Raw genomic sequence first — 115,343 nt, 5'->3', positions numbered from 1 at the left:
CGGCAACCCCGGCGGTAGTGTATATTCGTACTACATACAGCAGCCAGTCTGGCGGCAGTCAGGATCAGCTGGAACAAATGTTTGGTGATATGTTTGGCCAGCGTGCACCGCAACGTGGTCCACAGATGGCATCTGGTTCTGGAGTGATCATTTCGCCCGATGGTTATATCGTTACCAATAACCACGTGGTGGAAAAGGCTGATAAAATTACTGTAGCAACTAATGATCACCGTACCTTCCAGGCTAAAGTGATTGGTACAGACCCCAGCACAGATCTTGCGCTGATCAAGATCAGCGCGAACGACCTGCCTATTATCAAACTGGGTAATTCTGACGAAACCCGGGTAGGTGAGTGGGTATTGGCTGTGGGTAATCCGTTTAACTTAACATCAACCGTAACAGCCGGTATTATAAGCGCCAAAGGCCGTAACATAGGCATCATTGGCAGCGAAGGCAATAGCGATGATGATAACCCTTTTGGCCGCACCCGCAATCAGCAGAGTGGTCCAAAATTAAACAAGGCTATTGAGTCGTTTATCCAAACAGATGCGGCTATTAACCCTGGTAACAGCGGTGGTGCCCTGGTGAATACTAAAGGCGAATTGGTTGGTATTAATGCAGCTATCGCATCGCATACAGGTTCTTACGAAGGTTATGGCTTTGCCATCCCGGTTAACCTGGCTAAAAAAGTACTGAACGATATTAAAAAATACGGTACTGTAAAACGTGGTTTTGTAGGTGTAAGCTTTACCGAACTTAACCCTGATGTTGCTCAAAAATTGAACATTACCAATAACAATGGTTTATATGTTAATGACGTAGTAGAGGGAGGGGGAGCCGAACAGGCTGGCATCAAAAAAGGTGATATCATTACCAAAGTAGAGGGTACACCGGTTTATGAATCATCAGATTTGCAGGAGCATGTTGGCCGTATGCAGCCGGGCGATAAACTGAATGTAACTGTTTTGCGTGACGGTAAAGAGAAAGCTTTTGCTGTAACACTTAAGGCTGATGCTACACCAACTAATCGTACGGCTGTAGTTTCTAAATCGGCCGAGGAATTGTTTAATAAGTTGGGCGCAAGCTTCCAGCCATTAAGCGGTGCCGAAAAGGCCAAGTTCCATGTAAACTCCGGTGTGAAAGTGACCCAGGTACGTCCCGGCCGTGTGTTTGATAACTTTGAGATCCCGGTTGGATCGGTGATCACCAGTATCAATAAACAACCGATCAACAGTGTGGCTGATATTGACAAAGCTATCACCAACCTGCGCAACGGTAACCTGGTAATTTCGGGCTACTATCCAGACGGAACAAACTTTAACAATATGTTCCAGGTGCAATAAGAAAAATTTAAATAAAGTGATTGTGTAAAAAGACCCGGCTGTAATGGCCGGGTTTTTTTGTTGGGAAAGTGACAAAAAGTGGGTTTACACTATTTTGCAGTAAAACTCACTTAATTAAGTGATAATCAATTAATTATTGTAATGTTAACCCTGAAAAGTGTAAACCCACTTTTAACAAAATGGCGGGGTTGGTTGGGATAGGAGTAGAGACACATCACATGTGTCTCCCAAATATATCAAAAGAAACTCACCCCAACCGTCCAGCCAACCCAGCCGGTCCAGCTGTTGCTGTTATTGATAAAGCTGTGATGTAAGTCTTTTACATAGGCATAGCCATTAACCGCGTTGCGCTGGTCGGAGTAAAAAAGATTGAGCGATGGGCCAGCATTGATAGAAAATGCTTTAGCAACGCGGTAGGTTAGCGCAGCATCAAGCCTACCCAGCAGATTGGTGCGTGCCCAGTTACCTTGATAAACGTATTGTTCACTTATTTCCGGATTAAAGGCCAAATGTTTGCCCATCCCCAGTTCACGGCCAAACCCAAACCCGAAGGCATATAATTTACTGTTATCATTTACCCGGAGACCACCCATCCACATGGTATACAAGTTTTTACTGCCGGTTTTAAGGGCTATGTTGGCATTCAGTGTTTCGTTAGATGATAAGGCGAGTTTATGATAGCCGTAACGTACGATATTGATGAGCCCGATGCTGTAACCTGATGAGGTGTCGGCTACGTTGATAAGACCTAATTGTACGCCACGTAGGTTACGGGCATAGTTAAAAAGCCCGGCTATTTGTATGCCGCTATATTTTTGCCCGGTAACGTTGCCTAAAGCGGCCAACTGTATGCCTCTTACCGAACCATGAGTATGATTATATAAGCCGCCTACTTGTAGGCCGTTCACATCGCGTTTTACGCTATTATACAATAACGAAAGCTGTATACCCCTAACCTTGCCCAGCACATTATTATATAAGCCTCCAACCTGTATGCCGTTTACACTACCGCCCAACGCGTTAAATAAACCGGCAATTTGTACACCATCTACATTACCCTTATCAACATTAAAAATAAGACCCAGCTCAAACCCGTTAACCCCGGCATTATAGCCGCCTACTGCATTTAGGGAAACCTTATTAACTATTTGTCCACTAAACTCTGCGTGGGTACTTACCCCTGGTATCGCCGATGCCTGGAATGGTGCCTGCGCGATAAGGCCGTGCAGATTGGCCGCTCTTATCTTTTGCGAGGCCGATGTAAAAAGGCGCCCCAGAGCGGTATGCTCAATGCCTCCCTCATCATCACTAATCATGTACCCATCCTCATCAATTTGCGATTGGTTGGAGTTTACGGTGACGCCAGAGAGAAAAGTAACTGTGGTATCCCGGTAATACTCCTTACTTACGGTGAGCATCACTGGTTTTCCGTTGTTCTTGAGACGGAGCTCAAATCGCCCGTCTTTATCGGTAAGGGTTGATTGCAACAGGGAGCGATCATACACACTGGCGTTCTCCAGTTTTTTACCGTTTTGGTCGTCAGTTACAAAGCCGCTGATGCTGTACTCTCCGTTTTCGGCGATGGCTTTTTCGGTAGTTAAGGATAGTTGCAAGGGGGCATAACGGAGGATCACAAAGTTGCGGGTTTCCTTATACTCAAAACGATTCATGAGCATACGATCGAGCACTTCCTTAATAGTCCAGTTATCGGCATTGAGGGTTACCAGGCTGTCTGTTTTTACAATATTGCTATTGTAGGAGAAGGTAAAATTGCCCTTTTGTTCGATGGTTTTTAACACTGAGCCCAGGCGCATGTTACTGACGTGAACAGAGATATTCTTGGCCAGGATAGATTCGGCTTCCGTGGCCCGGCTAAGGATGGGCAGGACTAAAATGATCAGGAAGAAAAGGATATGTTTGTGCAAGGTATACATAAGGTAATTTCGGAATTGGGATTTTCAACTTCAGATTTTTCCTAATTCACTTCATTTTGATTAATTTATTTACGCTCCTTCCCACTACCATTTCTATTTAAATCCGAAATCGAACATCTCAATTCCGAAATCAAAATATATTATTTAAAAAAGATCTGTTGGTTTTTGCGAACCACCGTGATCTTAAATGTGCCGGAAATAACCTCCAGTACTTCATTAAGCGACTGGCCTTTAATTGTAGTAGTGATCGGCAAATCCTCCAGCGATTTATTGGCAATCACAATGTGTACTCCATATACTTCATTCAGGGCCTGAACCACCTCGCTTAGCGGGGTTTTATCACAAATCAGCTGTCCGGTAAGGTAATAGTTATATAATTTGCCCTTGCTCTGTTGCTTAGCTAATAAATCCTGGTCTTTAGTCACCATTACTTGTTCGCCAGGATTCAGATCGATACTGTTTTGCTTTTTGCTTACCTGTACAATACCGGTTTCTACAATCACTTCGGTTTTACCATCCCGGCTCTTGATATTGAATGACGTGCCAACTACCCTAACCGTTACATCATTTACCTTAATTATAAAAGGTTTTGTTTTATCAGGGCTTATTTTAAAGAAGGCCTCACCCTTTAAGCTTACCGGGCGGATGTTGCCGGTAAACCGGCTCGGGTACACCAACGTTGAACGGGCGTTCATAGTGATCACCGATCCATCGGGCAAGGATTGGGTGTGTACTTTGTCCTTACTATCTATCCGTACAAATGAAACCGAGCCATTATCGTAAACATGATTAAAGGTTAGCCATAATACCGTGCAAATTAAAATTACCGATGCTGCAATACCTATCCACTGCTTTTGGCTCAGTTTTTTGATGACAGTCCTGCGAGATGCCGGAACATTTTTATCAATACGGTTTTGTAGCCGGATAAAAGCATCATCCTTATTGACATTTCGTTCTGTTACTGGGCTTTGATCCCAGATCAGTTTAAAATCGTCAAAAAGTTTTTTGTTGGTTTCGCTGGCCGCCATCCAATCCTCTACCTGCTGCTGCTCGGCGAGCGTAGTTTCGCCGGCCAGGTATTTCACCAGCAGATCATCATCCATATGTATATTGGCATTACTCATTGTGCAGCCATCGGGTTAATAAAAATAAAATAATGGGTAAAAACTCCGCCAGTTTCTGGCGCATCATCCGCAGGGCCTTGCCCATTTGGTTCTCTACGGTTTTAATAGAAAGCCCCATATGGTCGGCAATTTGCTGATACTTGAGTTGTTCAAAACGGCTGAGTTGAAAAATAGTGCGGCATTGCTGCGGTAGTTCGCTCATGGCCGTTTCGATACGCTGTTGCAGCTCGGCGGTCATTACTTTGGTTGATGCCTGTTCTTCCTCGTCCTGCTGCAACTGCCCGGCATAATACACGCCGAAGCTGGCCTTTACCTTTTGGTGTTTTAAATAGTTCAAACTTTCGTTGTGTACAGCCCGGTACAAATATGATTTGAGCGAGCCGTCGGTTTTAAGATTGTCGCGTTTTTCCCAAATCCGGCAAAATACATTTTGCACAATTTCTTCGGCCACTTCATCATCCTTTAAAAATGTATACGCATAGGCGTGCAGACTTTTAAAATGTTCTTTAAATAACCATTCAAAAGCCTTTTGACTGCCCTGTTTGAGTAAATTGATGACCGAGCTATCGCTGTATTCCACTTTAAACGGGTGAAAGTTTGCGTTAAAGATAGCTTGTTTGCTGGTCAAATTCACGGGCGAAAGACTTAATTGCAAAATTTCAGGCCAGTTGTATTTGAATGGTGTACAGCGAGTGGTGAATATCAACCTTGCTGCATACGCCATTGGTGTAGGAGTAAAAATTGTAATTACCATCGGGCAGATCAATGCGGTACACGTGAGGTGATACCTGTTTTACCTGCAAAAATTGCTGGAAGTTATCGCAGTATATCTGTGCATTGTTGTCCGGCTCACGGCAATACAACAGCATAAGGTTGGCGCCGATATATTTCTGATCGAGTTGCTTGCTTTTGCCATCGGTTACGGCCTGATAGCAATCGCCGCAGGCCCTGGTTTGGCGGTTGGCTTTCTCTTTACCATTCACCTTGCGGTAAATGCTGGAGCTGATGAGTTTACCTTTCTGAAAAGTAGATTCCTCATGAATATCTACCTGAACGCTCATGATGAAACGCATTTTTACCTGCGATATCATTTTTAGCGACAAATCATCGCCCTCGTGTTTTTGGTAAAGGTCCATGTGTCCCACTATTTTGCCGCTGTGTAATACGTTGTATTTAGTGATTTGCTCTTGTGCCATCAGTGCCGACGAAAAGTAAAGCAACGCTAGCAGAGTCGCTGCTTTTTTTAAGGGCATAGCAAAAGTTAACGGGGTAATATGTTTATCTTTTAAGGCTGGGGCCAGGTATTTTTTAAAGAGCCAGATAAGCAGGGCAGGTATCATGATGGTAAAATTTAATAGAAATGAAACAACTGTTAGTAATGTTAACTACAGCTATTACAACATATTAAAGATTTACCCCTACTTGATTTCATAATATTTACGAATATATAAAAAAGACTATCAGTTTAGTAGTTTTATTTTTTTCTATTGCAAGCTAACCGTAGGAGTGAGCGCGCTTGATAATTCCCGCATCCTTGCAAACAATCCTTAAAACATTTAAGTTTACTATACACTTTAATCACAACAATATGCAATGGTTTGGCAGGCGCGAAAGCGATAATGTAGAAGACGACCGTGGTGGAGGCGGCGGCGGAGGTCGCTTTGCTTTGGGCGGTGGTATTATTAGCATCATAGCCCTGGCTATTTATTATTTTACAGGTGTTGATACCTCACAGCTGCTTAACCAGGTGGCAAGCAACAGTCAGCCGCAAACCGAACAACATGCCAGTGATCCTAATGCTCCGGAAGATAAACAGAAGCAATTTGTACGCGTGGTTTTGGCTGATACAGAAGATATCTGGACAAAACTCTTCAGCGATATGGGTAAAACCTACGAGAAGCCGCACCTGGTGCTGTTTACCGAAGCTACACGTTCTGGCTGTGGTAATGCCAGCTCGGCTACGGGGCCGTTCTATTGTCCGGCAGATGCGAAGGTGTATATCGATCTTTCTTTTTATGACGAACTTAAGAATCGCTTTGGTGCTGCCGGCGACTTTGCACAAGCCTACGTCATAGCGCATGAAGTAGGGCATCATGTGCAGAACCTGCTGGGTATCTCGGCCAAAATGGACGAAGCCCGTAACCGCCTTAGCGAAACAGCATACAACAAACTCTCTGTAAAGCTGGAATTACAGGCCGATTTTTATGCCGGCGTATGGGCCCACTACGAGCAGAGCCTCAAAAATGTACTTGATCCGGGCGATATTGAAGAAGCCCTCACCGCCGCCAATGCCATCGGCGATGACCGCCTGCAAAAACAAGCCACCGGCCACGTAGAACCCGACAGCTTTACCCATGGCACCAGCGCCCAACGCATGTATTGGTTTAAAAAAGGCTACGAAACAGGCGATATTAATCAGGGTGATACGTTTGGGAACGGGGATTTGGAGTAGGGGCCAGCCGATATTTAAAACGCTTTTCCTCCTCGTGTGTTATTTGCTTACATTAGCAAAGCACATGAAAAACTACCATTACACTATATTCTTTTTGGTCGCGTTAGCGGCTTTGAGTTCCTGTTCGCCGAAGGGGCCTTATGCTTTAACTAATAAGGTGTATACCACCAAGACTGATTCGGTGGTAAAAGTGATTGAGCAAACGCAGCCTGCCATGCTGGTAGATAGCGCGGGTGCCAATATCCCCAGCGAGTGGGTGGGGACGGTAAACTTTAACCTGCGCAAACCCAATTATGTGATCATCCATTTTACCGCGCAGGATTCTATACAGCAAACGCTTAAAACATTCACCCTGGTAAAGCCGCAGGTGAGTGCCCATTACGTGGTGGCTAAGGATGGCAAAGTATACCACATGCTGAATGATTATCTGCGGGCCTGGCATGCGGGTATCAGCCGCTGGGGCAGTATCAGCGATATGAACAGCTGCTCTATCGGCATCGAGATTGACAATAACGGGCATGAACCTTTTAATGATACTCAGGTAAAAAGTCTGCTGGCTTTGTTAACCCAACTCAAAAAGGTTTATGGTATTCCCACAAGCAACTTTATTGGTCATCAGGATATCGCTCCTTTACGCAAGCCCGATCCGGGACCCTTATTCCCCTGGAAACTACTGGCCGAAAAAGGTTTCGGTTACTGGCGTGATTACCTGCTGGAAGTTCCGCCTGATAATTTCGACTATGCAACCGCCCTTAAACTCATCGGCTATGATACCCGCAACCTGACCGCTGCCATCGTTGCCTTTAAGCGTCACTTTGTTCAAACGGATGAAAGTCCAACAATGACCGAATTCGATTTGAACATTTTGTATAACGTATATAAAAAATATGCGCCCTGACCCGCTGAAGGGGGAACTCTTTGATAGTAGGCTTATCTGGTAGGGACAGGTTTTGTAGCTCCGTAAGGCGTAAACCCATGATCCATTTTGTATAGCTTACCGTCTTTAAAATAATAAAATTCTGTAGTCTGATTATCCAGGTAAACGGTTCTGTATACGGAGAGTTCCATCCGGGTGGCGTAGGGGTGATCTCTGTTAAATTTCTGCTCAGACAGGCCCAAAGATATTTGTTGTGTTTTACAGCTTATCAAGAATATAAGCAATAGGAGGGATAGTGTTAACTTTTTCATAAAAATAGAACACCTTAATGGCCATATACCCTTACTCCAGAAATAAGAAAAGCCCTATTCTGATGAATAAGGCTTTTAAATATGCTAATTAAAAACTCTCCCTTTAGGAGGTTGGGGGCTTCTCTTATTTCTTCACCCAGCCGTCTTTCAAGGTCACCGTGCGGTTAAACACCAGGTGATCCGGAGTGGAATATTTGTCTAAAGTAAAATAACCCTTACGCATAAACTGTATGGCTTTGCCCGGAGTGGCGTTGGCCAGGTCTGGTTCGATATAAGCCTTTGGCAATATGTGCAGACTGTTGGGGTTCAGGTAATCTTTAAAGTCGCCATCTTCATTGGACGGATCTTCAACCTGGAACAGGCGATCATATAACCTTACCTCAGCGGTTTTGGCGTGTGGTATGCTTACCCAGTGTATAGTTCCTTTTACATTGATGCCGCTGGTGTCATTGCCTGATTTTGATTCGGGCAGATAGGTACAGTGGATCTCGGTTACGTTACCATCAGCATCTTTTACAAAGCTGTCGCAGCGGATGATATAGGCATTTTTTAAACGCACCATCAAACCCACACCCAGGCGGAAGAATTTCTTAGGTGGCTCTTCCATAAAGTCTTCACGCTCAATCCACAACTCGCGGCTAAACGGAAACTCGCGGCTACCATCACCGCCTTCAACTTCGGGATTGTTTTCGCCGTGCATAATTTCGGTTTCATCTTCCGGGTAGTTGGTCAGGATACACTTGATTGGGTCGAGCACAGCCATACGGCGCCAGGCGGTTTTATTCAGATCTTCACGGATACAGAACTCCAATAAACCAACATCGATCATGTTTTCGCGCTTGGCAACACCAATGCGCTCGCAAAATTCACGGATACTGGCAGGCGTATAACCACGACGGCGCAAACCACTAATAGTAGGCATCCGCGGGTCGTCCCAGCTTTCTACATGTTTATCCTCTACCAGTTGCAGTAGTTTGCGCTTGCTCATCACAGTATAGTTGAGATTTAAGCGGGCAAACTCGTATTGTTTTGATGGGAAAAGCTCGAGCTTTTCAATAAACCAATCATACAGCGGACGGTGCGGTACAAACTCCAGTGTACAAACAGAATGGGTGATCTTTTCGATAGCATCCGATTCGCCATGTGCAAAATCATACATCGGATAGATACACCACTTGTCGCCTGTGCGGTGGTGATGGGCATGTTTAATGCGGTACATCAAAGGATCGCGCAGGTGCATGTTTGGTGATGCCAGATCAACTTTGGCACGCAGCACTTTGGCGCCATCCGGATATTTGCCGGCTTTCATATCGGCAAATAACTGCAGGTTCTCTTCAACAGAACGACTGCGGTACTGGTTCGGTGTACCTGGTTCGGTTGGGGTACCTTTTTGTTTGGCTATCTCTTCGGCAGTACTATCATCAACATAAGCCAAATCGTTTTTGATCAGGGTTACGGCAAAGTCGTATAATTGGTCGAAATAGTCAGATGCGTATAGCTCTTCGGCCCATTCAAAACCAAGCCATTTGATGTCTTCCTTGATGCTGTCAACATACTCGGTTTCTTCTTTGGTAGGGTTAGTATCATCAAAACGGAGATTCGTTTTTCCGTTATATTTTTGTGCCAGGCCAAAATTCAAACAAATGGATTTGGAATGCCCAATGTGTAAATAACCATTAGGCTCGGGCGGAAAACGGGTTAATACCCTGCCACCGTTTTTACCGGCAGCTATATCTTCTTCAACAATTTCTTCTAAAAAGTTCAATGATCTCTCTTCGCTCATAAATAAAATAGCAATAGTTACAAAAGTAACAAAAAATTTGCCCCCTAACCCCCTAAAGGGGGAACTTTTGACCAACTTGATGGAAGGAAATGAGAAAAGCCCAATTCTACAAGGACTGGGCTTTTAAGTATGCAAATCAGAAACTCCCCCTTCAGGGGGCTGGGGGGCTCGAAATAATATTGTGGCTCATCAGTATCCGCATCAGCACATCTACAGAGATATCACGGGTAATGTCAATACAAACACTAAAACGTCCACGGATCTTTACCTGGCAAAAGTTGTAATGAAATTCCAGGATCAATCCGCGCAGGCTACCCGAATTAACAACAATAATCTCATCGTCAATTACCTCACAGGTATTGCTGGTGCGGTTAAAATAACTGCGCAAGTTTTTGATAAGCCTGTATATGGGTAAAGATAGGATCATGTTCAATTCAGGATACTAAAATAGTGTTTAATCTTCGTTTGATGATATTATCTTTTATATATGCTGGTAATAAACTGTTCAATAAAACCAATAGGCGATTAACCATTCCCGGAATGATCTCTTTTTTACCTTTTAGCAATCCGTCAATAGCTATGCGGGCAACCTGCTCGGGCTCCAGAATAGTAGCTTTAGAAATGCCTTTTAACGTATTGTTCATCACCAGCAGTTCGGGCTTGGTATTGATACCTCCAGGGCTTAGCAAGCTAAGCTTTACGTTTGAACCATATAGTTCCAGTTGTAAACACTTGGTAAAATATCTTATAAACGATTTGGTAGCGCCATATACCTGCTTTTTAGGTACTAGGAACAAACCGCCTAAACTACCCACATTTAAAATATAAGAGGTAACGGATGCATCGGCCTGAGCCAGAAACAAGCGGGTAAGCAGTACAGGGGTTATCACGTTCAGTTCTATCTGCATTTTATAAAAAGCAATATTTTTATCCGCAAACCACGACCAATTGCCCAGCCCAGCGTTGTTGATAAGTAAATGCGCCGTGATATGTAGTTCTTTTAACCAGGTGAAAATTTCAGCATAACTTTCGGTATGGGTTAGGTCGATTTCTAAATGATGGACTGCCACCGAAAAGTTTTTACGGATAAAAGAGGCCAGTTCTGGCAGCCCCGATCCGGGTAAAGCCACTAACACCAGGTTGATGTTTCGGACTGCTAATTCAATAGCAATAGATTTCCCGAGACCTTCACTGGCTCCGGTTACAATGGCGGTTAATTGCTGCATAGCTGCGTTGGTTGATGGTTGGTTATATTACTGCCCTCATTCATCCTGTCTTTGATCTCAGAATCATTGCTCTTTGATCCCCTTAAATAATTAACTGTTTTTTGCAGGCCCTCTGTAAAAGGGGTTATTGTATATCCCAGCTGAGTTACAGCTTTATTGCTACTATATTTTTGATCGTATTTAAGGCGCTCGGCAAATTCAGGTAAAAATACAGGGGATAAGCCTGTAAGGCGCGTTTTTAACCACTCCAGTCTGCTGTATACCTCAATGGCCTTTAATGGTATCCGAATCATGCTTAATTGCTTATCCGATACCTGTTGAAGGGTTTTAAAAAAGGCATTAAAACTAATATCATGGCCACCTAAAATGTAACGCTCGCCGGGAATGCCTTTATTCATTGCAGCGATATGCCCGGCTACTACATCCTCTAAAAAAGCGTAGTTAGCCACCTGCTCGCCATTGCCGGGAATAAAACGCCATGTGCCTTTTAAATAGCCCGATACCATTTTGCCAACCGTATTGCTATCGGTTATGGGGCCTTCTCCATACACACGGGAAGGGTTCACAATCACTACAGGTAAGCCTTGTTTTACAAAACGCTGCACTTCCAGTTCGGCCAAATATTTGGTGCGCTCGTAAGCGATCGGGAAACCGGTAATGCGAGGGTCGGTTTCGGTCATGGGGTGTTTGATAGTTGGCCCCCAAACCCCGCAAGTAGAAGTATATACTAGTTTTTGTACCTCGCATATTTGGGCAATTTCCAGTACATTTCGGGTTCCGATAACGTTAGTTTCCTGATAATCGTCGGGATTGCGGCACCACATTTTGGCCATAGCAGCGGTATGATAAACCTGGTCGCAGCCTTCCATAGCCCTGGCCAGACTTTGTTTATACAAGATATTGCCCAAAACAGGTTCAATATTCGGGTGCTTGATAAGGTAAGGATGATCGGTATTGCGGCACAAGGCTTTTACCTCATGCCCGGTGTTGGCTAGCTCCAGGGTTAGCTGTCTGCCAATAAAACCAGTTGCTCCGGTAACTAATACTTTCATATCCGTATTACACCCCAGGGATCATTTACCCCTACGTCTCAGTATAAATTTTTATAAATCTATTCCCAAGATTGACTATAGGTTTATAGCATAAAATATTTATTTTTGAAAAAGCACTCACCACAAACCTTACTTAGATATGAACATACACCAGGATCCCTACATGAACTTTGCCGATATGGGCCCCGAAGAAATGGGTTTCCTGCAGCAAGCAACCGGGGAGCTTAGCGATGACCAAAAGAAGTATTTTTACATGGTTTATAGTAGTAAGCGTAAAAACACTAATGAAATACTTATTCTTAGCTTGCTTGGCTTAGTAGGAGTAGCTGGAATCCACCGATTTGTTTTAGGGCAGATTGGTATGGGGATACTTTATTTTTTCACAGGCGGCCTTTGCTTAATAGGTACTATTGTTGACCTGGTGAACAATAAATCGCTTACTTTAAAGTATAATAAAGAAATGGCTTATGAAAGCCACCGGATGGCCGTATTGAGGAATCAAAAATAAATTACGGGCCGCATTGATAACATCTATTCATGAAATTAGCTGTACTTACCGCATATTTAGAAAGCCTGGCGCCATTGGTGTACCAGGAGGATTATGATAACGCGGGTCTTATTGTGGGAAACCCCGAACAGGAAGTTACCCAGGCATTAATATCTCTTGATTGTACCGAAGCTGTGGTTGATGAAGCCATTGCCACGGGTTGTCAGGTAATCATATCGCACCACCCCATAGTTTTTAAAGGGCTTAAAAAATTTAACAGTAAAACCTACGTAGAAAGAGTAGTGGAAAAGGCTATTCGTAGTCGTATTGCCATTTATGCTATACATACCAATCTGGATAATATTATGGGAGGCGTAAACCAACGTATTTGCGATACGCTGGGCTTGAAAAATTGCCGAATACTGGTACCTAAGCATAACTTGCTGAAAAAGCTGGTAACTTTTGTACCCGGGAGCCATGCTGATGCCGTACGTGATGCTTTATTTGCTGCCGGAGCTGGCAACATTGGTAATTACAGCGAAACTAGTTTCAATACCGAGGGCACGGGCTCCTTTAAAGGCAACGAGGCTACCAATCCATATGTTGGCACACCCGGTACCCGTCACGAGGAAAATGAAGTGCGAATCGAGACCGTTTATCCAGCCAATTTGGAGAGTAAAATACTGATGGCGCTGGTTTTGGCTCATCCTTATGAAGAGGTGGCATACGATCTGTTTGCTCTAACCAACCAGCATCAACAGGTAGGAGCAGGTATGATTGGCGAATTAGAAATTCCTCAAAATGAAGAATCGTTTCTTTTTCATGTAAAGGATAAGATGCGCACACATGTGATCAGGCATACGGCTTTAACCGGCAAACATGTGAAAAGAGTAGCTGTTTGCGGTGGTGCCGGAGGCTTTTTATTAAAGCATGCCATATCGTCAGGTGCCGACGTTTTTATCACTGCAGATTACAAGTATCATGAGTTTTTTGATGCCGAAGGAAAGATAGTGATTGCAGATATCGGACACTTTGAGAGTGAACAATTTACGGCGCAATTATTGTATGAAATAATACGGAAAAAATTTCCTATCTTTGCCGTCCGTTTAACAGAAGTAAATACAAACCCCGTCAAATATTTTATTTAATGGAACAAACCGTAGAACAAAAGCTTAAAGCTTTATACGAACTACAAACCATCCACACCAAAATTGATAGGATTCGCCAGGTAAGAGGTGAACTGCCAATGGAAGTTGCCGATCTGGAAGATGATGTTGCTGGTCTTGAAACCCGCATTCAAAAGATCAAAGCGGAGCTGGATGATGTAGAAGATGAGATTGTAACCCGCAAAAACCTGATCAAGGAAGCTCAGGCCAATATCAAAAAATACGAAGCGCAACTTAACGAAGTTAAGAACAACCGCGAGTATGATGCCATATCAAAAGAAATTGAGATACAGGGATTAGATATTCAGGTAAGCGAGAAAAAAATACGTGAGTATGGTTTTGAGATCACTTCAAAAACCCAGATCTACGAAAAAGCCTTGGCTGATTTAGATGCACGCAAGAGCGATCTTGATGCTAAAAAAGAAGAGTTAGGTACTATTACTGCCGAAACTGAGAAAGAGGAAACCGAATTAGTGTCGCAGGCAGAAAAAGCTACCGGTAATATCGAAGAGCGTTTACTAACTGCTTACAACCGTTTGCGTCAAAACGCTAAAAATGGCCTGGCTGTAGTAACTATTCAACGCGATTCATGTTCAGGTTGCTTTAACCAGATTCCACCACAACGTCAGTCTGACATCCGTCAGCGTAAAAAGATCATCGTTTGCGAGCATTGCGGACGTATTCTTGTTGATGAGCAAATGGCTCTGGAAGCAGAAGAAGCATAAGCTTAACTTATACATATTAAAAAGGGCGCCCAATCAGGCGCCCTTTTTTGTTGCCTTAATAATTGATTAACTTGCCATCAGTAAAAAACAAATACCCATGTTAATACCTATACTAAAAACACTGTTCATACGAGATCTTGAAAAACTTAAAGTCGAATTAGAGTTGTACCGGAACGAACAAAATATTTGGCTCGTTGATAAGCAGATTACTAACACCGCAGGTAATCTTTGCCTGCACCTGATAGGCAATCTGAATACTTATATTGGTGCAGAACTAGGTAAAACAGGTTATATCAGAAACCGGCCTCTGGAGTTTTCATCCGGACCTGTGCCCAGAACTGAATTGTTGAAAAGTATAGATGAAACCATCCAGATGATAGATTCAACCCTTGATCAGCTCAGCGAAGAACAAATGGCCAATGAGTATCCGCAGGAAGTGACAGGTGGAAAAGTAAGTACCGGATATTTTTTAACTCATTTAGCCACGCATTTGAGTTATCACTTAGGGCAGGTTAATTATCACAGGCGGCTATTGGATAATTAGGATTAAACGGACTTACTATGAAACAAGCGTTAATATATAGTTTAAAAGTATGGCTTACCGGTGTATTTCTTGCACCTGTTCTTCTGAAATTATTTTGGATGGTTAGTGGCGAATCGACAGGATCTAATGCTGTAGGCGCATTAATGCTTTTTGGTGGAGTACTATCTATACCAAGTGTATTGCTTTTGTTTCTGAGCGTTCTGATCCTCACCAGGCAAGCTATTGCTGTCAATTCGACGAAGTTGATTTTATCCTTAATAGGAATTATTCTTGCTTACCTCCCCATCTGGGTTCTAAATGGCCGCCAATTTTGGCTGGATAGTTTTATGCTGAATTTTTTTGTGGGCTATACGGTTACCGTTATTGCCGCGATATGGTTTTATAAGTTAAAGCCTCAGTAACAAGTAAATCAAGGGTTACATAAGTTTATCGTATTCGTGGAGCACTACTAAAACAGGCTCGTCTGTTTACCTTTCCTGGGTACAAACAAGCTGTAATCATATTCAGGCATTTCCCGGCCTGCCATAAAGCGATTACAAGCCATTCGGAACATCTGGTGGATTGATTGTGCTATTTTGCCCTCTCCGCTCATACGGCGGCCGAAATCGCTGTCATTTAGCTTGCCGTCATGACAGGAGCGTATCATGTTCAGTACCTTTTCAGCACGGTCTGGAAATGCTTTGTATATCCAGTCGCTAAATATCTCGGATATGCTCCCATTGAGTCGTACTATGGTAAATCCAGCGGCCAATGCACCCCTGTCTGCCGCTGCCTTAATAATATTAGGCACCTCGTTACTGTTGAGTCCTGGAATAATAGGGGCGGCCATTACTCTTACCGGAATACCTTTTTCTGATAGTTTTTGTACAACGGCGAGTCTGCCGGTGGCTGTTACGGTCCGTGGCTCCAATTTTTGTCGCAATTGCTCGTTTAATGATGTAATAGAAACGTTTACATGTACCAGGTTCATAGAAGCCAGTTCGGTGAGGATGTCCAGATCGCGCAGGATCACATTATTTTTAGTGATGATGCTTACTGGGTTTTTATACTTTAAAAATACTTCCAACAGGCCACGGGTAATCTTTAAACGACGCTCCACTGGTTGATAACAATCCGTATTGCCCGACAGCATGATACATACCGGCTGATAGTTTTTCTTATTAAAATATTGTTCTAACAATTCCGGAGCATTGGGTTTGATGATGATCTTCCGCTCGAAATCAAGCCCTGCGCTAAATCCATAATATTCGTGGCTGTTGCGTGCATAACAATAAATACAACCATGTTCGCAACCCTGATAAGGATTGATAGAATACATATGGCTCAAATCCGGGCTGTTGGATTCGCTTACGATCTTTTTGGGTGTTTCTTCAAAAAGTTGTGTGGCAGTATTTTCCAGCAATGGCTCGTCAATGCCCTCGATATGCTCGGCCACATATTTATTCTTTAAAAATTTGTTGTGTGTATTTAGCTGCGCCCCCCGGCCTTTAAAAAAGCCGGAATTATCATCCTGTTCCATTTAACAAATTTGCTAATATTTTTAGCAAATTACAAATCGATCAGTTTGTTTTTTATGCTGTATAATACCAGGCCTACACGGCTTTTGATGCCTAATTTTTCAAAAAGCTGATCGCGATAGCTGTCAACGGTACGTACACTGATACACATGGTATCGGCAATTTCTTTGTAGGTAAGCTCGGTGCCGGTTAAACGCAAAAATTCAATTTCGCGTGGGTTCAGTTTTACAACGGCCGTTTTATCGTTATTGAAATTGTTTAATAAATGCTTGGTTACAAAATCGGGATAGTAAAGATCGCCTTCGGTTACTTTGAGCAGGGCAGCCTCAAACTCATGGGGTTCGGCATCTTTAAGCAGGTAGCCTTTTACTCCCATTTTAACCATAGTAAGCACCTTTTCGGCATCCTCAAACATCGACAGGATAATGGTACGGATAGAAGGCTGAAACTTTTTAAGCCATTGTGCGGTTGAGATGCCATCCATTACAGGCATGTTGATATCCAGGATAACAATATCAGGAACCATTCCTGAAGCTATCTTATCAACCATTTCTTTGCCATGGGCCGCTTCAAACAGCACATTGTAGCGGTTAAAGCTCTCCACCATTGAAGCTATTCCACTTCTGAAAAGGCGATGATCATCAACCAGGGCTATTTGAATAGGTTCCGTTAACATAAGTTTCTTGTACGAGAGGGTTGAGCGAAAGGTTAATGCTGCAGCCATTGCCCGGTGAACTGTTTATAATTGCTTCGGCTCCAATTAAGGCGGCCCTGTTCACAATATTACGCAAGCCCGAACCTCCATTATTTTTAAGCAGTTCAGGCTCAAAACCAACACCATCGTCTTCGATGGTTAAATTAAACATTTGTGCCTTATAATACAAACTCATTTTAAAGTTATCTGCATGAGCATATTTTAGAGCATTGTTTAAAGCTTCCTGAAATATCCTGAATAGTACCAGTTCCCGCTGTTCGCCAAGTGTGTAGTAATCGCCCTCAATTAATAATGACAAGTTGATAATGCCGCTTCTGTTAACGCGTTCAACCTCTATTTCGAGCGTTTTTACCAACCCCATAACACTGATATGTTCAAAACTAAGGCTCTTTGACAAATTACGGAGGTCGCTGATGGATTGAGCAATAAGTTCTCGATTGTCATTCACCCTCATTTTTTCATGCTCGCCCAGATTTCTGCCCAATACGCCCAGGTTAAGTTTAACAAATGACAATACCTGGGTAATATTATCATGCAACTCACGGCTGATGTGGTTAAGGGTTTCTTCCTGAATCTCCATCCGGGTTTTCAGTAATTCCTGTTGAAAGGATGATTTCAGTTGTTCCTTTTCCAGTACATTTTTATTTTGTTTGCGTTGGTATAACAATAAAAAACTGACAATAAAAACCCCCAACAGCATAACTACAGCTGTGCCGGCAATGATCAATAAAATAATTTCTTCATCCTTAAACAACATATCTGAATGGGCTGATCATAATTAATGATTGTTATGGATTAAAAATGTTACAATGTTTTGATAGCATTAATGGATTTTGCTTTTTTATACTGATATATAAAAGCAACAGATAACAACGAATATAAAATAAGACAAGCAATATCCGGTATTACCGTGGCTAATATTAAAAAGTGATAGTTTTGTTTATAAGCCATATAGCTGTAAGCTACATGGTAGAGCATAAATGAAAGCGCGTAGAATAATATTCCGGCAGTGGCCCAAAATGGCGGATAGCGTACAATATCTAATTTTTCATCTATATTGTTGATCAAATTAAAATAATACAAGCATACCAGCACAGTGAGCATACTGTTTTGCAAAACCATGGCAATGGTATTCAACATAAAAAAGCCTTGAATAAAAGCCATATCGATGAAAGAAAAGAGCACGATTATAAAAAGCGCGATATGTACCTTCTTTCTGTATGGCTTTCTTTTATCAAGAGCACTTATAAAGTGGGTGTAAATAATTGTTTCGATAATTGATTCCAGGTTATAACACCATACATTGGTATGGTGCCATAGCGTCCAGTATTTAATATTAGCAAACTCATAAATTACAATGAACGCCAAAAAAGGAAGGAATACCTTAAAATTGCGATCAAGCTTTTTGTAGGTGTATAAACAAACAAAAAAGGCGAAAAGCTCAAAATAAAAATAGATATAATCAAGCATAAGATTATATTAAGGCAAACGCTAAAAGGTAAATACTTTAACTAAAGCATTTACCTTTTGATGAATATTATTCCCTTACCAAAATATTTAAAGATTGTTTATGGGCATTTAGGAGGGCATAGCGGGCCTTGATTAAAGGGGCCCATAGGATCTTCAGAGCCCAATGGCCCGGCCACTCCATCTTCTATTGCATCGGTATGTTCAATATGGTTTTCAGAAGTGCCTATCAATATAGCCGTAGTTTGATTGGGGTAATGTTCGTTATTATGATCATAAGCGGCAAAATGGATTCTTACTCCTGTAGCATGTTCGGGTAAGTTATTGATAAAGGATTTCAATTTATCAAGTGATAACCAGACAGACTGCGTATCGTTGATGTTGTGTTCTTTGTCAATCAGTTTTTTTCGGGTGGCAGCGTAGCGTTCCACCATTTTTTGGGCGATAGATAAATCGATAGGTTTCATTATTTGTAGTTTTTATTCAATTAAGCCGTCTCTTCCTCAAAATAAGGCCCAATGTAACAGGTCTGTTAATTATAGTAGGGAAGTGTCTGCTTAGGTTGGTTGGTGAAAAAACGTAAACAAGATCAGTGCAAAATCTGTAAATGATACAGATTAATCAAAAATAGTTTTTTTTTAGAAATTATCCCTATGAGAGTGTAAATCAAAATAAAGTGAAAGGCAATGGATATTAGTCTATCTTTTTGACCCTTGTAAAGCACAAAAAAGCGAAGCCTAGAAATGTATATATAAATGCGCAGCCAACTTCGGCGATTAAATGGGCTATCATAAAAAATTGGTAATTGTTTTTAGCCAGCAGGATATCAAACGTTGCATAGTAAAAATAGCTGGTTAATGAATATAATAACAATCCGATTGTGGCTAAAAATGGGGGAAAGCGAAGCAAGTCGGGATATTCATCCGCGTGATTAAATAAGCTAACTAAATAAATAAATGCCAAGGCTGCCAATATGATGTTTTGTGCTATAATAGCAATAGTAGCTAAGGTCCAGAAGCTATGTATAAAAAGAATATCAATAAGAGTTATAAGTAAACCAAGGGCAACGGCTACACGCACCCTGATTTTGTGTGGTTTCCGTTCATCTAAAGATGCCATAAATTGCCCATACACCAGTAGCTCAACAATACCTTCCAGATTATTGCACCAGGCATTTGAATGATGTAACAAAAGAAACTTCAGAAAGAAAATGTTGAGAAACTCATAAACAACAACAAATGCCAGAAAGGGGAGAAATATTTTAAAGTCTCTATCCAGTTTTTTATGAGCGTACACACAACAGGCAAACGCGAATAATTCAAAAAAGAAGTATAAATAAAACATGGATATTATTAAATACTGTAAAGATAAATATGGGGGGTAATATATTATTTAAAAACGTGTTTAACGATTGAAAATGGTAGCGAAAGTAAATTAAAGGGCAAGCTATGCAATAGCTCTCAGGAAAGGTGCATTTACAACAAGTTGTTATTCAGGCAATGAAAATACAACGTTATAAAATATTAGATCAAGACAAATGGCTATCGTCCAGCAAAAAAACAAAGAGTTCCTTGGGGCCGTGGGCTCCCAGTACGAGCGTTTTCTCGATGTCGGCTGTGCGGCTTGGGCCGGTCACATTACTGATCATGGAGGGCAGCTGGTTGTCATATTTCTTTTTGATGAGTTTGAAACCATCTTTAAGATCAAGTACCATTTGTGAGGTATAGGCCAGCACGATATGTACAGGAGGATAGATGCTTAAACGCCTGCCTGCCATGTTGCCGTTTGAAAGGAGTATGCTTCCATTACGGGCTATCAGCGCTTCGCAAAAGGTAAAACCAACATCAGCTTGTTCAAAATCCTTATCGGTTTCGTAAAAAGGGTATTCAAAACGGGTAAGTATTTCCTGTAAGCCAGGCTCCCAGCAATATATTTTGCGCCAATTACGTTCTTCGGCCAAGGTAAGGAGCGTTTCAATAAACTGTACTTCATCCTCACAAAAAACAAATTGCCCGTTAACTGCGGTGAATTGTTCGGCGAATATTACCTCAGGAATCTCTTCACTAGATGCGTAAAGCGGTTGATCCTCCAATTGAGGGTAGGGGTTATCCCTCTTCTCAAGGAGCGCCTTGCGGATCTTTTTAAGCAGCTTTTCTTTTGATGTGGTAATATCCCTCATGGTAAAAATAGCAAAGCCATCAGCAAGGCTGATGGCTTTATATCATTGATATTTATTAAAGTTTCGGCTCTTCCCCGTCAATTCTGGAAAGCTCTGGGTTGGTTAAGCTATCAGGAATGGCGTTGTTATCAACATCGGGGTTTAACGCAGCCTCACCATTCACAAATTTATCATAGGTGGTGCGCTCGTCAAACGGACGCTTACCCAATATCTCTTCCAGATCTGATTGAAATAGTACCTCTTTCTCTAATAGCTTCTGAGCTATCTTTTCCAATCCTTCACGTTTTTCATTCAGTAATACTTTGGTTTTTTGATAAACATCATCAACCAGTTTACGAACTTCATTATCAATCATCTCGGCAGTGGTATCAGAATAAGGTTTGTTGAACTGATATTCACCTTGTGGGTCGTAGAAAGAAACATTACCTACACTACCATTCATGCCATATATTTTGGTCATGGCATAAGCCAGTTTGGTAATGCGTTCCAAATCGCTCAGCGCACCGGTTGATATTCTGCCAAAAACAATGTCTTCGGCAACACGGCCGCCCATCGAAACGCTCATTTCATCCAGCAATTGTTCGGTAGTATATAAAAACTGCTCTTTTGGCAGATATTGGGCATAGCCCAAAGCTGCCACGCCACGTGGAACGATGGATACTTTAACCAATGGATCGGCATGTTCCAGGAACCAGCCTGCAATAGCGTGACCAGCTTCGTGGTAAGCCACGATGCGTTTTTCTTCGGGAGATATGATCTTGTTTTTCTTTTCCAAACCGCCAATAACACGGTCAATGGCATCCTGAAAATCAGTCATATCAACCGACTCTTTATTTTTACGGGCGGCAATCAAAGCCGCTTCGTTACAAACGTTAGCTATCTCTGCACCGGCAAAACCAGGTGTTTGTGCCGATAATTTTTTCGCGTCAACACCATCTGATAGTTTGATAGGCTTCAGGTGAACTTTGAAGATTTGCTCACGACCGATCAAATCCGGCTTATCAATAGATACCTGTCTGTCGAAACGACCCGGGCGTAATAACGCAGAATCCAATACATCCGGACGGTTTGTGGCTGCCAGTATAATAATACCTGAATCGGTGCCGAAACCATCCATCTCCACCAATAACTGGTTTAATGTGTTTTCACGCTCATCATTACCACCAACAATATTGTTTTTACCACGGGCTCGGCCAATGGCATCAATTTCGTCGATAAATATGATACATGGAGCCTTATCTTTTGCCTGGCGGAACAAATCACGTACACGTGACGCACCCACACCCACAAACATCTCCACAAAATCAGAGCCTGACAGCGAGAAGAATGGCACCTGGGCCTCACCAGCAACGGCTTTGGCCAATAATGTTTTACCGGTACCCGGTGAGCCTACCAGAAGAGCTCCTTTGGGTATTTTACCACCCAGATTAGTATATTTTTTAGGGTTTTTAAGGAAATCTACAATCTCCATTACCTCTTGTTTGGCTTCTTCCAAACCCGCAACATCGTTAAAAGTTACGGATACCTGCGCTTCTTTATCAAAAAGGGTAGCTTTTGATTTGCCAATATTAAATATCTGACCACCAGGGCCGCCTCCCGAGCCGCCTGACATGCGACGCATGATAAATATCCATACACCAGCAAACAGGATAACCATGATAACACCCTGCACTAACCAGTTTGATAAAAAGCTTTCATGACCTTGCTCATACTGAAGGGTTACTTTTTGATCCTCCGGCATATCTTTCTGAGCATTTGCGACAGATTGTTTCAGGCTTTCGTATGATGCATCGGTAAATGTATATTGAGGGCCGTTGTTCGTGGTATTAAACAAGCGCTGATCTTTACCTGCTTTGGCATATTGAGGTTTGCTTAAGCTTTCTTTTTTGATGTAAACTTCGGCAGTTACCAGGTCTCCGCTTTTATAGGCTATCAGTTTTTCAACGTCATTTTGTTTAAGCATCACTTCAACATCCTTGAAGGTAGTTGGTGTTCCCGAGCCGCCGCTTAAAAGAGTAGGCACCAGTAAAAATGCTAAAATAACAATGCCGTAAAGCCACATGATATTAAACTTGGGCGGTTTAGGCGGTGTTTTTTTATTAAGTATTTTCCTGATAGGTTTCGGACTTTCTGATTTATTATCTTTAATATCTTTCATTTCTTTGTTACGAGCTCAAACTTACAATCTATAATTTAAAATTTACAAAGGTTTAGTACCATGACTCAACCCGGAGGGTAATTGTGACGAAAGTTTAAGCACTTTTGTAATATTTAATCTCGGCATCACCCCACAGATCTTCTACGCCGTAAAACTCACGTTTGTCGGTTCTGAAAACGTGAATCACAACATCCACATAATCAAGTAGTATCCACTCTGCATATTCAAGACCTTCCTTGCGCCAGGGTTCCTGTTGTGTAGCTTTAAAAATTTCTTCTTCAATACTATTGGCAATAGCTTTTACCTGTGTTGATGAATCGGCATGGCAGATCACAAAATAATCCGATACCGAGCCCAATATATTCCGGAGGTCTAACCTTATAATATCATTCCCCTTTTTTTCCTGTATGCCATGTATGGCCAGCTCAGAAATATAGGCCGATTGATTTAACACTTTGTTTTTTACCATCAAAAAGAATTAGTTTTGAACGTTCTTGGGTTAAAAATTATTATACTTTGCAAAATAACATATTTTCGGGATTATTTGTTGGTCAAAATTTAGTAACAATTCAACAAGTTGACTCAACCAACACATTCCTCAAAACATTACTGTCAAATTCCAAGCCATTGCCCGAAGGTACGGTCATTATGGCAGAAAGCCAATATGCAGGCAGAGGTCAGCAGCAAAATAAATGGCATAGTGAACCTGGAAAAAACCTTACTTTCAGTATTTTACTGACACCAGAATTCTTAGCCGTAACCGATCAGTTTGATTTGAACCGCGTAGTAAGCCTAGGGGTTTATGATGCTTTGCACCCTTACCTGGGCGATGATCTTAAAATAAAATGGCCCAATGATATTTATTATGGCGACAGAAAGCTGGGCGGCATATTGATAGAAACGCATGTGCAAGGTGTTCATATCAAAGATGCTATTATTGGTATTGGCCTTAATATCAACCAGGAAAGTTTTGAATCAGGAGCAGGCAATGCTATATCCCTCAAGCAAATCTTACACAGGGATTATGATTTGAAAACAATATTGTCAGAAATTTGCGGTCATATTGAGGCATATTACCTTAATTTAAGAGCGGGTAAATTTTTGTTTGTAAGGAATACTTACTTATCCCGACTATATTGGTTAAACGAAGTAAAACCTTTCAGGTCAAATGAGGGGATTTTTGACGGAGTGATAAAAAATGTAAAAGAAAACGGGATGCTGGTTGTTGAAAATAATAACGGCCAACAAGAGTTTAGTTTAAAACAAATTGAATTTTTAAATAAATAATTAAATGAAGAAAGTACTGTTGGTAATTGTTGCATTAGTGATATGCGCAGGGGCTTATGCCCAGATCGAAACGCCGGTAAGATGGTCATACGCGGCAAAAAAGTTGAATGATAAAGAAGCCATTGTGTTTTTAAAGGCTACTATTCAACCCAGCTGGCATATTTACTCACTCAATGTTAAAGATGGCGGGCCAATAAAAACTTCGTTTGAGTTTACACCTTCAAAATTATACGCACCGGTTGGCAAACCCTCGGAGCCAACCCCGGTTACCAAATTCGAAAAAGCTTTTAATATGAATGTAAGCTACTTTGAAAAAGAAGTAGTTTTTCAACAAAAAATAAGTCTTAAATCAACCTCGGCCACAAGCGTAACCGGCAAGCTTACGTACATGACCTGTAACGACAAAAAATGTCTTCCACCGGAAGATGTTGACTTTACTATTCCTTTAGGCAAATAATTTTACCTCAAGGAAGACAGAAATGAAACTATTAAAAAAGGGCGTTTATTTACGCATAGTACTGACGACTTTAATGGTATTGGCCATTTTTTGTTCCGTTGGTGTTACACCAGCATTGGCCATACAAAAAAATAAAGTAGATACTGTATCCACTGCGGGCGTACAGTTTACGGATATCCCTACCGCTGCAGATAGCGTAGCCATCAGGAAAAAGGCAGCCGATTCGGCTGCAAAAGCTGAGGCTGTGGCTAAACAAAAAGCGCAACAGCAAAAGGTGCCATCTACAGAAAAGCCAAAAACACTTTGGCAAATATTCATATTTGGGCTCCTGGGCGGTTTTACAGCAGTGATACTGCCTTGCATATATCCATTACTGCCACTAACGGTAAGTTTTTTTACCAAAAAGAGCGGCAGCCGTAAAAAGGCCATAGGTCAATCGCTTATTTATGGGGTATCTATTATTATTATCTACGTAACCCTGGGGCTATTAATCTCTATTATTTTTGGTTCAGATGCCCTCAATCAGTTGGCAACAAACGGAATATTCAATATATTTTTCTTCTTGTTGCTTGTTGTATTTGGGGTGTCGTTCCTGGGGGCATTTGAAATCACACTGCCAAGCTCATTAGCAAACAAACTGGATGAAAATGCTGATAAAGGAGGCCTTGCTGGCATATTCTTTATGGCCTCTACGCTGGTGGTGGTGTCTTTTTCATGCACGGGGCCAATTATTGGCACTTTGCTGGTTGACGCTGCTTCCAAAGGCGACCGGCTAGGTCCTGCCGTTGGGATGTTTGGCTTTGCACTAGCATTGGCGCTGCCGTTTACCATATTCGCGCTATTCCCTTCAGCATTAAAAAGCCTTCCAAAATCCGGTGGCTGGTTAAATAGTGTAAAGGTTGTCTTGGGCTTTCTGGAACTGGCCTTCGCGCTTAAGTTTTTATCAAATGTTGATCTGGCTTATCATTGGAACTGGTTCGACAGGGAGATATTCCTCTCACTTTGGATAACTATTGGACTAATGATGGGGCTTTACCTGATTGGGAAGATAAAATTCTCACATGATAGTGATGTGAAATATCTTACTATACCCCGTATTTTTTTAGCCATTATTGTTTTTTCGTTTACCATTTATATGATACCCGGCTTATGGGGAGCGCCGCTTAAAGTTATCAGTGGATTTTTGCCACCACCGGCTACGCAGGATTTTGATCTTACCAGATCGACAGGAGGGGGAAATGCCGCTCCGGAACAAAAGGTTTCTATAAAAGAAAAAAAATACGAAGCGATTTTTGCCCGGGGGAAACACGAAGGTTTGAATGAATGGTATGATTACGAACAGGCACTGCAGGTATCGAAAGAATTAAAAAAGCCAATATTGATTGATTTTACCGGTTGGAACTGTCCTAATTGTCGTAAAATGGAGAATGATGTATGGCCCGATGCTGGTGTACGTAAACGAATGCAAAATGATTTTGTGTTGCTTGAGCTTTATGTTGATGAAAAAACAGCACTTCCTACATCTGAATTTTATACATCTACATTCAGCGGGAAAAAAATCACCAATATTGGTGCTAAAAATAGCGACTACGAAGCAACGAAATTTAGCACAAACTCGCAGCCTTATTATGTAATAATGGATAGTGAAGGTAATTTACTGGTTCCGCCGCAGGGAGCCAATTTTAGCGTTGATAACTATATTAAGTTTTTAGATAGTGGTCTCGCTGCTTTCAAAAAGTAGACCCGACGTTAGAAAATAAAATGTAAATTCGCGGCAAGTTTTAAAGCTTAGCCGCGTTTTTATTTAAGGGCAACTTTAAAATACTTAATTAAATTATTCAATTTTTTAAAGGTAGGGCCCCTAATGCCCGTATCAGTATAAAAAATGACGCAGATTAAAAACATCGGACTTTTTACTTCAGGTGGCGACGCGCCGGGAATGAACGCTGCCATCAGGGCGGTTGTACGTACGGCTATATATTATGATATTGCAGTTACCGGTATACGCCGCGGTTATGATGGTATGACCAAAGGCGATTTTATACCGATGAACCGTAAATCGGTTTCAAATATTATACAGCGGGGCGGAACTATCTTGAAAACAGCCCGCTGCGATAATTTCAGAACCCCCGAAGGTCGCAAACAAGCATATGACCAATTAAAAAAACATAATGTTGATGCCTTGGTAGCCATTGGCGGTGACGGTACTTTTACCGGTGCTAAGGTGTTTGGCAGTGAATACGACATCCCGGTGATTGGCTTACCTGGTACCATTGATAATGATTTGATGGGTACCGATTTTACCATAGGTTATGATACAGCTATTAATACGGTTGTTGAAGCGGTGGATAAGATCAGAGATACAGCAGAATCACATGATAGATTGTTTATTGTTGAAGTAATGGGCCGCGACTCTGGGCTGATCGCTTTGCGCACAGGTATTGCTGCCGGTGCAGAAGCCATTCTGATACCCGAAAGCAAAGGTGGCATGGAAGGTTTATTTAATCGCCTGGAGCATGGTCGTAAAGATAAAACCTCCCGGATTGTTATTGTAGCAGAGGGCGAAGAAGCTGGCGGTGCTTTTGAGGTTGGGCGTTTGGTTCAGGAAAAATTTCCTCATTATGATACCCGTATCTCGATATTAGGGCACATACAACGCGGCGGTGCACCAAGCTGTATGGACAGGGTATTGGCAAGCCGGGTAGGCGCTGCCGCAGTTGAAGCTTTAAGAGATGGCCATCGTAATGAAATGATAGGTATTATTCATAACGAAATAGCTTATACACCGTTTGAGCACGCTATAAAACACCACATCGAGATCAATCCTAACCTGTTAAAACTGGTTGAGATATTGTCAATGTAGCCATATAATCTCTTGTATTATTTCCCTGTAAAGGTGTGATCAACAATGAGGCGTATTACATCGTCAATTTCGGTGCTTACAATGTGCAGATAATCCATAATTTGTTTGTTTTCGGGATTGTTGGGGTTTTCTCTGTCCATAATATTGATAAGACCCAGCATGCTTGCAACGGGTCTTCTTAACTCATGGGAGCTTAGCGAGGCAATATTGCGCATGCGTTTATTTTGACTCAGTAGTTCCTGTTCGGTTTTAAGTCTCTCCGATATATCATGGGCAAAACACCCAACACCTTTGATTTCTCCACTGGATGAAAAAATAGGGTTAAAACTTACTTCATAAAACGCTGGGTTTTTGGCTTCATCATCAACACTTTCTAAAACAAGCGTATAATTTTCACCGTTTAACGACCGCTGGTAATAGGCCGCCCATTCATCAATAACTTCCTGCGGAAAGCCCATATCTTTATAAGAATACTCTCCTTTTTGAGGCGCTATGCCGGTCATTGCTTTTATTTGAGCTATATAGGCATTGTTCATGTAAACATAACGGAGATCTGTATCTACCGACCATATTTTATCATTCGTGTTGTTGATCAATGCTTCCAGGTTGTTCTTAGTCCATAAAGCTTCCTCCTGCGCACGCATCTCATAAGTAATGTTTTTGGCGAATACAGTTATGCCTTCGGCAGATGGATAAACTGCTGTGCGGAACCATTTGTTCAATGGGGCAAAATATACCATGAACTTTACGCTCTCCTGTTTGGTTTGTGCTTCACGATAAGCGGTCTCAAAAGGGGTATTAATAAGCTGAGGGAATAAATCCCATATTACTTTACCTAATAATTGGGAGCGGAGCTTTCCCCATATTTTTTCAAACGCGGCATTTACCCGCACAAACCGCCAATCGTTGTCAATAATAAAAAACGAGTCGGTTATACTTTCAATAAAAGTATCCAATTTCTGAGCTGTGTCCCTGATCTCGGCTTCTACCTTAATCTTTTCTGTTACATCGTGGCCAATGCCCTGGACCTCACATACCTCACCTTTTTCATTAACCACAGATATCAACTCCCATTCGGTATCAAGCAGATTTCCCAGCATATCTGGTTTTTTATGCAGTAATGAAACCACCTTGCCAGGGTTGTGTAAACACTCCATAAAGGCATTCTCGCATAAATGAGCATCCTCCGGTAAGCTTGTTACAGAAAAATGCTTACCTAAGATATCTTTGGCCTCATATCCCAGTGTTTTTAAATATTGCTTATTAACAAAAGTATAATTCCCATCGATGCCTATCCGTATTAAAAAACTGGTTTGAGAATCAATGAGGGAGTTTAAGAATTGTTGGCTATGTTCGGCCCCCGTTGTTGCTGCTGTAAAGCAGTTGGGTTTAACAGATGTTTCTTTAATAGTGCTTAATAATATTTTATGCCCGGTAGCCTCATCGGTAATAAGGCTCTTTTTATCAGTTATATTTTTAGTGATTTGCTGTGGGGTGGTTATCTGATAGTTTAACTCAATGCTGTTGTTTTCGGCGAGATTATTAATAAGGGATATTATACCGGCAAGGTGTTTTTTTTCGATCAGATTATTCCACGCATCCTTATTTTGATAGAGTTCCTGTGGCGTTACACCCAAAATATTGTCAATACCAGGCCCTATAAACAGATACTTTTGCTCATGGGTATCATAAGCAAGTACGCAATCAACAGCGTTAATAGTTGTATGGTTTAACATACTATAAATTAATGGTAAGGGGGGCTACCATTTTAAATATAGGATATTTATTTCAAAGTTTGTTCATCATGTTCACGTAATAATTTAGTTGCAACATCATTCCAGTTATTAACACGCTCAAAATCGTTGATTAAAAGGTTGTGCGGGGAGCTGAATAACAACTTACGTCCTTTAAATGTTACAAAATTCTTGATCCGGTCATCAATCATCACGTCAACATCTAAAATCTTGTGCCCGCAAAAAATAATATTAGTCCAGGAAATAAAAGGGAAATGCTCATTAAGCCAATCCAGCTTATCTTCTAAAGAGTGCTTGAACTCCATTGCGGCTGATGCAATATATACATCATACTTCTCGTGCAGTGCCTTTACCACTTCCTGGCACCCCGGCATCACTGGCAAATCGCGAAAAAAGCCCCTTTCATTGATGTACTCTCGCATGCTGTTGCTTAAGTGTGGCGGGAGTATTTCCCTGAACTCCTTACCATGCATATCGCCCAAAGATATTTTGGTTTGGTGCCGTTCATCATAAAGGGTAATAAATTTGGCAATAGTATCGGCCATTACCTCGTCCATATCAATAGCTATACGTAATTTTCTGTTTAAGCTCATGGCCCTGAAATTGCAATTTTTTTCAATTACCTCATAACCCCGTTTGGGTTAAATAAATAATTAATTACAAGGCTTTTAATTTATTACAAATAATTTATACCTTTGCATCCCCGCAGAAAGTACTCCGGGGACATGTTGAATACATAAAAAGAAAAAATGGCAACTAAGATCAGACTGCAAAGACACGGTAAAAAAGGCAAACCTTTTTACTACATCGTAGTAGCAGATGCCCGCGCTCCACGCGACGGTCGTTTCATTGAGCGTTTAGGTTCATACAACCCAAACACCAATCCTGCAACTATCGACATTAACTTCGACAAAACTTTAGAGTGGGTTAACACAGGTGCCCAGCCAACAGATACTTGTCGCGCTATCCTTTCATACAAAGGTGTGCTTTACAAAAAACACTTAGAAGGTGGTGTTAAAAAAGGTGCTTTAACCGAAGAACAAGCTGCAGCTAAATTTGCAGAGTGGACCGAGCAAAAAGACGGTAAGATCAGTGGTAAAAAAGCTGGTTTAGTATCAGCAAAAGACGAAGCGCGTAAAGCTGCTTTGGCTGCTGAAGCTAAAAAGAAAGAAGAAAAAGCTGCTGCAATTGCTGCTAAAAATGCTCCTGTTGCAGAAGAGGAAGCACCGGCTGAAGAAGCTGCTGCTGAAACAGACGCTGCTGAAAGCGCAGAATAATTTTTTTGAAGAAGTAAGGAATATAAAGCCTCGCTTCTCAACTCTTATCAAAGGCGAAGCAAAACAGCTTCGCCTTTGTTTTTAAAAGCTATTTTTTATGAAAACCGAAGATTGTTTCCGGGTAGGTAGTATATTAAAAACCAAAGGCCTCAAAGGCGAAATGCAGATATATGTTGATTTCGATGGCCTGGATGCCATTAAATTCGATGCCTTGTTTGTGGATATAGCAGGCAAGCTGATTCCTTATTTTGTTGCCTCGATTAAATATCTGCAAAAAAACAATGCCTATTTATATCTGGAGGATGTAGATACTATTGAAAAAGCAGCCATGCTGGTAAAAAAAGACATTTATTTGCCCAACAAGCTGAAGCCAAAAAAGAAAAAAAGCGAATTTACCCTGAACGATGTCAAAGGCTTTATTGCCGTTGATGAAACCCATGGCGAACTGGGCGAGATTTTAGAAGTACAGGAATACCCGCAACAGCTTATTGCCATTGTTCAATATCAAAACAAAGAGGTGATGTTTCCATTGAACGTGGATATTATAAAAGGTATTGACGTTGAAGGCGGTGAGATTTATGTCGACCTGCCTGAGGGGCTGCTGGATGTTTATTTGTCCGAATAGTTTTTTAGAGTAAGGATAACAGATATTGAAAGCCTATGGAAACATAGGCTTTTTTCATTGCCAAGATTTTTTATGCTTAAATTAGGGGTGACGTAATCAATCTGTTATGCAAAGTAAACCAATCTTCGCCCCGCAATTGGTTATTCCTAACGGAGTAACCGATATCAGTTTTTATATCAAAGCGTTTGGCGCTGTTGAGTTGCGACGTTTTAGTGGTGATGACGGTACTATTCATGTATCGGAATTAAGTATAAATGGAGCTTTGTTTCACTTGCACGAGCAAACGCAGCATTCAACAGCCGTAAGTCCGGATAAATACCACGCTACCACGGTAACCATTGGTCTTTTTGTAGAAGATGTACACGCGGTAGTTGCTCAGGCCGAAGCTGCCGGAGCCACCGTAAGATCGGCAGTGCAGGACTATGATTATGGCTACCGACAAGGGGAAGTGGTAGATCCTTTTGGGCATCACTGGCTGATTGAAAAAGCTATTTGATTTTTGAAGATCAAAAAGAACAGTACTTCCTGGGTCTTGATTCCTGGCTCTTATTTCTATCGAATCATCTGCACATTGATTTACTATCTTTGCACATGCGTTTTGATATTATATCCGTTTTGCCCGACTTGTTGATAAGTCCGTTTGCACACTCCATTTTACAGCGAGCCCAAAAAAAGGGCATCGCCGAAATTTATGTGCATAACCTGCGTGATTATTCCACCAGCAAACAAAAAAGCGTTGATGATTACCCCTATGGCGGCGGCAGTGGTATGGTAATGACTATCCCTCCGTTTGCAGCTTGTATAGAAAAACTAAAAGCCGAGCGAGAGTATGATGAGATCATCTTCATGTCGCCCGATGGCGAACGCCTGAACCAGGCCATCGCTAACCAGCTTTCTATAAAAGGTAATGTCATTATTTTATGCGGACATTATAAAGGTATTGATCAGCGCATCCGTGACATTTACGTTACCCGCGAAATTTCCATTGGCGATTATGTGCTATCGGGTGGAGAGCTGCCTGCCGCCGTACTGGTAGATGCCGTAGTGCGCCTGATTCCTGGTGTGCTGAGTGATGAAACATCGGCACTGAGCGATTCCTTCCAGGATGATATGCTCGATGCTCCGGTATACACCCGCCCCGCCGACTGGAATGGTTATAAGGTGCCCGATATCTTGCTGAGCGGCAATACTCCCGAAATTGAAAAATGGCGCTTTGAGCAGGCGCTTGAACGTACCAAAACCCGCAGGCCCGATCTGTTGGAGTAGATGAGGGAGTTGATGGAATTAGATTGGGTTGATGAAATTGGCTTTAGTTGTTTCTTGATTTTTTTATAATTGCTAACCACTCTCTTAATCAACAAAATCAACTAAAAACCACCCGCATTTTGTTAGTAAAAAACAAAATGTGGAAATTTTTAAAATACACTTTTATATATTAAAAAAAATCCCTATAATTGCAATCCGATTTTTACGGGCTAAAAATCGCTTTAAGAGCTAAAAATCATGGATTTAGTAAAATTTGTTGAAGAGCAATCAGTAGAAAAAAAGCAGTTTCCTTCCTTTAAGGCTGGTGATACTGTAAGTGTACATTATAAAATCAGAGAAGGAAATAAAGAACGTGTTCAGCTTTACCAAGGTGTTGTTATTCAACGTAACAGTGCAGGTACTACTGAAACATTTACCGTTCGTAAAGTTTCAAACGGCATAGGTGTAGAGCGTATCTTCCCTATCAACTCTCCAAACATTGATAAAATTGAAGTGAACAGCGTAGGTAAAGTACGTCGTTCTAAACTATACTACCTGCGTGCCCTTACTGGTAAAGCAGCTCGTATCAAATCAAAAAGAGTTTAATTTTCCTTCTCCGTTTATAACGGAAAAGTATTTGATATTGCAAAGGCCTTTCTGGATATTTATCCGGGAAGGCCTTTTTTATGGCAAAAATTTCATTTTTACCCTGTTTGTCATGCTGAATGTAGTGAGGTATTTATCTGCTACATGCATGTTTGATGATCACCTCCCCCTCCACGCGTCATTGCGAGGAACGAAGCAATCTCTATGCTATACAGAGCATAATGATAAGTTTAAACTAAGAAAGCTGATCTGCTTTCGTAGAGATTGCTTCGTGCCTCGCAATGACGTGATGGTGTAGAGTGTAAGTGATGAGTAAACGCAAAAAAAGCCGGTCATAAACCGGCTTTAACTCTATATCGTAATAAATGATTACTCCTTTTTGCCTTTTGGTTTGGATACCTTAGCTGCAGTCGGTTTTTTGGGTGCAGCTTTCTTTACGGGTTTTTGGGGTTCTTCTGTTTTGGGGTGATCTATCACCAATGGCAATTCACCTTGATGGGCCTCATTTTCAATTACAGTTGGCTCTTCTTCGGCGATTTGCTCTGCAATAGGCGCAGAAGCGGTTAATGACTCCATTGATACCGGTTTGATAGCGGCACGCTCTTCGGTAGTGGTAACTGCTGTTAGTGCGCTGGGCAGCTCAGCCAATACGGTACGGCCACCTTTAACTACGTCGCCAATGTTTACCAATATTTTAGAACCCAGAGGTAAAAATACATCCACCCTTGAACCAAACTTAATAAAACCAAATTGCTGACCTTGTTCAACAATATCACCTTCCTTTACATACCATACAATACGGCGGGCCAGAGCGCCAGCTATTTGCCGGAATAGTACCGATACGCCTTCGCTGTTTTGAACAACAACAGTGGTACGCTCGTTTTCGGTTGATGATTTAGGATGCCAGGCTACCAGGTATTTACCTTTATGATATTTAAAATAACTTACCACACCCGCTATTGGATTACGGTTCACATGCACATTTACGGGCGACATAAAAACCGATAACTGGATGCGCCTGTCTTTCAGGTATTCGGTTTCGTCAGCCTCTTCAATCACCACAACTTTACCATCGGCAGGGCAAAGTACGGTGGTTTCGTCTGTGCTGATATCAAAAAACGGACTGCGGAAAAACTGCACAATAATTACAAACAGCAGGAATGATAAAATGTATACAATCCATTTTAATGCGTGTGCCTGCGGTAGGTAGAACTGTATCAATGCATTTAGTACAAAAATAAATAGTACAGTTATGGCCAGTGAAGTATATCCTTCTTTATGAAAAGTCATAGTATGGGGTTATTTATTACAAAACTACTAATTTGAAATGAAGTACAGGTAGGCATAAACAATTGGGGCGGCTAATAAAAGCCCGTCGAACCTGTCGAGCAAGCCCCCATGACCGGGCAATATCCCGCCGCTGTCCTTCACGTTGATGCTCCGTTTAAACATAGATTCTACCAAATCGCCCATGGTACCGAAACATGATATTAAAACAGCTATGCTTACCCATTGTTTCCAGGAAAGCTCAACATAATAATGACTCATGATTAATGCCGCCGCTGCGCTGATCACCACGCCGCCAAAAAATCCCTCCCAGGTTTTCTTGGGCGAATGGCGCTCAAAAAGCTTGGTGCGTCCAAACGCACGACCGGCCAGATAGGCTCCGGTATCGTTACTCCACAGCATAATTAAAAAGCCCATGGGAAGGTGGAAATTAAAATGGCCATTCATAAAAGCCATGGCATGGAAAAACAAAAATGGTATAACCGCCAAAAGGATCCCCAAGAAAGTGAAGCCCAAATTGCTGAACGGTGCAGGCGATTTTTTATACAACTCCTGTATATAAACCGCGCTTAGAGTTACCGGCAACAAAAAGATAAACTTCCAGGCCGGGAAATAACACTGGGCCGCGAAAAACAGGAAAACCAGGAAGCCATTGATCAAACCGCTTTCGCGACTGGGCTTAAAACCACCTTCGCGCACCAGCTTGTAAAATTCAAACAGGCAAAACGAGGTGAGAATCAGGTAAAATGCACTGAATACATAAGAGCCCAACAAAACGGAGCCCAGCATTACAATAACAAAAAAGAAGCCGGTAATGGCGCGTACTTTCATTAATTTTGAATTAGTGATTTTTGAATAATCGGGATGCTCCCAAAATCGTTGTTCTTTGTTCCAAAAGTCCTTGCTCCAAAAATCATAAACTAATTTGATTGAGGATCATGATCTCGATGGCTTTGCTAAAATCCTCCTGGTGAATGTATACTTCGATATTGCCAAAGGCCTTATGTGATGAATCTTGCTTGTTGATCAAAACGGTATCAATATGATGGCCCGTAAGCACTTGCTTAACAATTTCTGATTGATAAAAATTGGATGAAGTAAAAATTTTGATCCAGCCTTTTTCCATTAAAAATTAAACATGGGCTTTTTGAGCGCTATATTCCTGTATATATAAAGCAAAATTAAAATAAATATTAAGCTAAAGACATAGGCGCCATAATTAAATACATGCTGATTATCGGGATTAAGACTAATGGCTTTATGTTGGTACAGGTAAGTAATAACCACGGCCGAGCCATTATTTAAAAAATGGGCCCAAACGCCGGTCCAGACGCTGCCACTCCAGGCTACAAAATAACCAAAGAAAACACCAAGGGCCACACGTGGTAAGAACGAAAAGAATTCCATATGAAATGCACTGAATGCAATGGCGGTGATCCAGATAGCTGCATGGGTATTGCCGGTCCATTTAACAAATATGGTTTGAAGGCATCCTCTGAATAAAAATTCCTCAGCAATAGCGGTGAGCAAGCCAACAACAAATACTGCAAAAAGCATGGAGCCGAAAGAGTTCATGGTTAACATAGCATTGGTGGCCTTTTGAGCCTGCTGTTCCATTGCACGCATAATATCTTCCAGGCCTTTAAGCGGAGCCGGGAGAGTTAGCTTTTGATTGATGTTAACTAGCACTTCCATCACTGGCGAAGAAAATAACATAATGGAAAATACCAGCAGCAATAAAATAGACGGAAAATGAAAGTTTACCTTTAAATAATTTGACGTATCGCTAACAATAAATTTGGCAAAAAGAACCGGAACAACAAATAAGGGAATCGTGGTGCTTACTATTTGTAATATCCAAAGACCAGGTATGGTATTTTTGTTGGTAAGATTAAAACTCCCTACATCGGTGAGGGTTTTAGATCCATATATGACCCAAATGATACCGAATGCCAGCAATCCAAATATGATTAATGAAAGTATGGTACCTGCAATTAAAATGATTAATTGCACTGATGGATGTGTTTGTGTTTGATTAGGCGTAAGCTCCTTGCCGGGTTCTTTTATCATTTGGAGTAAAATTCGTATTTTTGCAACGCTAAAGATAAGCATGTCTGTACAAATAGGAAATATTGATTTAGGAGAGTTCCCGCTGTTGCTGGCGCCGATGGAAGATGTGAGCGATCCTCCCTTCCGTTACGTGTGCAAGCAAAACGGCGCGGATATGATGTACACGGAGTTTATCTCGTCTGAAGGACTGATCCGTGATGCGGCTAAGAGTCGTCAGAAACTGGATATATTTGAGTATGAACGCCCTATAGGCATCCAGATATTTGGCAGCGATATTGACCACATGCGTGAGGCTACCGAAATAGCCACGCTGGCCAAACCCGATTTGATGGATATCAATTATGGCTGTCCTGTAAAACAGGTAGCCTGCCGTGGTGCCGGTGCCAGTTTATTGCAGGATATTGACAAAATGGTAGCCATGACTAAGGCCGTGGTTGAAGCCACACATCTGCCCGTAACCGTAAAAACGCGCCTGGGCTGGGATGATAATACCAAAAACGTATACGAAGTTGCCGAACGCCTGCAGGATGTGGGGATAAAAGCCCTCACTATTCATGGCCGTACCCGCGCGCAAATGTATAAAGGAGTAGCCGATTGGGCGTTAATACGTGATATTAAGAAAAACCCCCGCATCAAGATCCCGATATTTGGTAATGGCGATATTGATTCGCCGGAGAAAGCCGCTAATTGGCGCATGGAATTTGGTGTTGATGGTATGATGATAGGCCGTGCTGCTATTGGTTATCCCTGGATTTTTCGGGAAATCAAGCATTTCTTCGCTACCGGCGAGCACCTGGATAAGCCAACCATTACCGAGCGTATTGCTGCTTGTACCACCCATTTACAGAAATCAATTGAGTGGAAAGGACCTAAAACAGGCGTTTTTGAGATGCGCAGGCATTACTCTAACTATTTTAAAGGCATCGAAAATTTTAAGGAATACCGCATGAAACTGGTAACCGCCGGTACTTTAGAGGAGCTCTACGAAATTTTAGCAGAAATTGACGAAAAATATGCTGTTGAGATGGCGTAATATTTGTTTAGATGTTTATATTTGGAACTAAACAGAATTAATTCACATGGTTACCACTATTACTGAGGGTGTTAAGGTTTCCATCGAGACCGTATATCAGCCCGAATATTCAAATCCGGCTAATGATCACTTTATGTTTGCCTACAAGGTGAATATCGAAAATATGAGTAACTATGCCATACAGCTTATTAGCAGGCATTGGTATATTTTTGATTCAAACGGCGCAAAACGTGAAGTGGAAGGCGAAGGTGTAGTGGGCCAACAACCCGTTATTGAACCGGGTCATGCGCATGAATACGTATCGGGCTGTAACCTCAAAACGGATATGGGCAGTATGAAAGGCGAGTACCAGATGAATCGCCTGCTGGATAATGCCTCGTTTAATGTGCAGATACCGGAGTTTTATTTGATCGCTCCATATAGGATGAATTAAGATTCAGAGCCAGAAATTAAAATCAAGAATTAAGACATATAAAAAGCCCGGTTGATTTATCAACCGGGCTTTTGCGTATATATGATATTGAATTTGGGGAAACTATTATCGGTGTTTTTCGTGTTCCTGTGGTCTTGGATTGTTATGTGGTCTAGCCGGAGCAGGGTGTCTTACCAATTGCCTTGGTGCACGAGCCATATTATTGTGCTGCTGATTCTGAGTCGGTTGCCGGTTATTATCCGGATTAGGGTTATTAGCTGCCTGATGCTGATGAGGGGCTCTTGCTGCCTGATCGCCAGGTGATGCATTTTTATTTGCATTATCGGGGTTAGCATTGGCATGATTATCGGCGTTGTTATTAGCCTGTGGGCGGTTACCTCTGTCGGTATTATTATTTGTTCCGTCTGAGTTTGGAGTTCTGGCTCTGCGGCCTTCGGTATTAAAACGGTTACCATCCACCTTATTCATTGCTGCGGTAGCCGGGCGTCCGTTATTAGCCGATGCAAATTGATTGCGATCTTTACCGGCTACCTGCTGATGATTGATTTGATCATTAGTTGGTTGTACATGTTGCTCACGTTCTGCAGCACGTTCATCTGGTCGTGGGGTAGCATTTACACCACCAGGGCCATTGAAGCTGGTATGATTGTTATTTACGGTTACATTGTTATTGATAACCGTTTTGTTAATATAAGTGTTATGTACCACGGTATTGTTTACATTAACCACGGCAGTATTATACTGAAAGGAATTGCCAGCCCATCTGCCACCAACATAACCAGCACCGCCATAGCCGTAACCATAATTTACACCGCCATAAAAGCCAATGTGCCTGCCCCAGTAGCCTTGGTGGAAAACATAAATAGCGCCATCATAACCCCAGTAACCGGGTGTCCATAAAAAACCAACACGCGGAGGGGCTATCCAAACGCCGGGTACCCAGTAATATCCGCCATCTTCGGCATATGCCCAGTAACCAGGGGTCCATAAATAACCGTCAACAGGGCATGGCGGTTGTGTATAAACCGGCAGGGCAGGCGGTGCTATCCGTACCGATACGCCTATACTTATCTGCGCATAGGTTTTAACAGTTGCTAATGAGGTAACCAAAAGCACCATTAATATTTTAAATGTCTTTTTCATGTCAATAAATTTTAATCAAACCTATCGGGGTAACATGAATATTACATTAAGATTTGCAAAAGGGCTAATAACTCTTCATCAAAGCTTCATGAAATATAAGCCATTGATAAATAAGTAAGTATGATAGATGAACATGCCAGGCACATCGGGTAGCCAGACTTACAAAGTTTTTAAAACTTCGTAAGTCTTTTTAAAGGGAGAAGCTTTTTTAATTGTATATGTAACATATAAAAGATACAAAGCGTATTTTTATTTTAGCAAAAAGACCAGTTAAAACTATCATCAACTGTTTATGGATAATTATCATTATGATGCCATTGTTGTAGGCTCCGGAATTTCGGGAGGGTGGGCGGCAAAAGAGCTCAGCGAACAGGGTTTAAAAGTATTGATGCTGGAGCGGGGACAAAACATTGAGCATATAAAAGGATATACCAATGCTACCAAAGCACCATGGGAGTTACTGCACAGGGATGTTCCCCCGCAATCAAAAATAAAGGACTATCCTGTGCAGGACAAAGCACATGGGCTTATTGAAGCCAATATGGATTATTGGGTGAACGAGAGGGAAAATCCATACACCCAGGTTAAACCCTATAATTGGAGGAGAGGGTACCACGTAGGCGGGCGCTCATTGATGTGGGGCAGGCAAAGCTACCGCTGGAGTGATTTTGATTTTGAAGCCAATGCCAAAGAAGGTATAGCAATTGACTGGCCAGTGCGTTATAAAGATATAGCGCCCTGGTATGACCATGTAGAGCGCTTTGCCGGCATCAGTGGCTCTATCGAAGGTTTGCCGCATTTGCCCGATGGGCAGTTTCAGCCGGCTATGGAGTTAAATTGTGTAGAAAAAGAAGTGTCGGCCCGTATAAAAAAACAATACAATGGGCAGCGCCACATGATCATTGGTCGTACAGCCAACATTACTAAACCTTTACCTGGCCGTACCAATTGCCAGTACCGTAATAAATGTGCATTGGGCTGCCCTTTTGGCGGATATTTTAGTACACAATCATCCACACTTCCCGCAGCGATGGCCACAGGAAATCTTACAGTTCGCCCATGGTCAATAGTTACCCGGATATTATACAATAAGGATACCCAGAAAGCTACAGGCGTAGAAGTGCTCGACGCAGAAAATAATAAAACTTATACCTATACTTCGAAGATCATTTTTTTAAATGCCTCCACCTTCAACAGCGCCTGGATATTGATGAATTCGGCAACGGATATATGGCCCGACGGATTGGGGAGCAGCGGCGGTGAGTTAGGTCATAATGTGATGGATCATCACGTAGGCGGCGCCGCCAGTGGTACCATGGAGGGATATGAGGATAAATACTATTTTGGCCGTAGAGCCAATGGCATATATATACCACGTTACCGCAACCTGTTTGGCGATAAACGTGATTATCTGCGGGGATTTGGTTTCCAGGGTTCGGCGGGGCGCGAAGGGTGGAGCCGCGAAATCGCGGAATTAAGCATAGGTGCTAATTTTAAGGACGCGTTGACAGAGCCCGGAAGCTGGACGATGTCGATGGCTAGCTTTGGCGAAGTATTGCCTTATCACGAAAATAAGATCAGCCTTAATAAGCAAGTTAAAGATAAATGGGGACTCAATACCTTATCTATCGACATGGAATTTAAAGAAAATGAACGTAGGATGGAAGCAGAGTCGCTGGCTGACGCGATGGAAATGTTTGAAAAGGCCGGCCTTAAGAATGTAAAAGGTTTTATAGCCAGGAAATACATAGGCGCTATACATGAAATGGGTGCCGCACGCATGGGGAACGACCCCAAAACATCGGTACTTAATAAATGGAACCAGGTTTGGGATGCCAAAAATGTATTTGTTACCGATGGATCGTTCATGGTGTCATCATCCTGTGTAAACCCATCACTTTCTTATATGGCCTTTACCGCACGGGCGGCGAATTTTGCAGTGAATGAGTTAAAGTTGGGGAATTTGTAGGCTGAAAGGAAGGGTATAAATAAACTATGTCATTGCGAGCGCAGCGTGGACAACCGACAGGAGGGAGCTCATTAATACCTTAAAAAATAATTAACAACATTGATAATCTCATCGTAAGCAGAGATACGCGAGGGGATTGCCTCGTCGTTCCTCCTCGCAATGACATGGGATTTATGGCCTGCTCGCTAAAATCGAATCAAAATCTTATTTCTTGATTCTTACCTCTTGCTTCTCTTCTCTCAGTTTCTCCTGTTAAACAAAAACGAGGCGTAATAAACCAGCGTGGCCAATGCGCTCAATGCGGCAACTACATAAGTCATTGCGGCCCACCAAAGGGCATCTTTGGCTTGTTCATGTTCCTGCGCGGTTTGCATGATGCTGTAATTATTATCAAGCCAGGCCAATGCCCGCCTGCTGGCGTCAAACTCAACAGGCAGCGTTATAAAGCTGAAAAAGGTAACCAAGGCCAACGCGGCAACACCTATTGCCAGTACATAAGGGCTGTGGGCGAAGAATAATAACATTACGCCGATAAACAAAGTCCACTGGGTTAAGGTTGATGCCACATTGATAATGGGCACCATCGCCGAACGGAAACTTAACCAACTATAAGCCTGTGCATGCTGTACAGCATGTCCGCATTCGTGCGCGGCAACAGCGGCCGCGGCAATACTTCGGCCATAAAAAACATCCTGGCTTAAATTCACGGTTTTGTTTTCAGGATTGTAATGATCGGTCAGTTGTCCTTCTACAGAAATTACCTGTACATCAAATATGCCATGGGCGCGCAGCATTTTTACAGCCACCTCCTGACCCGAAAGACCGGAGAGCAATGCCACCTCGGAGTATTGTTTAAACTTATTTCGAAATCGCCACTGCACTATAAAGCTGATCAGGGCGATGGCAATCATCAGGAACCATGCCGAATTGTAGCCGATATATCCTATAATTATTGATAAGTGATTCATGTTTTTAAGTTAAAAGTCAAAATTAAAAAGTCAAAACGCTTGTCAGTTTTAAATATTCAAAAACTATTCCGGTTTAAGCTTAAAAGTGGATTCAAAAATTTAAGTTTCTTGTACATAAGTACTTTTGAATTTTGAATTTTCACGTTTTATTGTTTTATGGTGTTCAAGAGTGCTTCGCAATTTTTACTTTTGACTTAAAATGGAGCCGTCATTTTCATACTGGGAGCGCACTGCGTTTATTGATGAGGCCGATGTGATCATCATTGGCAGTGGCCTGGTTGGTCTGAGCGCCGCGCTGCACTTAAAAAAACAACAGCCCAATTTAAAAGTGCTGGTTTTGGAGCGTGGCTTTTTACCATCAGGAGCCAGTACTAAAAACGCAGGTTTTGCCTGTTTTGGTACACTTTCCGAGCAAATTTCTGTCATCAATCAATCATCCGAAGAAGAAGCCATGCGCCTGGTAGCCTATAAGTGGCGTGGTTTACAGCGCTTACGGGAAAATTTGGGCGATGCCAACATGCATTATTATCAGCATGGCGGGCACGAACTTTTTATGACCGAAGAAAAAGATATCGCTCATAACTGTATAGAACAGATCGGTCATCTCAATAAACTATTACAGCAGGCCATTGGCGAAACTGACATTTATGCAGTGGCTGATGCTAAAATTGCAGATTTTGGCTTCAGTAAAGTTAGTCACATCATATATAACCCTTTTGAAGGGCAATTACATACCGGTAAAATGATGCGCACCTTATTATATAAGGTATATGGTTTAGGCGTGCTGATATTAAACAATTGCGAAATAACAGCTATCGACCATGAAGACAAGTACGTTAAGCTGATTACCTCGCAGGGAAACTTTAAGGCCGGTAAAGTAATATTGGCTACCAATGCTTTTGCCAGCCAGCTGTATCCTGAACTGGATGTGATCCCCGGTAGGGGGCAGGTGTTGGTTACCAAACCGGTGCCGGGCTTGAAATTGAAAGGCACCTATCATTTTAATGAAGGCTATTACTATTTCCGCAATATTGATAACCGCATCTTATTTGGCGGTGGACGTAACCTGGATTATAACGCTGAGAAAACCTGGAATTTTGGGCACACCGATACCGTAAAAGAAAAACTGATCAGCTATCTGCATGAGGTAATATTACCCAACCAGGATGTTGAGGTTGACTATTGGTGGAGCGGCATCATGGGTTTTGGCGAGGAAATTACCCCTATAGTAAAACAAATACAACCCAACATATTTTGCGCGGTACGCTGTAATGGTATGGGTGTAGCTATGGGGAGTTTGGTAGGGGAAGAAGTAGCGGAACTGACGCTAAGCTTTAGCTAGTGATTTCTTCTCCCCGTCAGCAGATAAGCTTCGGGCGAAAGTGGGCAGAACAATGCTGGGTTGTGCGGATGCAAGGGCATAGCGAACCTTACCTGAAGCGGGGGATAATGAGCGAACGAAGTGGAGGTAAGGATTTGCAGCCCGTGGTTCTGCCCGATTTGCAGGGCAAAGGCTACGAGCGCAAAGAAGTATTTCTGCTGACTTGATTTTTGGTTACTTTTCATCAAGGAAAAGTAAAGGCCCTCCCGCGGCCAAGAGCGGGTATACGATAGGTATAGCGGCTCTGTACAGTTACGAGATTGCTTCGTCGTTCCTTCTCGCAATGACATGAAGGGAACTGATTTACAAATTTGACCTACACCTCCTCACTCATAACTTCCGGCTCCCCGCTTATAACCCTATTTGGCCGGTTAGCTTCGCCCCAGGTAGACAGGCAGCACAGCACGGGTTTCAGGCTCATGCCTAAATCGGTTAGTCGGTATTCCACTTTTGGTGGTACTTCGGCATAAACCTGCCTGCTGATGAGCTTGTCCTTTTCCAATTCGCGCAACTGCAATATCAGTATTCGTTCAGAAACATTGGGCATGGAATTTTTAAGCTGACTATAACGCATGCTGCCTTGTAATAATAATCGCCACAAAATTTGAGGTTTCCAACGACCGCCTATCAAGTCGAGTGTATAGGAAGTTCCGCAACCAGCCAGGATTAGTTGCTCATTTTCCAGGTTAGTGGAGGTTTCTTTTCTCATACTTACATTTATGTTAGTACTACACAATTTTATCAGTATATACAAATATATAGGTTTGGCGATAGCTTTGCAACAGTATTTAAAACAAACAGTAATGCAAAAGTTAAAAGATAAAATAGCCCTGGTTACCGGAGGCAGTCGGGGTATGGGTGCGGCAATAGTGAAGCAACTGGCACAGGAAGGTGCCTCCGTGGTTTTTACCTATGTAAACGGAAAAGAAAAAGCACAGGCTTTGATTGATGAATTAACCAGCGAGGGTTTAAACTTATCAGCTCTTAAGGCAGATAATGCAGTGGAAGGGGAGATAACCTCAGCCTTAACTCAAACGATAGAAAAATTTGGCCAGCTGGATATCCTGGTGAACAATGCCGGGGTTTATGGCGGCAAGCCGATGGAAGAGCACACGCTGGATGATTACCGCTTTGTGATGGATATAAATGTAAAGGCGGTTTTTGAAGCGGCCATTTTCGCAGCACAAAAACTGGAAAAGGGTGGAAGGTTTATTACCATAGGCAGTAACATGGCCGATAGAGTTGTTGCTTCGCAGGGTACACTTTATTCGATGAGCAAATCGGCATTAAGCGGCCTTACCCGTGGATTGGCTCGTGATCTGGGTCCAAAGGGCATAACAGTAAACCTGGTACAGCCCGGACCTGTAAATACCGACATGAACCCGGCTGATGGCAGTCATGCCGATCATTTACGCAGCTTAATGGCTATACCCAAATATGGCGATCCGCAGCAAATTGCTGAAATTGTAGGGTATCTAGCTAGTCCATCAGCCAGTTTCACTACTGGGTCCATCATGACCATTGACGGAGGTTTTAATAGCTAATTTCTAAGTCTGAAGTTCTGAGTCTTGAGCCGAAAATCCGCTTTAGGACTCAGAACTTGGGGCCTTCAAAACAACTCCACCAAACGCTCCAAAGCCATTCCCCGCGAACCCTTGATCAAAATGGTGGAGTTTTTTATCGGATGGCTCTTCAACCCGTCAATAGCATCTTCGGCAGTATGGTAGAAAGTTGCTGCCTGGTTTTGACTTTTAACTTTTGACTTTTGACTTTCAAAATCCTTGCCGATAAATATCCTTTCATCAACGGATACATTCAGCGCTTTTTGAAGGATGGTGAGGTGTTCGGCAGGCGATTCATCACCCAGTTCAAACATATCACCCAGTATCAATACCTTGCGTTTTGCGCTAATCTTGTCCATATTTTCAATAGCAACGGCCATACTGCTCGGGTTGGCATTATAATAATCACAAATAAGGGTATTGGTAGCCGTTTGCACAATTTGCGAGCGGTTGTTTTTGGGCTGATAACCCTCGATACCCGCGTTTATTTCCTGCGCCGAAAGCTTAAAATAAGTACCTATGCTAATAGCCGCCAAAATATTGTTGAGGTTATAAGCCCCGGTGAGTTGTGTTTTTACGGTATAAGATTGACCGGTTGTGTTATTGGTCCACTGAATGGTAAGTAGTGGCGCGTTCTCGATGATCTCCCCGCTGATCAGGTTGTCAATATCCTGTGTGCCATAATAAACTACATGGTGTAAATGCCTTGCAGCGGCCATTTCCATCAACACCGTATCATCGCTGTTGATAAAAACAGCAGGATTGCTTTCAGGCTTACCTCTTTGCTGACTTTCGGACTTGCGGAAAAAATCATACAATTCTCCTTTGCCCTTTTTTACACCTTCAACGCCGCCAAAACCTTCCAGGTGGGCTTTACCCACGTTGGTAATCATGCCGTGCGATGGCTGCGAGATGCTGCAAAGCAGTTCGATTTCTTTTTGATGATTGGCGCCCATTTCAATTACAGCTGCTTCGTGTGTAGCATCAATAGTTAGTATTGTAAGTGGTACACCGATATGGTTGTTCAGGTTGCCTTGTGTGGCCTGGGTTTTAAAATGCTGTGATAATACTGCGTTGATAAGCTCCTTGGTAGTGGTTTTGCCATTGGTACCGGTGAGTCCTACAACAGGTATCTGTAATTGCTGGCGGTGATATCGGGCCAGATCCTGCAGAGCGGTTAACACGTCCTCAACCAAGAGATACCGGTCGCCCAGTTGATACTCTGAGTTATCAATAATGGCATAAGCTGCACCGACTTCTATAGCTTGCTGAGCAAAGGTATTAGCATCGAACTTATCGCCTTTAAGAGCAAAAAACAAGCTGCCGCTGCCAATTTTTCGGGTATCGGTACTGATTACCGGGTGTTGCAGGTATATCTGGTAGAGTTGTTCGGTAGTCGTCATAACTAGTATCAAGTAGCAGATTCTGGTATCAAGTAGTTAGTATCAAGTATCAAGACTTTTTCTTAAATGCTGATACTTTTCTGTTGATGTATTAAAACGCCTTAAAATTATGCATTTTCTGTCTTGATACCTGATACTAGTTACTTGCTACTAAATTATACATTTTTTTGTCTTGATACTTGATACTAGCTACTTGATACTAAATAACTAATTTTTGTTCATCCAGCTTATCACAGCTTTAATTTCGCCGTAGGTGTAGGCATCGCCTAAAATTTCTTTGAGGGGGGCCAGACGTTCTGCTCCGTAATTTTCTACAGCTTCTATAATTACGGGCAGCTTGCTTTCGGCAACCAGCTCTTTAACATCCAGATCGCCGGTTTGTACAAAATGACTCAAATGGCCTTCAATAGTTACGAGCGAAAGGCCTCGTGTCGCGGCTATCTCCGCAGTGTTTTTACCCTGGCGGTACAGGTTAAACGTTTCGGTGCGGGTATCTGTTCCGCTGCGCGGAGCACGGGCCGGGCGCTCTGCTTTGGTTTTGCGCTCCCGCTTGGGCGATTTATAGGCAATCTTTGATTCCAGGCCTTTTGCTTTGCAATAATCTTTTACCGGCTGCAACAATTCGCGGCCGTAACGGGCCAGTTTAATATCGCCAAAGCCGGATATCAGTCTCAGTTCATCTAAACTCAGGGGTAGGTAAGTGGCCATTTCCAACAGTGTAGCATCAGAAACAATGATATATGGCGGTACGTTTTCCAATTGGGCAATATCCCGGCGGACGCTTTTCAACAGGTTCAGCAATTCGGCCTCATGTGGTGGCGCGGCTTCGGTGTGGTGCTCTTCGGTAGTTTGTGTTTCAATAAATTCCACTTTTTGCAGGCCTTTAAGTACCAGCGAACTCTGGCCAGTTAATTTCAATACCGGGTAGCCATCGTCGGTTACCTGTAGGTATTCCAGGGTGATGAGCTCACGGATATAACGCTGCCAATCCACCTTACTGATATCGGCACCAATGCCGTAGGTTTTGAGCTGTTTATGCTCCTCGCGGATTTTTTCATTTTTGGATCCCCGTAAAAAATCGATCACGTAGTTTACACCAAATCGCTCATTGAGCCGCGATACCGCCGACAGCGCCTTTTGGGCGATGAGTGTACCATCAAATCGTTTAAACTCGGTGAGGCAAACATCGCAGGAGCCACAATTCGGCGGAAAGGCCTCATCGAAATAATTCATCAAATATTGTCTGCGGCAGGATTGCAATTGGCAATACCGCACCATATCGTTCAGCTTGTTGAGCATAATGCGGCTTTGCTCTTCATTGCCTTCAATACGGGCAAAGTGCTGCAGCTTACCGGCATCCCCCGGCGAATAGAGCAGCAGTGCTTCCGAGGCCAAACCGTCACGCCCGGCGCGACCGGTTTCCTGATAATAGCCTTCGATATTCTTGGGCAGATCCATATGCACTACATAGCGCACGTTTGATTTATTGATGCCCATACCAAAGGCAATGGTAGCTACAATGATCTTGACATCATCGCGCAAAAAAGCTTCCTGGTTTTTGGCTTTAACTTCGTTGTTGAGGCCCGCATGGTAAGCTTCGGCGGCAAATCCTTCATCTTTCAGGTCGGCCGCCAGGTCTTCGGTTGATTTGCGCGAAAGGCAATAGATAATACCCGACTCATCCGGTCGCTCATTTAAAAAAGTAATGAGTTGTTTAAAGCTGTTTTTTTTGGGAATAACCCGGTAAGTGATATTAGCCCGGTTAAACGACGATACAAATACTGCGGGCCGGTGCAGGTTCAGTTTTTCGAGAATGTCTTTCTGTGTGAGTTTATCGGCTGTCGCCGTAAGGGCGATGACCGGCACATTCGGGAATTCATTTTTGAGTTGAGCCAGCATCAGGTATTCAGGCCTGAAATCGTGCCCCCATTGAGATATGCAATGCGCCTCGTCGATAGCTATCTGTACTACGTTGAGTGTTTTTAAAAAAGGCACCAGTTTGTTTTCGGCGCCAAACAAGCGCTCGGGTGCCAGGTATAATAGTTTTACCTGGTTGTTTCTTAACCGCTCTACCAGCTGTCGCTGTTCCTCGGGTGTTTGGGCCGAGTTTAAAAAAGCTGCGGGTATACCACTTACATTCAGACTGTCCACCTGGTCTTTCATCAAAGCTATCAATGGCGATATCACAATGGTGAGCCCATTGAGCAATACCGCAGGCAGTTGATAGCACAGCGATTTACCGCCGCCGGTTGGCATCAGCGCCATAACATCCTGCTTGTTCAGCACATGCTGAATAATGGCTTCCTGCTGGTGTCTGAATTTGCCGTAACCGAAATATTTTTGAAGGGCCTCTTGAGGGGTCATGTTTTTAGATGTGCAGATGTTTTTAGATGTGTGGATGTGCAGATATGCAAATGTGCAAATTTTGAATGATGTCTGGACTCGAATTTATGGAATTTAAGAATTGTCAGAATAATCTGGTTCTATTCTGTTAATTCAATAATTCTACAAATTTCGGTTCAGACAAAAAATCACCATATTAGTACATATCTTAACTGTATCTTTACTATGATCAAAAAGCTACTCCTTATTTTAATAGCTGTTGCTTCCGCGTCGGCTGCTTTTGCACAAAAAATACAATCACCCGATGAGTTCCTGGGATATAAGCTGGGCGACCAGTTTACGCCGCATTACCGCATTGTGGAGTACTTTAAATACATTGCCCAGGCATCAAAAAATGTAAAGCTACAGCAGTTTGGCAGCACCAATGAGGGGCGTCCGCTGCTGGCCATGTTTATCGCCTCGGACGAGAATATCGGTCGCCTGGAAGAGATACGCCATAACAACCTGCGCCTGGCTGGTATGGAGAGTGGTAGCGCAATTACCAATGCCCCCATCATTACCTGGCTAAGCTATAACGTACACGGTAACGAACCGGCGTCAAGCGAAGCCGCCATGTGGACCCTGTTTGATATGGTTGACCCGGCCAACACGGCCACCAAAGCCTGGCTCAAAAATTCGGTGGTGGTTATCGATCCCTGTTTAAATCCCGATGGGCGCGACCGTTATGTACATTTCTATAATTCGGTTCGGGGAGCGGTGCCCGATGCTAGTCCCACAGCCCGTGAGCACGTAGAGCCATGGCCAGGCGGACGCATCAACCACTATTATTTCGACCTTAACCGCGATTGGGCATGGCAGGCACAAAAAGAAACGCAGGCACGTGTAGGTCTGTTTAACCAATGGCTGCCCGAGGTTCATGTAGATTATCATGAGCAGGGGTATAATGCTCCTTACTATTTTGCACCTGCTGCCGAGCCATATCATAAAGACATTACCAAATGGCAGCGCGATTTCCAGGTGACTATTGGTAAAAATAACGCCAAATATTTTGATCAGAATGGCTGGATGTATTTTACCAAGCAGGAGTTTGATCTGCTTTACCCATCTTATGGCGATACCTATCCTTTATATAATGGCTCTATCGGCATGACCTACGAGCAGGGTGGTATCAGCGCTGGTTTGGCTGTACTTACCCGTAGCGGCGACACGCTGACCTTTGCCCAGCGTATTGCGCATCACCATGCTACCGGTTTGAGCACGGTTGAAATAGCATCGGCTAACGCGCTAAGATTGCTGAATGAGTTTAAAAAATTCTATGATAATAACCGCACCAATCCCCCGGGCGAGTATAAAACCTATGTGATTAAAAACGATAATAACAATAATATCAATACCCTGGCCAAAATGCTGGGCCGCAATGGTATCCAATATGGATTTGGGCTGGGCAATAAAACCGTTATCGGGTACGATTATTTTACCGGCAAAACCGAGCAATATAAAGTGGGCCCTAATGATATGGTGATCAACGCGCATCAGCCAAAAGCTATATTGCTGCACGTATTGCTGGAGCCCAAAACCTTTATTGCCGACTCTAATACTTACGATATTACCGCCTGGGCGCTTCCTTATGCTTATGGCTTAAAGACCTATGGCGTAAAAGAGTCGCTAAAACCAACCAGTACAACCTCGGGTATTGTTGAGCCACAACCGCTGGCTAATACCCATGCCTATGCTTATATGGCCAATTGGCAATCGGTTAATGATGTACGGTTTTTAGCGGCATTGCTTAAAAAACATATCAAAGTACGTTACTCCGAAAAACCTTTTGAGGCTGCCGGTAAAAAATTCATGGCCGGCTCATTATTGATCACGAGGGCCAGTAACGATAGGGCCGATTTTGACCAGGTAGTCACCCAAACGGCGGCGGCATTAAATGAAGGGCTAACGCCTCTGGCTTCAGGCTTTGTTGATAAAGGATCTGATCTGGGCTCAGACGCGGTACGGTATATCCACCAGCCGCGGGTTATGCTGATATCTGGCGAGGGTGTAAATGCTGAAGCTATGGGAGAGGTATGGCACTTGTTTGAGCAACAATTAGGTTATCCTATTACGCTGGTGAATTACCAGAGCCTCGGCCGTACCCGGTTGGCCGATTTTGATGTGGCTATCTTCCCGGATGGTACTTATGATGATTTTCCGTCAGAAAAACTACAGGGCTGGATCCGTGATGGCGGTAAATTAATTGCCTTGGATAATGCTGTAGCACAACTGGTTGATAAAAAAGGCTTCGCCCTGAAAAAGAAAGAAGAGAAAAAGGATGAGAAAGCCGAAGCTAAAGAAAAAGAAAACATTAAAATATATGGTGACCGCGACCGGGATGCCATCCGCTCTATGATCCCCGGCGCTATTTTTAAACTGACGCTGGATAATACCCACCCGCTTGGTTTTGGTTTGCCGAACTATTATTACTCCCTAAAACTGAATGATGATATTTATGACTATTTAGGCAGCGAAGACGGCTGGAACGTAGGCACAGTGAAAAAGAATAGCTACGTATCGGGCTTTGTAGGTGTACAATCCAAACAAAAGATTAATAATGGTGTGCTGCTGGGCGTGCAGTCGCTGGGCCGCGGTTCGGTGATCTATATGGTCGATGATCCATTGTTCCGTAGTTTCTGGGAAAACGGCAAGCTGTTATTCAGCAACGCGGTATTTATGGTGGGGCAGTAGAGCCCCCTAACCCCCTGAAGGGGGAACTTTAAAACAAAATGGCCTGCATTATCAAATAATGCAGGCCATTTTAATATGTTGAATTTGCTAATCAAAGCTCCCCCTTTAGGGGGCTGGGGGGCTAATTCGCTCCCTTAACTCTTCCTTTTTCATCATCGGCACCGCTTCTGTGTTCGCGGCTTTTGATTTTGTTGTTACCAAAGTTATAGGTAAAGGTTAGGCGGCCAACACGTGAATCATTAGTTTGACGGATATCAAAATCGTTACCCAGGGTGTGGCTGCTTACGTTATTGCGACGGATGAAGAATATATCATCAAGCGCCAGTTTAATATTAGCTTTTTTGTTGGCAAAGGAATGGCTTACACCTGCATCAACCCCATAACGTGGTTTTATTTTGTAGATACCATAGGTAAGTGGTGATTGGTAATCGCCCCTGATCTCAAACTTGTAGCTGCCAAATGTTAATGTTTGGGTGGCTTTAACCTGTACGGTTACCTGGCCATCGCTTAGCTTGCCGGTTCCCACAGAGTCTGATTTAAAGCCCAGGTAAAAGCTGTTCACATCGATATTACCGCTCCACCATTTGGTAATGGTATATGGTGCGTTGATGTTAAGGCTGTATGAGTTTTGAGTTTGCAGGTTCAGATTGGTTTGAAATGATTTTTGACCTTCGGTTAATATAATCTCAGTGATCACATCGGTAGTGCGGCTGTAGCCTAAACTTACGTTGATGCTTTTATTATAGGTATAGTTAAACTCAAAGTTATTGGTGTATTGTGGTTTCAGGAAGGCATTGCCTTTTGAAAAGGTGTAGGGGTCAAGATAATATACAAAGGGGTTCAGATCATCATAACCCGGACGGTCGATACGGCGGCTGTAGGAAAAGCTGATCTCGTTTTTGTCATTCAGCGTGCGGTTGATAAAGGCACTTGGAAAAAGATTAAAGTAGCTGCGATCAACCGGTGTGCTGCCCAAAAGATTACCATTTGATTGGGTATACTCACCGCGCAAACCAATTTGTATAGACATTTTTTTGAACTGTTTATTCAGGTTAAGATAGCCAGCAGTTATTTTCTCGGTATAAATAAAGCGGTTGGTACGGGTAGTATCGTTTACATAACTGTTGCCGTTAAATATTTGCGCCTGCAGGTTATTATCTGTTTTAACACTGCTGAATTTTGCGCCTGTTTCCAGTTTTATGGTTTTAGATAGTGGTTTGGTATAGTCAACCTTGGCAGTATATATGGTGATGTTTGATGGTGTTTGGTTACGCAGCAATTGAGGCGCGTGTGGTGTGCTGCCATCCGGCAGGAAATAATTAGTATTATATTGAGCTATAGAGTTGTTTTTAAATTTAGAGTAATCCAGATCGACGCTTAATTCCTGGCCGCTGGTATCTATTTTAAACCGGTCGTTCAGGTTGGCAGCAAAGTTTTTGTAAGATTGATCGATGGTTGATACGGTGGTTAAGGATGAGTCAACCCGGTTAGGTGTAGCGCCAATTTTAGTACTGCCGTTGTTATTATCCAGTTCGGAGTTGGAGTATCCGCTTACTACAAAACCAATAGTGTTTTTAGAGGTCACATCATAATCAGCACCTATGCGGTAGTTATTATAATGATAAACATGCGGCATGCGGGTAAGCTGGTTAAAATAAGTAGGTTTGCCTGTGCTGTCACGGGTAATACGGTCGATAGCTATGTCGCGGGTATTTTTGTTGTCGCCACGGCTAAAAGTACCAAATACGTTCAGATTGCCTTCTTTGTGATTTAAGTTCAGGCTGGTGTTATCTCTCCAAAACGCACCACGGGCGACACCAACAGTAATACTGCCGTTTGTGCCCGATTGGCTGTTCTTTTTTAGTTTGATATTGATAATGCCCGAGTTACCGGCTGCATCATATTTGGCAGATGGGTTGGTAATGATCTCGATAGATTTGATGGTATTGCCATCTGTAGACCGTAACAGGGTAGCCAGTTGCGCGGCGCTCAAATAAGTTAATTTATCATTGATCATCACGGTTACGCCTTGTTTGCCTTTCAGACTGATATTGTCGTCCTTATCAACAGTAACGCCGGGTGCTTTCTCCAGTATCTCCAATGCGGTATTGCCTGCTGCCAGTACGCTGTTTTCCACATTCATTACCGTACGGTCAATCTTGCGCTCGATGAGTGGTTTGCTGGCGGTAATAGTTACACCTTTCAATTCGGTGCTGCCTACACGCATGCTTAGTGCCGGTGCAGTAACGGTTGCGGCACTTTCCGGAACAGTGAAAGGAGTGGTCATGGCTTTTTGATAACCTACAACAGAGGCCTTAACCAGGTATTTACCTGAGCGGATGTTATCAAAGGTATAAACACCGTTATCATTACTCAAAGCGCCTTTAACAACGGTAGAGTCGGTAGCCCTGATGAGGCTAACGGTAGCGTAATCCATCGGTTTACCCTGTTCATTCAATAAAGAACCGGATACTTTAGCACCACCTGATTTACCACCCTGGGCAAAAGAGGTACTCCAGCTGATAGCTACAAGCAGGAGGGTGCAAAATATGTTGTTTGTAAGAGTTTTCATGTTTTTGGTGTTAAAATGTTTAGGCAATAGCAGGCCATTAAAGAATATGCTTCTTTTTAAATTAAACGAATAGGTTTTAGTTGATCCGGCTGTTAGCCGGTAATGGTTTTAGTATATTATTTTATGTAGGCGATTTTTTTCATTGTGCTGTTTTTATAGTTCAAATGTGCTAAGAGATTGGTTTTTTTAGTAATGCTTTTAGGCGAAAACGGCTAAACTTCCGGTAAACGACCTGAAAACACCGATGAACATTTACAACTCTTTTACTTTATGGTGAATTTTACATTAAGATGCTAAAAACAGAAAGAAGGTTACAGCGAATAGAAAATTTTAATGGAGATAAAATATTTGAGCAAAATATTAGCTGGATGCATATCTATCGTTATTTTTTCTCCAGTTTATCCAACTTGTCTTTTATCTCGGTCCTGTATTTAATAGCCAGTGCTTTTTTAAAGTACTCTGCAGCTTTTGTATTGTTGTTATTGGCTAGGTAATAATCGCCCATACTGTCATACACATTAAAGCTTTTAGGATAGTAACTGATGTTCATATCAAAAAACATAAATGCTTTTTCATTATCCTTTTGTTGCAGGAGGGAATAACCAAACATGTTCATCAGTGATTCGGATGGGCGCACCGCGTAACCCATTTCTTCCGACATCATTTGATAGTGGGCTATGATCAATTTCTTTAAATCATTTGCGGAGTAAGCTTTATCAAAAAACTGATTCATAGGCTGGTTACGCGGAAACCTGTTTTTAGCAAACACAAACCGCAAGCCATCATATCCGGCAATCAATGGCACCGAGGCGTGGTCATCGTCGGGATAATATTTGTATGTCCATTTTAAGTTGTTGGATGAGTTCTTTTTTAAATTATCGGTCAGCATCAGGATGGAACGGATGTGGTGAGTAATCTGGGAGGTGTCACTTCTTACCTGAGTGGTATCCATCCCTGGGTTCATGGTATTGGCAATCCCGAGGAACAATTTACTGCCTTTAAGATCTTTTTGCCTTAAGGCTATTTCGGCTTGTTTTAAAAGATCATCGTTATTGTAAAACATACTTGGTTCAATGGCTATATAGGCATTAAACAAATGGGTATGGTTTATCAGGGTATTGATAACCATTAATCCCCCGAAAGAATGTCCCATCAGGGTTCTGTAAGGAGCCGTAGCATAATTTTTATCAATGTAAGGTATCAGCTCTGTTTGTAAAAAGCGGGTAAACTGCTCGCCGCCTCCCGAGGTTTTATCAGCCGAGCTGTTGCTTGGTGTAAGGTCGCGGGTTCGGTGACCACGGGTATTGGGAATACCCACAATGATCATCTGGGGCAATACCGTGTTGCCGTTAACCGCGCTCAGCTGTTGTATCAATGTTACCAGCGAAGCAAAATAACCATCTCCATCAAATACGTAAAGAACAGGATATGCCGGTTTAGAAAAGTAACTGGTATCAAACGATGGGGTGTAAACCCAAACCGGTCTTTTTTCTTTTAAAATATCAGAATACAAAGTGTCAATATGAACCGGAAGTATAGTTGTAGTATGTGATTGACCTTTTACCCAAAGTGAAAGGCACCAAAAAGCCACAATGAGGATATTTCTTTTCATTTTTTGATAGATTAGGTTAGCAATTACAACTTAGCCAGATTAGTTTGATACCAATTATAAATTACCTGTTGGTTTTTAATGAGTCTGGGCTGTTTACTTTAAATAAGATATTAAAGGGCTGCGTATACTTTTTTGATAATAGTTTATCGGTAATATGAGTATTGCAAAAGGGAACAATAAGCCCGCTAAATATTAGCAGGCCTATGTATTTTATCAAAGCGCTCATTTATACAATGATAGGTTGAGTAGTTTACTGGTCCTGAGTTTTTGCAGTATCAGGCACTAAATGGTTTTTTATACTATCTGCTTTTGCAGCGGCAGCTTTTGCTGCGGTGTCAATTTTGCATTGTAGCCCATCAGTAGCCATAACGTATACAGAACCAGCCGGATTTTTTGGTGTATTATCCCTACCGCAGTTATATAAGTTAAGATCAAGGTTGCGGTCAAGCTTGCCATCAATAACCAATTTGGCATTCAACGGAACTTTCAAGGTCAGGTGCACCTCCTGTCCGCGCCACATCGCACGTCCAAGTCTTTCCAGATGGCGGTCAAATTTTAATACCGAGTCTTTTTGTATAAAGCGATAACTGATATTGTGGGCGTTGATCAGTGCGTCTTCATCAGTACGGCCCCTGGCGGTAAATGATTCAACAAGAACCGGTTGGGGTATATCACTTTTTTCTATATCGATGTGCACACGATCCTGGTGATCAAAATCATCGCCATTATAATCATCATCAAGGATAACCATACCATTAAACCGTTCTTTAATACGCAGGCGGGTGCTATCCTCATTACTTAAATATTTGGCATCGTTAAGCTGTAAATAATAGGTGTTGTTAGGGGTTGCCTTGATGTTGATGGTTTTGCTCAGTTTAGCACCCTCCTTAAAATCGGCAGAAGCCCTTGCTCCATAATACACAACTGCTCCCAGCGAGGCCAACCATACACATAATAAGGTAGTGCCAATGGAGCGGTTAAAAGTGGCGTTTTTGAATAAAAAGCCAATGGTAACCAATATAAGGGTTAATAAAGGTATAGCCAAAAGCAGGAAACCACCAAAAAGGAATACCGTATTGGTATCCTCGTTAACAATGTTAAAAGGGAATATATGGTAAATATCTGTTTTGCCAAAAGCAATAAAACCCACAAACACTATAATAAGCGCAATGGCCAACCCAAAGGAGGTTAATAAAATGGCAAGCCCGATGAGTTTACCCAACAAACTTCCGGTACCTCTTAAAAATGTACCCAGGTGAGTAAAAAAATCGCCCAGAAAATCACGCACTTTATAAACAAACGGGCGGGCCTCCTGGCGGAAATTGGAAAGGTTTTCTTTTACCATGCTCATCTCATCTTCAAAGTTCCTTTTAAAACCTTTCAGATCTTGTTTTTCGCCTTTCATGGCCATCCGGTCGGCCCGGGTGGTGGCCTTTGGTACTACAATCCATAGTATAGCATATAATATAAGTCCGCTGCCTGCAAAAATTAATGATAGGGCGAAAGCCAGCCTTACCCATACGGCCGGGATGTCAAAATAATTGGCAATACCTGCGGCAACCCCGCTCACCAGGTGATCGTCCGGGTCGCGGAAAAGTCTGCGTCGTTCTGTATTGTAACTAAATGGATTACTGCCGGCTGGTTTAGTGTCATCATCCGCCGATTCAAAATCTTCAACCGAGCCCATTTGCTCAACAACCACTTTAACATCAGCTTCTACAATAACCTGTTTGTTTTGGTTGGCCAATATTTCGTTAAACATTTCGGCAATACGGTTTTCAATGTCGGTAGTTATCTCCAAACTGTCGGCCGACGACGAAAAATGACGTTTTACGTCGGTCATATAAGCTTTAAGTACCTCGTAAGCATCCTCTTCTATATGAAATACGATGCCATTTATATTTATGATGATAGTTTTATTCATGATCTGTGATTTTTTTATAGGTTTTTATTTTCTCTCGCCAATGGCGGTTTGCACGGCATAAACCAACTCCTGCCAGGTTTTATCCAGCTGTTCCAGTACAATTTTTCCTTCGTCCGATAGCACATAATACTTTCGCGGCGGGCCCGAAACAGACTCCACCCAGTTGTAAGTGAGCAGGCCATTATTTTTTAAACGGGTTAGCAGAGGGTACAGAGTGCCCTCAACTACAAGTAGTTGGGCTTTTTTTAATTCAGCAATGATGTCTGATGCATATATTTCGCCCTTAGCTATGATGGAAAGAATGCAGTACTCCAGTATGCCTTTCCTCATTTGGGTTTGTGTGTTTTCTACAATCATAATACAAAGATATATGTTTTAAATTGTATTATGCAATACATAGTACTATAATTATTAATATTATTGTTAGAAATTAAGTTTTTTAAAAAAAAGTCATGCATTTATCAGATTTAACTTGACTTTTTGATAATGTAACATTACTTTTATGATTAATTAACTATTAACTGATCTTATTATTAACGAAATGAAAAAACTTCTACTAGCAAGTTTGTGCATTCTGTTGTTGTCTATTACACAGGTATTTGCACAAAACCGTACAGTTACTGGTACGGTTACGGCCAAAGATGACGGCCTACCCCTCCCAGGAGTATCAGTAAAGGTAAAAGGGACCACAGTTGGAACCCAAACCGGCGCAAATGGTAAATTCACCTTAAACGTTCCTCATGGCGCAACATTGATCTTCTCTTTTATTGGCTATTCGCCAATTGAAAGGGCCGCTGGAGGAAGCGTAATCAATGTATCTCTTGAAACATCAAGCAAATCTTTGGGTGAGGTTGTGGTAACAGGAGCGTTGGGTATTAAACGCCAGGCTAAAGAGCAGGGGGCAGCGGCCACTACTATTAGTAGCAAAACATTAACCGAGGCCAAGGCAACCAACTTTACCAATGGTTTAACGGCAAAAGTTGCCGGTTTGGTTGTAAGTACCCTAGATAACGGTGTTAACCCTCAAACCCGTTTTACCTTACGCGGTAACCGTCACATTTTAGGTAACAACTACGCTTTGGTTGTTTTGAATGGTACGCCAATTTCACCTAACGAGGTTAATACCATAAACCCTGATGATATCGAATCAGTAAACGTGTTGAATGGTGCCGGTGCTGCTGCACTCTACGGTTCGGATGCGTCAAATGGTGCGTTAATCATTACTACCAGAAAAGGTAGTTCAACAGGCGCTCCTTCGGTAAGCTATACCAATACCTATTTACTGGAAAAAATTGCTTACTTCCCAGATCTTCAAACCAAGTTTGGTAGCTACGGAGGTGAAGGGCCGCCATTCCAGGATCCTATTACCGGTTTTATAACAACTCCAGCCTCTTTTGAAAACCAATCATACGGCCCTGCTTATGACGGGCATATGCAGCAATTGGGTATCCCATTGCAGGATGGTACTATTCAAAGCTATCCCTACTCAACACCTTCAACAGATCCAAGAAAAGCCTTCTTTAATACTGGTCACGGTGAAGAGAATAACCTTTCTTATTCGCAGGGTGATGCTAATAACAGCTTTAACTTTTCGGCCAACCACCTTTTCAAAACAGGTGTAATTCCAGGGCAGAAATTTAAAAGAACAAGCGTTCGTGTATCAGCTGCTAAAACTTATGGTAAATTCAAACTGGATTTCACCGCCAGCTATGTTCAGTCATATCAGAATGTTGAAGGTAACGGCGGTTTTGACGGATCTACTTTAGATGGTGGCCGTTCATTATATAGCGCCATTTTTAATACCCCATCATGGGTGCCATTGACTAAATTTAAAGATATCAATGCCCCCTTTGCCGATGTAAATACTTATTTTAACTCTTATGGCGTAAATCCATACTGGATCATCCAGAACGACCGTGTGGATACCCGCAGCGACCACTTCAACGGTAGCTTTGGCGCTTTGCTTTCACCAACCAAATGGTTAGATGCGAGCTATCGTTTATCTGGTAACTTTGGTACGGCTCAACAACAATTCAGACGCGCCCAGGTTAACTTCAGTAAATATGCCATGAGCGACCCAACCGGTGGTTACGGAACTGAGGGACAGGCTTACGGAGGTTCAACTGGAATTATCCCAGGCCAGGTTCAAAACATTACCCAATTTGGTGATGGTTCAATAACTCCTGTAGGTACAAATCAGATAGGGCCACAAGGTTACTCCCGTTTACAACAGGATTTCTTTTTAACCTTTCATAAAAACTTCTTTAATGATTTTAAAACAAGTTTATTGTTAGGTAGCAGCCTTTGGCAGGCATATCTTAACCAAACTTCAAATAGCAGCACCAACCTGCTGGTTAAAGATTTCTATAACATAGGCAGTATTTTAGGTACGCCAACAACAGGCCAGTTAACCGACAAGATCCGCCAGATTGGCTATTTTGCCGACCTGAACATTGGTTATAAAGATTTTGCCTTTATTGAAGGAACCATACGTAATGATCATGACTCCAGGCTTGCCAATGGTATTCGTTCATTCTGGTACCCATCTGTAAAGGGATCATTCATCTTTACCGAAGCTATCCCTGCTTTGAAAAACAACCACGTACTTAACTATGGTAAATTAAGGGCTTCATTTAGCCAGGTAGGTGCAATTAACACCACCCCTTACAGCACGGTTAATACCTACAGCCCAACTTCTGGTTTCCCATACGGCAATACCGGTGGTTTATCTTTAGGAACAACATTAAACAATGCAAACTTAAAGCCTGAAAAAACCAGGGAAATTGAATTTGGTACCGATCTGAGCTTCCTTAACAGCCGTATCAATTTCAGCTATACTTATTATAAGAGTAATACAACCAACCAAACTTTATCTATTGTAACCGCTCCGGAAACAGGCTATTCAAATGCTGTTGTTAACGTTGGTGAGGTTCAAAATACAGGTCATGAGTTTAAACTGGACCTGACAGTACTTACCAAAGAAGATAACGGCTTTGGTTTAAACTTAGGTGGTAACCTGGCTATCCAAAACTCATTGGTTAAATCACTTATCAACGGAACACCTACTGTAACTTTAGCATCTGTTGGTTCTGCATTTATCCAGGCACGTGTTGGGCAGCCTTTCCCGGTATTATATGGTACCGATGTTAACCGTGACCCTAATGGTAATGTAATAGTTGACCCAAAAACGGGCTATCCGTCTGCAAAATCAGATCTGGTAAACTTAGGTCGTACTACACCTAAATATATATTAGGTTTAACGCAAACCTTCAGCTATAAATTCATTACGCTTACTGCAGTAAGTGAGTTCCGTAGCGGATATGTATTTTATAATGGCGCTTTGCAATCTGCAACAGCTGCCGGTGTTTCTGGTTTCTCGGCGCAGGCAGATCGTCAGCGTTTTGTATTTCCTAACTCTGTTATCCAAACCGGCCCCAATACTTACGTGCCAAATACAGGTGTAACTGTTGCCGATGGTAACCAGGGATTCTGGAATGCGGGCGCCTTTTACTCATCAGTTTCTGCTTATACCAGAAGCGGTGATTTCTGGAAATTACGTGAAGCTAACCTGAGCTTTGATATTTCTCAGTGGGCAAGGAAAACTAATTTTATAAAAAGAGCATCATTTGCGCTGATAGGTAGAAACTTGTTAATGTTAAGGCCAAAAGGTCAGAAATTTACAGATCCTGAGTATTCTGCTGTGTCAGGTAACGCAACCGGATTAGTTAATACCTATCAATTGCCTCCAACCCGTTTCTTCGGAGCATCTCTTAATGTTACATTCTAATAACTAAGCAAATGAAAAAGTATCTCTCAATTATATTAACCGCACTTGTAATCACTGGAAGTAGTTGCAAGAAAGACTACCTGGGCGAGTTAACGAACAACCCCAACACGCCGTCGGTAGCGGCGCCAAACCTCCTTTTATCGGGAGCGTTAAAAACAACCGCCGGTATTTTAAATGGTGCAACAAGCACCAGTAACCGTAGCTATTATATTCAATATTGTGTGTGGGTAGGTTATTTAAGCCGAAGCACCGGTTACCAGGTGTTTTCAAATATCGATCAGTATCAATTTACAACCGGCGATTTTGATGTATGGTCACCACTGTATAACAACCTGTCAAACTATAACGCCATCATCGGATCAAACAGCGGGGCAAATTATACCGCTATTGCAAAGATCATGACTGTTGTTGGTTTTCAGCAATTGGTTGATAACTACAATAACGTACCGTACAGCCAGGCTTTACAAGGGACTAAAAACCTGACCCCGGCGTTTGATACTGGTTCGGCTATTTATGACGACCTGTTGAAACAGCTTGATGCTTCTATTGCCTTAATTAAAGGAGCAACAGCTGCCGATTTAAACCCGGGTGTTGCTGATATTATGTTTAAAGGTGATATGACCAAGTGGAAAAAATTTGCCAATACCCTGAAGTTAAGGATAGCGCTTCGTCAATCAAACATTGCAGCTAAAACTACAGCTTTAAAGGCAGCTGTTGCTGCAACAGCTGCAGAAGGCTATCTGGATGCCACTGTAGATGCAAGGGTAAATCCCGGCTACATCAGCTCTGATGCTCAGGGTGGTCAGCAAAGCCCGCTTTATCTGAACTATGGTTATACACAAGGTGGTGCAGGGCAAACCAATAATCAGCAATACCAGGCCAACCAGTACAGCATTCTTTTTTTCAGAAACAATAATGACCCTCGTTTGAAACAGGTATACGCGCCAAATCCTAATGGTGATGTTATTGGTAGTGCATTTGGTGGTACCGTAACTATCCCGGGACAGCAAACACCAAGTAAGTTTGGTCCGGGTGTTATTAAATCGGCAACTATGCCTGCCGTGATTATGTCAAGTGCCGAGGCCTTGTTTTTACAGGCTGAGGGTGCAGCGGCAGGATATATTACCGGCAACGCGGCTACATTGTATAATGCAGGTATTACCGCTTCATTTGTTGATGATGGCTTAACTGCAGCACAGGCTACAACTTATTATGGCCAGACTGCTATAGCATACCCGGCAGCCGGTAGCTTTGCAGCTCAGCAAAAAGCAATCATTGTGCAAAAATGGGCAGCTTTAGAAGGCTACGGTTCATTAGAGGCATTCAATGAGCTGCGCAGAACAGGTTATCCTGATGATATCCCACTGTCGATTTATCCCGGAGTAACAGCGCCAAATCAGGTTACCCGCATTTTTTATCCTGTTGTAGTATACTCAACCAATGCAACTAACGTTGGTGCTCAGGGAACCATTGATAAATTTAATTCAAAAATATTCTGGGCGAAATAATAATTCAAAACCAAAAGAAAATGAAAACATTAAAATATATAAAAACTGCTTTTGCATCTTTAGCGGTATTGAGTTTATTAAGCTCGTGCCTTAAGGATAACAATACGACAGTTGACTTTACCAATGCAAAGGGATCATTGGAGATACCTGCAGTTGCCACTAACGGGCCTACGCAGGGAGTAGCAATTGATAAAACAAAAACCCAGGAATCATTCACATTAACGGTTAACCTTGCAGGTGCCCAAACTAGTAGCTCGGCTACATCGGTAACCATGGCTATTGACCAGGCTGCACTTACCGCATACAATACTGCAAACAATAAAAATTATGTGTTGTTGCCGGCTGCAGATTATGCCATACAAAGCCTTAATTTATCTATACCTGCCGGTCAGAGGCAGGCAATTATGACTATTGTAACTAATTCGTCATTAATTGATTTGACCCAGTCATATGCTTTACCAATTAGTATTGCCAATGGTGGTGGACAAGGTATTAATCCGAACTACAAAACTATTATATACACTTTTTCAGCTAAATAGTAAAAGCGGAATATAATAAAACAATAAAACAGCGGATGTGTACTAAAAAACATATCCGCTGTTTTTGTATGAGAAAATTATTTTTATATTATGAAAAGAATATTCATCTACCTGTTGCCTATTCTCATGAGTGCTATTACTCATGCGCAAACTATTACCGTAAGCGGTACCGTGAATGATCAGCAAGGCAAGCCCTTACCATTTGTTTTTTTAAGGGACTCGCAGCATAGCTACGCTACCATGACCGATCTTTTAGGCAGTTTTAGCTTTAAGGTCGATCCTGCGTCAAAAATAGTTGCATCAGTTACCGGCTTTAAGGATGTGGCCATCCCGGTTAATAATAAAACTACCGTTAATGTGGTAATGGAGCAGGGTATAGCTGAACATAGCAACGGGAAACCGCTGAGCACTTCTACCTCAACCGATATTTTTAAACCCGATCTGGGGGTGGCAGTAACCCGGGTGTCTGATTATGTGCGGGTGAATGAAGGATTGCACGGGAGCCGTTTCCTTTCAGAAAAATGGATGCGTGGCTTTGCCATAAGTTATACCGACTCTTTAATACAAAGCAGCGATTATTTCTTTAACTATGATAAAACCATGAGCGACCTGTTGTTTACCCGCGACCAGCGTGCGGTTTTTGCGGCCGATAAGCAGGAGGTAAAGGCATTTACCATTGTTGACGAAGGTGGTGCTTTTTACGATTTTGAAAGTGTGCCTGCTATTGATCCCAAGCATTACAGCATGGTATTGTCATCTGGTGATAAATACAAGATATACCGGTTGCTTACCTGTAAATTGATTAAAGCCAATTTTACCACCAATGGTATCACCTCATCGGGCAATAACTACGATGAATATGTTGACGAAAACCACTATTTTATATGGAACGTAAAAACCAAGCAATTGCAGCCGGTGGAGTTAAAGAGCAAATCGATAAAAACAGTACTGGCCGCCGAAGCCGATAAAATTAAAGCTTTTAATAAAGAGCATGGCGACGACGATATTAACGATGCTTACCTGAAGGACCTGGGAGATTATTTGAATAATAAGTGATCCAGCTACTAAATAAAAAAGGCCGGCGTATTTTAATACGCCGGCCTTTTTTATTTAGTCAAAATCCGTTCTCCTGATATTTTGCTCCAGGGATAGAGACGTAGTTTATTTCAATCGTACCGGTTTGAATTTAACCAAATGGTAAAGCTGCGTTTCCGCAATATAAAATGATTGGTTTTTTAGTCATCAACCATTAATCACTTCTTTTTCACCCGGTATTTGTCTGGGTTGATAAGCAATAGCGCTGTAAATAAAGGGCATTCTCCAAAGCATACAATGCCTGTCTAAGTGTTTATTTTACACAAAAATATCATCGCCCAAAACAATTGAATAAAATAGATATAAGGTAGACATTATAGATGATATATGCAATAAATAAAGGCAAATAATTTAAAAAAATAATCAGTCTTTTATAATATTTTACGTAATATAGCCTCTCGTTGTGTTATGATTTTCTGCAAAATATATTATAATACAACCCTGCAATTCACATAGTATTAACTATTAACAGATCTTATCACAAAAATGAAAAAACTTCTACTAGTAAGTTTGTGTTTCCTGCTGTTATCAATTACACAAACATTTGCACAAAATCGTGCAGTTACCGGTACGGTTACAGGCCTGGAAGACGGCCTGCCAATCCCGGGAGTTACCATTAAGGTAAAAGGAACAACAACCGGTACCCAAACCGGCACCAACGGAAAATACACGTTAAGTGTTCCGGATGGTTCAACACTGGTTATTAGCTTTATTGGCTATGCCACACAAGAGGTACAGGTAAAAGGGCCTGTAGTAAACGTAAGGCTTACCATGTCCAGCAAGCAATTGGGCGAGGTTATAGTAACCGGCGCATTAGGCTTAAGCCGTAACCGTAACCAGCAGGCCTATGCAGCCCAGCAGGTTACCGGCGATGAGGTAAGCAAGCAGCGTGGCTCAAACTTTGTAAGCGGCCTTTCTGGTAAAGTTGCTGGTTTAGAGATCAGGCAAAACAACGCGTTAGGCGGTTCAACCAACGTGGTTTTAAGGGGTACAAAATCATTATTAGGTAATAACCAGGCACTATTTGTTGTTGATGGTGTACCGATGAATAATGGTGGCCCGGGTTCTGGCAATGGCGGGAGTAACAATGCCGGCGCCGGTGGTACAGGTACTAATACATCCGGTAACGCCGGTACTGTTGAAACAGGCAGAGGTGGTTACGACTATGGATCGCCTATTTCAGATATTAACCCGGATGACATTGAATCAGTTACGGTACTTAAAGGCGCTGCGGGCAGCGCTTTGTACGGGTCCATTGGTGCCAACGGTGTAATCATGATCACTACTAAAAAACCAGGCAAAGGTTTAGGTATTACTTTTAACAGTAGTGTTGGTTTTGGTGCTGTTGATAAATCAACGTTACCAACCTACCAGCATGAGTATGGCGCAGGCTACGGCCCAATTTATAATGATAAAAAAGGAATTGACCCGAGCGGTTATTTCCTGACACAGGATGTTAATGGCGATGGCGTTCCTGACCTGGTTGCTCCAATGCATGAAGATGCCTCTTACGGTCACCGGTTTGATCCTAATTTAAAGGTTTACCAATGGGATTCATTTGTGTCCACTTCTCCCAATTTTGGAAAGGCAACACCATGGGTTGCAGCGGCCAATGACCCGCTTACTTTTTTTGTTCACCCGGTAACCAATAACCAGAGCTTATTTATTACCAATGGCGGCGAAAACGGTACTTTCAAATTAGGTTATACCCGCAATAATCAAACTGGTTTTTTACCCAATAGTAATGAATTAAAAAACAGTGTTGATTTTGCAAGTACCTACAAAATTACCAGCAAGTTAACAGCTGGCGGAAGCATTAATTACACCCGTACCGATGGTCTTGGCCGCTATGGCAGTGGTTATCAGACCGAAAATGTTGTGCGCAACTTTAGGCAATGGTGGCAGATGAATACCGATATTAAGGCCCAAAAAGATGCCTATTTTGCATCGGGTGGAAAAGATATCACCTGGAACTGGAAAAGCCCAACCAACCTGGTTCCGAATTTCCAGGACAACCCATACTTTACCCGTTACCAAAATTATGAAACCGACAGGCGCCACCACTATTTTGGTAATGTGAACTTAAATTACAAGGTTAACGATTGGTTGAATTTATTAGGACGGGTGACTGTTGATAATTCAAGCATGATACAGGAAGAAAGACGCGCTTTTGGTTCACAGGGCGTATCCAGCTATACCCGGAGAAACATCAATTTTAACGAAACCAATTTAGACTTCCTGGCAACGGTTGACAAAAACATTAATAACGATTTGAATTTTAAAGGGTTGTTAGGTCTTAACATCCGCAAAAATCGTTATGAGTTAATTTCGGCAGCCACTAACGGCGGTTTAATTATCCCGAATGTTTATGCTTTGGCTAACTCTAAAAATGCACCGGCTGCTCCTACCGAAAACGATATCAGGCAAGAAGTAGATGGCTTATTTGCAGGCGCCACCTTTACCTGGAAAAAAATGGTGGTTTTGGATGGAACATTACGCCGTGACGTTTCTTCGTCTTTACCATCTTACAGTAATAAATTCTATTATCCATCTGTTAATTTAGGTTTTACCTTTTCAGAACTGCTTAAACAATATGAGTGGTTGTCATATGGTAAAGTAAGGGTTAACTACGCCGAAGTGGGTAATGGCGGTCAGCCTTTTCTTACCAAAAACTTTTATTCTTTTGGTACGCCGTTTGGCTCAAATCCGCAGTCTTTTATCGGCGTTGTTCAAAACAATGCTACCTTAAAACCTGAGCGTTCAAAATCAAAAGAGGCCGGTTTAGAAATGCAGTTTTTCAACAGCCGTTTAGGTTTTGATTTCACTTATTATGAGTCTAAAACCAGCGATCAGCTTTTGCCTGTGGCTTTGTCAAGAGCTACCGGTTATGATGCTACCTATATTAACTCCGGTACGCTGCAAAACAAAGGTATTGAGGTTTCCTTAAATGGTACCCCGATAAGCAGCAAGCTGGTAACCTGGAAAGTTGGTGTTAACTTCACCAAAAACAACAATAAGGTTTTATCGCTTTATGTAGATCCAACCGGCCAGCAGGCAACAAACCTGTTGCTGGCGTCATTCCAGGGTGGTGTATCATTGAACGCTACGTTGGGTCGTCCTTATGGCGATATTCGCGGTACTGCATATACCGATATTAACGGGAAACCATACGTGAATAAAGATGGTGGCCGGGTGGTTGACCAAACCGGCGATAATGCAGGTTATTATAAACAATCATCAAGCACCAGTACCATTGGTAATATTAATCCGGATTGGATTGGTGGTATTACCAACTCTGTACGTGTTCAAAACTTTACTTTATCCTTCCTGATCGATATCCGTAAAGGTGGCAGCGTGTTCTCGTTAGATAACTATTACGGCATGGATACAGGTTTATATCCTGAAACCGTTGGCAACAATGATCTGGGTAACCCATCAAGAAACTCGCTTGCTACAGGTGGCGGGGTAATTATACAGGGTATTGCGGCAGATGGCAGCAAAAATAAAATCAGGGTACGGAATGATGCTACCGGCTTATATGGCTATGAGCACAACCCGGCTGCTGCTTTTGTTTATGATGCGAGTTATGTGAAACTGCGCGAAGCGTCATTGAATTATTCGTTCCCTCAAAGCGTGACATCTAAATGGGGCCCAATTAAAGGTGTAGATCTGGCAGTAAGCGGCAGAAACTTATGGATCATCCATAAAAATCTTCCGTACGCAGATCCTGAAGAAACCCTGAGCGCAGGTAACCTTCAAGGTTATCAAAGCGGCGCTTTCCCAACTGCCAGAATGTTTACCTTAAACCTAAAAGTAAGATTTTAACCAACATGAAAAAATATATATGGGCACTGCTTCCGCTGGTTATGCTGGGAGCATGCAAAAAGGATTTTGAAAATCTGAATACCAACCCTAAGCTCTTCCCTACCGTACCGGCGCCAACATTAATTACACAGGCTGAGCGGGTGCTTTCAAACGCCCTTACATCTGCCAACGTAAATAATAATGTTTTCAGGCTGGTAGAGCAGCAATGGCAGGAAACTACTTATAACGACGAAAGTTTGTACAACTTTGATACCCGTAACATCAACAGGCAAATGTGGGGTAGCTTATTCCGTGATGTGCTCAACAATTTAAAATTAGCTAAAGACATCATTCCCGGTGATCCTACCGTAGTGGGAGATGTTGTAAAAAAGAATGATATTGCTATTGCGGATATTTTACAGGTTTATTCTTTTTATTATTTGGTTACCACGTTTGGCGATGTGCCTTATTCACAGGCATTTGATTCTAAAAACAACTTCCCTAAATATGATGACGCGGCAACCATTTATAAAGATCTGTTAAAACGCCTGGATGCCGATATTGCCGCATTAAGTGGTACTGCCAGTTTGGGTGGCGCTGATATTATTTACGGCGGTGATATTACCAAGTGGAAAAAATTTGCCAACTCATTTAAATTAAAAATGGGTATGACCATTGCCGATTATGACGCGGCTCTAGCCAAAACAACAGCCCAGTCAGCATTTGACGCGGGTGTTTTTACTGATAATGCAGATAATGCTACATTGGTTTACCTGGCTGCAACACCAAATACCAACCCAATATGGGTTGACCTTGTACAAAGCGGTAGAAATGATTTTGTAGCATGTGCTACATTGGTTAAACAGCTTAATAACAGTAACGGAGTACTTGACCCTCGCGCATCCAAATATTTTACACTTTATAAAGCAACAACTAACGATCCGGGAATATATTTAGGTGCCGATCCTGGTGTGAAAGCAAACTATGAAAGCTTTTCGCATGTTGGTTCTGTTGTAACAGCAGCTACTGCACCTGGTTTATTGCTTGATTATGCAGAAGTTTCATTTTATTTAGCAGAAGCAAAAGCAAAGAACCTGATTACTAATGGAAGTACCGCTGCCGTTTATTATACAAAAGGTGTTCAGGCTTCGTTTGATTATTGGAAGGCCGGAGATGCTACTGTTTTTATAGCAGCTAACCCATACAGCACCAATAACCTGGCTACCCAAAAATGGGTTGCTAATTTTAACAGGGGCTGGGATGCCTGGATCGAAACCCGCAGGCTCGATTTTCCTGTGCTTTATAAACCGGCAACGGGTGCTTTCAGTGATTTCCCGGTTAGGTTTAAATATCCGGTTGATGAAGCCAACGTAAACCCTGCTAACTATAAAGCAGCATCAGCGGCCATTGGCGGTGATGTGGTAACCACCAGGTTGTTTTTTGATAAAAATGCTATGCCTAAATAATTAGGTTTAACATGTAAATCATAAAAAAGGGATTTGCCATCATGGCAAATCCCTTTTTTGTTGCAGCTCAAAATAAAACTGCTTATTTCTTATCCACACTGTATTTACCCGGGCCAACAAATAAAAGCCCTGCGAATATGATGGCATCCTCTATAGCGTGCGAGGCGCCCATCAATCCTTCGCCTTTACCCAGGTGGGTAGCTGCGGCTACAATAAGCGTTAATACCATCAATATACATACCGGGCGAAAAGCAAAACCAATGATGAGCAAAAAGCCGCCGAAAGCTTCGGTAGCGGCCGCCAGAAACCCCCATACTAAGGGCCAAAAATGTATGCCGATGTATCTGGTAGAATGACCAAGATCTTTCCAGCCGCTTACGCCACCCATCAGCATAGGATAGCCATAAAAAATAAAAGTGATGCCCAGCCCCAGGCGGACAATCAAAAGACCAAAATTTTTGTAATTGCTTAAATTGCTCAGTATCGCCATAAATTATAATGGTAAGTTTTGTTTAATAGGGTTGAAATTTGGTTTTAATATATAAAAAATACTTTCAGGACGGAAATGGGTATGACGAGCAAAAGCCCGAGCCCGTGCGATTCCTTCCCTCGGGAAGGGAAGGAAGGGGTTTCTGCATCATTGCCGGTTTATGCCGCTTGTATAGATCCTTTCGCACTTCAGACGAAATAACATCGAATTTGAATATCCAACATCGATTTTTCCATTCATCATTCGATATTGGAAATTCAGTGTTCGATATTAAAAAAACGAGTCAAACAAACTTTAAGCTTACTTCCTGCCCATGTACAGCTAACCGAGCTTCTTTACCAAATATTAAACTGCAATTATCTGGGATGTGCCCGGCCGGGAAATCAAAACATACGGGGTAATCATACTCCCGTACAATGTCCATTACAATTTCGGGTACAGTTTGGCCAAAAGGGATGTCGTTATCCTTCATATCGGTAAAGCCGCCTACAACGAGGCCCGCGAGTTGGGCAAGTTTGCCTGCTCGTTTCAGGTTGCGCAGCATCCGGTCAACCGAGTAAAGATATTCACCTACATCCTCTATAAATAATATTTTGCCGCTATAGTCGATGTCGGATACCGAGCCGGATACACTTATCAGCAAAGATAAATTACCGCCCACCAAGATGCCCGAACCTTCGCCGCTGCGGTTTAAGCCGTGGGCATGATAGTTATAGTTTAAAGTTTCGCCAAACAGGGCCATGCGCAGTGTATCCAGCGAATGTTTAGACGCATCGGGAATATTAACCGGCATTTGTCCATGTATGGTTTGAGCTCCGTAGTTGGCAAACAGATGGGTATGCAACACGGTAATATCGCTAAAGCCGATGAGCCATTTGGGATTTTGAGCAAAATGGCTAAAATCAACTTTATCGATCATCCGGATGGTACCATAACCGCCACGTGCGGCTATGATGGCCTTGATGCTGTCATCGTTAATAAAACGTTGCAGATCATGGGCGCGGAGGTCATCGTCGCCGGCAAACTGGTGATAAGAGGCGCTTACAGTATCGCCTAAAACCACTTCCAGCCCCCATGATTGCAACAGGGCTACAGCATCATTCATAGGCCGGGGCAATTTCTTGGCCGGACAAGTGATCGCTATCTTATCGCCTTTTTTCAAATAAGGTGGAAGGAGTCCGGAAGAAACGGCATTGACTGGTTTATCCATAAGCAATTATAATAAAAGTTTTGGTTTCGTTGCTGTGAGGGTTGGGGTGAGGCTCTCCCTCTTGTACAAACCAAACATTTTTCGTATCTTTAAGAGTACGAAACAAACGGCCCCGATTACTTGAAAAGTGTAATCGGGGCCGTTTGCATGAAGGGAAAAGCAGGGCTAAAAACCGAACGTTTGGTATGTAGTTATTTGAATACTAATAATTTAATACTTTTTAAGCATTTAAAAACCCATCAAAAATTTGTTAAAAAGTGTTAAAATTGGTGGTTATGGATGAATTTTAGAGAGTTTTTGAAGCATTTTTATCCGTTTTTTGAGCCGAAAAGTGTTAAAATTAAGGTTTAAAAAGTTTTAGGCTGTTTGAATTTCATAATCAAGCCGGCGAAGCAACCCACAAAGCCCGATAAAAGAATTTAGGACAAACAAATCGCCGCTTCCAAACTTTCCGGCTTAAATAAATTATCTTTGCAGCTTATTTACATTGCCGCATATTTCATGTCACAACTCAACAAATACAAACGCTTCACTATAACATCTGCCTTGCCGTATGCTAATGGCCCGCTGCATATTGGTCACCTGGCCGGGGCATACATCCCGGGGGATATTTTTGTACGCTATCTGAGGCTCAAAAAAAAGGATGTAGTATACGTTTGCGGGTCTGATGAGCATGGCGCTGCCATTACCATTAAGGCTAAAAAAGAAGGCACTACGCCACAGGCTATTATAGATAAATACCACGAGCAGATAAAAGATAGCTTTGAGCAGTTTGGGATAGCTTTTGATATTTATCACCGTACTTCATCGCCTATACATCATGAGCTGTCGCAGGAGTTTTTCCTGAACCTGTATGAAAAGGATGAGTTTATTGAAAAAGTAAGCGAGCAGTACTACGACGAAGATTTTGACCAGTTTTTGGCCGACAGATATATCATTGGTACCTGCCCTAATTGCCATAATGAAAATGCCTACGGCGATCAGTGCGAAAAATGCGGGACTTCGCTAAGTCCGACAGATTTGATCAATCCAGTATCAACCCTAAGTGGCAAACCACCGGTTTTAAAGCCAACCAAGCACTGGTACCTGCCATTGGATAAATATCAGCCCTGGCTGGAGCAATGGATAGATACCAAAGAGGGCAGCTGGAAGGTAAACGTATTTGGACAATGTAAATCATGGCTTAAACAGGGCCTGCAACCACGCTCCATGACCCGCGACCTGGATTGGGGTATCGATGTGCCGCTGGCCGATGCCAAAGGCAAAAAATTATACGTTTGGATGGATGCGCCTATTGGTTATATATCGGCCACCAAACAATGGGCTATTGACCATAATAAAGACTGGAAGTTATACTGGAAAAAACAAGCCGACGAGCAGGACAATGCCTGCCTGATCCATTTTATTGGCAAGGATAATATCGTATTCCATTGTATTACTTTCCCCTCCATATTGCATGCACATGGCGAATATATTTTACCACAGAATGTGCCTGCCAACGAGTTCCTGAACCTGGAAGGGGATAAGCTCTCCACCTCACGCAACCACGCTGTTTGGCTGCACGAATACCTGGAAGAGTTACCCAACAAACAGGACGAGCTGCGTTATGTGCTTACCTCGATATTACCCGAAACCAGCGACAGCGAATTTACCTGGAAAGATTACCAGGCCCGCATCAATAACGAACTGGTAGCCATATTAGGCAACTTTGTAAACAGGGTGATGATCCTGATGCACAAGTTTTACGAAGGCAAGGTTGAAGCAGAGACCGATCGCATCGAGCTAACCGACACAGCCCTGAATGCGGAGTTAGGTGGATACTATGATGAGATAGAAAAGAACCTGGAGGCTTACCGCTATCGTCAGGCTTTGCAGGCTGTGATGGATGTGGCACGCCTGGGTAATCGTTACCTGACCGAAAAAGAGCCCTGGAAAGCCATTAAAACAGATCCTGAAGGAGCTAAGCAGGCCTTGCACAACTGCCTGTTGTTGATAGGACATCTGGCAACCTGCGCGCAACCATTTTTGCCGGCTACCGCTAAAAAAATCATCGGCATGCTGAACTGGCCAAATGAGGTTATTCCTTATGATCAGGAGATCTATTTTAACAATGGGCACCAGCTAAACCCACCTTCCTTGTTATTTGAAAAAATTGAGGATGAGGTGATTGAGCGTCAGTTACAAAAATTGCAGGCTAAAAAAGAAGCTGCTGCACCAAAATCGGCCGATGTACAGCCCGCGAAAGAAAACATCAATTACGAAACATTTACCACGATGGATATCCGCACGGGTACCATTTTAACGGCCGAAAAGATAGCCAAAACCAAAAAACTGCTTAAATTGACCATCGATACCGGTATTGACGAGCGAACCATCGTATCAGGCATAGCAGAATATTATGAACCAGAAGCCATTGTGGGCCAAAAGGTGAGTGTGCTGGTAAACCTGGAACCCCGCGAAATCAAAGGGATACTGTCGCAAGGCATGATCCTGATGGCCGAAGACAGTACAGGCAAGCTAAGCTTTGTAGCCCCGGCTGATGAATTCCATAACGGATCGGTTATCAGGTAATTAGATGTGCGGATATGCAGATTAACTCCGTTGGGGGCTGCGCGGTTTCAGATGTGCGGATGCATAGATAAGGTAGTAACAAATTTGCATATGAGGGTGTGATTTTTCGCTGATAATTTGCACCTTTGCAAACTGTTTGCGGATGTACATCCTGCAAATCCATAAAGGTCCCGTAGTTCAACGGATAGAATAGGAGTTTCCTAAACTCTAGATATGAGTTCGATTCTCGTCGGGACCACTAAGAAGCCAGTAATTATGAGGAATTACTGGCTTTTTTGCGTTAAGGGGGAAACTATAGGGGAAATTTATTTGAATGGATTTGAAGCTGTTTGAACTCAAATGACCTCTTTTGATATTCCTGATTGAACGTTATTTGAGTGATTATAATTAAGGAAATTATATTGAGCTAAGACAGTAAATTCGTTGGTATATTTCCCCTATAGTTTCCCCCTTCAAATAAAAAAAGAACGGAAATCTTGCTCTATTTTGAAATTTACCATTTTCGTTCGATTCCTAATACGAATAGATCTCACTTAAAATCAAAATAAATCGTTTTTCCTAGATTTTTGAGTTTCTATCAAAACAACATCTACTATAAAAGGTATAAACGCCTCTTCTGTATATAAAAAGGATAAAAATATTTAGTATTATTGATTGAAGACACTTAAGTAATGAAAGGAATATCTTCAAGTATGTTTATACCCCAAACAAAAAAAACAAATTTTTTCGTTTTTATAGTATTGCTATTCTATTTGTTTGTGGCTTTCAAAAGTTCTGGTTACATCCAGCCAGATGAACACTATCAAATTATTGAATTTGCAAATTATAAACTTGGCTTACTGCCAGTTGACAGACTGGCCTGGGAATTTAGATCAGAAATACGATCTGGATTACAGCCAATGATCTGTTACGTGTTGTTTAAGTTGTTTGGGTATTTAAAAGTAACTGATGGTTATGACCTCGCGTTTTTACTTCGAGCTGTTACTGCTATATTTTCAGTAATTGTAATAAGGCAGTTTATTGAGGCTTATAGGCCATGTGTTGCCAAATCTTTACAGGTATACTTTATCTTTTTGTCTTACCTGTTATGGTTTTTACCTTATATAAATATTCGTTTTTCGTCCGAGACTTGGTCAGGACTATTCTTAATGCTGACTTTAACAGCCATACAAAAATATCGTTATCAGGAATACAAGAAATCATATTTCATTATTGGCTTACTTCTTGGTATTTCAATAATTTTCAGATACCAATCCGCTCTTTTTGTTATAGGCATTCTCTTTTGGTTTGTTTTTGTCAAAAAGATCAAAATTCAGAACTTCTTAACAATCCTGCTTGCCGTTTTATTGGTAATGGCTACAGGGCTGGTTATAGACTATTGGCTGTATGGTAAATTCACATTTTCTATTTATAATTATTTTTATGTAAATTTAATTCAGGGTGTCTCTAATAAGTTCGGAACCTCTCCATTTTATCAATATGCTCTTTACATTCTAAATGCTCCTAGCATCTTGTTCGGTATATTAATTATTATTGCCTTTTTTACACTTTTGTATTACGATGCTAAAAACTTGCTATTTTGGGTTATTATACCATTTATAATTATTCATTCAATAATTCCCCACAAGGAGTTAAGATTTTTATTCCCCTTAGTTAATCTCTCCCCCTTATTATTAATCTTGTCCTACCAAAAACTTTATAAAAATATAATCCGGATAAAACTCAAGCCGACTCATGAAAAATATGTAATCGGCTTTATCTGGAGCTTGTTCTTCGTTATTAACATTGTCGGTCTTTTCGCAATAGCATCTACAGGTGCTGGATTAAACGAAACGGTAGTTACTGAATATATTCACAGAAATTATAAAGAGGATAAGACTAATCTAATAATGAATGGAGGTATTAACCCATATGTTGATTGGGTAATACCCAAAAATTCCTACTATAGTAGTTCGGGGCTACACATCGACCGGATAACTACTATTTGGCAATCCGACCTTTTAGAACATAAAAAGCGGCAATACAAAAATCTCTTAATAATTTATAAAAACGATATTACAGGCCCCCAGTCGCTTAGATTTATGAAAAGTATAGGTCTGATAAAAGTTTATCAAAACATCCCTGAGTTGACTACAATGATTTATAATTTCTATAAACCTTCGCTAAATAATTCACAGATCTTTGTTTATGAGTTTAAATAGTTAGTGCTCTAAATAGTAAATATATCCATTCCTATAATTGACATAATCATAATCAACAGATATTTTGTTATTTATATCTTCCTTCCAAGACCGGTTCAATTTATAAAATTCAATAGGCAAAACCAGAAAATATGAATTATCATTAAGATAATTAATATAACCAACCCTGTTATTTCGAAGGAAATGTAGCAAAGGCTCTTTGGGTAAAAAATGGGCGGAAGTTTCAATCTGACCATTCCCTATTCTGAAGTTAACTGCTCGTATCTGCGTTTCTTTGCTTGTAAAAACCTCTAATTGAATAGTATTCATTAGACCAAAAGATAAAACCAGCGTGATGATTAACGGGATTGCCCCTTTAACATTAACACTCAACTTAAACGCCATATAAATACCAACAAGAGCATAAATCACGAGATAATACCTGAAAGATGTTTTTACTGTGTACAGATTGATTACGCCTAAATACGTAATTATCAAAAATGCATATAGTGAAGATCCACTATTCTGAAAATCTTGCCATAGATATTTAAAAAGATAAAAGATAAATACGACTGCACATGCAATAAACAAAGCACGGAAAAGGAAGGAGCTTTCGTACGAATAGTTTTGGAGAAAAATTTTATATCCTGTTAGAACTTCAAAAAAAGCTTTTCCATGGAATATAAAAAAAAGCAATATGGAGGTCAGGAGTAAAACTTTGATTGAAAATTGAAAGTAGTTAGGTGGCGGAAGTTTTAAAGAAATATCAGAAAGCTTGTTTAATAGCCAATACTCAGCAATTAGCACTCCACCAACGACAAATGGGATAAAACGAATGAATAATAAGATTGGGAATTGGAAAAACTTCATCAAAAAAAATAATGTAATTATATTTCCAATACTGATACCAAACACAATTATCAGGTTTTTAACACTAGAATCACCTCCGTATAAGGTCCATAAACATAACCCAATAAAAATGGATATAGGAACAGCCGAAAAAATAATATGATTATAAGTGCCCAAGATATTAGTAAGTAACAGGATGAATACCCAAAATCTTCTATGAGGACTGTTTTTATAAATATTGATTGCTGAAACAAGCAACAATGAGAGAAAAAATAACGTGAATGTATTGACCTCCCAGGCTACCCTCGGCGATGTTAAGTAAAGTGCAGATTGACTAAAAATTGCTAAAAAAGCTAAAGCACTGTAATAATGCTTATGGCGTAACAAGGTGCTGCATATAATGATTAATCCCAAAAGGTTAAATAAAGCGCCGCCTATCCTGAGATAAAATACTTTCATGGGAAAAAAACTAAAGACGGCTTGGGTCAAGCTTGCCTGTAAAATTCCTGAATAATGATTCATTCCGGTGATTTGGTCGAAGGAATGTTTGATAAAGTGATCCGCTTTTAATCCTGACCATGCCTCATCACCATGTAAACCGGGTAATATATCTAACTTATAAGTCCAGGAACACCAAAAAAACAATATAAAAACACCGATCAAGAGAAGTACAAAAGTCTTTTTTCGATTGTGAAGGATATATCCCAAATTGAACATTGATATTAGATTTGGTATTAAATAATAAATTTATTTGTACTAATATCGAAAAAAACTAACTTCATATTATAAACCTTTCACCGTTAATGGCTTACTCTTCTAAAGTTTTTGAGTTATACACAAAGCATTTTAACTGGTTTCATTTACTGGTTATCACCATCCTTTTAATGGCGATATTTTGGCCGGTTCATAACTTCAGCTTTGTTATAGGATGGGATGATCAAACTTTCGTAACCAATCATTATACTGAAGATGGACTAGCCAGAAAAAACCTATATGCTATAATAACAGAATTCTATCATGGCCAATATGCTCCGGTAAATCAATTATATTATTCCTTAATCTTTGAAAATTTTGATTATAATCCAATGTATTACCACATTGGTGGGTTTGTTATACATTTAATAAACGCCGCACTTGTTTACAAATTTGTTGGTAAAATCAGTACGGCCTTGTTTTCATATACTGCAATAAAAAATGCACAAGTTGCGTTTTTTACAACTATTTTTTTTGCATGTGCACCGGTAAATCTGGAGCCTGTTGCATGGGTTTCTGCATCAAAAGTACTCTTGTATGCTATGTTTTATCTGATGTCGTTGATCAGCTACATTAAATATATCAATACGAAGAAAAATATTTACTTCTATCTGGTTATTATTGGTTTTATAATATCCTTTGGAGCAAAAGAACAGGCTGTGACTATGCCGGTATGTATGCTGCTAATTGATTTTGTGTACAAACGGGATTTCAAGGAAGGCATTGTGTGGTATGAAAAGCTGCCCTTTGTGGTATTATCCTTACTTTTCGCATTGGCTAGTTTGCAATCACAAGGTATGGTTGTATTTGGAGGCGGAAAATTTTATCCAATTACCGACAGAATGTTTTTATTTTTTTACACTATTTCTGAATATTTTACCAAAATATTTATCCCGGTAAATTTATCATATGTCTATCCATATCCTTTTCAAATAGGAGAAAAACCACCTATGTGGCTTTGGGCATATCCGTTTTTCATCCCTGTGGCATTGTTTTGTTTGAAACGCTTTCTATTAAGAAAATGGATATTTTTTGGTACTTTATTTTTTTTGATACACATACTAGTCGTAAGCAATCTATTTTCTCTGGCAAGATATTCGGCTATAGCCGATAGGTATGCTTATCTGTCGTCCATTGGCATTTATTTTATATTAGCATCTATAATTGTTAAAGCTAATTCGATATTATCCTTTAGGAGCTATGTTTTGGGAATGTCGGTTATTTATACCTGTTTTTTTGCTTTCTACACTCATAATCATTCATTCGTATGGGAAAATTCGATTACATTAAAAAGGAAAATCAAAACAGTAATGGAGCATAGAAGCGATTGCAAAAACCCTTAAAAATAAAACAAATCAAAAAAAATGAGCAAATATTTAAACAAGGAACGGATAGGAATAATCTTATTGTCGATTGTTATCATTACTAATTTAATAGTTGCAGTTCGATTTTATAATTTAGCCTCAATGCGATTAAATGATTTCTTTTTAGGGCAGGGGCAAAACAACGAATTGTTTAATCCTAATATTAGATATTAATTTTTTTAATATTTGTACTTAATAAAATAAACTATAACTTAGTCATAACCAATAGCCTGCATCTTATGAAATTTTATTACTCCTGCTACTCATTATGTCGATAATGGCATTCTCAGAACAATAACACCTGCATATCCTGTAATTTATTAAAAATTTAACGCAATCTTAGATGAAAAAGCGAACCTTATCCTTTATCACCGTTCTTTTCACCTTATGTTTATTGATTTTTGCTTGTCGAAAAGAGATCAATAATTTAGTAGTAAATGACCACCCTAACGTTTCAGCAGATCTTTTAGAATCTGCAAAGATTTGGAATGACAAAATAGTTGCCCAAAGTGCAGCTATTAACCAAAAGACCGAAAATTTTGTTACCCTAAAGCCTCAATGGAAGGATTCCTGGACAATTGATTCTAAGCCCGGCACTAAATTTATCGCTGTGCCGACGATTGAAGATCATGTGAGCAACAGATCAATAAATATAAGACGATTATATGTATTTGAAGCTAATAATAACCAGATCACCGATGGCAAAATTATAGAATTTGTTGGTTTTAATTACCCCGTCGACCATGAACTAGATAATCTGATTAAAAACTTCCATAGCAACATCATTGTAGGTTTCAATGGAGCGATTATACAGTGTGATTTAAACTTCAGATGGACTGAAGGAGCGGTATACGAAAACGGAAACATTAAACAGAATAATATAACCATTGCAAAATCAACCCACAGCAAGGATATCTATCTAAGTAAATATAGCTTAGATGCGAATGGAATTGCAGTATATCAAGAAATCACTTATTTATATACCCCGGATGGAAGACTAAGAGTTCAGGATGCCAGTGGTAGCGGCCTTGCAAGCGGCAGTGGCTTTGGTGGCACGCTTTCTGAGGTAGTTATCTCAGGAACTCCGACAGGCGGTAATCCGGGCGGCGGCGGTGGATTTCCACCCAATCCTCCTACAAACCCTCCACCGGGTGGTAGTACAGGAGGGGGATCAACTGGTAGTCCTTCTGGGAATAGTAGCTATAATAGTGAAGATGGGATCGGGCAATTAAACGGTCAACGAGACCCTGATTTTCCTTCGAATTGCGAATCTTGGGGATATGTTCCTACGGTTCTCGGAGATTATCAAGTTTGTGGCGTAACGGACTTGAGATTTGATTTCATTACGGAATGGCAAGCTAATAATACGCTTCATGTCGATTATTACCGAGGTACTTTTTCAAAAGTTCTTTATTTTGAATTCCCCAGAATACGTGCTAATGGAGAAGTTATTTCAGCAGGTAAAGCCGCTCAGTTGACGGCACGTGCAAAAGATGCTGCGGAAGAAATTCTTGAAAGTCAGGTAGAATCATCACGCCCTCCTTCAACTAATACTGAAAGTCAAGCGATGTTAACCCGATACTATAACCTTTTGAAAAACGAAATCCAAGCATACGGAGGAAGAGTTTCATATAACAATAATTATGGAACGGTATCAGTAAGATCTTATACTAAGTCGCTCTCCGGGGGAAGTTGTAATTAAATATGCTGGAAGATACCGAATTTATAAGTGCAGTAAAAAGCAATGATTTAATCAATTCCGTTATCGTGAATAATGGTTTTTCACAAATCAACATTCATCAATTTACTTATGAAGAAATTTGGGATGATCATTATAAATTCAAAAAATTTCCGATTGGGCCATGGCTATTTGATTATCTTGAGATTGCGTTCAGGAATGAGAATATTTGGATCACATTGGTTCTGAATGACCCCGTTTTTGTTGACAGTCTGCCTCTTATTTTAGGTGAAGGGCTAACCATTGAAACAGAATCACATCTAATAAACAATAAAAAAATCAGTGAAACTCGCACCAAAGTTGGTAAAGTTAACATAGCGGGGAAAATCGCACGTGTTTCATACTTAATATCCGATTTATATGGTGCTGCTATTAAAATTAACATAATCAATAATTAACTTAATATGAAGAAATTTCTTGTATTTATTTTTTGCCTCTTATTGATCTCAGTACTTCCGTTGCTGTGGAATCAATTCTCTTTCAATGAAGTAGGCTTTCCATTTCTTTATCTTCAAAGAACTAATTTTGAATCAGGAAATGGAGTAGGAACAAAGTTCTCTTTTCTATTTGTAAATCTTTTTCTTGATTTGATCATTACTTTTATTTTGTATTGGCTGTTGATTTACATTAGGAAATACTTCAAAGAAAGGCAACACTTGTGAACTTTTATATTCTTTTTAAGGATAAGAATACCGGTCATCCTATGACGCGATAACGGCTTTGGGGATTATATTAATCATTTTTCACAACAAATCAGGGTAAGTTATTTACTTGATTTGTTGTGTTATGCCAAATCCAGAACTTGAAAATTGTTCCTATTAAAACGTGAGTAGAAGTTTTGCTTATTACCAGCAATTATCCCCATCAGATGCTCATTCTTATGAGAAATTTTATAGTATGCTTATTTCTTTTAGCTTGTACTACCCAATCAAAGGCGCAAGTATTCGATGATGTTAGTATAAATTTCAGGAACAATCAATTACACTTAGGCCAATCGATTGATAGTTTATTAAAACATGATTTGAACATAAAAAAAACGAATGGTTCAGATGATTTTGATCCATTTACAGTTACATACCAACTTACGATTAATAATAAACAACTTTATGAAAAGAATCTAATTATAGAAAAGGTTGGCTTTACTGTAGATGACTTCAAATTGATTGATTGTATTTTCTTTTCTTTAAAATACACTCCGGTTTTATTAAATTTCTTAAAGGACAAGTATGGAATATTTGATAACGCGAGCTATTTCGGAATTAAACAAGGTATTGAACCAGTAGATCCAAGCGCCTATAATTGGGTTAAGGAAAAATTCATTGTCACACTTTATATTAACAAAAGTATATCACAAAAGCAAAGCGATAATGCTTTCATAATTTTTAAAAGGACGGAGTTCATAAAACAACAATAGGTTATTTATAGCATTGGCCAAAAATTGAGTAGTTACACAGAACTATAGGTGAATCATATATGAAAGATCTCCCTTATTTTTTCTTATTGATGAAAAAGAATGTCATTTTTTGGACGATCATAACAACTAGTTCCTTTTCAAAAATTGATTTCAGAAATACAAATACTGAATATACGTTTTCAGCATCTGGTATTTTAATATTAAAAAATTATTCATTGAGTAAAGATGACGTATTCAAGCAAGTATGGGTAATGACGGGTAAAATTGGTACAATGTTTACATTTGAAACGCCGTACTTCAAGTACCAAAATAATATGCATTATTATTTTAATGCTGATTCTTTAATGGGCCGATTTGAAGGCTATAGGGAAATTTATTTGAGCGAAATTGACACTATTTGAATTCAGATGACCTCTTTTGATATACCTAATTGAACGTCATTTGAATGATTATAGGTAGGGGAATTATATTGAGTTAAGACAGTAAAGTCGTTGGTATATTGACGAAAGTTTCCCCTATAGTTTCCCCCTTCAAATAAAAAAACACGAAAACTTTGTTCTTTTTTGAAATTTACCACTTTCGTTCGATTCCTAACCAGAATCGAATTCTATAAAATGGATATGTAGAAAATTTGATTATAACAAACCAGCTCGATGGGTTTACAGCTATAATTTAATATCGAAGACGTTTAGATATTAATTTTTTATAAATAAGTTGGATTTTACTTATCGCTTCTAAACTAAGTCCTAGTGATTCACCCAAAATGAATTGATCATTTATTGTAAGAACATCAAGAATCGTATTCTTCCTTTCAAATGAAGAAGAGAAATTGTTAAAACCTTCTACCGAGATATTAACATAGGGTAAAGGAAGGTTTTGGAATTCTTTTGGGATCAGCTCTAGCACCCCACCACCATAATACCTGCCTTCTAATTCCGCAAATAATAAAGTGAATGAGTTATAGAAAGAGTATACAAGATTATTGATGGCAAAGCCATCTCTCATTTGTATTTTATATGCCGAATCTGTAACAAGTACATTAGCGTTGTTTTTAAGCAATTTTGGATAGTTATGCGACCTTTTAAAGAAGAAACCTTCTGGTATGTTCGAGATGTTAGGGATATGGTACCAAGTCTTTCTCTTTGTGCATTTATATCTTAATGGAATTTCCAGCTCTTCACCAATTTTAAGGTAATCTTGTATTTTATCGGTGAGATAACCCGAATTGTTATCATTAAATACCAATACTTTTGTAGGTCTACCTTGTTGTTGTAAATGTTCAAAATCATCTTCGTTAAATACAACGCTACCATTGACAAAAAGACCTTTTTGAATGATCGGATGAGTATAATTATTTAAATGATACTGGTCTTCGGTTTGATTATTTATAATGAAGAAATTATTTGCTGCGGTAACGATTCCTGGTTTGGACTCACAATAATAATCGATTTCATGTAATGTCGATGCTATGTTATATAAAAAGTCGAGATCTTTTGAGTCCAACATGTGATGTGACCATTTTGTATTATTAGTGTTTAGAGCCTGATTCTTAACCATCTTAAACTTATTACTTAAAAGATCATTAATGTCACTTATGTGAGTATAATATTGACCAGGATTTATATGTTGTTTATAGCCGATAAGCAATATGGTATCCTGTCCTTTACAATCAAATAACAGCTCGTTAAAGGTAAATATTTCAACTCTGATAAATACGTTACTTACAAAGGAGCGTAACTCGTTAGCGAATGAAACTTGAAGCATTTCTGCAGGTAAAATGAAAGATAAAATTCCATCATCACTGAGTAGCTGACAGCACCTAATTAAAAAAGCAGACCAAATATTCTTAATGGAATTTGTAGATAACCCTGCGCTGACATGAATGTCTCCGCAAAAATCAACTTGTTTTTTTGTTAGTAGTTTTTTAGAGATATAAGGCGGATTTCCAACAATTAACTGATATTCAGCAGTTAATTGTTTTTGAGTCTCTAAAAAATCGGTACATATGAATTCATATGTAGTGTTTTTCTTAGGTTTTTTAGCAGATGCTTTTTTGGCTTTTAGTAATTCAGGTTCAATAAAGTCAATACCCGTAAATTTAATGCTTTTGTCTTTTGTAGAAAGTTTAGATTCATTGAATGCCTTAACAAAAGCACCATCACCTACGCTAGGTTCTAAAATGGATAGATTGGTTTTATTTCGAAGATCTTTTGCTAAGTAGTTTAATATAAAACCGGATATATGATCTGGAGTATAGTAAGAACCGGTTGTTTTTTTTGAACTCATTTCAGCAACAAAAATACAAGAAAACTATTGAACAGCTTTCAGATACTTCTTGTACGCCATATATTTAGTTGTAATAACGTAAAATAAGTTTTTGGCTTGTTCATCTCCTGTCTGATCTACCAGACCTTGGAGGATATCCATTTTTTCTTCTAAGGCCTCCAGCATCCATATAATACTATATCGTTTTAAATATAATTTTAGAGCTTTATACATATATTTTCCTGTATCAGATGTATTCATTGGATATATATGGCCTATCTGATCTCGGTAAAAATGTAAATTATAATCTGTATCGCAGGGGTCTAGGTATTCATTGAGATCGTCACTCTTAGCTCGATTAACGTAAGAACAGCTATAAACTAAATTAGAATATTTGGTAAGTAACTCTGGATATTTGACTTTGGGCTTAAAATGATCTATTTGAAATGTTCTTCTACCTCCAAACCAGAATTGATGACAGTTTGTGTAGCCACATCGTTCTTCAAAGTCCTTTTCTAAATGGTCTTTATAATGGTTGTAATCAGAATATTCTTTACCCTTATAGGTTCGAGTTGGGGCTGTTTTTCTGAATGGGAGCTGCATTACTGTTTGTTTTTTAAGTTATTTGCCAATTGATCCACTGCCTTTAATAATTCAGCTAGCTCGTTAGACTCTTTTTCATCTCTTAACGAGTTCGGAATTTGACTTTCCTTATCTAATGCTTTTTCAATTTTTGAATCCAACTCTTTTAATTCTTGCTTTTCAAACGCATCTAATTTCCTTTTTTGATTTTCCTGAAGTAATTCAATGATTCTGGCTTCATTTACTTCAAGTTGATGCTTATATTTTTCTATCTGACTCTTAACCCTATCTAAAAAGTTATTACCCTCATCAAGCTCCTTTTTTTCATAAACAATATTAACATCATCTCCTTTATTTATAGCATCGTCTTCAAATGAAGTCAAAATAAACACTGGAAATCCTTCTCTTTTTTTTAAAACAGCCCTAACAAGGTCTGTTCCATCAAAATGAATTTGGGCATTTTGCTCTGATAAATCAAAATCTGCGATTACTGCATCGATATTACTATCTATAATCAATTTAATAGTTTCCTTAATATCGGGTAGTGGGAGGATAGGTAAAACATTGAAATAGCTATAAGAGAATCTTTGAAATCTTCTGATATCAGATTCGGACTCGTCAATGTACGCCACTGTAAACTTCGTCATATTAGTGATTCGGTAAAGTTATTTTTACTTTAAAATGTGGTCGGCTAGTTAAGATCTCAATATCACCACTATATTCATCTATAGTTGATTTTACAATCCACATACCGAGTCCTGTTCCAATTTTTTCACCCGTTTTGTCATCTCGCTTTGTAGTGAAGAAAGGCTGAAATATCTGATTGGGGTCAGTAATTTCTTCCGATAGGCCAGGGCCAAAATCTTCGTAAACAGCACTAATACCCCTAATTGGGTCAAATGCAAAACTAATTTTTATTTCCCTTTTATCTCCAGCGTCCTGACGTTTGTATGCGTCCACTGAATTAGTAATTAAGTTATTAAAGATACCATCAAGGTCAATTTCATGGCCATTAAAATTTACTTCAAGGAAATTGCCCTTATCAATTATTAATGTTGTTTGCCTTCTCGATAATAGAGAATTCCATAGGCGTTCTAACTCACCGATATAGGTAACCATATTGATCATTCTTCTTGAACGTTTATCCTTTCTAACAGAAGAAATAGAAAATTCAAGCCAGCTCTTTAACCTTTCATCTTGTTTACGCATATCAGAAAGCATTAGATATGGGTCAAAAAAGTCAGGTAAAGATTCTAACTTTTTAATATCAATAACCTGAAGAAGTACGTCTTTCAATTCTTTTGTTCGAGGTAATATGCTATCTGTATGATTTCTGAATTCATGGGCAAAAGAAGTTACAATCAGTCCTGCACTTGCAAGCACACGCAGTATTTTTTGCTCATCTTGTAATTCCTCTATGTCCTCCTTGTAACCCTCTATGGCAGTTATTAGAGTTTCCTTTTCAGTTTTTTGTTCCTCTTCTGATTTTGTTTCTTTTTTACCCTGTTTGGCCTTCTTTTCGCTGATTATCCGATCTGCCTCAAGCTGAGCTTTCCGTTTCTTGTTATTTTCATCATAGATTTTTTTTAACGACATCATAATTTGATTTCTGTCGTTCTCAAATATTTCTATAATTGATTTGATAACTTCTTTAAATAGGGTAAATGCGTCATTTTCCTGTAGCCCTTCCCGGCTGGATTTATCTTCAAAATTAATATTGCCAATCCTTGATATATTAACCAAACCATAGGTTTGCTGTGGTCTGACATGATAACCCGGTCGTGTTACTGTTGGGTTACTTAACGCCCTTTTTCCAAGATCAAGCCAATCGAATGAGCTACTTTTAACTTCTCCATAAGGACGTACTCTGAAATTGTCTCTGAATATTTTTATTCCGCCAAATTTATCAAGCCATTGAGTACGAGCACTGTAATTGACGGTCTTGTAGGGGTATTTTCCAACATCCTCATCCTTCTCTTGGCCTCCACCTCTTTTCATGAAATAAAATGAAAACGTAAAGGCTCCGATTTTAGAAAGATTGTCATTTATATCAATATCTTTAAATCCGGCAACTAACTTCGCAAGCGTTGTGTCGATTTTAAAAGAGCCTGAACTAAACTTATCCTCTTTGTATTGTTCTTGGGTCAGCTTTGATTTTTCAAAAAAGCCTGTTCTTTTAAGTTCCGTTAGATTAAGTTCATTTCTAGTAACCGTGATTTCTGCGGATTGATCATCCTTTATAGTTGCCTCAATCTTATAATCAAAATCATCGCAAATAGTTGGCAATACCTGTCCAAATTTTCCAGGTTCGAGGGTACTGTATAAGTAAATCTGAAATATATTGGTTTCTAAAGGAGGGACTAGTATTTCTAAATTTGAATATAGAGATTGGGTTGCTTTTTCATCCCAGTTATCTTTCAATCCATCAATTAGTATTAACACCCCTTTTTCCTCTATCCAATGATCAATAAAAGTCCCTTTTGCAACAGTATTATTTTCAATATTATTTAATTCATCCAAAAATGAAATTGTACCTATTTGTATCGTAGCCCTCACATCAGATATAATAGCACCCTTCTGATCAAATTGATCCCAGTCAACATCCCATAATACGCATTCAGATTCTAAGGTTTTCGTAATCATTGTACTTGATTTACCCAGACGGTCTAATGCAAATCTACCAATACCCTTTGCACCTGTTTTTATCCTTGATTTGGTTTTGAAGTTTACTTTTTTGTCATCTGTTCCAATCGTCATCCAACTATCACGGATAATTTTATCGGTCATCCCATCTCCATTATCTAAAATTCCGATCCTGTCATTAATTGGGTCAATAATAATTACACATACCGAAGCTTCAGCATCATAGCTGTTCTTTACAAGCTCAATGATGGCGCCTTCTGCATTTGCAAAGTTTTCTTGGCCAATTAGTCTTGCAGTTCTTGCTGATACAGTAAAGGGAACTAGTTTTTTTTCCAGTACTTCAATTTCATCTTTTAAAGAAGAAACATTCGTTTCGTTTATGTTATCCTTTTCCAACTCGTGTTGTAAACGAATTCTTAATTCGGCTAACATGCCAGCAAAGTCTATTTTTTCAACCTGCATTAATTTGTGATAAAATACTTTATAATGTTAAATATAATAAGGATTTATTTATTCATTTGTCAAATTAAATTCCTTTAAAATGGTAACCCTAAACTAGCTTAAAATATCCGTATTCTTTAAAGGGGATTTTATAGGTTATTAATGAACTTCTGAGGTCTAATTATACAGTAATTTGTTTCTAGCTCTGGATTGTAATACTTAAACTATAATAAGACTGATCTAATATTAAGAGCTTAATTAATTAAAACAAATAAAAAAAGTGCTTTATGATTTTGAATTAGACCCAGGGTTATCCTTGAGCCGGGGGGGGGGGGAGCTTACGTATAGCCCTATACGTATACTATATTTATATATACTTCTTTCTAACGTTAAAGAAGCAAAACTTACAAAAGAGGCTCTCTGCGATCGCCTCGCTTCTTTTTTTATTTCAGAGTCTGAAAAGTAATGGAAAACTGGAATCAGGAAAAAAGAAAAATCAAACCTCAGAAAAGCGAAACCGGAAAATTTACGTACAAATTTTGCCCAGCGGTAATTTTAAAAAAAAGCAATTAGGGCTCGATTTAGCAACTAATTTATTTAGGCAGGTAATACCACCTTTGCCCAAGTCCAGTTAAGTCGCTCTATGCGGATATTTTACTGCTATAAACTGCTCTTAGTTATCCCTAGATAAAACGGTAGGCATCCCAGCATTTTTTTACGGAAAAATGAAATCAGAAAATCCAATTTTTTGTAAAAAGTAGGAAAATGGAGAAAATATAAAAATTATCATATTGATAATGAATTTGTTATGGAATTTTTGAAAAAAATAACGGGAATGGGATTGAAATCTTAGTTATGTGTTTATGAAGGGCAAAATAACCTTCGTAAACATAATGAAAACTCCAAAAAACAGTAACAAAGAATCGATTACAAATATCGGAAATTCTTCTGAACCTATGTCTAAAATAAGAAAACTTATCGAGCAACGTCGAGAATTAGGGATCGTGGTTAAACCAGATCCGGAAAGGTGGTCTGAGTTTGATGAATACAAAGAACCAGTTGAAGCATCAGAACCATCAATTGAAAAATATACCGCTCAGGGCTTTGAAAACAACTACAAGATTCACATAAAAAGGGGGAAGGCATTTTTATGCTCCTTATATGTGTTACATGATCTCACCCTATCTGATGCAGCCGTAAGACTTTTTTTTATGATCAGTAGTCTTGCTTATAATGAAGGATATTGCTGGGCCTCAAACCCGTATTTAGCCCAACTAATGGGTAAATCTGAATCATCAGTGAAATTGTATCTAAACGAGCTAAAAGAAAAGGGGATGATTGCGAATGAGGTATATAAGGAAAAGCATACCTGGCACCGACGTATCCATATTCAGTTTGCTGCATTAAGAAGGCGATATATGAAATTTGTTAAAAAAAAATAAATAATTGATAATCAATTGGTTAATTTAAAATATATTTTTTATTCTCAAATACCCGCTGGATATTAATCAAAAATATAAATACATTATGGAACTATCATATTCTGTGAAAGCGGTGATTCGTTTAGATAAAAAAAGGGCGGATGGAACATGCCCGATATACTTTTCTTTAAGGGTTGGTAAATCATTCACCAAAATTCCTTCTACAAAATTCATTCACCCCAATGACTGGGATGCTAAAAATAAAAAGCCTAAAACCTCTGGTAAAGACGGAAAGTTATTAGCTCAATTTCTAAACGACAAGATCAGTGGGTTTGATACAGCAATGCTTAAAATTCAAAACTTGAAAAAGCCTGTAACAATACTTGTGGCTGAATCATATTTTAAAGGCACTTCTAATGTAAATCTATTTGACTTTTGGGAAGCGCAGGTATCTCTGAGTACTGATTATTCGCCGAATACAGTTAAATCGTACAAGTCGGTTTTAACTATACTAAAGCAGTTTAATAAAAAATTAAGCTTTGGGGATTTATCTACGACGCTTATACGTCAGTTCGATCAATTTTTGGCAACAAAAAGAGGGAATTCTATTAACGGAAGGTTTGTAAAACACAAATGTTTTAGATCAATTCTTTACAAAGCAGTGGAATGTGGACATATCGAAAGAAATCCATATGAGGGGTTTGAAGTTAAACAGACCGAAGGTGTCCGAAAGTCCCTTACGTTGGAAGAAGTAAACTTATTAGCCAGAACGGTTATACCGGAGAATATGCCCAATCTTCAATCTGTAAGAGATCTGTTTTTGTTTAGCTGCTATACCGGTTTAAGATATTCAGATGTGATAAACCTAAGGGGGGAGAATATAAAAACAGATATGGACACACCGAGGCTTGACTTTATAGTAAAAAAGACTCAAAGGCCAGAAGTTTATCCGCTAAATGATGAGGCTTTAGATTTGATAAATAAATATATAAGGTTAGTTCCAGATAACGATGATAGGCTGGTTTTTCCTACCATAGCAAACCCAGTAATAAATCGTGGGTTAAAAGACGTAATGAAGCTGGTAGATATTAAAAAAACTATTTCTTTTCATTGTGGTCGCCACTCATTTGCCAGTAATCACCTCCAGTCAGGCACGATAGACATTCATGTAATGAAACTATTGGGACACAGGAATATTAAAGAAACACTCATCTATGCTAAACCATTGAGCAGCGATATAATTAATTCCGTGAAGAGGTTATCATTATTATACAAAACAAAAGAATTAGTATGAAAACAAACAGACTACATTTAATAAAACAAGAATTGATAAGCAACAATTTCAATAAGCACACGGCAACTATAAACTACCTGTCAATGTTATATGTAAATACAGATTTGATATTATTTATCTGTCGGATGTTGAATAACTGTAAGCCAAACGAAGATCGGGAACTGGTATTGATCAAGCTCAAAAAGTTGTTGATGCAAACCCCGAGACGGCCGGACCCTGAACAATACAGGGTTGACAGGGAGTTCTTTGATTCTATCAGGAAGGAACAAAAACTAAATGACCCAATTCGATTCATTGAAGCTGAACTAGACTTTATAAAAGCAACGAAGGCATATAGTCCCGAAGACAAAGACATGCTCAGTGAAGATGAAGTACTCAAGATGTTTGATATCAGTAGAACAACGTTAAATAGACGAATTGCTGAAGGGATGCCTTGTACAAAGGTCGGGGGTAAAAAGGCATTCAGCCGAAACCTAATATCAGCTTGGTTATTTGACGAAGAAGGCAAAGAACAGCATGTAAAAAAGCAAGTATTTGATTCGGTAAATAAACGAAAAAGGGGCAAGTAACAACCAGATCAAAGTTGTACAGCTCAACGGACATAGCTAAGCAAAATACAGTTGAGGTCCGAGATCGCTCGACAAGCTTTCAATACCGTTTTCCTGCCTAAAGAATGCCGTAGATAAAAGATAAATACTAAGGTGAGTAAGCTTGCACCTAAATTATTATCGCTCTTCTACGGCATTTATTAATTGATGAATTAGGTTTGATCAAAAGGTTCGGTATAAAAGATCAGCTTATGGTATCCCCCCAATTATATTATTTAAGATCTTGTACACGAGAAATTGTGATTTGATAATTTGTATTACCCATACTACCTCCCGGTGAGGTTTCACAACTTATTATATATTTTTCATTTTTATAATCAGTCCTAACCGCATTATTTAGTTTGTGACTATATGTGATTTTTTTCAACTCGGGATGGTACATTTCAATATCTTGGATCGTAAATTCATACATCTCTTTATTTATAGTTTCAATTTCTATCGTATGTTTTTGAGGAAAATAATTTAAAGAATCATCATTATCCCAGGTTATGTAAACGACACCAGTAAAAGCTTTAACATCCCAATCTAAGCTTGAATGCTGAGACATAAAGCCCTTTATTTCATCTATAGGAAATCGATCTCTTCTAATAAACTCAAGCAGTTCGGATAGGTTTAAATACTGTTTGGTACCATCAATAGGCTTTACTAAGGCATTTAAAGAATCAGCTTTTTTATTGGCATAATCATTTAGTGCCTTTTGCTCATCATCCAATTTCTTTTTAAGCGCTTTTTGATCTTGGTCACGTTGAATTTTATCATATTGAATTCTTAAATCTTTTATTGATGCTAGTGAGCTAAATCTGTTGATATAATAATCACTAATTGCGACAGACGCAGAGGCATCTTTGCTCAATAAATAAAGCATATCCTTAAAGTCTGCCTTTTTTGATCCATTTTTTTTATATGCGATATAGAAAAACCGATCTTGAACATTTTGGTTGGTGGACAATTGTTCGATCTTAGCCAAAACGTCTGTATGCCCAAGGTTTGGAAAAGCTAATTCCATATAGCCAAATGATATAACTTTTATTCCTGAAAAATAATAACGGTAATAATTAATCTCCATACCAAACGAGTTGAGCGAGGAGGTTGGTCTTTTCAACGATTGCTGGCAATATGAAGTATTAGCCAAGATCAAGAAAGTTAGAGTAAAAAGAAGGGATGATTTGAGATTTTTAGATGAAGTGTTCATTGGTTTAAGGCTTTGGATACGACAAAGCGTGGAACGTCACCATCTTCGCTACTGAGGGGGTCGAATCCCTAATGGACGAAGAATAGCAACGCCCACGCTTTACCGTGAGCGTTATTGCTAAACTTCCCATCCATTTTGAATTTTCGACCTTTCAGTAGTGGGATTGTTTTGCTTAACGCAATGCCTTATATATGATTGTGATTAATTATTTCATGCTCTAAAGTAGTAAACTGTTTTGAGGCGTTAAAATTTATTTAACTTCAGGGCTTATTGGGGCTTTACTTTTACAAGCCTTATATTAAAGATAATTGATGAAAAAAGAGAGGTTTAAAAGTTACAGCGAATTTTATGAAAATGCTGTAATACCGTATAAAAAAGCTAATGTCGAGCATCAACGCCTAAATGGACAATTGACAGGAGGAAGCATTCGAGTATTTGCATACTTTACTTATAAAGGAATAGTATGGAAAGTTGATGACGATACCTCTATTGATAAATTAGATATAGCATATAAAGAATATCAAACAGGAGATGATCCATTTGTTATTAAGCCAACTCAAAAAAATAAAAAAGACTGCCTTGTTATAAAAAGTCAACCAGCAAAGCCGAAACACTTTTATGTTTATTATGTAGGCCTTGAATCCTAACTTTCATATCAATAATATAGCGATCATCTACTTACTGACGGGGGAAACTATAGGGGAAATTTTAATGAATTTATTTGATTTTTAATGATCTTATTTGAATCAAAATGATTCATTTTTACACATTTATCAATTAAATATGCTAAAAAAGTTAGTCTCGTCGGGACCACTAAAAAAGTCAAAAGCCTTTGGATGGAAATTCGGGGGCTTTTTTTATTGTGGTTAATTTTTCAACTGTTTTTTGGTTGGAGGAGGAAATTTTACTTTACGTATATCGGGCATTGGAATAGGCCTGTGGGTTGTTGATTCGAAATTGAATGTGTCCCTTGTGGGCTTGGGTTTTATAGTTTTGTAGCTATTGATTATATAGTAAAACACACGCGCAATACTATCTGGTAAACTTACAGACTGTGCTTTAATATGTTTAATATTATTGCCGTAATGTATGAATATTTCCAGGCTTTCATCATCAACCGAATGTTCATATGAAGTATCCAATTTTTTATAATTTATTTCCTCAAGTTTAATATTTAAAGTATCCCAAAAGCCCGGACTAACCTTTGCAAAATAATATCCTTTAAGTTTTTCATTGTTTTTGGCGTCAGGAGGTGAAGGAAAATAAGTATCTCCCCCGAAATACTTATAGTCAAGAGAACTATCAATACTTATAGCGGTTAATTGGCAAGAGCCAAAGCACCCACCAGTTGCTATCTCAATTTTTTTGACTTCATTTTTTCTTCGGGCATGTCTGTCACATGATGATAAAAAAACTATGGTTAGCAAAAATATCAGATAGTATTTCATATGATTATTGGTTATAAGCTAAGTTAAGATATTTGCTATAAAATTCGTGTGAATAATCCTCCGCCCCCACAATATTAGCTCCGTCCATAATCGAACGAAGTTCATCAGTAAGAAATCTATTTGTTGAGATTTATTTTCTAACTTGCCTGCGTTCTTTACATATACCATCAACCGGAAAAAGCATTTCTTACTTTGAATTAATAGGCAATTTTGTTCTGTCATCAGAACAGGAAGTACTGTAAATTTGTTACAAATCAGGAGGCTTGTTATTCCGATTGGACAGTGCTTTTGAATTTGAAGCTTTTAGTTGAGCAGATACTTATTTAACTCTCGTTATGAATGTCTTCTTTTGCCGGGTACTGTATGATGAAGGGCTTTTTAAAGAAGATCATTTTTCTAAAAAATCTATCATGCAAACAAATAACCTTAAATCGCCTGGTCAAAGGTTCCGTGAGGCCCAGCGAAATGAAAAACCACTACAAATTGTTGGCGCTATTAATGCTAATCATGCTTTGTTAGCTCAGCAGGCGGGTTTTAATGCCATCTATCTATCAGGCGGCGGAGTGGCGGCCGGGTCATTAGGAATCCCCGATTTGGGAATTACAACCCTGGAGGATGTGCTTATCGATATTCAGCGTATCACCAACGTATGCGATCTGCCTTTATTGGTGGATGTCGACACCGGTTTTGGTCCATCTGCTTTTAATATTGCCCGCACCGTAAAATCCTTAATTAAAGCTGGCGCGGCCGCTCTTCACATCGAAGATCAGGTAGGCGCCAAGCGATGCGGACATCGCCCGGGTAAGGAGATAGTAAGCAAAGATGAAATGGTTGATCGTTTAAAAGCTGCCGTAGATGCCAGAACGGATGAGCAATTTGTGATTGGTGCCAGAACAGATGCTTTTGCCGGTGAAGGATTAGAAAAAACGCTGGAACGGGCGGTGGCTTACAAAGAAGCAGGTGCTGATTTTATTTTTGCCGAAGCGGTCTCCGACCTGAGCTATTACCGGAAATTTGTGGAAGCAACGGGGATTCCTGTATTAGCAAATATTACGGAGTTTGGTATGATACCCATGTACACGGTTGATGAGCTTGCCCAGGCCGGTGTGGAATTGATCCTTTATCCGCTGTCGGCATTTCGTGCCGCCAATAAGGCAGCTCAAAATGTATATAATCATATCCGTAAAGACGGTACGCAAAAAAACATTCTGGATACGATGCAAACCCGTGATGAACTATATAAAAGCATCAGCTATCATGATTATGAACAAAAATTAGACGATCTTTTTAAGAAGAACCCAAATGGAAACTAATACCGAAAGTACGTTCAAGCCTAAAAAGAGTGTGGCGCTTTCCGGAGTTATTGCCGGAAATACAGCTTTGTGCAGTGTAGGGAAAAGCGGTAATGACCTGCATTACCGGGGCTACAATATTCTTGATCTGGCCGAAAAGGCAGAGTTTGAAGAAGTGGCTTACCTGCTTATCTACGGTTCGCTGCCCAATCAATCGCAATTGGCCAACTATAAAACAAAATTGAAATCATTACGCGGCTTACCGAATGCGGTGAAAAATATCCTGCAGCAGATACCCGCGGCCGCGCATCCTATGGATGTGATGCGTACTACGGTTTCGGCGCTCGGGAGTATCCAGCCCGAAAAAGACGACCATCATGTTTCCGGAGCCCGCGATATTGCAGATAAGCTGTTAGCATGTTTCAGTTCGGCATTATTATACTGGTATCATTATGCCCATAACGGCAGGATCATTGAAGTAGAAACCGACGACGACTCCATTGGTGCACACTTTCTTCATTTGTTGCATGGAAAAAAGCCATCAGCGTCCTGGGAGCGGGCAATGCAGATTTCGTTGAACTTATATGCAGAGCATGAATTTAATGCATCTACTTTCACCAGCCGGGTAATTGCCGGAACCGGTTCCGATATTTATTCGGCCGTTACCGGAGCCATTGGTGCTTTGCGCGGACCTAAACATGGCGGCGCCAACGAGGTAGCCTATGATATCCAAAGCCGCTATAATTCTCCAGATGAAGCAGAAGAGGATATCCGTAAACGTTTAGCCAGCAAGGAAGTAATTATTGGTTTCGGACATCCGGTTTACACCATCTCCGATCCGAGAAATGTGGTGATCAAAAAGGTTGCAAAAGAGCTTTCGGAAGAATCTGGCGATATGTTACTGTATAACATTGCCGACCGCCTGGAAACCCTGATGTGGGATGAAAAGAAAATGTTCCCCAACCTGGATTGGTTCTCTGCGGTGTCCTATCACCTGATGGGCGTGCCCACGTTGATGTTTACCCCACTTTTTGTGGTCTCAAGGGTTACCGGATGGAGTGCACATATCATCGAACAACGGCAGGACGGCAAGATCATCCGCCCAAGCGCTAATTACACCGGCCCCGATAATAAAGAATTCGTTCCTCTGGAGAAAAGAAAATAGTTCCCGGAAGAACAGTAAATATGAACAATATTTGCACAAAAAGTGGGTTTACACTTTTTCGCTATGTTTTTTATTAAATAGTTGATAGTTAGTTAATTGGATTGGTGTAGCCCATAAAAAGTGTAAACCATGTAAACCCACTTTTTCCCTGAAAAAGGGATTTTATCCCGGAAGGGAAGTTTAAATAGTATAATCAAAAACCTAAAATAATAATGTCATCCCATATATCAAACGAAAGACCACAGCCAGACAAAGTGCTGACAGACATTGTGGACTATGTATTAAACTACGAAATTAAAAATGACCTGGCCTGGAAAACAGCACACTATTGCCTGCTGGACACCCTGGGATGCGGATTTGAGGCTTTAACATATCCGGCCTGTACCAAGTTGTTAGGTCCTGTTGTTAAAGGGACAATAGTGCCTAATGGTGCCAAAGTTCCCGGGACGTCCTTTCAGCTCGATCCTGTACAGGCGGCATTCAATATAGGTGCTATTGTTCGCTGGCTGGATTTTAATGATACCTGGCTGGCTGCAGAATGGGGACACCCTTCTGATAACCTGGGCGGTATCCTGGCCACTGCCGACTGGCTTTCCAGAACAGCTATTGCCGAAGGAAAGCCTGCATTACTGATGAAAGATGTGCTGGACGCGATGATCAGGGCGCACGAGATCCAGGGTGTACTGGCGTTGGAAAATTCATTTAACAAGGTGGGGCTCGATCACGTGTTTTTAGTAAAAGTGGCCTCTGTTGCCGTGGTCGGAAAACTGATTGGGCTTACCCGCGATGAGTTAATCAATGCGGTATCGCTGGCTTTTGTTGACGGACAGGCATTGCGTACTTATCGCCATTCGCCTAATACGGGTAGCCGTAAATCATGGGCTGCCGGCGATGCCACTTCCCGAGCTGTACGATTGGCCTTAATGGCCCAAACCGGCGAAATGGGATATCCTTCTGTACTTACAGCCAAAACCTGGGGTTTCTATGATGTTTCGTTCAAAGGAAACGAGTTTAAGTTCCAGCGCGACTATGGATCATACGTAATGGAACATATATTGTTTAAAATTTCGTTCCCTGCAGAATTTCACTCGCAAACCGCGGTAGAGGCAGCAATGACTTTACATGCTAAGCTCAAAGAAGCGGGTAAAACTACAGATGATATCAGGAAAATAACTATTCGTACCCACGAAGCGGCTATACGTATTATTGATAAAAAAGGGCCGTTAAATAATCCTGCCGATAGGGATCATTGTATTCAGTATATGATTGCTGTACCCTTGATCTACGGAAGATTAACAGCTGCCGACTATGAAGATAATATCGCTGCCGATAAACGGATTGATGTACTGCGTGATAAAATGACCTGCGTGGAAGATCCGCAGTTTACAAAAGATTATCACGACCCGGAAAAACGCTCCATTGCCAATGCTTTAACAGTTGAGTTAAATGACGGAACAGTGCTTGATGAAGTTGTGGTTGAATACCCCATAGGGCACAAACGCAGGCGCGAAGAAGGTATACCGGAATTGCTGAATAAGTTTAAGATTAACCTGGCTAGGGTGTTTGCTGAAAAACAACAGCAAAACATTTTAAAAGTATCGTTGGATTATCAAACGCTGGTGAATACCCCGGTAAATGAGTTTGTAAACTTAATGGTAATATAAAATGGATCTGATCAGGGAAAAGCTGGAATTACCTGATGGCGGCAGGAAGTTATTATTACATTCTTGTTGTGCACCCTGTTCTGGTGAAGTAATGGAGGCCATCATTGCATCGGGTATTGAATTCACGATCTTCTTTTATAATCCCAATATCCATCCCAAAAAGGAATATGAGATACGGAAAGATGAGAATGTCCGCTTTGCCGAAAAACACAATATCCCTTTTATCGACGCTGATTATGATGTGGATAATTGGTTTGAAAGAGCAAAGGGTATGGAGTTAGAACCTGAGCGTGGACCTCGTTGCACCATGTGCTTTGATATGCGTTTTGAACGTACCGCTTTATACGCATCTGAACATGGGTTTGATACCATTTGTAGTTCTTTAGGCATTTCCCGCTGGAAGAATATGGAACAGATTAATGACAGTGGTATCAGGGCCGCAGGGCATTATGAAGGATTAACCTATTGGACCTACAATTGGCGTAAAAAAGGAGGCTCATCGAGGATGCTGGAAATCAGTAAAGACGAAGAGTTCTATATGCAGGAATATTGTGGTTGCGCTTATTCGTTAAGAGATACCAACAAATGGCGGGTAGAAAACGGAAGAGAAAAAATAAAATTAGGTGAAAAATATTATGGCCGCTAGTTTGCGGGCATCTTTGCAGAAATCACTATCGAAGAAAAAATAATAGCATTCCAATGCAATAGCTATAATCTGTTAGCGGTAACCTTTAGCGTACAGCGGCAGCAAAAAGCACTGGAAAAATGAGCGAAAGAAAACCTCGCCGGGGCCATTGAAAAAGCCAGTAGTTGACCATAATTACTGGCTTTTTTGCGCCTGAAAAGAAATTATGTAGACCGATACATGAGACAATCTGCATCGGCATGTTGTTTTAACTAACAGAAAGAGTTCGAAACAATTACTTTTGCGGTACAGATGGATTTGGACAGAAGTATACGCTATGCAAACACTTAAACAACTACAGAACGGAGACTTTAAAGGTGCAGTTTCATTAAAGCTTGCCGAGGGACTTTTGCACTTTCCGCAGGAGATATTCCAACTGGCGGATACGCTGGAGATGCTTGATCTTTCGGGCAATGCTATAAGTGAATTACCTGCCGATTTTGGCCGGTTAAAAAAACTGAAGATCTTGTTCTGTTCTGAAAATTTGTTTACTGTTTTGCCCGAGGTACTGGCTGATTGTCCTTTGTTGGATATTGTTGGTTTTAAATCAAACAGGATAGAAAAAGTGCCTGCTAAAGCGCTTAATCCCAACATTCGCTGGCTGATATTGACAAACAATAGGGTAGTAGAATTACCAGCTCAAATCGGAAACTGTTCCCGAATGCAAAAGCTCATGCTTGCTGGTAACAGGTTAAAGGAGTTACCTGTTGAGCTAGGCAATTGTCGCCAGTTGTCACTTTTGCGTATCTCTGCCAATCGGTTAAGCCGGCTTCCGCAATGGTTGCTAAGCATGCCTAAGCTTTCCTGGCTGGCCTTTTCCGGTAATTTATTCAACATAAAGCCTGCAATAGCCGCCATTCCCTTTATTGATCACCAGGAATTGGAAGTGAGCCATAGGCTTGGCGAAGGGGCGTCGGGTATTATATCCAAAGCTCGATGGCGTAATAGCGATGAAGAAAGGGAAGTAGCTATCAAGATATTTAAAGGCGCAGTTACCAGCGATGGGCTTCCTGAAGATGAGATGCTCGCCTATATAGCCGCAGGCGGCCACTACGGACTGGTAAAATTGCTGGGGCAGATACTAGCACATCCAGAAGGAAAAGAAGGCCTGGTAATGGAGCTGATACCAGAACGTTTTTTTAATTTGGGTAACCCACCCAGCTTTGCCAGTTGTACCCGCGATGTTTTTAAAGAGGGCATAAGCCTTTCTGCGCAGCAGGTGATAAAAACTGCCTCAACCATCGCATCTTTGGCGGCGCAGCTGCATCATAATGGTGTGATGCATGGCGATCTTTACGCACACAATACATTGATAGATGAAGAAGGAAATACCCTGTTTGGCGATTTTGGCGCCGCGGGTTTTTATGACAGGTCTGATGCCGAAGTGGCCTATGCGCTGGAACGGATAGAAGTAAGCGCTTATGGTCATTTACTGGATGACCTGCTAAGTTTATGTAAAGAGGCCGATAGGGATGAGGCTTTATTGAAATTAGCACTTTTAAGGGATAGTTGTACAAGCCAGCAAGTATCAGCCCGCCCTGGCTTTCAGGATTTAGTGAACGAACTAATCTAACTTATTTTAAAGGAATTTACACGGATCAGAAGATCACCGTATCTTTAGCTATAAGTATATTTAACACTCATTTATCGGTATATGATTGTGCAACAACTTAAAAGAATTTCGCTGGTAATTAGCTTCGTATGTGTGGGTTTGGGAGCGTTTGCTCAAAAGGTAGTTCAGCCCGCAATTACAGATTCTAATTGGTCAAAGCCCTATCCGCCGTTTCAAATTGCAGGTAACCTTTATTATGTGGGTACTTATGATCTGGCTTGTTATTTGATTACCACATCCCAGGGAAATATACTGATCAACACTGGTATTGCAGATTCGGAACCCGTAATCAAAGCTAATATTGAAGCTCTGGGTTTTAAGTTTAAGGATATCAGGATACTTTTAACCACCCAGGCACATTTTGACCATATGGGAGCCATGGCTGCTATAAAAAGAATGACCGGCGCTAAAATGATGGTAGATGCGGGTGATGTAGCGGTGGTAACTGATGGAGGACGCTCTGATTATGCATTAAGTGGTGGTGTAAGTACTTATGCGCCGGTAAAAGTTGACCGGATATTGCATAACGGCGATGCTATAAAGTTAGGTAACATGCGTTTAGTTATGCTCCATCATCCCGGGCATACAAAAGGTTCTTGCAGTTTTCTGTTCAATGTAAAAGATCAAAAGCGCTCATACCGGGTATTGATAGCCAATATGCCTACGATAGTGACCGATAAAAAATTCTCCGATATACCTGCCTATCCTGGTATTGCCCGGGACTACGCCTATACATTGGACGCTATGAAAAAGTTATCGTTTGATATTTGGCTGGCATCACACGCCAGTCAGTTTGAGCTTCAACGCAAACACAAACCCGGAGCTGATTATAACCCCGGTGCTTTTATAGATAAAAAAGGGTACGATGAAGAGATCAGCGATCTGCAGGATAAGTTTTTAAAGAAAGTAAAAGAAAAATAAGTAGGATTATTACAGTGCTTATAGAATAAGAGCATATCTGTATATATGCTCTTATTCTAATTAATTATTGAAATCTTCTGATGAAGTGTTTCGATCATCGTGCTTAATCAAGTAGCGTCCAGGTGCGTTTGGATTGTACGGTTTGTATCACTTGTTGTTCGGCTACCACAATATTTTCTTTACGTTGACCAATGTATTCCAGTGAGCTTAGTTTATTCCACAAAGCTACTATTACACGGAGAAACTCGTCAACAGTGATCATAGAGGCACTGATGTCATGATGATTGTAAACAACTTCTATGAGGCGTGCAAGCAATTCCTCAAAGTTGCCGGGAGTAACATCCTTCCATTCATAAAAATATTTAAGCAGTTCTTCGCGCTCAGCACCGGGTATGCTTTTTACAGTGCTGAAAAATATATGCGCCATTTCCGAAAAACAGGATACCAGATACACCGGTGGTTGCTGGTAAACTATATTGCGGTAAGAAAAATAAATACGGGCAATATACTCCAGCATCTTTTCGCATAATATTTTTACGTTTTTACCAATGGTCGAAACAGATTCTTTAGAAGTTATCTTATCCAGGATACGAAAAGAAAGTAATTGTAAATTATTCAGTTGATTGCTGAAGTTTTCATAGTATTTAACTAGCTCCGGATGGCTTAGTATTGATGTACACGGAGGTATAAAGCTGATATCCGTTTGCAGGTTATTGCCGTTTTTGATGAATTTACCTACCTCTAAAAAGTGAGAATTCCGGATGTTTACCTGCGATGCCGGTATGATGGTAATATTATATTGTTTATCAACTTCAGGATATCTTAAAGGGATCTCCTCTGGGTCAGGATTGCCACTTGCTACGCGCTCAAAAGGATTAACAGTAAGCAGTACATAATACGTTTCTGAATTTTCTGCGGTATTATCCTGACCAAAGTAATGGGTAAACAGTAATTCAGGGCCTGTTCGCGATATATCAATCCGATGCCCATCGGCAGTTACAGCATTACAATGGTTTATTTTAATCTGTACCTGGTTTGATGCTCTTTCTGTGATCTGTATATCCAACGCTGCAGATTCATTAATAACAGGAGGTAATAAACCAAAGTTATGATTATTGAGTTGCAGGGAATTAGAATCCCTGACAATGTCATGTATGAAATTATCTGTACTGATAAAATGATCGCTGGAAATTTTCATTCCATCTATCCAGTTTACAGGTTTGTTTTTTAACGGACTAAGCATATCATATTTTAATAGGTAGATGTTTTTATACTATTACAGGTAAACCGCCTGATCACCGGTGCGTTCAGGTTCGCTTACAATCTCAGAAACACGTTTGGCATATATTGTGTTTGCCTCGGTGATCTTATTCTCTACAATGTTCAGGTCGGGATCAATAAATTGCCTTCGTCTCCAAAAAGAAGGTTTAATGTAAAATATCCACCTGTAGCTATCGGTTTTATTGACTTTATATTGCACCGGAGCATTAGGGAATTTTAAATTATAATCATCTATAAATTTCTGGAACCATTGACCAAAATTCATATTTGGTGGCGCTTTAGCCTTTACCTTCAGGGGTTCGGGATCATCAGTATTTTTGTACAGATCGAGCTCCAATACCATCAGTTTATCAAAATTGAGGTGCTCCATGCTGATATCTTCGGGCACACGGGGATACTGCCATACTTTGTATATTTCCAGCGGGATACTCATAAAAGCAATGTATGCCCACCAGAAAATGGGGGGTAATAAAAATATGAATATACTGGTAGCAGCCCATAAACCATACCGAAGGTTGTTTAGCCAATCAAACCCCAGTTTAAAAAGATATACACCCAGCAGGCATGATATCAGTGTACAAAAAATAAAGAACCCTTTTTTGTTGAGTAGCTCATTTTCGTGATATTTACCCGCCAGCCATACGTAAACAGAGCCCAGAGTTAAGTAAATAAGCTGGCAAAATAAATAGCCCCAGGGCATAAACTGCAGATCAAGAAAGCCTAGTAAGCCAGGGATACCTAAAATAACAGCAGTTAACAAAATAATAACAATGAGGCGTTTATTGCTTAAGAGTTTATTCTTTTTGTTAATTATGGTCATAATTGCCGCAGCAATCACGAAGATGAGAGGGAAGATAAGATAACGTATAAAAAATGATTTAACGTCCATGATATAATTGTATGTTCAGGTCTATAACAGTCTCAAAAAAATAAATTTGACATAAGTCTAATCAATTACCAATAATTGTGGTTATTGTTTTAAATATTATTTGTAAAAATATTGAAAAATGAAGATCAAAAACCCTAACCTTATCGATACAGATTTTAAAGCTACGGTTATTGCTGCAGAAATTGTTGAGAATGAATTGGTTGACGCTGATGGTATTGTAATATTGCCGGTGGGCCCTCAGCAGCGCGCCTTTGCAAAAGAAATTGCGGGCATTGCTGTCAGTCAAACCGATATCACCAACAAAAAGATACTTCAGGTTCAGGTAAACCGCGATGGGTTGTATGATATGTTGCCTGAAGGCCTTTTTCATAAACCTCCTGCTTCGAGTTTAATGATTACCGAAGAAGAGATGGTTAAGGATATTGTGGACAGGAGAGATGAGGAGAAGCAGACACGGCGCTTTTTTGCGCCATTTGAAGCAGAGGTGAACCACCTGAAAATGATCCTGGAGCTTTATGAGAACCGTTTGGATAAGAAAAATGAGTATGATGATCTGATTAACATATTCTTAAAAGAATGGAAAGAGTTTGGCTGTTTTACCAACAAGCAAATGCTTATTTTAATACATGTTTTGCCGGTGATACATGAGCAGCGTAATAATCTTGTTTTTATAGGCAAAATACTAACCATGTTGTTCAAAACACCCATTTCACTCAGCTATAAACTGGTTACCAGGTCAGGCAAAAAAGAGTTGGGAGGCATGCAAACTTCATTGGGCAAGGCAGCTTTGGGAATAGATTTTATAGCAGGTCAGTTAATTGAGCCCGAAGAAGAGCTATACGTTGCCGTTGGGCCATTGAGCGCCTCAAAAATGATTGATTTTTTACCCGGGGAGCGATCTGCTATCTGTATTGATGTGTTATTGTCATACTTTATACCAATGCAAACCGGGGTAAATGTTAATTTACTGGCCACGCCTGCTTCCAAAAAAATAATAATAGGAGCGCAGCAGGAAAATGCCCGGCTTGGTTATACCACTTATTTGGGTAATTAAACCTGACCCTAATTTTCAATGAAAAGGCGGTAATTATAGTTGATGATGCTCCGCGACTCCAACTTTGATTGTAGCAGGCTTAGTAACGTATCCCATTCGTTGGTTGACAGCTTACTTTCCTCGTGGGGTTTTAAATAGATATCCGTAGTCTTTTTAAATCCTTCTTTTGGATTTGGAGAGATACTTACACCTTTACTAATGCGGATGCTTTTTAACTTGGTACCCAGTTCATACTGGCAAAAACTGGTCAAATCAGCCTGAGTAACAATTCTGTCCTTAGTGGTAAGCCCGTATTTATAGGCTTGTATACGTTCGGTGGCTCCAAGACTATTCCTGCCTCCGATAGAGGTGGTCATCAAACGTAAATTATCTGCTTTTAGCTTTGTTGTCTCAAACTGCTGTAGTCGGGAGCCTTTCCTGATATTATTGGCGCTGTCAGCAAGAGTAGTCCAAAACTGAAGATATAACATACCAGCCTTATTGGCAGGCTTTAAAATGAGATAGTTGATGAGCTCGTGATTGTCTTTAGCCTGGTTTGATTTTTTCTCGATGAGCGAAATGTTTTGCTCAAGTGTTTTTAGTGTTGAGTTCAAAAAATCGTTGCCATAGGCAGCGAAGGCAGCTTTTTCATCCCTGAGCAATTCAAAAAGATACTCAATGATCTGTTGTGCATTCCGGGAGTCAAAACGTTCGGCGCCACCGTTCCTGACAGAGTAACTTCCCTCAAAACTTTGATCAGCCTGGCTATAAGGGATCTCATTATAGTGAATATCCAGATCATCATGCAGGTCCTGAACCGATAAGAAATGATCAAAAGCAGAAGGCTTGATAGGGATGATGTTATTCATCTCTTTTACCCTGAATTTCTGTTCATGCAGTTTACGGCTCATAACCGGGAAACAGTTTAGGTGCAGCTGTAATTCGCTGATCACATCTGGCCTAATCACTGCCGGGAAAACCATTTTTATCCATACGCAAGGCTTAAGTCGTTTCAGGTCTGTTGGTTCAAACCAGGGTTCAAATGATACTGGGAAACTTTTCTTAAGCGGTTCCAGATCATTTAAGCGATCATCTGTAAGCGATATAAAACGGTTCTGGTAATATGATTTTACATCCCGGGTAATTAGGTTAATAATGTTTTGATCATAAAATACCGGTTTGTTTTCACTGGTTTCTTCCTCCTCATATATTAATCCGCTTATTGTATCCAGTTCCTGCTCATCGGTATACAAACGGGTAACGGGTAACAGGTTATAAAAATCGTTATTGGTAGTATACCCTGGCCATTCAAAATATATCCCTGCATTTTGGAGCGTATTAAGTTTTGGATCGGTTTCAATTCCTATCCATAAGGTGTTATTTTCGGTAAAGGATTGTGGCAATGGGCGGGCAATCGAATTTTTTTGCATATCCGGCGTGTGTTCCCAAAGCTGTCTGCCGTTAAATGTGTATTTAATTTCAGCTTTAAAAACTTTGTTTTCGCCGATAGGTGTAAAAAAGACATCCAAAGGTTCCAACGCTGTTTTGCCTGCATCGGGCGAAGCTGTTTTTCGATAGAAGAAATGATTTTTGATACTCAAGGTCTCCGTGTTTTCAACCGGTATACCCTTGAGCAGGGCATGAGCAGGGAGCGGAGCGGTGAGATAGTCTGAGGCGAGGATCCGGGAGATCTTGTTTAGTACCCGGTTTTCCAAGTTTTTAACATCGTTGGAAAGGTTGAACAACTCGGTACTAAGAGCTTCAATCAATAATTTAACCAGCGGGTCAATGTCATTAACGTTCGTGGTGTTCCAGAAGTCCATTGCGTTCCGGAGCATCCTGCCCTTTATTTCTTCTTTTGACGTGAAAAATATTTTGCTCATGTTTAGGTTTTTATGCAGATAAAGGACTCAGAAACAATGATGTGCTGAAGGTATAATGCTCGCCGGTTTTATTGAGCTTCCCTTTTATAACAATCTCTACCCGTTTTTTTATTTCACTTACGTTTCTTAACGGATAAAACTTATTGATCTCACTGATGTGCACATCGATATCAATGTCATAGATTCTTTTTTCAAACTTTTTGATCGATCGAAGGAGTGACTGCCGCAGCTTTTCTTCCCAGATAGTTTCACTTTGTATAAGTTCAAAATCCATATCCCATATCTCACATCCAAACTCAGGGTTATAGCGATGTTCGCCGTACCGGGTAAAAATGATCAGCTCTATATACTGTGAGATAGAGGCCCCCAGATCCTGTGTTTGCATATCTCGCCCCAGGGCAATGTTTTCAAATCTTAACGGCTTGAAATATAGAGGGTTTGGCATATTAAATATTTGATTTATAACTAAGTAATAAAAAAAATCACTTTTTCATAAACATTTCTTTTGCAAAATAGTTGTAGAAATGTTTTAAAGGTTAAGAATATTTTTATTACGCCCTTTATCCTGAATGATTTATAGTGATAGTTAATCAGGATAACTTAAAATTATTATAGCCTCTTAACAATAATATTACAAATACTTAATGAAGCCCGTCAATATAACCGACCTAAATCGAGCCTACAGGATTTTTATAATTTACCTGACTGGGCTATTAGCATTTGCCGTTGTAACCGTTTATTTCTTTTTCTTCACTTCGAGCCGCGAAATGGTATTGTTAAATGCCAAAGTAAAGCAAACCGACCAGCTGGTAGCTATCCGTAATGATATCAACAATAGTTTCGAGATGATTTTGATGCGCATGCAACAGTTGTCGCAATATTCAAAAATGAATTCAGAGGAACTAAATAACCAAACTATCCTGCTTAATGATATTCAGGAGGGTAATCAACATATTCTTGATAAACTCCAGAGCAACCCTTATCCGCTTAAAAGTTTCGACCTGTATAAAAAATTAAGCAATCATATTGCCGCTATAGCTAATGTTAAAGATTCGTTATTTACCACCCGTTTCCAGATAGAAAGTCTTCGTTCGCAATTGGAGTCGTGTAATAAAATAAATAAATCGGCTGTCAGCAAGCTAAGTGGCCGGTTTTCACATTATTAAATTATATGCTAAAGTTCAATTTAAAAGAGCGAAGAGAAAAATTTCTTTTGTTTTTAGGAGTGTTTCTGATAACATCATCCATACTGTGCACAGCCATATTTTATAATTATGACGATGGCGCAACTATATCAAAAGATGAGTTTTCCAAACGGATAGCTGAAGAGGATGAGTTTGAAGCCCTGGTTACACAAGCTATACCTACAGTTGATACTACTTATACCCATATTGCAAAGTTTAACCCTAATGTACAAGCACTTTTTTTGGAAAACGATATTAAAAACTCCATAGGTGCTATTCGTTCGTATTATAACAGACGCCCGTATGATAGCCGGTATAAATGTTTTATTCATGCTTCAAAATTGTTTGAGAACCTGTTTTATGATAAACGCGAACTCACCGGCAATTACAGCGACATTAACCGGCTCAGTAAACTGCTTGATGATTGTAAACTATCAACCCGGCAGTTGCAGCAAAGCCTCGGATCCAGCAGATAAACGTAAAACATCACATCACTATAAAAAACACAAACCTTTAAACCAATGAAAGACGATTACAACAGCGGCCGCCCCGTGGATACCAACAGGCAAACCTATGCCTTTCTATATATTATAGTTGGTATACTCATTATTGCTGCATTGATCTTTTTATTTAAAAGCTCATTATTTGATAAAAGAACAGTTAACGCCCGGCTGTTAAAAGACGAGATATTTTTAAACGAAAACCTGGTATACTCAGACAATACAGCTAATGCTAAAAACTGGGTATGGGAATTTGGCAACGGCGATAAATCAAACCTTCAAAACGGGAGTTATAAGTTTAAACGCCCGGGCGATTACATTGTGCGGGTCACTGTAGACGGTACTTTAAAGCAGCAGTTTCCGGTAAATGTTAAGGATACCATTGTGCAATCTGTTGATACCCTAATGGTTATTAACGGGCCTACTCAGGGTATTGTTAATGAACAGATCAGGTTAGAAGCACAGGGGAATGCCAGGATATATGAATGGTCATTTGGCGAAACCGGCAGGGTTGACGTTAAAGGATCTACCGCTTTATATACCTACCATAATCCCGGAACCTATTTTATAAAACTCAGTACCGATAAAAGTAAACACCCGGTTTATCACCGTATGCTGATATCAAACCCCGATTCAACAGTTAACGCTATTGTAACACCCGGCGAAGGCGAACGCAAAGTGATTGATGATATCCGGGCGCATTTGCAGGCCATTGCCAACGGGGCCGATTTTAATACCAATTACTATTACCTCGTTAACAAATATTTCTGCGGCGATGAAAAAGTAACCGTTAACCTGGAAACCAACGGTGATAGTAAACAAACCGACTTTTACTCGTATTGTATGCGCCTCACTTTTGGCGGGGGTATTAATATTGATGAAGCCCAGGTAACCTTAAGAGCCAAGTCGAGCTGTTCAAGTATGCTTACCGTTAAACAGCATTCATCAACCTCGAATGGCGCTCCAAGACGGGCCAAATAATAAAACCATTATCAATGAACCTAATATATGCACCTATCAAAATGAAAAATATTTTAATAATGTTACTGCTGCTTTCCTGCTTTTCGGTGAATGCGCAGTCGCCGGTTTCCATCAGTAAGAAAGTAGTAACACTGCCCGCGGCATTTGAAAAGCCGAATGAAAACACCAATATCTATAACAGCGCTGATAAGACCGGTTTGCCATGGATAGTTTTCTCTGACCGCGACGAGAACTATACTTATACCTCACCAGGAGGTACGCTGATCATGAAAAAGCTAAAATTCATGGATCCGTTTTATGTAAGTGAGGAAAGAAATGGTTATATAAAATTGATCAAATATCAGCCCGGAATGGTACAGGGCCGTAAGCTCACCAATAAAAAATCAAGCCAAAGCTATGGCTGGATCAGTAAATCGAAAGTTTTATTGTGGCAATCGGCATTCATTAACCAGGGTACCTATCCCAGTAAATATATAGCGGTTATCAGTGGTAAAAATCCGCTCTTGATGCCCGATTTTTATTACGACAAAACAGATTCCTTATATGTATTTACCTCACCAGAACTGGAGCGTAAAAAAACAAAGCTTGCTTTAAATAACATCGTGTATGTATTCAAAAAATCAGACGATGGTAAAAAGATGCTGGTAGGTTCTGAAGGACAGCTTGTAGCCGACAGCGCCGCCCGTAGCGTTTATGGATGGGTAGCGGCCGATGCGTTACATAACTGGGGTAACCGTTTATACATTGGCTCGGCTAAAAATAATATTACCGATGCTGACGATTCAGCAGCAACGGCTATTAATCAGGCCATATTGGTAGCAGCCCCGCCAGCTACCAGCACCTATTTTAAATTTGATCCCCTGATAACACCGGATGAGCCTGTACTGCGGAGTTTACCGGTAATTACCGGAAATGCACTAAGCCAAAATGATAAATTAGGAACCGGACTGGCGGTAGATGTGTATGACAAATCGAATAATAGCATTCTTAATGTTAAGGGTGGTCATCTCAAATACCTGGATTATCTCAACATCCGTAAAAATATCCATCATATAAATGTTGTTTTTGTGGTTGATGGTGGCAGTACCATGCGTAGCTATTTCTCCGGAATAACCAGTACTATTCAATCGTTTGAAAACATATTTAATGCCCATGCAAAAGGTAATCAAATGATGTACGGTGGCGTGGTATACAGAAACGCGCAGGATTGCCCCTCAGGCGGTATCAATAAAATGAACTTTACAACCGATTACCGGGAACTTGTAAAGTATTTTGACAAACAAGCATCCGTAACCAATGGCTGTGGTACTACCTTGCAAAACCAGCCGGTGTTTGAGGGAATAAATACGGCTTTAAGCCTCTTTAAAGGGCATACCAACGAAACCAACCTGATTGTACTTATAGGTACCACCGGGTCGGCAGATTATAATGCAGATGATATTGCCAATGAAGCCGATCAGGTAGCTGCTGCTGATGCCCGTTTACTGGCTATACAGGTATTTAGTGATTACAATCCTATCTATAATGATTTTGTGATACAGGCCAGGCGAATTGTTTCGCAATCAGCTATAAAACTGGCTGATCTTAAAAAACAACGTATGATCACAGGCGAAGGCTTAAGCAATGTACAACAGTTCAATACTTCGCTTTCCGATTCGATCTCCTTTTACCTGGATTATCCTAAAAACAGTATGATACAGGGTGCCGTTGTTTTTCCACCAAAAGGTGTTGTAAAAACCAACCAGGCTATGCGTTTATCAGTTGATCGTTTGATGCGGGAAACAGATTATGATATCACAACACAGGTACATGCACTGGATAGTGCCTTCAGGCTTACCGGGCGCGAAAATCGTTATGTACAACCAGGAGTAATTGCGCAGGTAAGCCCGGTAGCGAACGACCTGGGTAATGATATGCCGCATAACGCCTTTAAATATTTCATTAATGCGCAGCTACCGGCAAATGTTGTAAGCCAGCATCCGGGGCAATTACAATATTTATTGATATTAAACGAACAGGAGTATAACCAGTTAACCGATATCTTGTCATTGATGATAGGCGAAAACCTGCAGCAGGATGCTTCTGATTATCGTAAAAAATTGTTCAGGAACTATGTTGATATCATCCGGAAACGATTAAACCAAAAAATGTCAAAAGGCGATATTAAAGATATGGCCTTAGGTACCTACTTTAAAACGGTTACTGGCTTGCCTTTACCGGGTAAAAATAGTTTCCTGAATACCAAAGTTGCCGATTTAAGGGGCGATATGCCGCAGGCACAGTTTGAGGCATACATCAAATTCTTGGTGCATAGCAGCGAACGGGTTAAGCGCTCGGTGTTGGTTAACCAGCATTTTACATCAAACGGCAAAACTTATTTTTACGTAACCCAGGCCAATTTGCAATAGCATGAATGTAGTTAATCTCAGCGAATCAGTAAAAACGGCCGTTAGGGTGGCGCAGTCTCTTGCAAAGGAGTATCACCATAAAGAGTTTGGGCCGGCGCACCTGTTAAAAGGCTTAATGCATCAGGAAGTAGGCCTGCGTGGCATGTTACAATCTTTGGGTAAAGACGCTGCCTATATACAGGATTGGGCCGATGTGAGGATAGAAGAGTATGCACCGGCCATTACCGTACCCGACGAAATGCTGGGAAATAACGCCGTTAGGCAGGTGTTTGAAGAGGCCGATAATGTGCGTATTAAACTTGGGGTTGATCTGATAACTCCGGTTTGTGTACTTATTGCCCTGGTTAAACCTAATGTTGGTTTTGATGTGAACCAGCTTAAATCGTTCCCTGTAAAAGAAAAGGAACTGCTGGATATTTACCTGAGCAACGAGGAGATACAGCAAGCGGTACAAACAGCGGGTAATGAAGGTAGCGATAGTGGACATACCCCAACAAAGTCAAACAGTGCTTTGCTGAAATATTGTATCGACCGTACGGAACTGGCCCGGCGAGATAAGATAGACCCTATTATTGGCCGCGAGCGGGAAACCCGCATGGTTATGGAGATATTGAGCCGCCGTACCAAGCCTAATGTGATGATAACCGGCGATGCCGGGGTAGGTAAAACGGCGCTGGTTGATGGTTTCGCTTTAGATATTGTGAATAACCAGGTGCCTGATTCACTAAAGAATGTACAACTGTATGAGTTGGACCTGGGTTCATTAATAGCCGGGGCATCCTACAAAGGAGAGATCGAAGACCGACTCAAAAACATTTTGCGGGAGCTGAAACAGCTGGATAAGGCCATTCTGTTTATTGACGAGATACACACATTATTAGACAATAAAGGCCCGATAGGTGGCGGTGTAGGCAATTTGCTTAAACCCGAATTGGCCCGGGGCGAAATAACCGTGATAGGCGCTACTACTATTGATGAATACCGCAAAGTTATTGAACCCGAACAAGCATTTAGTCGCCGGTTTGAAGTATTGCAGGTAAATGAGCCGGATACAGCCACAGCTATAAAAATGCTGAAAAAGCTGGTGCCCCGTTATGAGGTACATCATAATCTGAAAGTGGATGCGAATGCCGCGGAAGAGTGTGTTCGGTTAGCACAGCGCTACCTGAAAGACAGGCGCCTGCCAGATGCCGCTTTTGATCTGCTCGACCGTACTATGGCCGCTATCCGCCTAATGAATGATACTTCGGTAACCTCACTGACCGAACTGCGCACCCGTTTTGAGGAGCTTAAAAACAGCCAGGATGATCCGGAGCTGATCATATCCTACAAATGGTTATATTCTTTACTCCGTAATAAAATCAGCGCGGTATTACTAGGGCAACTGGAGGATGAAACCCAGGTAGAAAGCCTGGAAACACCCGAAGAGTACAATGCTTATTTCGAACGGAATATAAGCCAGTTGGAAGCTCTGGCCGGCAATAAAACCGAAATTGTTGATAAGCAGGATATCGCAGCTATCATATCTTATAAAACAGGCATCCCGCTAGGCAAGATACAGGCCCAGGAAAAAGAAAGGCTTTTAAATATGGAAGGCTTTTTAAAGAAACGCGTGGTAGGGCAGGATCAGGCTCTGAAAGCTGTATCAGATGCTATCCTGGAATCGCGAAGCGGTTTAAATAAAAAGGGACAGCCCATCGGTTCGTTCTTTTTACTGGGGCCAACCGGTACAGGTAAAACAGAGCTGGCTAAATCAATTGCCGAGTTTTTATTCAACGATGAAAAAGCCATGATCCGCTTTGATATGTCGGAGTTTAAGGAAGAGCATTCCGCGGCTTTATTGTACGGAGCGCCTCCGGGATATGTAGGTTATGAAGAAGGTGGTCTTCTGGTAAATAAGATCCGCCAGCAGCCATATTCGGTGGTGTTATTTGATGAAATCGAGAAAGCACATCCTTCGGTATTTGATATCTTTTTGCAGATACTGGACGAAGGCCATATGCATGACAGATTAGGCAAAGAGGGTGATTTTTCCAACGCACTGATCCTGTTTACTTCCAATATCGGCAGTGAGTGGGTTGCCGGCGAAATACAAAAAGGCAATATGCCCACATCATCGCAATTAATGGAAGTGATGGGTAAAAATTTCCGTCCGGAGTTTTTAGCGCGTTTGTCTGAAATTGTACCATTTGCCCCAATATCCGAAGAAAATGTAGTCCGGATATTTGATATACAACTCAAAAGCCTGGTGTTGGCGCTCGAAAAAATGGGCATTGGCATGCAGATCAGTGATGAAGCTAAAAGTATGCTGGCTTTGAAAGGTTTTACGCCCAAATACGGCGCAAGGCAATTATCGGGTGTGATACGTAACCAGCTGCGTAGACCTATTTCACGATATATTATTTCCGGGGAGTTAAAAAAGGGAAATAGCGTGATCATAAGTAAAAATACAGACAGCGATGAGCTGTTATGGGATATTAAGTAACTCTTTTTGAAAGAATTAAGGCACGGTAAAACAATTTGCAAGTAATTACATTATTAATATTTACAATTCTATACTTATCATTTAATTAAGAAACTATGTTTAACTACGAAATAGGAGGAAACGAGAAGAAAGTCGATACCTCAGAAGCATTTAATGATATAGCCCCTAATAAAACATTATTTATCCAGAAACTAACAGATAACGAGCCGCTTAGACCCGAAAAGGTAGAAGGATTGAAAAATGTGGAAGAGGTATTTGGACACTACAAACCCAAAGTTAATGTCGCGTTTGATAAAATAGACGGATCAAACGTAAATGAAACTTTTCATTTTGCTAATCTGGGCGATTTTGCTCCCAAAAGATTGGTTCAGCAAAGTAATTATCTGCGTAAGCTCAATATTCAGCGCGAAATGTATCAGAATATTATTAAGCAGTTAAAAACAAATAAAACGTTAAAAACAACCCTTGATAATGCCGAAACCAAACAGGCTTTTATTGACGCGCTGAAGGGTATAGTTAAAGAGTTGGAGCAATAATAACCTAAACAAATAAAAACACGATCATGGCAACACCCAACGAGCAGATACTTAATGATCAGTCATCTGGTCAGGCTTATAAACCCAAAGAAAAAGAGGAGCTATCGCTATCATCAAGTCTTGAAAAACTTTCACGAGTAGGTGGTTTCGACCTGCTGGAAGCTACTATTGAAGGTTTGCAGAACCTTAACCCCGAACGCAAAGCCCGCAAGCAGATATTTTTAACCGATGATGAAAAGAAAACGGAGCGCGAAGAGTTAAAATTAAAACTTAACCAATGGATTGATGCCCTGGAAAATGGTGATTCGGTAAGTAACATCATTGAAAAAAGCACCGAAAACCTGCAAAGTACCGAAGAGAACCTAAACCAGAACCTATTAAATACGCTACAGGCCACACGCGAACTGGAACAGGCTTACCGCTCGGTTCACTTGTTTTATAAAAATACCGAGGCTGATAAATTGAAAAACGTGGTGGTGATGAATGCCTCGCTCGATCAATTGAAAGAGCTGGATAATCCACGTTTTATAGAGTTTACCGCCAACGAATTAAAACAAA

The 115,343-nt window shown here is 40.6% G+C and carries 98 protein-coding genes, 1 tRNA gene and 1 pseudogene (2 of these 100 running past the window's edge); 54 read left to right on the top strand and 46 right to left on the bottom strand.

Going from position 1 to position 115,343, the window contains the following annotated elements; all coding sequences use genetic code 11:
- Positions 1–1,343 carry the 3' portion of a Do family serine endopeptidase gene (locus tag G7092_RS28675; RefSeq protein ID WP_166095418.1) on the top strand. The gene continues 196 nt to the left of window position 1, outside the view, so 1,343 of the gene's 1,539 nt are visible here — the last part of the coding sequence; the start codon falls outside the window, past its left edge; its stop codon occupies positions 1,341–1,343.
- 236 nt (positions 1,344–1,579) lie between these two features.
- Here G7092_RS28675 and G7092_RS28670 read toward each other — a convergent pair whose 3' ends face one another.
- From G7092_RS28670 to G7092_RS28655, 4 genes are all read right to left on the bottom strand, one after another.
- Positions 1,580–3,277 carry a carboxypeptidase regulatory-like domain-containing protein gene (locus G7092_RS28670; RefSeq protein ID WP_166095416.1) on the bottom strand — a complete coding sequence of 566 codons (1,698 nt, stop codon included), beginning with the start codon at positions 3,275–3,277 and terminating at the stop codon, positions 1,580–1,582.
- 140 nt (positions 3,278–3,417) lie between these two features.
- A complete protein-coding gene (locus tag G7092_RS28665; RefSeq protein WP_166095414.1) occupies positions 3,418–4,401 on the bottom strand; it encodes a FecR family protein in 984 nt (327 codons plus the stop codon).
- A complete protein-coding gene (locus G7092_RS28660; RefSeq protein ID WP_166095412.1) occupies positions 4,394–5,125 on the bottom strand; it encodes an RNA polymerase sigma-70 factor in 732 nt (243 codons plus the stop codon). The genes G7092_RS28665 and G7092_RS28660 overlap by 8 nt, the downstream gene beginning before the upstream one ends.
- Entirely contained in the window at positions 5,061–5,741 is a 681-nt protein-coding gene (locus G7092_RS28655; RefSeq protein ID WP_166095410.1) for a DUF6134 family protein, read from the bottom strand. The genes G7092_RS28660 and G7092_RS28655 overlap by 65 nt, the downstream gene beginning before the upstream one ends.
- 248 nt (positions 5,742–5,989) lie before the next feature.
- Between G7092_RS28655 and ypfJ the strand changes: the two genes are divergently transcribed.
- Both ypfJ and G7092_RS28645 read left to right on the top strand, forming a co-directional pair.
- Positions 5,990–6,853: a KPN_02809 family neutral zinc metallopeptidase gene (gene ypfJ, locus G7092_RS28650; protein ID WP_166095408.1), complete on the top strand. Its 864-nt coding sequence runs from the start codon at positions 5,990–5,992 to the stop codon at positions 6,851–6,853.
- 64 nt (positions 6,854–6,917) lie between these two features.
- On the top strand, positions 6,918–7,751 hold the full coding sequence (locus G7092_RS28645) for an N-acetylmuramoyl-L-alanine amidase (protein ID WP_166095406.1): 834 nt from the start codon (positions 6,918–6,920) through the stop codon (positions 7,749–7,751).
- A gap of 32 nt (positions 7,752–7,783) precedes the next feature.
- On the opposite strand, the gene G7092_RS28640 is transcribed toward G7092_RS28645, so the two are convergent.
- The 5 genes from G7092_RS28640 to G7092_RS28620 form a co-directional block, all read right to left on the bottom strand.
- Complete coding sequence (locus G7092_RS28640) at positions 7,784–8,041, bottom strand: hypothetical protein (RefSeq protein WP_166095403.1); 258 nt, start codon at positions 8,039–8,041, stop codon at positions 7,784–7,786.
- A gap of 124 nt (positions 8,042–8,165) precedes the next feature.
- Positions 8,166–9,824 (bottom strand): glutamine--tRNA ligase/YqeY domain fusion protein, encoded by a 1,659-nt coding sequence (locus G7092_RS28635; protein ID WP_166095401.1) that lies wholly within the window; start codon positions 9,822–9,824, stop codon positions 8,166–8,168.
- 151 nt (positions 9,825–9,975) lie between these two features.
- The gene (locus G7092_RS28630; RefSeq protein ID WP_166095399.1) at positions 9,976–10,251 is read right to left on the bottom strand and encodes a hypothetical protein; all 276 of its coding nucleotides are present in this window, start codon (positions 10,249–10,251) and stop codon (positions 9,976–9,978) included.
- A gap of 7 nt (positions 10,252–10,258) precedes the next feature.
- Complete coding sequence (locus G7092_RS28625) at positions 10,259–11,050, bottom strand: SDR family NAD(P)-dependent oxidoreductase (RefSeq protein ID WP_166095397.1); 792 nt, start codon at positions 11,048–11,050, stop codon at positions 10,259–10,261.
- Positions 11,038–12,102 (bottom strand): NAD-dependent epimerase/dehydratase family protein, encoded by a 1,065-nt coding sequence (locus G7092_RS28620; RefSeq protein WP_166095394.1) that lies wholly within the window; start codon positions 12,100–12,102, stop codon positions 11,038–11,040. The genes G7092_RS28625 and G7092_RS28620 overlap by 13 nt, the downstream gene beginning before the upstream one ends.
- 139 nt (positions 12,103–12,241) lie before the next feature.
- On the opposite strand from G7092_RS28620, the gene G7092_RS28615 reads away from it, so the two are divergent.
- The 5 genes from G7092_RS28615 (at position 12,242) to G7092_RS28595 (ending at position 15,425) form a co-directional block, all read left to right on the top strand.
- Positions 12,242–12,610 carry a TM2 domain-containing protein gene (locus G7092_RS28615; protein ID WP_166095392.1) on the top strand — a complete coding sequence of 123 codons (369 nt, stop codon included), beginning with the start codon at positions 12,242–12,244 and terminating at the stop codon, positions 12,608–12,610.
- A gap of 29 nt (positions 12,611–12,639) precedes the next feature.
- Positions 12,640–13,737 (top strand): Nif3-like dinuclear metal center hexameric protein, encoded by a 1,098-nt coding sequence (locus tag G7092_RS28610; RefSeq protein WP_166095390.1) that lies wholly within the window; start codon positions 12,640–12,642, stop codon positions 13,735–13,737.
- Positions 13,737–14,480: a zinc ribbon domain-containing protein gene (locus tag G7092_RS28605; RefSeq protein WP_166095387.1), complete on the top strand. Its 744-nt coding sequence runs from the start codon at positions 13,737–13,739 to the stop codon at positions 14,478–14,480. The genes G7092_RS28610 and G7092_RS28605 overlap by 1 nt, the downstream gene beginning before the upstream one ends.
- A gap of 97 nt (positions 14,481–14,577) precedes the next feature.
- Positions 14,578–15,024, top strand: a complete 447-nt coding sequence (locus G7092_RS28600; protein WP_166095385.1) for a DinB family protein — start codon at positions 14,578–14,580, stop codon at positions 15,022–15,024.
- A 17-nt stretch (positions 15,025–15,041) separates the two neighbouring features.
- Entirely contained in the window at positions 15,042–15,425 is a 384-nt protein-coding gene (locus tag G7092_RS28595) for a hypothetical protein (RefSeq protein ID WP_166095382.1), read from the top strand.
- 47 nt (positions 15,426–15,472) lie between these two features.
- Here the strand turns inward: G7092_RS28595 and G7092_RS28590 are convergent, their stop codons facing one another.
- From G7092_RS28590 to rsfS, 9 genes are all read right to left on the bottom strand, one after another.
- A complete protein-coding gene (locus G7092_RS28590) occupies positions 15,473–16,543 on the bottom strand; it encodes a PA0069 family radical SAM protein (protein WP_166095379.1) in 1,071 nt (356 codons plus the stop codon).
- 29 nt (positions 16,544–16,572) lie between these two features.
- Positions 16,573–17,217, bottom strand: a complete 645-nt coding sequence (locus G7092_RS28585; protein WP_166095377.1) for a response regulator transcription factor — start codon at positions 17,215–17,217, stop codon at positions 16,573–16,575.
- Positions 17,183–18,013 (bottom strand): sensor histidine kinase, encoded by an 831-nt coding sequence (locus G7092_RS28580; RefSeq protein ID WP_166095375.1) that lies wholly within the window; start codon positions 18,011–18,013, stop codon positions 17,183–17,185. Before G7092_RS28580 ends, G7092_RS28585 begins: the two co-directional genes overlap by 35 nt.
- A 47-nt stretch (positions 18,014–18,060) precedes the next feature.
- Positions 18,061–18,726: a hypothetical protein gene (locus G7092_RS28575; RefSeq protein WP_166095373.1), complete on the bottom strand. Its 666-nt coding sequence runs from the start codon at positions 18,724–18,726 to the stop codon at positions 18,061–18,063.
- Positions 18,727–18,824: 98 nt separating this feature from the next.
- Positions 18,825–19,190: a hypothetical protein gene (locus G7092_RS28570; RefSeq protein ID WP_166095371.1), complete on the bottom strand. Its 366-nt coding sequence runs from the start codon at positions 19,188–19,190 to the stop codon at positions 18,825–18,827.
- Positions 19,191–19,416: 226 nt separating this feature from the next.
- Positions 19,417–20,067, bottom strand: coding sequence for a hypothetical protein (locus tag G7092_RS28565; RefSeq protein WP_166095369.1), 651 nt, complete (start codon positions 20,065–20,067; stop codon positions 19,417–19,419).
- A gap of 184 nt (positions 20,068–20,251) precedes the next feature.
- A complete protein-coding gene (locus G7092_RS28560; RefSeq protein WP_166095367.1) occupies positions 20,252–20,902 on the bottom strand; it encodes a LutC/YkgG family protein in 651 nt (216 codons plus the stop codon).
- 55 nt (positions 20,903–20,957) lie between these two features.
- Positions 20,958–23,060, bottom strand: a complete 2,103-nt coding sequence (gene ftsH / locus G7092_RS28555) for an ATP-dependent zinc metalloprotease FtsH (protein WP_166095363.1) — start codon at positions 23,058–23,060, stop codon at positions 20,958–20,960.
- A gap of 94 nt (positions 23,061–23,154) precedes the next feature.
- Complete coding sequence (gene rsfS, locus G7092_RS28550; RefSeq protein ID WP_166095361.1) at positions 23,155–23,529, bottom strand: ribosome silencing factor; 375 nt, start codon at positions 23,527–23,529, stop codon at positions 23,155–23,157.
- A gap of 47 nt (positions 23,530–23,576) precedes the next feature.
- Here rsfS and G7092_RS28545 point away from each other — a divergent pair, with 47 nt between their 5' ends.
- The 4 genes from G7092_RS28545 (at position 23,577) to pfkA (ending at position 27,667) form a co-directional block, all read left to right on the top strand.
- Positions 23,577–24,347, top strand: a complete 771-nt coding sequence (locus tag G7092_RS28545; RefSeq protein WP_166095358.1) for a biotin--[acetyl-CoA-carboxylase] ligase — start codon at positions 23,577–23,579, stop codon at positions 24,345–24,347.
- A 4-nt stretch (positions 24,348–24,351) separates the two neighbouring features.
- Positions 24,352–24,804, top strand: coding sequence for a protein-disulfide reductase DsbD domain-containing protein (locus G7092_RS28540; protein ID WP_166095356.1), 453 nt, complete (start codon positions 24,352–24,354; stop codon positions 24,802–24,804).
- A 22-nt stretch (positions 24,805–24,826) separates the two neighbouring features.
- Positions 24,827–26,545 carry a protein-disulfide reductase DsbD family protein gene (locus G7092_RS28535; RefSeq protein WP_235953963.1) on the top strand — a complete coding sequence of 573 codons (1,719 nt, stop codon included), beginning with the start codon at positions 24,827–24,829 and terminating at the stop codon, positions 26,543–26,545.
- A gap of 144 nt (positions 26,546–26,689) precedes the next feature.
- On the top strand, positions 26,690–27,667 hold the full coding sequence (gene pfkA / locus G7092_RS28530) for a 6-phosphofructokinase (protein WP_076376636.1): 978 nt from the start codon (positions 26,690–26,692) through the stop codon (positions 27,665–27,667).
- 17 nt (positions 27,668–27,684) lie between these two features.
- Here the strand turns inward: pfkA and G7092_RS28525 are convergent, their stop codons facing one another.
- Both G7092_RS28525 and G7092_RS28520 read right to left on the bottom strand, forming a co-directional pair.
- Positions 27,685–29,403, bottom strand: coding sequence for a PAS domain S-box protein (locus G7092_RS28525; protein ID WP_166095353.1), 1,719 nt, complete (start codon positions 29,401–29,403; stop codon positions 27,685–27,687).
- A gap of 47 nt (positions 29,404–29,450) precedes the next feature.
- The gene (locus G7092_RS28520; RefSeq protein WP_235953962.1) at positions 29,451–30,014 is read right to left on the bottom strand and encodes a 5' nucleotidase, NT5C type; all 564 of its coding nucleotides are present in this window, start codon (positions 30,012–30,014) and stop codon (positions 29,451–29,453) included.
- 156 nt (positions 30,015–30,170) lie between these two features.
- On the opposite strand from G7092_RS28520, the gene G7092_RS28515 reads away from it, so the two are divergent.
- The 5 genes from G7092_RS28515 to rplS all read left to right on the top strand — a co-directional run bounded on the left by G7092_RS28515 (position 30,171) and on the right by rplS (position 33,174).
- Positions 30,171–30,698: a 30S ribosomal protein S16 gene (locus G7092_RS28515; protein ID WP_166095350.1), complete on the top strand. Its 528-nt coding sequence runs from the start codon at positions 30,171–30,173 to the stop codon at positions 30,696–30,698.
- A 97-nt stretch (positions 30,699–30,795) separates the two neighbouring features.
- A complete protein-coding gene (rimM, locus tag G7092_RS28510; protein ID WP_166095347.1) occupies positions 30,796–31,323 on the top strand; it encodes a ribosome maturation factor RimM in 528 nt (175 codons plus the stop codon).
- Between the two features lie 106 nt (positions 31,324–31,429).
- Positions 31,430–31,819, top strand: a complete 390-nt coding sequence (locus G7092_RS28505; protein ID WP_166095345.1) for a VOC family protein — start codon at positions 31,430–31,432, stop codon at positions 31,817–31,819.
- Between the two features lie 95 nt (positions 31,820–31,914).
- Positions 31,915–32,589, top strand: coding sequence for a tRNA (guanosine(37)-N1)-methyltransferase TrmD (trmD, locus tag G7092_RS28500; RefSeq protein WP_166095343.1), 675 nt, complete (start codon positions 31,915–31,917; stop codon positions 32,587–32,589).
- Between the two features lie 237 nt (positions 32,590–32,826).
- A complete protein-coding gene (gene rplS / locus G7092_RS28495) occupies positions 32,827–33,174 on the top strand; it encodes a 50S ribosomal protein L19 (protein ID WP_166095341.1) in 348 nt (115 codons plus the stop codon).
- A 636-nt stretch (positions 33,175–33,810) separates the two neighbouring features.
- Here the strand turns inward: rplS and G7092_RS28490 are convergent.
- The 4 genes and pseudogenes from G7092_RS28490 to G7092_RS28475 form a co-directional block, all read right to left on the bottom strand.
- A pseudogene (locus G7092_RS28490) lies at positions 33,811–34,464 on the bottom strand (phosphatidylserine decarboxylase family protein); the annotation flags it as partial.
- Positions 34,465–34,491: 27 nt separating this feature from the next.
- Entirely contained in the window at positions 34,492–35,292 is an 801-nt protein-coding gene (locus tag G7092_RS28485) for a phosphatidate cytidylyltransferase (RefSeq protein WP_166095340.1), read from the bottom strand.
- 82 nt (positions 35,293–35,374) lie between these two features.
- A complete protein-coding gene (locus G7092_RS28480) occupies positions 35,375–35,587 on the bottom strand; it encodes a putative signal transducing protein (RefSeq protein WP_166095338.1) in 213 nt (70 codons plus the stop codon).
- The gene (locus G7092_RS28475) at positions 35,587–36,531 is read right to left on the bottom strand and encodes a CPBP family intramembrane glutamic endopeptidase (protein ID WP_166095336.1); all 945 of its coding nucleotides are present in this window, start codon (positions 36,529–36,531) and stop codon (positions 35,587–35,589) included. The genes G7092_RS28480 and G7092_RS28475 overlap by 1 nt, the downstream gene beginning before the upstream one ends.
- Positions 36,532–36,571: 40 nt before the next feature.
- Here G7092_RS28475 and dusB point away from each other — a divergent pair, with 40 nt between their 5' ends.
- Positions 36,572–37,564, top strand: coding sequence for a tRNA dihydrouridine synthase DusB (gene dusB / locus G7092_RS28470; protein WP_166095334.1), 993 nt, complete (start codon positions 36,572–36,574; stop codon positions 37,562–37,564).
- Positions 37,565–37,610: 46 nt separating this feature from the next.
- A complete protein-coding gene (apaG, locus tag G7092_RS28465) occupies positions 37,611–37,997 on the top strand; it encodes a Co2+/Mg2+ efflux facilitator ApaG/CorD (RefSeq protein WP_166095331.1) in 387 nt (128 codons plus the stop codon).
- 105 nt (positions 37,998–38,102) lie between these two features.
- Here the strand turns inward: apaG and G7092_RS28460 are convergent, their stop codons facing one another.
- Entirely contained in the window at positions 38,103–39,140 is a 1,038-nt protein-coding gene (locus G7092_RS28460) for a YXWGXW repeat-containing protein (RefSeq protein WP_166095328.1), read from the bottom strand.
- Positions 39,141–39,432: 292 nt separating this feature from the next.
- Between G7092_RS28460 and G7092_RS28455 the strand changes: the two genes are divergently transcribed.
- Positions 39,433–41,109, top strand: coding sequence for a GMC oxidoreductase (locus tag G7092_RS28455; protein ID WP_166095326.1), 1,677 nt, complete (start codon positions 39,433–39,435; stop codon positions 41,107–41,109).
- A gap of 239 nt (positions 41,110–41,348) precedes the next feature.
- On the opposite strand, the gene G7092_RS28450 is transcribed toward G7092_RS28455, so the two are convergent.
- The gene (locus tag G7092_RS28450; protein WP_166095323.1) at positions 41,349–42,077 is read right to left on the bottom strand and encodes a zinc metallopeptidase; all 729 of its coding nucleotides are present in this window, start codon (positions 42,075–42,077) and stop codon (positions 41,349–41,351) included.
- 199 nt (positions 42,078–42,276) lie between these two features.
- Between G7092_RS28450 and G7092_RS28445 the strand changes: the two genes are divergently transcribed.
- Positions 42,277–43,419 carry an NAD(P)/FAD-dependent oxidoreductase gene (locus tag G7092_RS28445; RefSeq protein WP_166095321.1) on the top strand — a complete coding sequence of 381 codons (1,143 nt, stop codon included), beginning with the start codon at positions 42,277–42,279 and terminating at the stop codon, positions 43,417–43,419.
- Positions 43,420–43,774: 355 nt separating this feature from the next.
- On the opposite strand, the gene G7092_RS28440 is transcribed toward G7092_RS28445, so the two are convergent.
- Positions 43,775–44,167: a winged helix-turn-helix transcriptional regulator gene (locus tag G7092_RS28440; RefSeq protein WP_166095319.1), complete on the bottom strand. Its 393-nt coding sequence runs from the start codon at positions 44,165–44,167 to the stop codon at positions 43,775–43,777.
- Between the two features lie 94 nt (positions 44,168–44,261).
- On the opposite strand from G7092_RS28440, the gene G7092_RS28435 reads away from it, so the two are divergent.
- A complete protein-coding gene (locus G7092_RS28435) occupies positions 44,262–45,002 on the top strand; it encodes an SDR family NAD(P)-dependent oxidoreductase (RefSeq protein ID WP_166095317.1) in 741 nt (246 codons plus the stop codon).
- 65 nt (positions 45,003–45,067) lie between these two features.
- Here the strand turns inward: G7092_RS28435 and G7092_RS28430 are convergent, their stop codons facing one another.
- Both G7092_RS28430 and recQ read right to left on the bottom strand, forming a co-directional pair.
- Positions 45,068–46,423, bottom strand: coding sequence for a UDP-N-acetylmuramoyl-tripeptide--D-alanyl-D-alanine ligase (locus G7092_RS28430; RefSeq protein ID WP_166095314.1), 1,356 nt, complete (start codon positions 46,421–46,423; stop codon positions 45,068–45,070).
- 207 nt (positions 46,424–46,630) lie between these two features.
- The gene (recQ, locus tag G7092_RS28425; RefSeq protein ID WP_166095312.1) at positions 46,631–48,787 is read right to left on the bottom strand and encodes a DNA helicase RecQ; all 2,157 of its coding nucleotides are present in this window, start codon (positions 48,785–48,787) and stop codon (positions 46,631–46,633) included.
- Between the two features lie 204 nt (positions 48,788–48,991).
- On the opposite strand from recQ, the gene G7092_RS28420 reads away from it, so the two are divergent.
- Positions 48,992–51,496, top strand: coding sequence for a M14 metallopeptidase family protein (locus G7092_RS28420; RefSeq protein WP_166095309.1), 2,505 nt, complete (start codon positions 48,992–48,994; stop codon positions 51,494–51,496).
- Between the two features lie 121 nt (positions 51,497–51,617).
- On the opposite strand, the gene G7092_RS28415 is transcribed toward G7092_RS28420, so the two are convergent.
- From G7092_RS28415 to G7092_RS28400, 4 genes are all read right to left on the bottom strand, one after another.
- Positions 51,618–54,068 carry an outer membrane beta-barrel family protein gene (locus G7092_RS28415; protein WP_166095306.1) on the bottom strand — a complete coding sequence of 817 codons (2,451 nt, stop codon included), beginning with the start codon at positions 54,066–54,068 and terminating at the stop codon, positions 51,618–51,620.
- A 382-nt stretch (positions 54,069–54,450) separates the two neighbouring features.
- Entirely contained in the window at positions 54,451–55,680 is a 1,230-nt protein-coding gene (locus tag G7092_RS28410) for an alpha/beta hydrolase-fold protein (protein ID WP_166095304.1), read from the bottom strand.
- A 250-nt stretch (positions 55,681–55,930) separates the two neighbouring features.
- Positions 55,931–57,604 carry a PspC domain-containing protein gene (locus G7092_RS28405; protein WP_166095302.1) on the bottom strand — a complete coding sequence of 558 codons (1,674 nt, stop codon included), beginning with the start codon at positions 57,602–57,604 and terminating at the stop codon, positions 55,931–55,933.
- 24 nt (positions 57,605–57,628) lie between these two features.
- On the bottom strand, positions 57,629–57,961 hold the full coding sequence (locus G7092_RS28400; protein WP_166095299.1) for a PadR family transcriptional regulator: 333 nt from the start codon (positions 57,959–57,961) through the stop codon (positions 57,629–57,631).
- A gap of 184 nt (positions 57,962–58,145) precedes the next feature.
- Here G7092_RS28400 and G7092_RS28395 point away from each other — a divergent pair, with 184 nt between their 5' ends.
- From G7092_RS28395 to G7092_RS28370, 6 genes are all read left to right on the top strand, one after another.
- Entirely contained in the window at positions 58,146–61,391 is a 3,246-nt protein-coding gene (locus tag G7092_RS28395; protein ID WP_166095297.1) for a SusC/RagA family TonB-linked outer membrane protein, read from the top strand.
- Between the two features lie 11 nt (positions 61,392–61,402).
- Positions 61,403–62,899, top strand: a complete 1,497-nt coding sequence (locus G7092_RS28390) for a SusD/RagB family nutrient-binding outer membrane lipoprotein (RefSeq protein ID WP_166095294.1) — start codon at positions 61,403–61,405, stop codon at positions 62,897–62,899.
- Positions 62,900–62,919: 20 nt separating this feature from the next.
- Positions 62,920–63,438, top strand: a complete 519-nt coding sequence (locus tag G7092_RS28385; protein WP_166095291.1) for a DUF1735 domain-containing protein — start codon at positions 62,920–62,922, stop codon at positions 63,436–63,438.
- Positions 63,439–63,528: 90 nt separating this feature from the next.
- A complete protein-coding gene (locus G7092_RS28380; RefSeq protein WP_166095289.1) occupies positions 63,529–64,494 on the top strand; it encodes a carboxypeptidase-like regulatory domain-containing protein in 966 nt (321 codons plus the stop codon).
- 525 nt (positions 64,495–65,019) lie between these two features.
- Positions 65,020–68,358: a SusC/RagA family TonB-linked outer membrane protein gene (locus G7092_RS28375; protein ID WP_166095287.1), complete on the top strand. Its 3,339-nt coding sequence runs from the start codon at positions 65,020–65,022 to the stop codon at positions 68,356–68,358.
- 5 nt (positions 68,359–68,363) lie between these two features.
- A complete protein-coding gene (locus G7092_RS28370) occupies positions 68,364–69,803 on the top strand; it encodes a SusD/RagB family nutrient-binding outer membrane lipoprotein (protein ID WP_166095285.1) in 1,440 nt (479 codons plus the stop codon).
- An 82-nt stretch (positions 69,804–69,885) separates the two neighbouring features.
- On the opposite strand, the gene G7092_RS28365 is transcribed toward G7092_RS28370, so the two are convergent.
- Entirely contained in the window at positions 69,886–70,293 is a 408-nt protein-coding gene (locus G7092_RS28365) for a DoxX family protein (RefSeq protein ID WP_166095283.1), read from the bottom strand.
- A 283-nt stretch (positions 70,294–70,576) separates the two neighbouring features.
- Positions 70,577–71,503 (bottom strand): S66 peptidase family protein, encoded by a 927-nt coding sequence (locus G7092_RS28360; RefSeq protein ID WP_166095281.1) that lies wholly within the window; start codon positions 71,501–71,503, stop codon positions 70,577–70,579.
- A gap of 501 nt (positions 71,504–72,004) precedes the next feature.
- Here G7092_RS28360 and metG point away from each other — a divergent pair.
- The 3 genes from metG (at position 72,005) to G7092_RS28345 (ending at position 76,275) form a co-directional block, all read left to right on the top strand.
- On the top strand, positions 72,005–74,074 hold the full coding sequence (gene metG / locus G7092_RS28355; protein WP_166095278.1) for a methionine--tRNA ligase: 2,070 nt from the start codon (positions 72,005–72,007) through the stop codon (positions 74,072–74,074).
- A 166-nt stretch (positions 74,075–74,240) separates the two neighbouring features.
- A tRNA-Arg gene (locus G7092_RS28350) sits at positions 74,241–74,312 on the top strand.
- Positions 74,313–74,745: 433 nt separating this feature from the next.
- Positions 74,746–76,275, top strand: coding sequence for a glycosyltransferase family protein (locus G7092_RS28345; RefSeq protein WP_166095275.1), 1,530 nt, complete (start codon positions 74,746–74,748; stop codon positions 76,273–76,275).
- On the opposite strand, the gene G7092_RS28340 is transcribed toward G7092_RS28345, so the two are convergent.
- Positions 76,276–77,820 (bottom strand): hypothetical protein, encoded by a 1,545-nt coding sequence (locus tag G7092_RS28340; RefSeq protein ID WP_166095272.1) that lies wholly within the window; start codon positions 77,818–77,820, stop codon positions 76,276–76,278. It lies immediately after the preceding gene.
- 86 nt (positions 77,821–77,906) lie between these two features.
- On the opposite strand from G7092_RS28340, the gene G7092_RS28335 reads away from it, so the two are divergent.
- The 4 genes from G7092_RS28335 (at position 77,907) to G7092_RS28320 (ending at position 82,372) form a co-directional block, all read left to right on the top strand.
- Complete coding sequence (locus tag G7092_RS28335) at positions 77,907–79,199, top strand: hypothetical protein (protein ID WP_166095269.1); 1,293 nt, start codon at positions 77,907–77,909, stop codon at positions 79,197–79,199.
- A 364-nt stretch (positions 79,200–79,563) separates the two neighbouring features.
- Positions 79,564–80,922: a hypothetical protein gene (locus tag G7092_RS28330; protein WP_166095267.1), complete on the top strand. Its 1,359-nt coding sequence runs from the start codon at positions 79,564–79,566 to the stop codon at positions 80,920–80,922.
- Between the two features lie 2 nt (positions 80,923–80,924).
- Positions 80,925–81,356, top strand: a complete 432-nt coding sequence (locus tag G7092_RS28325) for a hypothetical protein (RefSeq protein ID WP_166095265.1) — start codon at positions 80,925–80,927, stop codon at positions 81,354–81,356.
- A gap of 482 nt (positions 81,357–81,838) precedes the next feature.
- Complete coding sequence (locus G7092_RS28320) at positions 81,839–82,372, top strand: hypothetical protein (protein ID WP_166095262.1); 534 nt, start codon at positions 81,839–81,841, stop codon at positions 82,370–82,372.
- Positions 82,373–83,044: 672 nt separating this feature from the next.
- Here the strand turns inward: G7092_RS28320 and G7092_RS28315 are convergent.
- The 4 genes from G7092_RS28315 to G7092_RS28300 are packed head-to-tail and all read right to left on the bottom strand — an operon-like array spanning position 83,045 to position 88,324.
- Positions 83,045–84,658: an Eco57I restriction-modification methylase domain-containing protein gene (locus tag G7092_RS28315; protein WP_166095260.1), complete on the bottom strand. Its 1,614-nt coding sequence runs from the start codon at positions 84,656–84,658 to the stop codon at positions 83,045–83,047.
- A gap of 24 nt (positions 84,659–84,682) precedes the next feature.
- Positions 84,683–85,240 (bottom strand): HNH endonuclease family protein, encoded by a 558-nt coding sequence (locus G7092_RS28310; protein WP_166095257.1) that lies wholly within the window; start codon positions 85,238–85,240, stop codon positions 84,683–84,685.
- A complete protein-coding gene (locus G7092_RS28305; RefSeq protein WP_166095255.1) occupies positions 85,240–85,866 on the bottom strand; it encodes a hypothetical protein in 627 nt (208 codons plus the stop codon). The genes G7092_RS28310 and G7092_RS28305 overlap by 1 nt, the downstream gene beginning before the upstream one ends.
- A gap of 1 nt (position 85,867) precedes the next feature.
- Positions 85,868–88,324, bottom strand: a complete 2,457-nt coding sequence (locus tag G7092_RS28300; protein WP_166095252.1) for a sensor histidine kinase — start codon at positions 88,322–88,324, stop codon at positions 85,868–85,870.
- Positions 88,325–89,196: 872 nt separating this feature from the next.
- Here G7092_RS28300 and G7092_RS28295 point away from each other — a divergent pair.
- The 3 genes from G7092_RS28295 (at position 89,197) to G7092_RS28285 (ending at position 91,587) form a co-directional block, all read left to right on the top strand.
- Positions 89,197–89,745: a helix-turn-helix domain-containing protein gene (locus G7092_RS28295; protein ID WP_166095250.1), complete on the top strand. Its 549-nt coding sequence runs from the start codon at positions 89,197–89,199 to the stop codon at positions 89,743–89,745.
- 85 nt (positions 89,746–89,830) lie between these two features.
- Positions 89,831–91,018, top strand: coding sequence for a site-specific integrase (locus tag G7092_RS28290; protein WP_166095248.1), 1,188 nt, complete (start codon positions 89,831–89,833; stop codon positions 91,016–91,018).
- A complete protein-coding gene (locus G7092_RS28285; protein WP_166095246.1) occupies positions 91,015–91,587 on the top strand; it encodes a helix-turn-helix transcriptional regulator in 573 nt (190 codons plus the stop codon). The genes G7092_RS28290 and G7092_RS28285 overlap by 4 nt, the downstream gene beginning before the upstream one ends.
- A gap of 250 nt (positions 91,588–91,837) precedes the next feature.
- On the opposite strand, the gene G7092_RS28280 is transcribed toward G7092_RS28285, so the two are convergent.
- Positions 91,838–92,818, bottom strand: coding sequence for a hypothetical protein (locus G7092_RS28280; protein WP_166095245.1), 981 nt, complete (start codon positions 92,816–92,818; stop codon positions 91,838–91,840).
- 311 nt (positions 92,819–93,129) lie between these two features.
- On the opposite strand from G7092_RS28280, the gene G7092_RS28275 reads away from it, so the two are divergent.
- Positions 93,130–93,465, top strand: a complete 336-nt coding sequence (locus tag G7092_RS28275; RefSeq protein ID WP_166095243.1) for a hypothetical protein — start codon at positions 93,130–93,132, stop codon at positions 93,463–93,465.
- Positions 93,466–93,684: 219 nt separating this feature from the next.
- On the opposite strand, the gene G7092_RS28270 is transcribed toward G7092_RS28275, so the two are convergent.
- Positions 93,685–94,266, bottom strand: a complete 582-nt coding sequence (locus G7092_RS28270; RefSeq protein ID WP_166095241.1) for a DUF6438 domain-containing protein — start codon at positions 94,264–94,266, stop codon at positions 93,685–93,687.
- A gap of 410 nt (positions 94,267–94,676) precedes the next feature.
- Here G7092_RS28270 and prpB point away from each other — a divergent pair, with 410 nt between their 5' ends.
- From prpB to bla, 6 genes are all read left to right on the top strand, one after another.
- Positions 94,677–95,579, top strand: coding sequence for a methylisocitrate lyase (prpB, locus tag G7092_RS28265; protein ID WP_166095238.1), 903 nt, complete (start codon positions 94,677–94,679; stop codon positions 95,577–95,579).
- The gene (prpC, locus tag G7092_RS28260) at positions 95,569–96,723 is read left to right on the top strand and encodes a bifunctional 2-methylcitrate synthase/citrate synthase (protein ID WP_166095236.1); all 1,155 of its coding nucleotides are present in this window, start codon (positions 95,569–95,571) and stop codon (positions 96,721–96,723) included. The genes prpB and prpC overlap by 11 nt, the downstream gene beginning before the upstream one ends.
- Before the next feature lie 212 nt (positions 96,724–96,935).
- Complete coding sequence (locus tag G7092_RS28255) at positions 96,936–98,387, top strand: bifunctional 2-methylcitrate dehydratase/aconitate hydratase (RefSeq protein ID WP_166095233.1); 1,452 nt, start codon at positions 96,936–96,938, stop codon at positions 98,385–98,387.
- Position 98,388: 1 nt separating this feature from the next.
- Positions 98,389–99,033, top strand: coding sequence for an epoxyqueuosine reductase QueH (locus tag G7092_RS28250; RefSeq protein ID WP_166095231.1), 645 nt, complete (start codon positions 98,389–98,391; stop codon positions 99,031–99,033).
- A 316-nt stretch (positions 99,034–99,349) separates the two neighbouring features.
- On the top strand, positions 99,350–100,645 hold the full coding sequence (locus G7092_RS28245; protein WP_166095228.1) for a leucine-rich repeat-containing protein kinase family protein: 1,296 nt from the start codon (positions 99,350–99,352) through the stop codon (positions 100,643–100,645).
- A gap of 81 nt (positions 100,646–100,726) precedes the next feature.
- Positions 100,727–101,605: a subclass B3 metallo-beta-lactamase gene (gene bla, locus G7092_RS28240; RefSeq protein ID WP_166095226.1), complete on the top strand. Its 879-nt coding sequence runs from the start codon at positions 100,727–100,729 to the stop codon at positions 101,603–101,605.
- Positions 101,606–101,708: 103 nt separating this feature from the next.
- On the opposite strand, the gene G7092_RS28235 is transcribed toward bla, so the two are convergent.
- Positions 101,709–102,848 (bottom strand): hypothetical protein, encoded by a 1,140-nt coding sequence (locus G7092_RS28235; protein WP_166095224.1) that lies wholly within the window; start codon positions 102,846–102,848, stop codon positions 101,709–101,711.
- Positions 102,849–102,881: 33 nt separating this feature from the next.
- Positions 102,882–103,775, bottom strand: a complete 894-nt coding sequence (locus tag G7092_RS28230) for a TssN family type VI secretion system protein (protein WP_166095221.1) — start codon at positions 103,773–103,775, stop codon at positions 102,882–102,884.
- Positions 103,776–103,893: 118 nt separating this feature from the next.
- Here G7092_RS28230 and G7092_RS28225 point away from each other — a divergent pair, with 118 nt between their 5' ends.
- Positions 103,894–104,829, top strand: coding sequence for a type VI secretion system baseplate subunit TssG (locus G7092_RS28225; RefSeq protein ID WP_166095219.1), 936 nt, complete (start codon positions 103,894–103,896; stop codon positions 104,827–104,829).
- A gap of 8 nt (positions 104,830–104,837) precedes the next feature.
- Here the strand turns inward: G7092_RS28225 and G7092_RS28220 are convergent, their stop codons facing one another.
- Together G7092_RS28220 and G7092_RS28215 are read right to left on the bottom strand one after the other, a co-directional pair.
- On the bottom strand, positions 104,838–106,691 hold the full coding sequence (locus G7092_RS28220) for a type VI secretion system baseplate subunit TssF (RefSeq protein WP_166095216.1): 1,854 nt from the start codon (positions 106,689–106,691) through the stop codon (positions 104,838–104,840).
- Between the two features lie 10 nt (positions 106,692–106,701).
- Positions 106,702–107,136: a GPW/gp25 family protein gene (locus tag G7092_RS28215; RefSeq protein ID WP_166095214.1), complete on the bottom strand. Its 435-nt coding sequence runs from the start codon at positions 107,134–107,136 to the stop codon at positions 106,702–106,704.
- A gap of 199 nt (positions 107,137–107,335) precedes the next feature.
- On the opposite strand from G7092_RS28215, the gene G7092_RS28210 reads away from it, so the two are divergent.
- From G7092_RS28210 to G7092_RS28180, 7 genes are all read left to right on the top strand, one after another.
- A complete protein-coding gene (locus G7092_RS28210) occupies positions 107,336–107,857 on the top strand; it encodes a hypothetical protein (protein ID WP_166095212.1) in 522 nt (173 codons plus the stop codon).
- 5 nt (positions 107,858–107,862) lie between these two features.
- Positions 107,863–108,351: a type VI secretion system transmembrane protein TssO gene (locus tag G7092_RS28205; RefSeq protein ID WP_166095210.1), complete on the top strand. Its 489-nt coding sequence runs from the start codon at positions 107,863–107,865 to the stop codon at positions 108,349–108,351.
- Positions 108,352–108,396: 45 nt separating this feature from the next.
- Positions 108,397–109,356, top strand: a complete 960-nt coding sequence (locus G7092_RS28200) for a PKD domain-containing protein (RefSeq protein WP_166095207.1) — start codon at positions 108,397–108,399, stop codon at positions 109,354–109,356.
- Positions 109,357–109,397: 41 nt separating this feature from the next.
- Positions 109,398–111,764, top strand: coding sequence for a type VI secretion system protein TssR domain-containing protein (gene tssR, locus G7092_RS28195; RefSeq protein WP_166095205.1), 2,367 nt, complete (start codon positions 109,398–109,400; stop codon positions 111,762–111,764).
- Between the two features lies 1 nt (position 111,765).
- Positions 111,766–114,249 carry an ATP-dependent Clp protease ATP-binding subunit gene (locus tag G7092_RS28190; protein ID WP_166095203.1) on the top strand — a complete coding sequence of 828 codons (2,484 nt, stop codon included), beginning with the start codon at positions 111,766–111,768 and terminating at the stop codon, positions 114,247–114,249.
- A gap of 95 nt (positions 114,250–114,344) precedes the next feature.
- A complete protein-coding gene (locus G7092_RS28185) occupies positions 114,345–114,785 on the top strand; it encodes a type VI secretion system contractile sheath small subunit (protein WP_166095200.1) in 441 nt (146 codons plus the stop codon).
- Positions 114,786–114,811: 26 nt separating this feature from the next.
- Positions 114,812–115,343 carry the start of a DUF5458 family protein gene (locus G7092_RS28180; protein WP_166095199.1) on the top strand. It continues 848 nt past the right edge of the window, so 532 of the gene's 1,380 nt are visible here — the first part of the coding sequence; its start codon is at positions 114,812–114,814; its stop codon lies beyond the right edge, outside the window.

Origin of the sequence: Mucilaginibacter inviolabilis (assembly GCF_011089895.1) — a bacterium.
GTDB classification, from domain to species: Bacteria; Bacteroidota; Bacteroidia; order Sphingobacteriales; family Sphingobacteriaceae; genus Mucilaginibacter; species Mucilaginibacter inviolabilis.
The sequence above is the reverse complement of the archived record's forward strand: the minus strand, read 5'-3'. Positions and strand labels throughout refer to the sequence as shown.

Excerpts from the sequence above, each read along its gene's own strand:
- G7092_RS28475 (WP_166095336.1), bottom strand. The coding sequence starts at position 36,531 with ATGATAAAAGAACCCGGCAAGGAGCTTACGCCTAATCAAACACAAACA.
- G7092_RS28445 (WP_166095321.1), top strand. The coding sequence starts at position 42,277 with ATGGAGCCGTCATTTTCATACTGGGAGCGCACTGCGTTTATTGATGAG.
- G7092_RS28515 (WP_166095350.1), top strand. The coding sequence starts at position 30,171 with ATGGCAACTAAGATCAGACTGCAAAGACACGGTAAAAAAGGCAAACCT.
- G7092_RS28210 (WP_166095212.1), top strand. The coding sequence starts at position 107,336 with ATGAAGCCCGTCAATATAACCGACCTAAATCGAGCCTACAGGATTTTT.
- G7092_RS28205 (WP_166095210.1), top strand. The coding sequence starts at position 107,863 with ATGCTAAAGTTCAATTTAAAAGAGCGAAGAGAAAAATTTCTTTTGTTT.
- G7092_RS28340 (WP_166095272.1), bottom strand. The coding sequence starts at position 77,820 with ATGTTCAATTTGGGATATATCCTTCACAATCGAAAAAAGACTTTTGTA.
- G7092_RS28560 (WP_166095367.1), bottom strand. The coding sequence starts at position 20,902 with ATGAGGGATATTACCACATCAAAAGAAAAGCTGCTTAAAAAGATCCGC.
- G7092_RS28315 (WP_166095260.1), bottom strand. The coding sequence starts at position 84,658 with ATGAGTTCAAAAAAAACAACCGGTTCTTACTATACTCCAGATCATATA.
- G7092_RS28305 (WP_166095255.1), bottom strand. The coding sequence starts at position 85,866 with ATGACGAAGTTTACAGTGGCGTACATTGACGAGTCCGAATCTGATATC.
- G7092_RS28655 (WP_166095410.1), bottom strand. The coding sequence starts at position 5,741 with ATGATACCTGCCCTGCTTATCTGGCTCTTTAAAAAATACCTGGCCCCA.
- G7092_RS28300 (WP_166095252.1), bottom strand. The coding sequence starts at position 88,324 with ATGCAGGTTGAAAAAATAGACTTTGCTGGCATGTTAGCCGAATTAAGA.
- rplS (WP_166095341.1), top strand. The coding sequence starts at position 32,827 with ATGGATTTAGTAAAATTTGTTGAAGAGCAATCAGTAGAAAAAAAGCAG.
- trmD (WP_166095343.1), top strand. The coding sequence starts at position 31,915 with ATGCGTTTTGATATTATATCCGTTTTGCCCGACTTGTTGATAAGTCCG.
- G7092_RS28520 (WP_235953962.1), bottom strand. The coding sequence starts at position 30,014 with ATGAGCTTAAACAGAAAATTACGTATAGCTATTGATATGGACGAGGTA.
- G7092_RS28320 (WP_166095262.1), top strand. The coding sequence starts at position 81,839 with ATGAGAAATTTTATAGTATGCTTATTTCTTTTAGCTTGTACTACCCAA.
- G7092_RS28570 (WP_166095371.1), bottom strand. The coding sequence starts at position 19,190 with ATGAAACCTATCGATTTATCTATCGCCCAAAAAATGGTGGAACGCTAC.
- ftsH (WP_166095363.1), bottom strand. The coding sequence starts at position 23,060 with ATGAAAGATATTAAAGATAATAAATCAGAAAGTCCGAAACCTATCAGG.
- G7092_RS28285 (WP_166095246.1), top strand. The coding sequence starts at position 91,015 with ATGAAAACAAACAGACTACATTTAATAAAACAAGAATTGATAAGCAAC.
- G7092_RS28565 (WP_166095369.1), bottom strand. The coding sequence starts at position 20,067 with ATGTTTTATTTATACTTCTTTTTTGAATTATTCGCGTTTGCCTGTTGT.
- G7092_RS28325 (WP_166095265.1), top strand. The coding sequence starts at position 80,925 with ATGCTGGAAGATACCGAATTTATAAGTGCAGTAAAAAGCAATGATTTA.
- recQ (WP_166095312.1), bottom strand. The coding sequence starts at position 48,787 with ATGACCCCTCAAGAGGCCCTTCAAAAATATTTCGGTTACGGCAAATTC.
- metG (WP_166095278.1), top strand. The coding sequence starts at position 72,005 with ATGTCACAACTCAACAAATACAAACGCTTCACTATAACATCTGCCTTG.
- G7092_RS28455 (WP_166095326.1), top strand. The coding sequence starts at position 39,433 with ATGGATAATTATCATTATGATGCCATTGTTGTAGGCTCCGGAATTTCG.
- G7092_RS28390 (WP_166095294.1), top strand. The coding sequence starts at position 61,403 with ATGAAAAAGTATCTCTCAATTATATTAACCGCACTTGTAATCACTGGA.
- G7092_RS28365 (WP_166095283.1), bottom strand. The coding sequence starts at position 70,293 with ATGGCGATACTGAGCAATTTAAGCAATTACAAAAATTTTGGTCTTTTG.
- G7092_RS28435 (WP_166095317.1), top strand. The coding sequence starts at position 44,262 with ATGCAAAAGTTAAAAGATAAAATAGCCCTGGTTACCGGAGGCAGTCGG.
- G7092_RS28255 (WP_166095233.1), top strand. The coding sequence starts at position 96,936 with ATGTCATCCCATATATCAAACGAAAGACCACAGCCAGACAAAGTGCTG.
- G7092_RS28665 (WP_166095414.1), bottom strand. The coding sequence starts at position 4,401 with ATGAGTAATGCCAATATACATATGGATGATGATCTGCTGGTGAAATAC.
- G7092_RS28405 (WP_166095302.1), bottom strand. The coding sequence starts at position 57,604 with ATGAATAAAACTATCATCATAAATATAAATGGCATCGTATTTCATATA.
- G7092_RS28375 (WP_166095287.1), top strand. The coding sequence starts at position 65,020 with ATGAAAAAACTTCTACTAGTAAGTTTGTGTTTCCTGCTGTTATCAATT.
- G7092_RS28440 (WP_166095319.1), bottom strand. The coding sequence starts at position 44,167 with ATGAGAAAAGAAACCTCCACTAACCTGGAAAATGAGCAACTAATCCTG.
- G7092_RS28295 (WP_166095250.1), top strand. The coding sequence starts at position 89,197 with ATGAAAACTCCAAAAAACAGTAACAAAGAATCGATTACAAATATCGGA.
- G7092_RS28290 (WP_166095248.1), top strand. The coding sequence starts at position 89,831 with ATGGAACTATCATATTCTGTGAAAGCGGTGATTCGTTTAGATAAAAAA.
- G7092_RS28640 (WP_166095403.1), bottom strand. The coding sequence starts at position 8,041 with ATGAAAAAGTTAACACTATCCCTCCTATTGCTTATATTCTTGATAAGC.
- G7092_RS28400 (WP_166095299.1), bottom strand. The coding sequence starts at position 57,961 with ATGATTGTAGAAAACACACAAACCCAAATGAGGAAAGGCATACTGGAG.
- G7092_RS28460 (WP_166095328.1), bottom strand. The coding sequence starts at position 39,140 with ATGAAAAAGACATTTAAAATATTAATGGTGCTTTTGGTTACCTCATTA.
- prpC (WP_166095236.1), top strand. The coding sequence starts at position 95,569 with ATGGAAACTAATACCGAAAGTACGTTCAAGCCTAAAAAGAGTGTGGCG.
- G7092_RS28280 (WP_166095245.1), bottom strand. The coding sequence starts at position 92,818 with ATGAACACTTCATCTAAAAATCTCAAATCATCCCTTCTTTTTACTCTA.
- G7092_RS28615 (WP_166095392.1), top strand. The coding sequence starts at position 12,242 with ATGAACATACACCAGGATCCCTACATGAACTTTGCCGATATGGGCCCC.
- G7092_RS28410 (WP_166095304.1), bottom strand. The coding sequence starts at position 55,680 with ATGAAAAGAAATATCCTCATTGTGGCTTTTTGGTGCCTTTCACTTTGG.
- G7092_RS28230 (WP_166095221.1), bottom strand. The coding sequence starts at position 103,775 with ATGGACGTTAAATCATTTTTTATACGTTATCTTATCTTCCCTCTCATC.
- prpB (WP_166095238.1), top strand. The coding sequence starts at position 94,677 with ATGCAAACAAATAACCTTAAATCGCCTGGTCAAAGGTTCCGTGAGGCC.
- G7092_RS28590 (WP_166095379.1), bottom strand. The coding sequence starts at position 16,543 with ATGGAACAGGATGATAATTCCGGCTTTTTTAAAGGCCGGGGGGCGCAG.
- G7092_RS28535 (WP_235953963.1), top strand. The coding sequence starts at position 24,827 with ATGAAACTATTAAAAAAGGGCGTTTATTTACGCATAGTACTGACGACT.
- pfkA (WP_076376636.1), top strand. The coding sequence starts at position 26,690 with ATGACGCAGATTAAAAACATCGGACTTTTTACTTCAGGTGGCGACGCG.
- G7092_RS28525 (WP_166095353.1), bottom strand. The coding sequence starts at position 29,403 with ATGTTAAACCATACAACTATTAACGCTGTTGATTGCGTACTTGCTTAT.
- G7092_RS28595 (WP_166095382.1), top strand. The coding sequence starts at position 15,042 with ATGAAACAAGCGTTAATATATAGTTTAAAAGTATGGCTTACCGGTGTA.
- G7092_RS28200 (WP_166095207.1), top strand. The coding sequence starts at position 108,397 with ATGAAAGACGATTACAACAGCGGCCGCCCCGTGGATACCAACAGGCAA.
- G7092_RS28395 (WP_166095297.1), top strand. The coding sequence starts at position 58,146 with ATGAAAAAACTTCTACTAGCAAGTTTGTGCATTCTGTTGTTGTCTATT.
- G7092_RS28580 (WP_166095375.1), bottom strand. The coding sequence starts at position 18,013 with ATGTTGTTTAAGGATGAAGAAATTATTTTATTGATCATTGCCGGCACA.
- G7092_RS28610 (WP_166095390.1), top strand. The coding sequence starts at position 12,640 with ATGAAATTAGCTGTACTTACCGCATATTTAGAAAGCCTGGCGCCATTG.
- G7092_RS28625 (WP_166095397.1), bottom strand. The coding sequence starts at position 11,050 with ATGCAGCAATTAACCGCCATTGTAACCGGAGCCAGTGAAGGTCTCGGG.
- G7092_RS28310 (WP_166095257.1), bottom strand. The coding sequence starts at position 85,240 with ATGCAGCTCCCATTCAGAAAAACAGCCCCAACTCGAACCTATAAGGGT.
- rsfS (WP_166095361.1), bottom strand. The coding sequence starts at position 23,529 with ATGGTAAAAAACAAAGTGTTAAATCAATCGGCCTATATTTCTGAGCTG.
- G7092_RS28330 (WP_166095267.1), top strand. The coding sequence starts at position 79,564 with ATGAAAAAGCGAACCTTATCCTTTATCACCGTTCTTTTCACCTTATGT.
- G7092_RS28190 (WP_166095203.1), top strand. The coding sequence starts at position 111,766 with ATGAATGTAGTTAATCTCAGCGAATCAGTAAAAACGGCCGTTAGGGTG.
- G7092_RS28225 (WP_166095219.1), top strand. The coding sequence starts at position 103,894 with ATGAAGATCAAAAACCCTAACCTTATCGATACAGATTTTAAAGCTACG.
- tssR (WP_166095205.1), top strand. The coding sequence starts at position 109,398 with ATGAAAAATATTTTAATAATGTTACTGCTGCTTTCCTGCTTTTCGGTG.
- G7092_RS28575 (WP_166095373.1), bottom strand. The coding sequence starts at position 18,726 with ATGCTTGATTATATCTATTTTTATTTTGAGCTTTTCGCCTTTTTTGTT.
- G7092_RS28420 (WP_166095309.1), top strand. The coding sequence starts at position 48,992 with ATGATCAAAAAGCTACTCCTTATTTTAATAGCTGTTGCTTCCGCGTCG.
- G7092_RS28630 (WP_166095399.1), bottom strand. The coding sequence starts at position 10,251 with ATGATCCTATCTTTACCCATATACAGGCTTATCAAAAACTTGCGCAGT.
- G7092_RS28360 (WP_166095281.1), bottom strand. The coding sequence starts at position 71,503 with ATGGATAAACCAGTCAATGCCGTTTCTTCCGGACTCCTTCCACCTTAT.
- G7092_RS28605 (WP_166095387.1), top strand. The coding sequence starts at position 13,737 with ATGGAACAAACCGTAGAACAAAAGCTTAAAGCTTTATACGAACTACAA.
- G7092_RS28335 (WP_166095269.1), top strand. The coding sequence starts at position 77,907 with ATGGCTTACTCTTCTAAAGTTTTTGAGTTATACACAAAGCATTTTAAC.
- G7092_RS28235 (WP_166095224.1), bottom strand. The coding sequence starts at position 102,848 with ATGCTTAGTCCGTTAAAAAACAAACCTGTAAACTGGATAGATGGAATG.
- G7092_RS28450 (WP_166095323.1), bottom strand. The coding sequence starts at position 42,077 with ATGAATCACTTATCAATAATTATAGGATATATCGGCTACAATTCGGCA.
- G7092_RS28250 (WP_166095231.1), top strand. The coding sequence starts at position 98,389 with ATGGATCTGATCAGGGAAAAGCTGGAATTACCTGATGGCGGCAGGAAG.
- G7092_RS28275 (WP_166095243.1), top strand. The coding sequence starts at position 93,130 with ATGAAAAAAGAGAGGTTTAAAAGTTACAGCGAATTTTATGAAAATGCT.
- G7092_RS28585 (WP_166095377.1), bottom strand. The coding sequence starts at position 17,217 with ATGTTAACGGAACCTATTCAAATAGCCCTGGTTGATGATCATCGCCTT.
- G7092_RS28385 (WP_166095291.1), top strand. The coding sequence starts at position 62,920 with ATGAAAACATTAAAATATATAAAAACTGCTTTTGCATCTTTAGCGGTA.
- G7092_RS28660 (WP_166095412.1), bottom strand. The coding sequence starts at position 5,125 with ATGGCGTATGCAGCAAGGTTGATATTCACCACTCGCTGTACACCATTC.
- G7092_RS28215 (WP_166095214.1), bottom strand. The coding sequence starts at position 107,136 with ATGCCAAACCCTCTATATTTCAAGCCGTTAAGATTTGAAAACATTGCC.
- G7092_RS28540 (WP_166095356.1), top strand. The coding sequence starts at position 24,352 with ATGAAGAAAGTACTGTTGGTAATTGTTGCATTAGTGATATGCGCAGGG.
- G7092_RS28270 (WP_166095241.1), bottom strand. The coding sequence starts at position 94,266 with ATGAAATACTATCTGATATTTTTGCTAACCATAGTTTTTTTATCATCA.
- G7092_RS28380 (WP_166095289.1), top strand. The coding sequence starts at position 63,529 with ATGAAAAGAATATTCATCTACCTGTTGCCTATTCTCATGAGTGCTATT.
- apaG (WP_166095331.1), top strand. The coding sequence starts at position 37,611 with ATGGTTACCACTATTACTGAGGGTGTTAAGGTTTCCATCGAGACCGTA.
- bla (WP_166095226.1), top strand. The coding sequence starts at position 100,727 with ATGATTGTGCAACAACTTAAAAGAATTTCGCTGGTAATTAGCTTCGTA.
- dusB (WP_166095334.1), top strand. The coding sequence starts at position 36,572 with ATGTCTGTACAAATAGGAAATATTGATTTAGGAGAGTTCCCGCTGTTG.
- G7092_RS28220 (WP_166095216.1), bottom strand. The coding sequence starts at position 106,691 with ATGAGCAAAATATTTTTCACGTCAAAAGAAGAAATAAAGGGCAGGATG.
- G7092_RS28345 (WP_166095275.1), top strand. The coding sequence starts at position 74,746 with ATGAAAGGAATATCTTCAAGTATGTTTATACCCCAAACAAAAAAAACA.
- G7092_RS28600 (WP_166095385.1), top strand. The coding sequence starts at position 14,578 with ATGTTAATACCTATACTAAAAACACTGTTCATACGAGATCTTGAAAAA.
- G7092_RS28485 (WP_166095340.1), bottom strand. The coding sequence starts at position 35,292 with ATGAAAGTACGCGCCATTACCGGCTTCTTTTTTGTTATTGTAATGCTG.
- G7092_RS28620 (WP_166095394.1), bottom strand. The coding sequence starts at position 12,102 with ATGAAAGTATTAGTTACCGGAGCAACTGGTTTTATTGGCAGACAGCTA.
- G7092_RS28505 (WP_166095345.1), top strand. The coding sequence starts at position 31,430 with ATGCAAAGTAAACCAATCTTCGCCCCGCAATTGGTTATTCCTAACGGA.
- ypfJ (WP_166095408.1), top strand. The coding sequence starts at position 5,990 with ATGCAATGGTTTGGCAGGCGCGAAAGCGATAATGTAGAAGACGACCGT.
- G7092_RS28185 (WP_166095200.1), top strand. The coding sequence starts at position 114,345 with ATGTTTAACTACGAAATAGGAGGAAACGAGAAGAAAGTCGATACCTCA.
- G7092_RS28645 (WP_166095406.1), top strand. The coding sequence starts at position 6,918 with ATGAAAAACTACCATTACACTATATTCTTTTTGGTCGCGTTAGCGGCT.
- G7092_RS28480 (WP_166095338.1), bottom strand. The coding sequence starts at position 35,587 with ATGGAAAAAGGCTGGATCAAAATTTTTACTTCATCCAATTTTTATCAA.
- G7092_RS28245 (WP_166095228.1), top strand. The coding sequence starts at position 99,350 with ATGCAAACACTTAAACAACTACAGAACGGAGACTTTAAAGGTGCAGTT.
- G7092_RS28635 (WP_166095401.1), bottom strand. The coding sequence starts at position 9,824 with ATGAGCGAAGAGAGATCATTGAACTTTTTAGAAGAAATTGTTGAAGAA.
- G7092_RS28415 (WP_166095306.1), bottom strand. The coding sequence starts at position 54,068 with ATGAAAACTCTTACAAACAACATATTTTGCACCCTCCTGCTTGTAGCT.
- rimM (WP_166095347.1), top strand. The coding sequence starts at position 30,796 with ATGAAAACCGAAGATTGTTTCCGGGTAGGTAGTATATTAAAAACCAAA.
- G7092_RS28430 (WP_166095314.1), bottom strand. The coding sequence starts at position 46,423 with ATGACGACTACCGAACAACTCTACCAGATATACCTGCAACACCCGGTA.
- G7092_RS28670 (WP_166095416.1), bottom strand. The coding sequence starts at position 3,277 with ATGTATACCTTGCACAAACATATCCTTTTCTTCCTGATCATTTTAGTC.
- G7092_RS28370 (WP_166095285.1), top strand. The coding sequence starts at position 68,364 with ATGAAAAAATATATATGGGCACTGCTTCCGCTGGTTATGCTGGGAGCA.